The organism is Nocardia bovistercoris, assembly GCF_015674855.1.
Classification (GTDB): Bacteria; Actinomycetota; Actinomycetes; order Mycobacteriales; family Mycobacteriaceae; genus Nocardia; species Nocardia bovistercoris.
In genome coordinates this window covers 57672-173014 of sequence record NZ_JADMLG010000003.1, presented here as the reverse complement: position 1 = coordinate 173014, position 115343 = coordinate 57672, and the positions used below count along the sequence as shown (strand labels likewise).

General features: G+C 66.4%; 102 protein-coding genes, 1 pseudogene and 1 riboswitch (2 of these 104 cut by a window edge). Of the genes and pseudogenes, 46 read left to right on the top strand and 57 right to left on the bottom strand.

Annotation, left to right across the window (positions count from 1 at the left end; all coding sequences use genetic code 11):
* Together IT779_RS08815 and gcvP are read left to right on the top strand one after the other, a co-directional pair.
* Positions 1-235, top strand: the end of a protein-coding gene (locus tag IT779_RS08815) for a MerR family transcriptional regulator (RefSeq protein ID WP_054813953.1). 323 nt of this gene lie to the left of the window's left edge; the window shows 235 of its 558 coding nt (coding positions 324-558); its start codon lies beyond the left edge, outside the window; its stop codon occupies positions 233-235.
* A 215-nt stretch (positions 236-450) separates the two neighbouring features.
* Positions 451-551: riboswitch (glycine riboswitch) on the top strand.
* 143 nt (positions 552-694) lie between these two features.
* Positions 695-3520, top strand: coding sequence for an aminomethyl-transferring glycine dehydrogenase (gene gcvP, locus IT779_RS08810; RefSeq protein WP_332838725.1), 2826 nt, complete (start codon positions 695-697; stop codon positions 3518-3520).
* 247 nt (positions 3521-3767) lie between these two features.
* Here gcvP and IT779_RS08805 read toward each other — a convergent pair whose 3' ends face one another.
* From IT779_RS08805 to IT779_RS08790, 4 genes are all read right to left on the bottom strand, one after another.
* Positions 3768-5444, bottom strand: coding sequence for a VWA domain-containing protein (locus tag IT779_RS08805; protein ID WP_196148724.1), 1677 nt, complete (start codon positions 5442-5444; stop codon positions 3768-3770).
* A 115-nt stretch (positions 5445-5559) separates the two neighbouring features.
* Positions 5560-5847, bottom strand: coding sequence for a WhiB family transcriptional regulator (locus IT779_RS08800; protein WP_196148723.1), 288 nt, complete (start codon positions 5845-5847; stop codon positions 5560-5562).
* 33 nt (positions 5848-5880) lie between these two features.
* Positions 5881-6426: an HNH endonuclease gene (locus tag IT779_RS08795; protein ID WP_196148722.1), complete on the bottom strand. Its 546-nt coding sequence runs from the start codon at positions 6424-6426 to the stop codon at positions 5881-5883.
* 353 nt (positions 6427-6779) lie between these two features.
* Positions 6780-7913, bottom strand: a complete 1134-nt coding sequence (locus IT779_RS08790; RefSeq protein WP_196148721.1) for an acyl-CoA dehydrogenase family protein — start codon at positions 7911-7913, stop codon at positions 6780-6782.
* Positions 7914-8004: 91 nt separating this feature from the next.
* Here IT779_RS08790 and IT779_RS08785 point away from each other — a divergent pair, with 91 nt between their 5' ends.
* The gene (locus IT779_RS08785; RefSeq protein ID WP_196148720.1) at positions 8005-8718 is read left to right on the top strand and encodes a winged helix-turn-helix transcriptional regulator; all 714 of its coding nucleotides are present in this window, start codon (positions 8005-8007) and stop codon (positions 8716-8718) included.
* Positions 8719-8990: 272 nt separating this feature from the next.
* Here the strand turns inward: IT779_RS08785 and IT779_RS08780 are convergent, their stop codons facing one another.
* Positions 8991-10280, bottom strand: coding sequence for an acyl-CoA dehydrogenase family protein (locus IT779_RS08780; RefSeq protein ID WP_196148719.1), 1290 nt, complete (start codon positions 10278-10280; stop codon positions 8991-8993).
* 2 nt (positions 10281-10282) lie between these two features.
* Positions 10283-10954 carry a TetR/AcrR family transcriptional regulator gene (locus tag IT779_RS08775; RefSeq protein WP_196148718.1) on the bottom strand — a complete coding sequence of 224 codons (672 nt, stop codon included), beginning with the start codon at positions 10952-10954 and terminating at the stop codon, positions 10283-10285.
* 287 nt (positions 10955-11241) lie between these two features.
* Between IT779_RS08775 and IT779_RS08770 the strand changes: the two genes are divergently transcribed.
* A complete protein-coding gene (locus IT779_RS08770; protein ID WP_196148717.1) occupies positions 11242-13419 on the top strand; it encodes a malate synthase G in 2178 nt (725 codons plus the stop codon).
* A gap of 596 nt (positions 13420-14015) precedes the next feature.
* Entirely contained in the window at positions 14016-14309 is a 294-nt protein-coding gene (locus IT779_RS08765; RefSeq protein ID WP_196148716.1) for a cupin domain-containing protein, read from the top strand.
* 80 nt (positions 14310-14389) lie between these two features.
* On the opposite strand, the gene IT779_RS08760 is transcribed toward IT779_RS08765, so the two are convergent.
* The 6 genes from IT779_RS08760 to IT779_RS08735 all read right to left on the bottom strand — a co-directional run bounded on the left by IT779_RS08760 (position 14390) and on the right by IT779_RS08735 (position 20854).
* Positions 14390-15154: a GntR family transcriptional regulator gene (locus IT779_RS08760; protein WP_196148715.1), complete on the bottom strand. Its 765-nt coding sequence runs from the start codon at positions 15152-15154 to the stop codon at positions 14390-14392.
* A complete protein-coding gene (gene trpA / locus IT779_RS08755; protein ID WP_196148714.1) occupies positions 15151-15924 on the bottom strand; it encodes a tryptophan synthase subunit alpha in 774 nt (257 codons plus the stop codon). Before trpA ends, IT779_RS08760 begins: the two co-directional genes overlap by 4 nt.
* Positions 15896-17092, bottom strand: a complete 1197-nt coding sequence (trpB, locus tag IT779_RS08750; RefSeq protein ID WP_196148713.1) for a tryptophan synthase subunit beta — start codon at positions 17090-17092, stop codon at positions 15896-15898. Before trpB ends, trpA begins: the two co-directional genes overlap by 29 nt.
* A gap of 206 nt (positions 17093-17298) precedes the next feature.
* Positions 17299-18663 (bottom strand): glycoside hydrolase family 130 protein, encoded by a 1365-nt coding sequence (locus tag IT779_RS08745; protein WP_196148712.1) that lies wholly within the window; start codon positions 18661-18663, stop codon positions 17299-17301.
* Positions 18663-19673: a glycosyltransferase gene (locus tag IT779_RS08740; RefSeq protein ID WP_196148711.1), complete on the bottom strand. Its 1011-nt coding sequence runs from the start codon at positions 19671-19673 to the stop codon at positions 18663-18665. The genes IT779_RS08745 and IT779_RS08740 overlap by 1 nt, the downstream gene beginning before the upstream one ends.
* On the bottom strand, positions 19670-20854 hold the full coding sequence (locus IT779_RS08735) for a glycosyltransferase (RefSeq protein WP_196148710.1): 1185 nt from the start codon (positions 20852-20854) through the stop codon (positions 19670-19672). Before IT779_RS08735 ends, IT779_RS08740 begins: the two co-directional genes overlap by 4 nt.
* 241 nt (positions 20855-21095) lie before the next feature.
* Between IT779_RS08735 and IT779_RS08730 the strand changes: the two genes are divergently transcribed.
* Positions 21096-22190, top strand: coding sequence for a glycosyltransferase family 4 protein (locus tag IT779_RS08730; protein ID WP_196148709.1), 1095 nt, complete (start codon positions 21096-21098; stop codon positions 22188-22190).
* 230 nt (positions 22191-22420) lie between these two features.
* Here the strand turns inward: IT779_RS08730 and IT779_RS38460 are convergent, their stop codons facing one another.
* The gene (locus IT779_RS38460; RefSeq protein ID WP_269781565.1) at positions 22421-22729 is read right to left on the bottom strand and encodes a DUF5994 family protein; all 309 of its coding nucleotides are present in this window, start codon (positions 22727-22729) and stop codon (positions 22421-22423) included.
* Positions 22730-22958: 229 nt separating this feature from the next.
* On the opposite strand from IT779_RS38460, the gene IT779_RS08720 reads away from it, so the two are divergent.
* Positions 22959-24323, top strand: coding sequence for a GDSL-type esterase/lipase family protein (locus tag IT779_RS08720; RefSeq protein ID WP_198428334.1), 1365 nt, complete (start codon positions 22959-22961; stop codon positions 24321-24323).
* Between the two features lie 180 nt (positions 24324-24503).
* Entirely contained in the window at positions 24504-25097 is a 594-nt protein-coding gene (locus IT779_RS08715; RefSeq protein ID WP_196149148.1) for a TetR/AcrR family transcriptional regulator, read from the top strand.
* Positions 25098-25130: 33 nt separating this feature from the next.
* Here the strand turns inward: IT779_RS08715 and IT779_RS08710 are convergent, their stop codons facing one another.
* From IT779_RS08710 to IT779_RS08695, 4 genes are all read right to left on the bottom strand, one after another.
* The gene (locus IT779_RS08710; protein ID WP_196148707.1) at positions 25131-25397 is read right to left on the bottom strand and encodes a cytochrome C oxidase subunit IV family protein; all 267 of its coding nucleotides are present in this window, start codon (positions 25395-25397) and stop codon (positions 25131-25133) included.
* Between the two features lie 14 nt (positions 25398-25411).
* Positions 25412-25933, bottom strand: a complete 522-nt coding sequence (locus IT779_RS08705; RefSeq protein ID WP_196149147.1) for a cytochrome c oxidase subunit 3 — start codon at positions 25931-25933, stop codon at positions 25412-25414.
* A 142-nt stretch (positions 25934-26075) separates the two neighbouring features.
* Positions 26076-26825 carry a hypothetical protein gene (locus tag IT779_RS08700; protein WP_196148706.1) on the bottom strand — a complete coding sequence of 250 codons (750 nt, stop codon included), beginning with the start codon at positions 26823-26825 and terminating at the stop codon, positions 26076-26078.
* Positions 26822-27553, bottom strand: coding sequence for a hypothetical protein (locus IT779_RS08695; RefSeq protein ID WP_408637740.1), 732 nt, complete (start codon positions 27551-27553; stop codon positions 26822-26824). The genes IT779_RS08700 and IT779_RS08695 overlap by 4 nt, the downstream gene beginning before the upstream one ends.
* A gap of 590 nt (positions 27554-28143) precedes the next feature.
* Between IT779_RS08695 and IT779_RS08690 the strand changes: the two genes are divergently transcribed.
* The 12 genes and pseudogenes from IT779_RS08690 to IT779_RS37580 all read left to right on the top strand — a co-directional run.
* Positions 28144-29007, top strand: coding sequence for an MlaE family ABC transporter permease (locus IT779_RS08690; RefSeq protein ID WP_196148704.1), 864 nt, complete (start codon positions 28144-28146; stop codon positions 29005-29007).
* Positions 29007-29861, top strand: a complete 855-nt coding sequence (locus tag IT779_RS08685) for an ABC transporter permease (protein ID WP_196148703.1) — start codon at positions 29007-29009, stop codon at positions 29859-29861. The genes IT779_RS08690 and IT779_RS08685 overlap by 1 nt, the downstream gene beginning before the upstream one ends.
* 3 nt (positions 29862-29864) lie before the next feature.
* Positions 29865-31184, top strand: coding sequence for an MlaD family protein (locus IT779_RS08680; RefSeq protein ID WP_196148702.1), 1320 nt, complete (start codon positions 29865-29867; stop codon positions 31182-31184).
* A complete protein-coding gene (locus IT779_RS08675; protein WP_196148701.1) occupies positions 31181-32218 on the top strand; it encodes an MCE family protein in 1038 nt (345 codons plus the stop codon). The genes IT779_RS08680 and IT779_RS08675 overlap by 4 nt, the downstream gene beginning before the upstream one ends.
* A gap of 4 nt (positions 32219-32222) precedes the next feature.
* Positions 32223-33278, top strand: coding sequence for an MCE family protein (locus IT779_RS08670; RefSeq protein ID WP_196148700.1), 1056 nt, complete (start codon positions 32223-32225; stop codon positions 33276-33278).
* Positions 33275-34378: an MCE family protein gene (locus IT779_RS08665; protein WP_196148699.1), complete on the top strand. Its 1104-nt coding sequence runs from the start codon at positions 33275-33277 to the stop codon at positions 34376-34378. The genes IT779_RS08670 and IT779_RS08665 overlap by 4 nt, the downstream gene beginning before the upstream one ends.
* Complete coding sequence (locus IT779_RS08660; RefSeq protein ID WP_196148698.1) at positions 34375-35481, top strand: MCE family protein; 1107 nt, start codon at positions 34375-34377, stop codon at positions 35479-35481. The genes IT779_RS08665 and IT779_RS08660 overlap by 4 nt, the downstream gene beginning before the upstream one ends.
* On the top strand, positions 35478-36749 hold the full coding sequence (locus IT779_RS08655) for an MlaD family protein (protein WP_196148697.1): 1272 nt from the start codon (positions 35478-35480) through the stop codon (positions 36747-36749). Before IT779_RS08660 ends, IT779_RS08655 begins: the two co-directional genes overlap by 4 nt.
* Before the next feature lie 8 nt (positions 36750-36757).
* On the top strand, positions 36758-37318 hold the full coding sequence (locus tag IT779_RS08650; RefSeq protein ID WP_232541572.1) for an Mce protein: 561 nt from the start codon (positions 36758-36760) through the stop codon (positions 37316-37318).
* A gap of 832 nt (positions 37319-38150) precedes the next feature.
* The gene (locus tag IT779_RS08645) at positions 38151-39365 is read left to right on the top strand and encodes a cytochrome P450 (protein WP_196148696.1); all 1215 of its coding nucleotides are present in this window, start codon (positions 38151-38153) and stop codon (positions 39363-39365) included.
* A 334-nt stretch (positions 39366-39699) separates the two neighbouring features.
* Complete coding sequence (locus IT779_RS08640; protein WP_332838724.1) at positions 39700-40158, top strand: sigma-70 factor domain-containing protein; 459 nt, start codon at positions 39700-39702, stop codon at positions 40156-40158.
* A gap of 270 nt (positions 40159-40428) precedes the next feature.
* A pseudogene (locus IT779_RS37580) lies at positions 40429-40674 on the top strand (roadblock/LC7 domain-containing protein); the annotation flags it as partial.
* A 107-nt stretch (positions 40675-40781) separates the two neighbouring features.
* Here the strand turns inward: IT779_RS37580 and IT779_RS37575 are convergent.
* The 5 genes from IT779_RS37575 to IT779_RS08610 are packed head-to-tail and all read right to left on the bottom strand — an operon-like array spanning position 40782 to position 45939.
* Entirely contained in the window at positions 40782-41558 is a 777-nt protein-coding gene (locus tag IT779_RS37575) for an alpha/beta fold hydrolase (protein WP_196148694.1), read from the bottom strand.
* Complete coding sequence (locus tag IT779_RS08625; protein ID WP_196148693.1) at positions 41555-42013, bottom strand: (2Fe-2S)-binding protein; 459 nt, start codon at positions 42011-42013, stop codon at positions 41555-41557. The genes IT779_RS37575 and IT779_RS08625 overlap by 4 nt, the downstream gene beginning before the upstream one ends.
* Positions 42010-44391, bottom strand: a complete 2382-nt coding sequence (locus IT779_RS08620; protein WP_198428333.1) for a xanthine dehydrogenase family protein molybdopterin-binding subunit — start codon at positions 44389-44391, stop codon at positions 42010-42012. Before IT779_RS08620 ends, IT779_RS08625 begins: the two co-directional genes overlap by 4 nt.
* Positions 44384-45229 carry an FAD binding domain-containing protein gene (locus tag IT779_RS08615; RefSeq protein ID WP_198428332.1) on the bottom strand — a complete coding sequence of 282 codons (846 nt, stop codon included), beginning with the start codon at positions 45227-45229 and terminating at the stop codon, positions 44384-44386. Before IT779_RS08615 ends, IT779_RS08620 begins: the two co-directional genes overlap by 8 nt.
* Positions 45226-45939, bottom strand: coding sequence for a CoxG family protein (locus tag IT779_RS08610; RefSeq protein ID WP_196148691.1), 714 nt, complete (start codon positions 45937-45939; stop codon positions 45226-45228). The genes IT779_RS08615 and IT779_RS08610 overlap by 4 nt, the downstream gene beginning before the upstream one ends.
* A 410-nt stretch (positions 45940-46349) precedes the next feature.
* Here IT779_RS08610 and IT779_RS08605 point away from each other — a divergent pair, with 410 nt between their 5' ends.
* Together IT779_RS08605 and IT779_RS08600 are read left to right on the top strand one after the other, a co-directional pair.
* Positions 46350-47003, top strand: a complete 654-nt coding sequence (locus tag IT779_RS08605; RefSeq protein ID WP_196148690.1) for a TetR/AcrR family transcriptional regulator — start codon at positions 46350-46352, stop codon at positions 47001-47003.
* Positions 47004-47151: 148 nt separating this feature from the next.
* The gene (locus IT779_RS08600) at positions 47152-47952 is read left to right on the top strand and encodes an IclR family transcriptional regulator (RefSeq protein WP_196148689.1); all 801 of its coding nucleotides are present in this window, start codon (positions 47152-47154) and stop codon (positions 47950-47952) included.
* A gap of 201 nt (positions 47953-48153) precedes the next feature.
* Here the strand turns inward: IT779_RS08600 and IT779_RS08595 are convergent, their stop codons facing one another.
* The 12 genes from IT779_RS08595 to IT779_RS08540 all read right to left on the bottom strand — a co-directional run bounded on the left by IT779_RS08595 (position 48154) and on the right by IT779_RS08540 (position 60784).
* Positions 48154-49122, bottom strand: coding sequence for a PDR/VanB family oxidoreductase (locus IT779_RS08595; RefSeq protein WP_196148688.1), 969 nt, complete (start codon positions 49120-49122; stop codon positions 48154-48156).
* Positions 49123-49148: 26 nt separating this feature from the next.
* Positions 49149-50348, bottom strand: coding sequence for a cytochrome P450 (locus tag IT779_RS08590; protein WP_196148687.1), 1200 nt, complete (start codon positions 50346-50348; stop codon positions 49149-49151).
* A gap of 343 nt (positions 50349-50691) precedes the next feature.
* Positions 50692-51066 (bottom strand): nuclear transport factor 2 family protein, encoded by a 375-nt coding sequence (locus tag IT779_RS08585; RefSeq protein WP_196148686.1) that lies wholly within the window; start codon positions 51064-51066, stop codon positions 50692-50694.
* Between the two features lie 437 nt (positions 51067-51503).
* Positions 51504-52643, bottom strand: coding sequence for an XdhC family protein (locus tag IT779_RS08580; protein ID WP_196148685.1), 1140 nt, complete (start codon positions 52641-52643; stop codon positions 51504-51506).
* A 60-nt stretch (positions 52644-52703) separates the two neighbouring features.
* Entirely contained in the window at positions 52704-53678 is a 975-nt protein-coding gene (locus IT779_RS08575) for a cyclase family protein (protein ID WP_332838723.1), read from the bottom strand.
* A 42-nt stretch (positions 53679-53720) separates the two neighbouring features.
* Entirely contained in the window at positions 53721-54818 is a 1098-nt protein-coding gene (locus IT779_RS08570; protein ID WP_196148683.1) for a CaiB/BaiF CoA transferase family protein, read from the bottom strand.
* The gene (locus IT779_RS08565) at positions 54815-55597 is read right to left on the bottom strand and encodes an enoyl-CoA hydratase/isomerase family protein (protein ID WP_196148682.1); all 783 of its coding nucleotides are present in this window, start codon (positions 55595-55597) and stop codon (positions 54815-54817) included. Before IT779_RS08565 ends, IT779_RS08570 begins: the two co-directional genes overlap by 4 nt.
* A gap of 191 nt (positions 55598-55788) precedes the next feature.
* Positions 55789-57036 (bottom strand): M24 family metallopeptidase, encoded by a 1248-nt coding sequence (locus IT779_RS37570; RefSeq protein ID WP_196148681.1) that lies wholly within the window; start codon positions 57034-57036, stop codon positions 55789-55791.
* A gap of 77 nt (positions 57037-57113) precedes the next feature.
* Positions 57114-57563: a hypothetical protein gene (locus IT779_RS08555; protein ID WP_196148680.1), complete on the bottom strand. Its 450-nt coding sequence runs from the start codon at positions 57561-57563 to the stop codon at positions 57114-57116.
* 420 nt (positions 57564-57983) lie between these two features.
* Positions 57984-58199, bottom strand: a complete 216-nt coding sequence (locus tag IT779_RS08550; protein WP_196148679.1) for a hypothetical protein — start codon at positions 58197-58199, stop codon at positions 57984-57986.
* Positions 58200-59210: 1011 nt separating this feature from the next.
* Positions 59211-59888 (bottom strand): aldo/keto reductase, encoded by a 678-nt coding sequence (locus IT779_RS38455; RefSeq protein ID WP_332838722.1) that lies wholly within the window; start codon positions 59886-59888, stop codon positions 59211-59213.
* A 218-nt stretch (positions 59889-60106) separates the two neighbouring features.
* Positions 60107-60784, bottom strand: coding sequence for a TetR/AcrR family transcriptional regulator (locus IT779_RS08540; protein WP_196148677.1), 678 nt, complete (start codon positions 60782-60784; stop codon positions 60107-60109).
* Between the two features lie 70 nt (positions 60785-60854).
* On the opposite strand from IT779_RS08540, the gene IT779_RS08535 reads away from it, so the two are divergent.
* From IT779_RS08535 to IT779_RS08515, 4 genes are all read left to right on the top strand, one after another.
* The gene (locus IT779_RS08535; RefSeq protein WP_196148676.1) at positions 60855-61361 is read left to right on the top strand and encodes a VOC family protein; all 507 of its coding nucleotides are present in this window, start codon (positions 60855-60857) and stop codon (positions 61359-61361) included.
* A 117-nt stretch (positions 61362-61478) separates the two neighbouring features.
* On the top strand, positions 61479-62798 hold the full coding sequence (locus IT779_RS08530) for a hypothetical protein (RefSeq protein WP_196148675.1): 1320 nt from the start codon (positions 61479-61481) through the stop codon (positions 62796-62798).
* A 361-nt stretch (positions 62799-63159) separates the two neighbouring features.
* On the top strand, positions 63160-63822 hold the full coding sequence (locus IT779_RS38725; RefSeq protein ID WP_332838721.1) for a hypothetical protein: 663 nt from the start codon (positions 63160-63162) through the stop codon (positions 63820-63822).
* Between the two features lie 12 nt (positions 63823-63834).
* Positions 63835-64191 (top strand): acyl-CoA dehydrogenase family protein, encoded by a 357-nt coding sequence (locus tag IT779_RS08515; RefSeq protein ID WP_196149145.1) that lies wholly within the window; start codon positions 63835-63837, stop codon positions 64189-64191.
* A 64-nt stretch (positions 64192-64255) separates the two neighbouring features.
* On the opposite strand, the gene IT779_RS08510 is transcribed toward IT779_RS08515, so the two are convergent.
* Entirely contained in the window at positions 64256-65542 is a 1287-nt protein-coding gene (locus IT779_RS08510) for a TetR/AcrR family transcriptional regulator (RefSeq protein WP_332838720.1), read from the bottom strand.
* Between the two features lie 526 nt (positions 65543-66068).
* On the opposite strand from IT779_RS08510, the gene IT779_RS08505 reads away from it, so the two are divergent.
* The 6 genes from IT779_RS08505 to IT779_RS08480 all read left to right on the top strand — a co-directional run bounded on the left by IT779_RS08505 (position 66069) and on the right by IT779_RS08480 (position 73405).
* Positions 66069-66896: a CbbQ/NirQ/NorQ/GpvN family protein gene (locus IT779_RS08505; RefSeq protein ID WP_196149144.1), complete on the top strand. Its 828-nt coding sequence runs from the start codon at positions 66069-66071 to the stop codon at positions 66894-66896.
* A 227-nt stretch (positions 66897-67123) separates the two neighbouring features.
* Complete coding sequence (locus IT779_RS08500) at positions 67124-68242, top strand: spirocyclase AveC family protein (protein ID WP_196148671.1); 1119 nt, start codon at positions 67124-67126, stop codon at positions 68240-68242.
* A gap of 73 nt (positions 68243-68315) precedes the next feature.
* Positions 68316-69542, top strand: coding sequence for a cytochrome P450 (locus IT779_RS08495; RefSeq protein ID WP_196148670.1), 1227 nt, complete (start codon positions 68316-68318; stop codon positions 69540-69542).
* Positions 69539-70441, top strand: a complete 903-nt coding sequence (locus tag IT779_RS08490; protein ID WP_196148669.1) for an SDR family NAD(P)-dependent oxidoreductase — start codon at positions 69539-69541, stop codon at positions 70439-70441. Before IT779_RS08495 ends, IT779_RS08490 begins: the two co-directional genes overlap by 4 nt.
* A 29-nt stretch (positions 70442-70470) precedes the next feature.
* A complete protein-coding gene (locus IT779_RS08485; protein WP_196148668.1) occupies positions 70471-71730 on the top strand; it encodes a cytochrome P450 in 1260 nt (419 codons plus the stop codon).
* Between the two features lie 67 nt (positions 71731-71797).
* Complete coding sequence (locus tag IT779_RS08480) at positions 71798-73405, top strand: nitric oxide reductase activation protein NorD (protein ID WP_196148667.1); 1608 nt, start codon at positions 71798-71800, stop codon at positions 73403-73405.
* Position 73406: 1 nt separating this feature from the next.
* Here the strand turns inward: IT779_RS08480 and IT779_RS08475 are convergent, their stop codons facing one another.
* The 11 genes from IT779_RS08475 to IT779_RS08425 form a co-directional block, all read right to left on the bottom strand.
* A complete protein-coding gene (locus tag IT779_RS08475) occupies positions 73407-74786 on the bottom strand; it encodes an ABC transporter substrate-binding protein (RefSeq protein ID WP_196148666.1) in 1380 nt (459 codons plus the stop codon).
* Positions 74787-74961: 175 nt separating this feature from the next.
* Positions 74962-75780 carry a mycofactocin-coupled SDR family oxidoreductase gene (locus IT779_RS08470; protein WP_196148665.1) on the bottom strand — a complete coding sequence of 273 codons (819 nt, stop codon included), beginning with the start codon at positions 75778-75780 and terminating at the stop codon, positions 74962-74964.
* Between the two features lie 76 nt (positions 75781-75856).
* Entirely contained in the window at positions 75857-76312 is a 456-nt protein-coding gene (locus IT779_RS08465) for a hypothetical protein (protein ID WP_196148664.1), read from the bottom strand.
* A 140-nt stretch (positions 76313-76452) separates the two neighbouring features.
* Entirely contained in the window at positions 76453-77733 is a 1281-nt protein-coding gene (locus IT779_RS08460; protein ID WP_196148663.1) for an MlaD family protein, read from the bottom strand.
* Positions 77730-78839, bottom strand: coding sequence for an MlaD family protein (locus IT779_RS08455; RefSeq protein WP_196148662.1), 1110 nt, complete (start codon positions 78837-78839; stop codon positions 77730-77732). The genes IT779_RS08460 and IT779_RS08455 overlap by 4 nt, the downstream gene beginning before the upstream one ends.
* Positions 78836-79939 (bottom strand): MCE family protein, encoded by a 1104-nt coding sequence (locus tag IT779_RS08450; protein WP_196148661.1) that lies wholly within the window; start codon positions 79937-79939, stop codon positions 78836-78838. The genes IT779_RS08455 and IT779_RS08450 overlap by 4 nt, the downstream gene beginning before the upstream one ends.
* Entirely contained in the window at positions 79936-80988 is a 1053-nt protein-coding gene (locus tag IT779_RS08445) for an MCE family protein (RefSeq protein ID WP_196148660.1), read from the bottom strand. Before IT779_RS08445 ends, IT779_RS08450 begins: the two co-directional genes overlap by 4 nt.
* A 5-nt stretch (positions 80989-80993) precedes the next feature.
* Entirely contained in the window at positions 80994-82031 is a 1038-nt protein-coding gene (locus IT779_RS08440) for an MCE family protein (protein ID WP_196148659.1), read from the bottom strand.
* Complete coding sequence (locus IT779_RS08435; RefSeq protein ID WP_196148658.1) at positions 82028-83338, bottom strand: MlaD family protein; 1311 nt, start codon at positions 83336-83338, stop codon at positions 82028-82030. Before IT779_RS08435 ends, IT779_RS08440 begins: the two co-directional genes overlap by 4 nt.
* 3 nt (positions 83339-83341) lie before the next feature.
* A complete protein-coding gene (locus IT779_RS08430) occupies positions 83342-84196 on the bottom strand; it encodes an ABC transporter permease (protein WP_196148657.1) in 855 nt (284 codons plus the stop codon).
* Positions 84196-85062, bottom strand: a complete 867-nt coding sequence (locus IT779_RS08425) for an MlaE family ABC transporter permease (protein ID WP_332838719.1) — start codon at positions 85060-85062, stop codon at positions 84196-84198. Before IT779_RS08425 ends, IT779_RS08430 begins: the two co-directional genes overlap by 1 nt.
* Before the next feature lie 485 nt (positions 85063-85547).
* Here IT779_RS08425 and IT779_RS08420 point away from each other — a divergent pair, with 485 nt between their 5' ends.
* Positions 85548-86408 carry a mycofactocin-coupled SDR family oxidoreductase gene (locus tag IT779_RS08420; RefSeq protein ID WP_196148655.1) on the top strand — a complete coding sequence of 287 codons (861 nt, stop codon included), beginning with the start codon at positions 85548-85550 and terminating at the stop codon, positions 86406-86408.
* A 268-nt stretch (positions 86409-86676) separates the two neighbouring features.
* Here the strand turns inward: IT779_RS08420 and IT779_RS08415 are convergent, their stop codons facing one another.
* Complete coding sequence (locus IT779_RS08415; protein WP_196148654.1) at positions 86677-87960, bottom strand: amidohydrolase family protein; 1284 nt, start codon at positions 87958-87960, stop codon at positions 86677-86679.
* 553 nt (positions 87961-88513) lie between these two features.
* Between IT779_RS08415 and IT779_RS08410 the strand changes: the two genes are divergently transcribed.
* From IT779_RS08410 to IT779_RS08400, 3 genes are all read left to right on the top strand, one after another.
* Positions 88514-89632 (top strand): ABC transporter substrate-binding protein, encoded by a 1119-nt coding sequence (locus IT779_RS08410; RefSeq protein ID WP_196148653.1) that lies wholly within the window; start codon positions 88514-88516, stop codon positions 89630-89632.
* Positions 89633-89747: 115 nt separating this feature from the next.
* A complete protein-coding gene (locus IT779_RS08405; RefSeq protein ID WP_196148652.1) occupies positions 89748-90833 on the top strand; it encodes an SDR family oxidoreductase in 1086 nt (361 codons plus the stop codon).
* A complete protein-coding gene (locus tag IT779_RS08400; protein ID WP_196148651.1) occupies positions 90826-92313 on the top strand; it encodes an aldehyde dehydrogenase family protein in 1488 nt (495 codons plus the stop codon). Before IT779_RS08405 ends, IT779_RS08400 begins: the two co-directional genes overlap by 8 nt.
* 52 nt (positions 92314-92365) lie before the next feature.
* Here the strand turns inward: IT779_RS08400 and IT779_RS08395 are convergent, their stop codons facing one another.
* Positions 92366-92986: a TetR/AcrR family transcriptional regulator gene (locus IT779_RS08395; RefSeq protein WP_196149143.1), complete on the bottom strand. Its 621-nt coding sequence runs from the start codon at positions 92984-92986 to the stop codon at positions 92366-92368.
* A 273-nt stretch (positions 92987-93259) separates the two neighbouring features.
* Between IT779_RS08395 and IT779_RS08390 the strand changes: the two genes are divergently transcribed.
* From IT779_RS08390 to IT779_RS08365, 6 genes are all read left to right on the top strand, one after another.
* A complete protein-coding gene (locus IT779_RS08390) occupies positions 93260-94045 on the top strand; it encodes a spirocyclase AveC family protein (protein ID WP_196148650.1) in 786 nt (261 codons plus the stop codon).
* A gap of 172 nt (positions 94046-94217) precedes the next feature.
* Entirely contained in the window at positions 94218-95426 is a 1209-nt protein-coding gene (locus tag IT779_RS08385) for a cytochrome P450 (protein ID WP_196148649.1), read from the top strand.
* 316 nt (positions 95427-95742) lie between these two features.
* Positions 95743-97071, top strand: coding sequence for a hypothetical protein (locus tag IT779_RS08380; RefSeq protein WP_196148648.1), 1329 nt, complete (start codon positions 95743-95745; stop codon positions 97069-97071).
* Positions 97072-97076: 5 nt separating this feature from the next.
* Entirely contained in the window at positions 97077-98393 is a 1317-nt protein-coding gene (locus tag IT779_RS08375) for a hypothetical protein (protein WP_196148647.1), read from the top strand.
* A complete protein-coding gene (locus IT779_RS38720; protein ID WP_196148646.1) occupies positions 98390-99658 on the top strand; it encodes a CHAT domain-containing protein in 1269 nt (422 codons plus the stop codon). The genes IT779_RS08375 and IT779_RS38720 overlap by 4 nt, the downstream gene beginning before the upstream one ends.
* Entirely contained in the window at positions 99655-101043 is a 1389-nt protein-coding gene (locus tag IT779_RS08365) for a hypothetical protein (protein WP_196148645.1), read from the top strand. Before IT779_RS38720 ends, IT779_RS08365 begins: the two co-directional genes overlap by 4 nt.
* A gap of 150 nt (positions 101044-101193) precedes the next feature.
* Here the strand turns inward: IT779_RS08365 and IT779_RS08360 are convergent, their stop codons facing one another.
* Both IT779_RS08360 and IT779_RS08355 read right to left on the bottom strand, forming a co-directional pair.
* Positions 101194-101661, bottom strand: a complete 468-nt coding sequence (locus tag IT779_RS08360; RefSeq protein ID WP_196148644.1) for a nitroreductase/quinone reductase family protein — start codon at positions 101659-101661, stop codon at positions 101194-101196.
* 67 nt (positions 101662-101728) lie between these two features.
* Positions 101729-105001 (bottom strand): BTAD domain-containing putative transcriptional regulator, encoded by a 3273-nt coding sequence (locus tag IT779_RS08355; RefSeq protein ID WP_196148643.1) that lies wholly within the window; start codon positions 104999-105001, stop codon positions 101729-101731.
* Positions 105002-105093: 92 nt separating this feature from the next.
* Here IT779_RS08355 and IT779_RS08350 point away from each other — a divergent pair, with 92 nt between their 5' ends.
* On the top strand, positions 105094-105771 hold the full coding sequence (locus tag IT779_RS08350) for a hemerythrin domain-containing protein (protein ID WP_232541568.1): 678 nt from the start codon (positions 105094-105096) through the stop codon (positions 105769-105771).
* Here the strand turns inward: IT779_RS08350 and IT779_RS08345 are convergent.
* Entirely contained in the window at positions 105747-107186 is a 1440-nt protein-coding gene (locus IT779_RS08345; protein WP_196148642.1) for an alpha/beta hydrolase domain-containing protein, read from the bottom strand. The genes IT779_RS08350 and IT779_RS08345 overlap by 25 nt on opposite strands.
* 611 nt (positions 107187-107797) lie before the next feature.
* On the opposite strand from IT779_RS08345, the gene IT779_RS08340 reads away from it, so the two are divergent.
* Positions 107798-108358: a hypothetical protein gene (locus IT779_RS08340; RefSeq protein WP_196148641.1), complete on the top strand. Its 561-nt coding sequence runs from the start codon at positions 107798-107800 to the stop codon at positions 108356-108358.
* Here IT779_RS08340 and IT779_RS08335 read toward each other — a convergent pair.
* Together IT779_RS08335 and IT779_RS08330 are read right to left on the bottom strand one after the other, a co-directional pair.
* The gene (locus IT779_RS08335; RefSeq protein ID WP_196148640.1) at positions 108355-109095 is read right to left on the bottom strand and encodes a PaaI family thioesterase; all 741 of its coding nucleotides are present in this window, start codon (positions 109093-109095) and stop codon (positions 108355-108357) included. The genes IT779_RS08340 and IT779_RS08335 overlap by 4 nt on opposite strands.
* Positions 109096-109184: 89 nt before the next feature.
* Positions 109185-109472, bottom strand: coding sequence for a hypothetical protein (locus IT779_RS08330; protein WP_196148639.1), 288 nt, complete (start codon positions 109470-109472; stop codon positions 109185-109187).
* Positions 109473-109726: 254 nt separating this feature from the next.
* Here IT779_RS08330 and IT779_RS08325 point away from each other — a divergent pair, with 254 nt between their 5' ends.
* Together IT779_RS08325 and IT779_RS08320 are read left to right on the top strand one after the other, a co-directional pair.
* Positions 109727-109927, top strand: a complete 201-nt coding sequence (locus IT779_RS08325; RefSeq protein ID WP_196148638.1) for a DUF397 domain-containing protein — start codon at positions 109727-109729, stop codon at positions 109925-109927.
* Positions 109928-110368: 441 nt separating this feature from the next.
* On the top strand, positions 110369-111286 hold the full coding sequence (locus tag IT779_RS08320) for an alpha/beta hydrolase (protein ID WP_196148637.1): 918 nt from the start codon (positions 110369-110371) through the stop codon (positions 111284-111286).
* On the opposite strand, the gene IT779_RS08315 is transcribed toward IT779_RS08320, so the two are convergent.
* The 4 genes from IT779_RS08315 to IT779_RS08300 all read right to left on the bottom strand — a co-directional run.
* The gene (locus IT779_RS08315; protein WP_332838718.1) at positions 111283-111876 is read right to left on the bottom strand and encodes a TetR/AcrR family transcriptional regulator; all 594 of its coding nucleotides are present in this window, start codon (positions 111874-111876) and stop codon (positions 111283-111285) included. The genes IT779_RS08320 and IT779_RS08315 overlap by 4 nt on opposite strands.
* A gap of 248 nt (positions 111877-112124) precedes the next feature.
* Positions 112125-113000 (bottom strand): 3-methyladenine DNA glycosylase, encoded by an 876-nt coding sequence (locus IT779_RS08310; RefSeq protein ID WP_196148636.1) that lies wholly within the window; start codon positions 112998-113000, stop codon positions 112125-112127.
* A 22-nt stretch (positions 113001-113022) separates the two neighbouring features.
* On the bottom strand, positions 113023-114087 hold the full coding sequence (locus IT779_RS08305) for a hemolysin family protein (protein ID WP_196148635.1): 1065 nt from the start codon (positions 114085-114087) through the stop codon (positions 113023-113025).
* Positions 114080-115343, bottom strand: the 3' portion of a protein-coding gene (locus IT779_RS08300; protein ID WP_196149140.1) for a hemolysin family protein. It continues 182 nt past the right edge of the window; 1264 of the gene's 1446 nt are visible here — the last part of the coding sequence; the start codon falls outside the window, past its right edge; the stop codon is at positions 114080-114082. The genes IT779_RS08305 and IT779_RS08300 overlap by 8 nt, the downstream gene beginning before the upstream one ends.

Below are 115343 nucleotides of genomic sequence, written 5' to 3'. Positions count from 1 at the left end.
GATCACGCTGTTCTCCGACGGCACCTCGGTCTACGAGTGCGCCTCGCCCGAGGAGGTCGTCGATTTACTGCAAGGCGGCCAAGGCGTCTTCGGCATCGCGGTCAGCGGCGCCATGCGTGAGCTGACGGGCGCGATCGCCAACTTCCCCGCCGAGCGGGCCTCCGCCGCCACCGAGCGCCCCGAGGACGAACTCGCCTACCGCCGCAAGGCGCGGATGAACGCCAAGACCGGTTGAGTTAGCTGGGTTTATCGGCGGCGACTTCGTCGGCCGCGAACCGTCGCTCGTCGGGCTCGCTCCCTTGTGGTGGGGTGGGCTTGAAGGTGATGGTTTTTGTTTGCCTGTCTGTGGTTTTTGTCGTGCCGCCATGTGGGGTGTGCCGGTGAGTGATGAGCGCTACATGGGCTTGATGACATGGTTGGTTGGGTGTTCGGCATAAACTGACGGTGCGTCGCCGCCGTGCGGGAGAGTTCCGGTCTCGAAACGAGTCCGGGCGCCGAAGGAGCAGCACCTCCCCGTCAATCTCTCAGGCAACCGGGACCGTACGGGCTTCGACGTCTCTGGAAAGCGGTGGCCGCGGGCCGCCCGCCCATGGGGAAAGGGATGACGCGTCCCGAATCTCTCAGGCTCCACGACAGAGGGGGAGGGCCGCTACCGTCGACCGCGCCGGTCGACCCGCCCGACCTTGGAGCTGCCGTGACCCGATCCTTCGCCGACCGCCACATCGGACCGGACCGCGAGGAACTCGCCCGCATACTGCCCGTCGTCGGCGTGGGATCGCTGCGCGAACTGGCCGAGGCCGCGCTGCCGACGAGCATCCTCGACGATTCCGACGCTGCCCTCGCCGGATTGCCGCCCGCGGCGACCGAACACGAGGTGCTGGCCGAACTGGCCGCCATCGCGAACGCGAACACCGTGGCCACGTCCATGATCGGCCTCGGCTACTACGACACCCTCACCCCGCCGGTGCTGGTGCGCAACCTGCTCGAGAATCCGGCCTGGTACACCGCCTACACCCCGTACCAGCCCGAGATCAGTCAGGGGCGGCTGGAGGCGCTGCTCAACTTCCAGACCATGGTGTCGGATCTGACCGGCATGGAGGTCGCCAACGCGTCCATGCTCGACGAGGCGACGGCGGCGGCCGAGGCGATGACGCTGCTGCGTCGCGCGGGCCGCTCGCGCTCGTCGCGCCTGCTGGTCGACGCCGACCTGTTCCCGCAGACCAGGACGGTGCTGAACACGCGCGCCGAACCGCTCGGCATCGAGATCGTGACGGCGGATCTGGCCGGGGGCGAGCTGCCCGACGGTGACTTCTTCGGCGTGCTGGTCCAGACCCCGGGCGCCTCCGGTCGCATCGTGGACTGGACCGGGGTGATCGCGGCGGCCCACGAGCGCGGCGCACCGGTGGCAGTGGGCGCCGACCTGCTCGCGGCGACTCTGCTGAGCACGCCCGGTGAACAGGGCGCCGACGTCTGCTTCGGCACCACCCAGCGCTTCGGGGTGCCGCTCGGCTTCGGCGGTCCGCACGCGGGGTATCTCGCGGTGCGGCAGGCCTACGCGCGTCAGCTGCCGGGGCGACTGGTCGGCGTCTCGGTGGACGCCGACGGAAATACCGCCTACCGGCTGGCGTTGCAGACCCGCGAACAGCACATCCGCCGGGAGAAGGCCACCTCCAACATCTGCACCGCGCAGGTGCTGCTTGCCATCGTCGCCGCCATGTACGCGAGTTATCACGGCGCCGACGGTCTGCGTGATATCGCGCGGCGAGTGCACGGGCACGCGGCGGCGATCGCGGCCGGGCTCGACGGCGCCGTCGTGCACCGCGCCTTCTTCGACACGGTGCTCGCGCACGTGCCCGGCGGTGCGGAAGCCGTTGTGGCGAAGGCGAAGTCGCGCGGAATCAACCTGCGGCTGGTGGACGCCGACCACGTCGGCATCGCCTGCGACGAGGCGACCACCGGCGAGCACGTCGCCGCCGTGGTCGAATCCTTCGGCACCGCAAGCTCGGTCGAGGCCGCCGCTGTCGGGGACGACAATGGTTCGGCGGCAATCGAAACCAGGACCTCGGAGTTCCTCACCCATCCGGCGTTCACCGCGTACCACACCGAGACCGCCATGCTCCGGTACCTGCGCCGCCTCGCGGACAAGGATATCGCCTTGGACCGCAGCATGATTCCGCTCGGCTCGTGCACCATGAAGCTGAACGCCACCGCCGAGATGGAGCCGATCACCTGGCCCGGCTTCGCGCGCATGCACCCCTACGCGCCGGTCGAGGACTCGCCCGGACTGCGGAAAGTGGTTGCGGACCTGGAGAACTGGCTGTGTGAGATCACCGGATACGACGCGGTCAGCCTACAGCCGAACGCGGGCAGTCAGGGCGAGTACGCGGGCCTGCTCGCCATCCGCCGCTACCACCTCGACCGCGGCGACGCCCACCGCGACACCTGCCTGATCCCGTCGAGCGCGCACGGCACCAACGCGGCATCGGCCGCCATGGTCGGCATGCGGGTCGAGGTGGTGCGCTGCCGCGACAACGGCGACGTGGATCTCGACGACCTGCGCGCCAAGATCGCCGACCACGCCGAGCGCCTGGCCTGCATCATGATCACCTACCCGTCCACGCACGGCGTCTACGAACACGAGGTCGCCGAACTGTGCGCGCTGGTGCACGAGGCGGGCGGGCAGGTCTACGTGGACGGCGCGAACCTGAACGCGCTGGTCGGGCTGGCGCGGCCGGGGCATTTCGGCGGTGACGTCAGCCACCTGAACCTGCACAAGACCTTCTGCATCCCGCACGGCGGCGGCGGACCCGGCGTCGGCCCGGTGGCGGTGCGCGCCCATCTGAGCCGCTACCTGCCCGGCGACCCGCTCGCGGCGGATTCGCACGCGGTGTCGGCGGCCGCCTACGGTTCGGCGTCCATCCTGCCGATCACCTGGGCCTACATCCGGATGATGGGCGCCGACGGCCTGCGCCGCGCGACGCTGACCGCGATCGCCTCGGCCAACTACCTCGCGCGCCGTCTGGACGAGTACTTCCCTGTCCTCTACACCGGCGACAACGGCATGGTCGCCCACGAATGCATCCTCGACCTGCGCGAGATCACCAAACGCACCGGCGTCACCGTCGACGATGTCGCCAAGCGGCTCGCCGACTACGGATTCCACGCCCCCACCATGAGTTTCCCGGTGGCGGGCACGCTGATGGTCGAGCCGACCGAGAGCGAGAATCTCGCGGAACTCGACGACTTCGTCGAGGCCATGATCGCCATCCGCGCCGAGATCGACCGCGTCGGCGCGGGCGAGTGGCCGGTGGAGGACAACCCGCTGCGCGGCGCCCCGCACACCGCGGCCTGTCTGGTGGGGGAGTGGGAGCACCCCTACGGCCGGGAGATCGCCGTCTACCCGCGCGGGATCGCGCACGCGCGGGCGAAGGTGTGGCCGCCGGTGCGGCGCATCGACGGCGCCTACGGCGACCGGAACCTGGTGTGCTCGTGCCCGCCGCTCGAGGCTTACGCCGACTGAGTGCGTACTTTCGTGCGGGGCGCTACATCCGGCTGACGATCTGTTGTGCGGCCGATCGACATGTGCCCGATCTCGGCCCGGATCCGAGGTCGGGGCGCCTTGTGCCCTCAGCTGTGGCCGCTACAGGTGGCGAATGTGCCCGACGAACAGGTAGCGGGCCACCAACCGGCTCTCATCGGTCACAGGGCGTTCCCGAGCACGGCGTGATCGGGGGTGCGGCGTGATCGGGGTGCGGCGTGGCGCTGGATCACGGCGTGGTGAGCGCCTGCACCATGGCCTGCGCGAAGGCCAGGTTGTCGGTGCCGTCGACCTTGGTGTAGGTGCCGCCGGTCTGCTTCGCGAGGTCCTGGAGGGTCTGGGTACCCGCGCCGCTGAGCACGACCACGTCGACGCGCACCGGGCGGGCCTTGTCGGTGGCGGCGGCGATGTCGGCGAGCAATTTCGCGCCGGTGACCGTCGAGTCGTCGTCGGGGCCGTCGGTGACGAGCAGGATCGAATTCGTGCGGCTCTCGGCGTAGTCCGATGCCGCGGCCTTGTAGGCGGCGACCAGGGTGGGGTATGCCTGGTCGGTCTTGGTTTCGGTGGCGCGCACCGTGCCGAGCGCGGTCTGCACGGCGGTGCGCTGGTTGTCGGTGAGCGGCGCGGTCGCGGCGAGTACCTTGTACGGTTTCGTGCCGTCGAGGTTCTTGCCGAAGGTCCACACGCCGAGTCCGAATTCCGGCGGCATCACGTTCATGGTCGAGCGCAGGGCGCCGAGGCTGTTGGACAACCGGGTGCCCGAGCCGTCGGTGGTCGACATGGACGCGGACACGTCGAGCAGGACCGTGGACTGCACGCCGAGCACCGGGTGCGCGAGCGTGCCCGCGATCTTCACCAGCGCGTCGCGTGCCGCGCCGGGCGCGGCGGCGGGCGCGGCGGGGGCGAATCCGGCGCGCGCGAAGACGGCGGCGCTCTCGGGCGTGCGCAGGTAGTCGGCGAAGACGCCCGCGATGAGGTTCTGGGTCTGGTCGACCCATGGGCCGGACATGGTGGCCGCCGGGTGGTCGGCGATCGGGGTCGAGCCTGTCGGGCGGTAGGCGACCACGCCCATGTGCGCGTTCAGTTGCTGTTCAGTAGCGGCGACCGCATGTATGGTCGCGCCCGCAGGTTGCGGTGCGGTCGCGATGGTGTCGAGCGCGGCGCCTGCGCTCTCGACGTCCGGCGCTGCGGCGGCGAGTCCCGACACGGCGGCGATCACCTGGCCCGAACCTGCGGCCTGAGCGGTCAGCGGGTCGGCGCCCGAGAGCGTCGCCCCGACCGCGGTGGCCGCCGCCAGCGTCGAGTCGTCGGCGGGCACGGCCATGCGCAGCCCGCCCCAGCCGGACAGACCGAGTTCGTTCAGCGACCCCTGTTGCAGGCCGGGCAGATCGCTCCAGCTGGTCTGCGCCGCTTCCAATGCCTTGCGCAGTGGCTCGGCGACGCCGAGGACGACGGGGCTGGTGGCGACGGAGGCGGGCTCGCCTTCGATGAGGCCAGGCACCCGCGCGGCCTCGATGGCGCGCGACGAGGCCGGGATCCATAGCGCGGGCTGCGGGCCGAGGGTGCTGTCCCACGCTCCGCCGGTAGCGAAGCCCGCGACCATCGCGTTCGACGCTTTCGCGGTGACGGTCACCTTCGCGCAGTGGTCGCGCACGCTCGGCGCGCTCGCGTTGTACCGGTCGGCGATCTCGCGGGTCGCGGCCTCGATATCGGGGTCGACGGTTACATACAGCGTCGAATCGCCCTCGACGCACTTCGAGGCCGCCGCGTTGTCCCGCACGGAGGCGCGGTCGGAGAACTGGAACCACGCGAATACTCCCGCCGCCAGCAGGACGAGTACCACCACAGCGATAACCGGCCCTTTGCTGACGCCTCGGGATCTGGCTCCGCTGCGATGTGTGCCCACGACGGCAAGTGTATGGTCACCCCGGATTCGCCCGCGCGCCGAGGTCGAGGTGCGAACATGTCGCCCATCGACCCTGGCGCGGCGCGCCCGTAGACCCCGCCGCGGCGGGTCCCCCTCACTCGCGGATCAGTCGTCCCCGGTCGAATTCGTGCCCGCCCCAGACTCCCGACTGCCCGGTGCCGGAAGCGAATTCGCCGCAGGCGGTGCGGATGGGGCAGCCCGCGCAGATCTGTCGCGCGTAGTCGAAATCCTGTGACGGGTACGGGAACCAGGCTTCGTGGTTCGGGTCGCCTCGGCAGGCGGCCCGATGCCACCCGTTGCTGTCCGACAGCGGAAGCAACTCGACGAGTGTCGGCTCGGCGTCGGCCAGTTCGGTGCGGGACAGTTCGGCATCGACGGTCATGGATAACTCCTCTCGCGGTATCGGTCGCGCATGTCAGGTCGTGGCCAGCTGTCGCCAGATCCGGCGCTGCCGCTTGGCCATCGGGTCGGGGGCCTTGGGCTGCCAGAGCAGGCGCATGCCCGCCTCCTCCGGCGTGCGGTCGGCCTTGGCGGTATTGCACGGGGCGCAGCAAGCGATGAGGTTGCCCCAGGTGTTGGGCCCGCCGCGGCTGCGGGGACGGATGTGGTCGACGGTGCGCGCCCAGCTCGCGCAGTACCCGCACCGGTGCTTGTCGCGGCGCAGCACACCCGTCAGCGTCGCCCGGCTCTCCTCGTGCACCGGATTCACGTGCTCGACGAAGACGTAGCGCAGCAGCCGGATGGTCTCGGGCAGCGCGATCTCGAGCTGCTTGGACCGGATCGGGAAATACGGCTCGCGGTCGGCGACCGATTCGGCGACGCCGCTGGTCAGCAGCACGACGGCCCGGTCGGCGCCGATCTCGTCGAGCGCCTCGTAGGAGGCGTTCAACACCAGCACGCTCGTGTGTATCCAATTGTCCGAGGTGGGCGCCACCCGATCGGTGGCATGACGAGACAGCATGGGGCTCACCATGTTTCGTGGAAGAGGACGGGAGTGCGGAGGCGGGTCAGCGACCGGCGACGAGGCGACCGGCTTCGGCGCCGGTATCGACCACGGCCGTCGAGACGATTGCCGTCTGGCTCGGGTAGGTCCGCATCGGATTGCGCGAATGCACGTGTCACCTCCTCCGTCGAGTGCTCTCGGATCTCCCGCCGATCGGGTGATCACCGTCGAATGACATGGTGGCACACCGACACTGCCGTTGTCGGCCCATTTATTTCCGGCGCTCCTGCCCGCGGCGATGTTTTCGGACAGAAATGGTTCGGTCGAGTCGGAACAGTCCGACTCGACCGGGGAACGCGGATCGGGTGGTGTCAGGCCAGGGGGCCGTAACCGAGCGCGACGCGTCCGCTGAACAGGATCTGCTTGGCGCGCGGCAGCGGGTGGAACAGGCTGCCGTGCACGTCGCGGTAGCGCATCTCGAGTTCGCAGGTGCGCGAATACCCGAGTCCGCCAACGGTTTCGATGGCGAGGCGGACGGCGTCGATGAGGTTCTGCGCCGCCACGGTCTTGCGGCTGAGCGTGCGTGCGGCGTACTCGTCGGTGTTGGCGAAGTTCAGGTCGTCCGAACCGCGGAACATGGCCTCGACCAGGTCATCGGCCGTGGTGTGCGCATTGCCCATCTCACCGACGAGCTGGAACAGGTGCGCGTCGGTGCGGCCCGCGACCAGGGCGGTGGCCAGCCCGACCGCCTCGTCGGCGATGCCGAGGTAGGCCGCCATCACCAGCGGCATGGCCGCGCCGATCACGACGTTCAGCAGCGGCGGCCACAGGTCGGCGGGCCGGGCCAGCGAGACCGCCGCCTCCGGGACGAACACGTCGTCGAGCACCACCGTGTGCGAGCCACTGGCCCGCAATCCCAGTGTGTCCCAAGTCTTCTCGATGCGAACGCCGGGGGCCGACATCGGCACGGCGCAGTGCAGCACCTGCGGTCCGCCGGGTGCCTCGTCCCAACGGATGCTGGTGACAAGCACATTGCCGATCTCGCAGCCGCTGGCCGGTGACTTGCGCGCGTGCACCCGGTAACCGCCATCGACCTGTTCGGCGCGGCCGCTCGAGGTCACCCAGTCCGAGGCGCCGGTGCTGACCAGGATCGCCCCGCCGACCACCTTCTCGAACACCCCGCGCGCGTCGGCGCCGTGCTTGTGCCGCCACACCTGGGTGGCGACCAGGTGGGTGTGCATGGCGAAGGCGACGGCGGTGGACGGGTCGTGCTTGCCGAGTTCGCGCAGCACCTCGCCCATCTCCCGGTGGCTCGCACCGCCGCCGCCGAATTCGGCGGGCACGATGGCCGCGGACAGGCCGCTCGCGCGCAACCGGTCGAAGGCGGCGGCATCGATCTCGCCGGTGCGGTCGCGTTCGGCGACGCTCGCGCGCAGGCTCTCGCCGATGCGGCGGGCCTCGCCGACGCGGTCGATGGTGGTTTCGGTGATCGAGGTAGTGGTCATGTTTCGAAGCTACGAACGGCAGCGATAACCGGATAGTCCAGAAAGTGGACCGACCCGGTTCGAGAAGTGGACCCCGCCCCCGGAGGTGATCGTGTCGGAGACGACTCAGAGCTACGGCCAGTACTGCCCCATCTCGCGCGCGCTCGACGTGCTCGGCGACCGCTGGTCGCTGCTCATCCTGCGCGACCTGTTCGTCGGCACCACCCGGTTCAACGATCTGGCGCGCGGCCTGCCAGGACTCTCGCGCAGCCTGCTCACCAAACGGCTGCGCCACTTCGAGCGCGCGGGCCTGGTGGAGAAGATCTACGGCGACTACCTGCTCACCGACGCGGGCCGCGACCTGGAGACCATCCTGTTCGGCCTCGGCGCGTGGGGCGCGCGCTGGACCTTCGGCGAACCCGATCCCGAGGAACTGGACGCCGACCTGCTGGTCTGGTGGATGCACACCCGCCTGGACACCTCCTCCTTCCCCGGCCGCCGCCAGGTGCTCGCGGTCCGCTTCACCGACGACATCCGCCGCTACTGGATCGTGATCGAATCCGGCGATAGCTCGGTGTGCACCACCGATCCCGGCTATCCGGTCGACGTCACCATCACCGCCGATGTCGCATCGCTCTACCAGGTCTGGCTGGGCCGCGTCCCGCTCGCCCACGCCCAGCGCACCGGTCGGGTGGGTTTCGCGGGCCTGCCCGCGCTGACCCGCCGGATGTCGTCGGTGCTGCGGCTGAGTCCGGTCGCGGCGTTGACCGAGGTGGCCACAGTGACCGAGGTGGCCGTCGAGGAACCGGAGCGGATCAGCGCGTAGTCGCCGTGCCGCTCGATCGCGGTTCCGCGACGCGCCGCACGCGGTAGTGACCTCGCTCGTTCCGTGCGCGGCGGGCTTGTCGCTCGTTCTACTCGCCTCAGGTATCCGACACGTTCCGTTCGGCGGAGCCCCGCTCGTACCGTTCGGCGCAGCCCCCGCTCGTTCCCCGCGGCGTAGGACCTCCGCGTTCCCCGCAGGCGGGGTCCTCGCTGGTTCCGCGCGTCGCGGGGGTCGCCCGTTCTGCGCGCTGCGGGGGCATCGTCCATTGGCACTCAGAGGTTGCCGACGATGTGCTCCAACCGTTGCGCCACGAGTTCGCGTGCCTGTTCCCGCAACGCGGGACGGTAGCCGCTGGGATAGACCGGGTCGCCGGGCGCGTAGTTCTTGAGCACCTCCTTGGCGAGGGTGATCTTGTGCACCTCGGTGGGGCCGTCGGCCAACCCCATCACCTCCGAGTAGTTCATCATGTCGACGAAGGGCAGGTCCTGGCTGACGCCGATGGCGCCGTGCAGGTGCAGCGCGCGCTGGGCCACATCGTGCATTACCTTGGGCATGGCGACCTTGATCGCGGCGATGTCCTTGCGGACCGCGAGGTAGTCCTGTTCCTTGTCGATGCGCCAAGCGGTGCGCAGCACGAGCAGGCGGAACTGCTCCATCTCGATCCAGCTGTCGGCGATCTTCTCCTGCGTCATCTGGAGTCCGCCGAGGGTGCCCTTGCGCATCGGCCGCGAGACCGCGCGCTCGCACATCATGTCGAAGGCGCGCCGCACCAGCGCGACGGTGCGCATGGCGTGGTGCACGCGCCCGCCGCCGAGTCGGGTCTGCGCGACCAGGAAGCCCATGCCCTCCGCGCCGAGCAGGTGATCGGCGGGCACCCTGACATCGGTGAAGCGCAGATGGCCTTCGGCGTCGCTGAATCCGGCGACCTTGAAGTTCTTGACGATCTCGAGGCCGGGCGTTTCGGCGGGCACGATGAACATCGACATGCCGCGATACGGGCTGACCTCGGGATCGGTGACCACCATCACGATGTGGAAGCTCGCGAACCGCGCGTTGGAGTTGAACCACTTCTCGCCGTTGATGACCCAGTGGTCGCCGTCGCGCACCGCGCGGGTCTTGAACAGCGTCGGATCCGAACCGCCGGTGGGTTCGGTCATGACATAACAGGAGCCGATGTCGCCGTCCAGCAGCGGTTGCAGGTATTTCGCCTTCTGCTCGTCGGTGCCGTAATGCGCGAGGATCTCGGCGTTGCCGGAATCCGGTGCCTGACAACCGAATACCGACGGCGCCCAGACCGAGGTGCCGAGCACTTCGTTGAGCAGGCCGAGCTTGAGTTGACCGTAGCCGGGGCCGCCGAGTTCGGGACCGAGATGGCACGCCCACAGCCCCTGTTCCTTGACGCGAGCCTTGAGCGGGCCCATCAGCGCCATGGCCTCTTTGTCGGTGCGGTCGTAGGGATTCGGATAGATCAGGTCGAGCGGTTCGACCTCGGTGCGGACGAATTCCGCGGCCCAGTCGAGCTTCTCCTGAAATTCCGGGTCGGTTTCGAAATCCCAAGCCATGGTCAGCCTCTCTCGTCGGTTGTGGTCGGCGCGGCGGTTGCGGTCGGTGCGGCAGGGGTGGTGAGCAGTCCGTCGAGGACGGTGGCGGCGATGATGGCGGCGATCTCGCCGGGGGAGCGGTCGCCGTGCGGCCGGTACCAGAACGACACCGCGTTCAGCATGGCGAGCAGGCTGTTGGTGACGACGTGGTCGGCGGTGCGCAGCAGACCGGCCGCGTGGCCCGCGTCGAGCATTCGCTGCCAGCAGTTCTGGATGCGGTCGCGCAGGTGTTGGAGTTCGGCGGCGCGTTCGCCGGTGAGCGCCGTCACGTCGCGCAACTGGATCGCGACCTCGCGGCGGTGTTCGATGATCAACCGCACGTGACTGTCGATCAGCAGGCGCAGCGCGTCGACCGGGTCGCCGGAGCCGTCGGTGATGGCTTCGGCCTCCGCCAGCATCACCTGGATGTAGTCGCGCAGGATCTGCCAGAGCAGTTCCTCTTTCGAGCCGATGTGGTAGTAGAGCGCGCCGCGCTGGACGTCGGCGCGGTCGCCGATCTCGGCCACTCCGGTGCCGTGGAAACCCTTCTCCGCGAACAGTTCCACCGCCGCCGCCACGATGCGGTCCCCGGTGTCGCCCGCGGACGACCCGGCGGGCGGGCGGCCGCGGCGACGCGCGGGGGCGGCGCCCGTCATCGCCGGATCTTCGCGATCTCGCCGGTGCGCGATACCTGCACTCCGTCTCCGTCCGCCGCTTAATGTTCCGATCAGTACATTAATTGCGGAACCCCGTAGGATCAAGGCGCGGATCGACCGACCGTCGACAACCGTGCGACTCGCCGCTGCGCGGATACCCCCGGAGGCAGGCGCGGCGCCGAGAATGTGCAGGCAGCTCGAACACCCGTCGCGCGAGGCTGTAACTACCGACGGGTAACATTGATCCCGTCTTTTTCACACCGGCTTTCTCAAAAGTGAGGCAGTAGATGACTGAGCGGATTCAGGTCGGCGGGCTCCAGGTGGCACGCGTTCTCCACGAGTTCATCGAGAACGAGGCGCTTCCCGGTACCGGCGTAGATTCCGCCGCGTTCTGGGCGGGCGCCGAATCCGTCATCAGCGATCTCGCGCCGCGTAACCGCGCCCTGCTGGCCGAACGCGACGAGATCCAGGGCAAACTCGACGCCTGGCACGCCGAACACCCCGGCGCGAACTACGACAAGGCCGCCTACAAGACCTACCTGACCGAGATCGGCTACCTACGTCCCGAACCCGCCGAGTTCCGCATCGGCACCGCGAACGTGGACGAGGAGATCGCCGCCACCGCGGGCCCGCAGCTGGTGGTTCCGGTCATGAACGCGCGGTTCGCGATCAACGCCGCCAACGCGCGCTGGGGTTCGCTCTACGACGCGCTCTACGGCACCGACGCCATCCCGGAGACCGGCGGCGCCGAGAAGGGGCGCGGCTACAACAGGGTGCGCGGCGACAAGGTCATCGAATGGGCGCGCAACTTCCTCGACGACTCGGTCACCCTCATCACCGGCTCGCACATCGGCTCCACCTCGTACACCATTGTCGACGGCGAACTGGAGGTCGGCCTCGAGGACGGCACGAGCATCGGCCTGGCCGACGCCTCCCAGCTGGTCGGCTACCTCGGCGAGCCCGAGGCGCCCACCTCGGTCCTGCTGAAGCACAACGGCCTGCACATCGAGATCCAGATCGACCCCGACTCGCCGATCGGCGCCACCGACACCGCGGGCGTCAAGGACGTGGTGCTGGAATCGGCGGTCACCACCATCATGGACTTCGAGGATTCGGTGGCCGCCGTGGACGCCGAGGACAAGGTGCTCTGCTACCACAACTGGCTCGGCCTCATGAAGGGCGACCTGGCCGAGCAGGTCACCAAGGGCGAGCAGACCTTCACCCGCACCATGAACCCGGACCGCGTCTACACCGCGCTCGACGGCGGCGAACTCGTGCTGCACGGTCGTTCGCTGCTGTTCGTGCGCAATGTCGGCCACCTCATGACCTCCGACGCGATCCTCGACGCCGAGGGCGACGAGGTCCCCGAAGGCATCCTCGACGGGCTGATCACCTCGCTCGTCGCGATGCACTCCCTCAAGGACGAGACCGCGCTGAAGAACAGCCGCACCGGCTCGGTCTACATCGTGAAGCCCAAGATGCACGGCCCCGACGAGGTCGCGTTCGCCGACGAGTTGTTCGGCCGCGTCGAAGGCGTGCTCGGCCTGCCGCGCAACACCCTCAAGGTCGGGATCATGGACGAGGAACGCCGCACCACGGTGAACCTCGCCGCTTGCATCGCCGCCGCCGCCGAGCGCGTCGTGTTCATCAACACCGGCTTCCTCGACCGCACCGGCGACGAGATCCACACCTCCATGGAGGCCGGGCCGATGGTCCGCAAGGCCGCCATGAAGTCCCAGCAGTGGATCCTGTCCTACGAGGACTGGAACGTCGACAACGGCTTGGCCGCGGGCCTGCCCGGCAAGGCGCAGATCGGCAAGGGCATGTGGGCCATGCCGGATCTGATGGCCGACATGCTCGCCCAGAAGATCGGCCACCCCAAGTCGGGCGCGAACACCGCGTGGGTGCCGTCGCCCACCGCCGCCACCCTGCACGCCACCCACTACCACCTGGTCGACGTGTTCGAGCGACAGCGCGAGATCGCCAAGGGCGGGCGGCGCGCCGACGTCGACCGGATCCTCGAGATCCCGTTGGCCGCCGAGCCGAACTGGAGCGCCGAGGAGAAGCAGCAGGAACTCGACAACAACTCCCAGAGCATCCTCGGCTACGTGGTGCGCTGGATCGACCAGGGCGTCGGCTGCTCCAAGGTGCCCGACATCAACGACGTCGGCCTCATGGAAGACCGTGCGACCCTTCGCATCTCGAGCCAGCTCATGGCGAACTGGCTGCGCCACGGCGTGGTCACCCCCGAGCAGGTGCAGGCCAGCCTGGAGCGGATGGCGCCGGTGGTCGACAAGCAGAACGACGGCGACCCGAACTACCGTCCGCTCGCGGCCGATTTCGCGGGCAGCGTCGCCTTCCAGGCGGCGCGCGAGCTGATCTTCGAAGGCACCGCCCAGCCCAACGGTTACACCGAGCCGATTCTGCACCGGCGGCGTCGGGAGGCCAAGGCTACGTGGAAGTGAGTAATTTTCGGTGATCGAAAAGTAGCTTCCGACAGCTCTTTTCGACTTGAGGCCCGCATCTGGAACACAAGGTGCGGGGCCTCTGTCATCACTGGAGATCAGCTCGGATACCGGACCGTCACGCTCAAAGCGGTCACAAAAACGGTCACACGCTGGAAGGTAGTCGGCGTCAGAAAAGCGATGCTCCTAGCAGCGCCGATGGCTGCCGCCATCCTTGATGAGTACGGTCGTGGCATGCGGACCCAAAGGATGGCCGATGGTGCGTCGCTCAGGTGCAGTTGATCGGCCAACGGCAGTCGACCACCGGCATGACGTCCCAGCATCAACCGTTTCCGCGACCGGCGCGGCCGCGCCGGGCGCCGAACATGCTCTTCCGGCGTGTCGGCCCGCCGGCACGCCGACAATTTTCGGCGATAGCTAATTCTTGGCAATTGACGCGGTTGGGGTGGTGCCTGGTTTCTCAGGACTGTGGAGCGGTCTTGGCCGACAGTGCGCCAAGACCGCGGCGCACAGGCGAGGACCGCCTGCATGACATGTCTCGGTGGGGGGCAAGACGGGAGGAGGACTCGACCACTACGCCCACATTCTTCATCAGCATGGAATTCCCGCCCGACTCGGCGATGGCCCACCCGGATTTCGACTTCGGACAAGCCATCGGGGAGCAGATGCAAAACGTGCCCGGATTCGTCGAGACCTTCGACCCCGCCAACCCTGGCATGCACGAAACCCAGACCATCGACTACGCCATCGTCGTCAAAGGCGAATCTGGCTGGAGGTCGACGACGGCTCCCAGACGCTGCTCGAAGCCGGAGACACAGTCGTCCAGCAGCACACCCGCCACGCCTGGCGATATCTCGGCGACGAACCGGCTCGCCTCGCCTTTGTCATGATCGGAACCCCGACCAGCCCATAGACCTACCCGAACGACTCCTGCCAGTCGCTGGTGGGCCCCGGCCGGGCGAACCAGCGCTCAGAGCCCGACCCGCCCCGTGTCATCGAGGTGGTAAGCCACAACCAGCCTGTCCGGCCCGCGGTCCAATCGGAGTTCGGCGATATCCGCGGGAATCAACGCTCGATCGTAGAGGACACGATGGCCGTCCTCGGTGATGCTGCACCGTCGACTGACCATCACCGGACTCGAGATCGGACGCTCGAGTACAGCCGCCTGCTCCTGCTCGAGCACGCTCACCGTGATCGATTCCTCTGCCGACCCCACCGCGAGCCCACGCCGCGCCAGGACCTCGTACAACGACGCACCGTGCAAATCCTGCGCCGAAACTCCCACGTCCCACCGAAGATACGACAATTGCAACACCGACGGACGGGCATCGATCCGACGCAACCGACGCACCCCCAATACCTGTTCACCCGACCTCAGGTGCAATGCGCGCGCGACATCGGTGGGCGCGACCACGCGTTCGGAGCCGAGAACCTCGGTATCGACCCGCGCTCCTTGCGCGATGAGATCCTCCGCGAATCCCGATAGGTGCATCAGGTCGTAGTGGTAACGCCGACTCGCGGGGAACATGCCCGCTCCGTGACGTGTCTCGATCAGACCCTCGTTCTCCAACAATTGCACCGCACGCCGCAGCGTCATGATGGTGACGCCATAGGAAGCCGCCAATTCGCGCTGAGCGGGCAAAGCTTCCTCGGGCGCCCACTCACCCGCCTGAATCCGCGCTCGAATATCGTCGTGAACCGCCAGATACTTCGGCAGTCGAGCCCTGTCGTTCATGCCGCGGAATCGATACGCCGTCGAAACTCTGCCACCGTGCCCGCGATCGTCGCGGCACTCGCACCGTCGAGGACCCGCTGCATCAACGCCGAGGCGACGACGACACCGTCACTGTGCCGCACCGCACGTGCCGCGCGCTCGGGCGAATCGATTCCGAACCCGACGACCACCGGCACGTCCACACGCGAACGTAACCTCTGCGCGGCCTGCCGGCCTGCATCGCCGCCCGCCCCCTCCGAGCCGGTCGGTGCCATCGCCGACATCGAGTAGACGAACCCCTCACTCGCACCGGCGATCTGGACAGCCGCTTCCAACGGAGTCGACGGAGCCACCATCAGAACCGGCGCCACATCCGAGTCACGAGCCACACTCAGATACTCCGCGGATTCGGCGAACGGCAGATCGGCCACCAGCGAACCGCATACCCCCGACCTCGACAGTGCGCGCATGTAGGTTGAGAAACCGCGCGAGACAAGCTGATTGGTATAGGTCATCGCCACCACAGGTGCCGCCACCTCGGGCAGGTCATCGAGAATCCGCTCCAGACTTACACCCCGCCCCAAGGCCGAACGACAGGCGCGTTGAATGACCGGGCCGTCCAACATCGGATCCGAGAACGGCACGCCGATCTCGATGACATCGGCGCCTCCATCGACCATCGCCCGCATCAGATCGGTCCAATCGGCACGGACACCGCCCATGACATAGCCGATCAGGCACCGGCGCCCACCGTCACGAACCTCACGCAACGTCGTTTCGAGCACCCTCACGCTCCAGCCTCCTCACCTGTTCGGCGTCCTTGTCGCCACGTCCCGACACCGTGACGAGCACAGTCGAATCCTGAGCCAGACGCGCCTCGCGCGCACTGTCGATCACCCATGCCAACGCGTGCGCGGACTCCAGCGCAGGAAAGATCCCTTCCAGTCGCGCCGACAAACGCGCGGCATCGAGTACCTGCCGGTCGCTGACGGTGACGTACTCGGCGCGTCCCAGTTCAGCGAGATGCGCATGTTCGGGCCCCAATCCCGGATAGTCCAAGCCCGCCGACACCGAATGTGCCTCGAGCACCTGGCCTGCGTCGTCTTGCAGATACAGCGACATCCCACCGTGTAGGACACCCAAGCGGCCGTGGGTGGCGCCCGCGGCTCCTTCTCCCTCGACTCCGACCAACCGCGCCTGGGACGAGGCGAACCCGGCGAAGGTCCCCGCCGCGTTGGAGCCACCCCCGACACAAGCCACCACAACATCGGGAATCCCGCCATCGAGCAAGTTCGCGCACTGCGTCGCGGCTTCGATCCCGATCACCGACTGGAACTCACGCACCATCCACGGGTACGGATGCGGCCCCAGCACAGAGCCTAGACAGTAATGCCCGGTGTCCGCCCTGGTCACCCAGTAACGAAACGCCTCACTGGTCGCGTCCTTCAACGTCGCCGAGCCTGAACGCACTGCCACCACCCGCGCCCCCAGTGTCTCCATCCGGAAGACGTTGAGCTCCTGTCTGGACATGTCGACCTCGCCCATGAAAACGGTGCATTTCATGCCCAGCAGCGCCGCCGCTGTCGCTGTCGCGACACCGTGCTGGCCTGCGCCGGTCTCCGCGATCAACTCCGTGCGACCCATCCGCCGCGCCAAGAGAGCCTGACCCAACGCATTGTTCAACTTGTGGCTACCAGTGTGGTTGAGATCCTCTCGCTTGAGCAGGATCCGAACACCCAACTCGCCCGACAGACGCCACGCTCTGGTCACCGGCGTCGGCCGCCCACAGTACTCGGCCAACAACCCACTCAACTGTGCCCGGAACGCCGAATCACCCCACGCTTCACGAAACCCGGCCTCGACTTCCAGACAAGCCGGGATCAACGCCTCCGGGACGAAGCGCCCCCCGAACCGGCCGAACCGGCCACTTCGCGGTTCGCTCGACAAGAAATCGGTCATCAGCACCACCATAGTTATAGAGTTCTATAACTCTATCACGAATGGTCCATCCCCATCGGCGGAATCGCGGCGCGCCCATTTGCCTATGGTGAACGTCGAAGCCCGACTGCGGGCCGCTCGATCGTGGTGGCGGGATCGGTCCTCGAAACGACGCCGGGAGCGGAAGATGAAGTGGGTGGACGCCCTCTGTGACCGAGTTCGGTTGATTACCTACGGTATTCGGTCGTCTCCGTATTCCGTGCGTGGAGGAGGGGTGGATCGGTCGCGTCGTTGGGTTCGGCGAACCGGCGCAACAAGGCGGGTAGGTCGACGAAGGCGAATCTGATGGCGGAGTCGCTGCAACCGTATGGGATCACAAGGGTGTCGTGGTGGATCAGCGCGCCGCACGAGTAGGCGACGTTGGGTACGTATCCGTCGCGTTCGGCTTCGTTCGGGGTGAGAAGTGGTTCGCGGAGCGTGCCGATGAGTCGTGTCGGGTCGTCGAGGTCGAGCAGGATCGCGCTGATTCCATATGTGCGCATCGGACCGACTCCGTGGGTCAGGACCAGCCATCCGTCGGCTGTTTCGATCGGCGGGCCGCAGTTGCCGAGCTGGATCAGTTCCCACGGCAGGGTCGGTCGGTACACGGTGACCGGGTCGCGCCATACGTGCGCGTCGGACGAGCTGACCACGCTGATGCTTTCCCGGTCCCATCGCGACAGCATCAGGTAGCGGTCGCGCACGCGACGGGGAAACAGTGCCATTCCCTTGTCCTCGGCGCCGGACCCGACGAGCCGGGTGCTGACGAATGTGGCGAAATCGGTGGTGCGCAACAGTCGTGGCGCGACGTGGGCGCCGTCGAAGGCGGTGTAGGTGGCGTAGTAGGTCACCGTCGCGTCCGGTTCGGTGAACCGGGTCAGGCGCGCGTCCTCGATGCCGTGGCTCTCCTCGGGGTTCGTGGGAAAGACCACCCGCTCCGATATCGGAGTGTCGGCGGGGTAGGTGACGGTGTAGCTCCCCGGCGCCGAGGCCGTGACCCTGCCCTGGTCGAGGAAGGGTGATCCGTCCTCGAAGCGGATCGAATCATGTTGTGCGAGTACACCGGTCCGGAACTCGATACTCGAAGTGTGCCCTTCGCCGAGGGCGCGTGCGCTCATGACGAAGCGTAGTTCGCCGGTGGCCAGACCGGATTGGTCCGGGTGCGCGACCATCGAGGGATTGAACAGGGCCGCGGCTTCGATCGCGTACTCCTGGGTGAAACACGCGCCGATGAGCTGTCTGCGTTCGGGCGTCGAGGTCGCCGTCGGTGGCAGTAGGTGTTCGACGAGCGCCGCGTGCGCGGCGAAGGTGGCCTCGATATCGCGGTGGCGTTCACCGAATCGAGTGCGCACGGTGGCGAGGGTGGCGAGGGTGTCGGTGTCGGACAGGCCGATCACTCGGTCGATGATCGCCTCGGCGCGTGAGATGCCCTGCGGGAGAATCTCTTGGCCGGGCAGGAAGAGTCTGGCCAGGACGCGGCGTGGGTCCGGCGACAGCACCACCTCGCTGCGGCGCACGAGATCGGCGGAGGTGGTGGCGCCCGGATCGTCCACTACGGCGCCAGTGCGAGCCGGCGGGCCTGCTGTTGTGTGGAGAGCAGCGCGAGTGTCGATTCCGCGCCTTGGTTCTCGTTGCGGCCGGTGGGTTCGAGTCCGTCGCAGCAGCCACCGCTGACGGGGTCGATCAGCGGGGTGCCGACGTCGTTCGTGCCGCGGAACCACGCTTCGCACAGCAGCACCGCGTCCCGCCATGTGGGGTCCCCGGTGTCGTCGTAGGCGCGTGCGCAGGCATCGGCCAAGGCAGCGGCTTCGATGGGCTGTTGATCGAACCCCGGCCGGGGCTCTCCGGTCGCCCAGCCATCGACTGGGGTGACCGACAGGTGGTCGCCGAAGGTTTCGATGTCGAGCAACCAACGCAGCATCGCCAGTCCGTCGGCCTGTGTGCGGGGGTGGCCGGGCAGGAGCGCACCGGCTGCGAGGAGCGCTTCGGCCAGCACCGCGTTGGCGTAGTGCAATCGTGGTTCGGGCCAGCGCCAATCGAGTCGGCGGGTCGGCGCTCCGATCAGTGCGGCGGCGTCGGCCAGGAGTTCGCGTGCGGTGAGCTGTGCGGGGTTTGTGCGCAGTACCTCGGCGGCGCCGAGTGCGGCGAATGCCATCGCGCGGGGAAACGGGGATCGTTGCCGTGCGCCGATGGTGAACTGCGCCAGCGCAGCATCCGCGTGCTCGGGTTCGCGGGCCGCGACAGAGCCCAGCGCCCACAGCGCGCGGCCCCAATGATCGTCGAGACCGGGATCGTCCTGCCAGGCCAGGTCCGTTCCCCGACGATTGTGGCACGTGCCGTCGGGAGTGAATGCCGCGACGATGAAGTTCAGATACACCAGGGTGAGGTCCGCCAATTGTCGCGTCGGCTCGGGTTCGCGGACGGTCACGACGAGAGCTCGCGCGACATCGTCGACGCAATAGCCGTTCTCGACGCGGGGCTCGGTGAGCTTCGCGTGTTCGAAGATTCCGCATGCGTCGCTGAGTCGGAACAGGTGCGTGTAGGAGATGGTGATGGTGTTCACGCCGTGGCCAGCTTCGTCTCGGTGCGCAGCGTTTCGTCCGCGAGTTCGCGGTATTTCCGACTCACCGAAGTCCACAGCAGATCCGGCGCGAGGCGTTTCGCTTCCGCGCCCATCCGCGTCGCGAGTCCGGGCTCGGTGAGTACCCGGCGCAGCGCGGCCGCGATCTCGATCGGGGAATTTCGATCGACCAGCAGCCCCGCACCGCTGGACAACAGTTCCCTGGCATGGGGAAAGGCGGTCGATATCACCGGTTTGCCTGCGGCGACGGCTTCGATCAGCACTCCGGAGGTCACCTGCTCTCGCGAATCGTACGGTAGCAGCACCACGTCGGCTTGTCGGATCAGCCGGTGCAGTTCGACATTCGACAGATAGCGGGCATCGAAATGCACGGCGTCGGCGACCCCGCGTCGGTGGGCGCGGTCGACGAGGCCGGTGCGGTAGGACTCACCGTGTCGCGCCAGCACTTTCGGATGGGTCTGCCCGACCACACGATACTGGGCTGTCGGACGCAGGTCGGCGATGTGAGCCATCGCGTCGATACCCCATTCGATGCCTTTGCCTTCGCCGAGTAGCCCCCAGGTCAGGATCACCGGTGTCCGGGATGTCGGTTGGTGCTGGTCACCGGGCTGCCATGATCGATTGTCGGTGGCGCCGTGCGGAATGACGCGGATCCGGTCCGGGTCGACCGCGTAGTGGTCGACGAGCCGTTCGCGGGCGGTGGTCGTCATGGTGACGACAGCGGCGCAGAGGCGGGTGAGCTGCTCGAGAATCATCCGTTGCCGCGCGGTCGGGGTGATCAGCACGGTGTGCAGGACGACGATCGCCGGGACTCTGAGGGCGCGAACGGTTTCGAGGACATCGACGCCGTCGCGCCCGCTGTAGATTCCGTATTCGTGCTGGATGATCGCGATATCGAAGCGGTTGAGCGCGGTGGCCGCCGCCGAGGCGCCGCCACGGGCACCGCGCTCCCATTGATGCGCTACCTCGGGCGGGGGTGTCGGATCGAGGCCGTCGACAACGGCGACGACGCCCACCCTGCCGACCGCGGAGTCGAAATCGACCGGTACCAGCCCGATTTCGACAGGCCGGGTCAATGCTTCGACGAGCGCGCCGGTGAAGGTCGCCAGCCCGCATTGGGTCGGTGAATAGGTGCTCAGAACGCCGTAGGACCGAACTGACACTGGGTCAGCCTTTCTGCTTCGAGTCAGTGCCGTCGGTGCCACTGTCTACAGCCACTCAATTGGCTATCGTGTTGCGCTGAAGCGCTTGAGAATCCACTCCGGATCGAACACGGACGGATCGGCCACCAGAAAACGAGCATAACACGACGTTTGCCGACGATAGGTGTGATAGTGTCGTCCACATTGTGCCCGCCTGTTCCGGAGGGCTATCGGCGGGAAGTCGCCAGTAATCGAGGACTCTATGAGAATCGGCGTTATCGCGTCGGTCGCCCACCGTTCGCCTCCGTACAACTATGGCCCGTGGGAACAGATCGCTTCGACGCTGGCGGAGGGGTTCGTCGCGCGCGGTCATGATGTCACGCTGTTCGCGACGGGCGACTCCGAGACGTCGGCGCAGCTGGTCGCGGCTGTCCCGTCGGGGTATGAGGAGACGCCGGGCGCGGATGCCAAGGTGTTCGAAGCGCTGCACAATTCGACAGCCTTCGCGCATGCGAGTGAATTCGACGTGTTCTCCAATCATTTCGACTTCATGCCCCTGACCTACAGTCGTCTGGTGTCGACTCCGGTCGTCACCACGGTGCACGGATTTTCGTCACCGGAAATAGTTCCGGTCTATCGACAATTCGGTGACATAGCCCACTACATCGCGATCAGCGACGCCGATCGGCACCCGGATCTGCGCTATGCCGACACGATTCACCACGGTATCGATGTCACCCGGTTCACATTCCGTCCGGAGCCCGGCGAGTATCTACTCTTCCTGGGGCGAATTCACCCGGACAAGGGGACACACCTGGCGATCGAAGTCGCACGCCGGGCCGGGCTGCCATTGATCATCGCGGGCGTGATCCAGGACAGCGAATATTTCCGTACCATGGTCGAACCGCAGACAACCGGTACCGACGTCGACTACGTCGGCGCGGTCGATCCGGCGCAGCGCGACATACTGCTCGGTGGCGCCCGCGCCCTGCTGCACTTGATCGGATTCGCCGAGCCGTTCGGTCTGTCGGTGATCGAATCCATGGCCACCGGAACACCTGTGATCGCAACACCATTGGGTTCGATGCCCGAGATCCTCCGTCATGGCGTCACCGGCTACCTCGTCCCCGATGTCGAGGCCGCGGTCGAGGCGGTAGCGAAAGTCGGCCGCCTGGACCGCTCCGCTTGCCGCGCCGACGTCGACGAACACTTCACCGCCGACCGAATGACCGACGCGTATCTGACCGTGTTCGAACGCATCGCCAACTCGCAGGCACGATCCACCGGCGCCACGACCACGGCGCCACAGCCCCGGTCCATCGGTTCGCCTGGGCTGTTCTCACACGCGGGGATGTAGAACTCGGCACTCTGGGACACCTCCGAACGGCTCCGATTCAGTGGCCATCGATGATGCTCTCGCTCGTCCGGAATTCAGTCGACCCCGAGTTCCAGTGGCCCAGATCCGGCGGGGACGGAACCTCACCGGCCGGTTCGATCGACACGGTATGCGCCATTGGGTAGGGGTGTCGAAGGGCTGCTCGCCTCGGATGCCTGCGTGGGGTCGGCCAGGACGTGGTGAATTGTCGGTCATGGCGAAACTCTCTCGCGGGTGGGTGGTTTCGCGGTGGGTTGCGGATCGGTGTAGCGGTCTTTCGGTGCGCCGCGGCCGCCCTCGTCGTCCCATCGACCCAGCGCGGCAGCGTTGTGGCGGCGGTCCTGTGCGTCGGCGGCCATCAGTTCGTCGGCGGTGCGCTCCCTCGGATCGGCGGCCGCGGACAACAGCAATTGGGCGGAGTCGGTGTCGGTGTCGGCGGGGACGACGAGTAGCAGGAGGCGGGTTCGATCGTGCCCGAGTAGGCACAGCGTGTGTGCGCGTCGATATCGGTACCCGTCCAGCCGCCGCTATGCCCTGATTCTTTACTCGACCGCCCTGGCGGGTGCAACAAACTTTCGAAGAAATCTGCGAGAAATCGGCAACCTCTACACAAAGCCGACTGCGGACAGTACTGTCCGCTTGGATATGGACGCTGCTGGCGATCGACCCGTGAGCCACGTCGATGCTGCCGCGCAGGCGTGCGGGCGTCGATGTTTCGTCGGGTCGAAACCCGCGGCGTCCGGATTTCAAATGGAACGGAACTCGATGATGAGCCTGCTCGCCCGACACGGCCGGAGAACCCGGTTACGTACCCGCCCCGCGCATCTACCACTGGTCGCCGCGATACTGACCGCGGTGACCGTCACCGCGGCGCCCACCGCGGGAGCGGACGAGACCAACTGCGGTGGAACGCATTTTGTTGCTTCTTGGGCCGCGAGCCCGACCGATGCGCTCGCGCCGGTCGACGCGGCGGGGGCGCCGGTGCCGCTGGCGGTCGCTGATCAGACTTTCCGCATGATCATCACTCCGCACCTGGGCGGCACACAGCTGAGGGTGCGGCTGACCAATCGATACGGTCTGGGCCCGGTCACCTTCGCCCGCGTCTCGGTCGGCAATCAGGTGGCGGGCGCGGCGGTCGACGCGCTCACGCCGGTGTCCTTCGACGGCGGTGCGTCGGTCACCGTGGCCGCGGGCGCGGAGATCCTCAGCGATCCGGTGCCGTTCGCGGTGGCCGCGTTCCGGCCGGTCGCGGTCAGTATTCATGTCGCCGGGGTCGCGGGGCCGCCGACCAAACATTGGAACGCCAACGCGACCTCCTATTACGCGGGCCCGAACAGTGGTGATCTGACCGGGCAGCCCGGTCCCGAACAGTTCGCCTCCACCACCGGGTCCTGGTTGTACGTGTCGGCTCTCGATGTCCGAGCGCAGGCCGCCACTCGTTCGGTGGTGGCTTTCGGGGACTCCATCACCGACGGTTTCGTCGGTACCAGCGCGATCCCGGTTCCGGTCGATCGCGCCGTGGCCGACGTCAACGGCCGCTACCCCGACGCCCTGCAACGGCGTCTGGACGCGGCGGGCATCCCGATTTCGGTGGTCAACGCCGGGATCGGCAGCAATCGGGTGCTGACCAGCGGCGAGCCTCTCATGCCGGGGGCGAGCGGGCTGGCGCGGTTCGAACGCGACGCGCTCGAGCAGTCCGGGGTCGCCGGCGTGCTGGTTCAGGAGGGCATCAACGATCTCGGGCTCCCGCCCGCCGCCGACGCCGCGGGCATGATCGCGGGCTACCAGCAGCTCATCGCCATGGCACATGGGCACGGCAAGAAGATCTGGCTCGGTACGTTGCTGCCCGCGTCGGATGCTCTGGTCGACGGCGTGGCGCTCGCGCCGCGAAGTGAGTCCGACCGCCAGCAGATCAACGCGTGGATTCGTGGCCAGCGGATCGCCGATGGCGTGGTCGACTTCGACGTCGCGTTGCGTGATCCCGACAATCCGTCGGTGCTGCGCGACGACTACTCCGGCCCCGACCGTCTGCATCCCAACCTCGCGGGGTATCGGGCGATGGCCGATGTGATCGACCTCGGCATGCTGTCGACCGCCGGTTCGCCTCGCTGCTGAGTTTCCGACGGCGGGCCGGTTCTGTCCGCGAGGCGCGACCGGTCCGCCCGAGGGGACCGTCGAATACAGCGAGGTGCACGCGGATCCTTAGTCGGCCCCGCGCGACTACAGACCGGCGGCGTCGCCACAGGCAGGCGCTTCGGCCGTAGCCTGCCCTGTCGATCGGCTAGTGTGGTCGGCATGTCCGCAGATGGCCCTCCGACCCGCCCGTTCAGTGGTATCTCGTGGACCCCGGCGCAGCGTCGGACGATGGTTGCCGCGCTGGATCTGATCGGGACCAACGGGGTCAGTGGGACATCGTTGCAGATGATCGCGGATGCGGTCGGCGTCACGAAGGCTGCGGTCTACTTCCAGTTCAAGACCAAGAACGAGATCGTGATAGCGGTGACGGCGAACGAACTCGCCGTCCTGGAGGACGCGTTGATTGCGGCCGAGGCGTTGCGGGACGGCCCGCAGGCTCGGAAAGTGTTGTTGAACCGTGTGATCGATCTTGCGGTCACACGTCGTCGCTGGGTGAGTACGTTGACCAACGATCCGGTGATCGTTCGGCTCTTGGGTGAGCATGAACCGTTCAGGGTCTTCATCAGCAGGCTCTATGCGGTGCTGCTGGCCGACCGCAGCGATGACGACGTGGTGGCGCGTGTCTCGGCCGCTGTGCTGTCGGCGGCGATCGCGGGTGCGGTGGTGAATCCGCTGGTGAGCGATCTCGACGACGATACGCTGCGAGCCACCCTGATCCAGCTCACGCAGCGGATGCTGGACCTGCCGCAATGACGAGGGGCGAGCGTCGAGCGCCCGCCTGATCGTTCACCACAGGTAGATGGCCAGTATCGCGCCGCACAAGGCGAACAACCACCCGTTGGTTGCCAGGCTCAGCCATCGCGGTGCGGTACGTATCTCCATGAAATGCCTGATGATCATGCGGGCTTTGATCGCGGTGAGAACGACGACGACAACGGTGATGGTCGTGCTGGGATGGGTCGGATAGCCGGAATGGCCGGGCGCCAGCCACCACGACAGCAGGGTGATCGCGGACAGGACGAGCCAGACCGCGGTGATCGATCGGAAGATCATGGGGGACAACGTCTTCACCTCATCACGTAGAGCAGTCCGAAGATGACGATCCACAGCAGATCGACCATGTGCCAATAGATCGCGCCCGATTCCACCGTGGCCATCGCGCGACGTCGAGGATCGCGCAGTTCCCGCACCACGATGGCGAGGATCAACAGTCCGAGCGCGACGTGGAACAGGTGGACACCGGTGAATACGTAGTAGAAGGAGAAGAATTCGTCGCCGGGCAGGGTATGGCCGGCCCGGAGTTCGGTGCTCCATTCGAGGGCTTTGATCGCGATGAACACCACACCGAGCGCGCCCGCCGCCGTGGTGAATCGGATGGCGCTGTCGTAACGCAGGGTTCGCGCGGCCCGCACGCCGCGCGCGACGAGCCAGGAACTGGTCAGCAATACGAGGGTGTTGAGAGTACCCAGGTTCAGGTCGAGGTGTTGCTGCGCTTCGAGGAATCGTTGCGGTTCCATCGAACGGTGGACCATGAAGATCACGAAATAGGCGCCGAATATCAGCAGATCGCCGAGCACCATGACCCACATGTGCCGGTCGCCGGGCACGGCGGGTACAGAGCCGGGTGCGTTCTCGGCGGTGACGACGGGTTCGAGGTCGGTCGCCTCGTGGTCGATGCCGGTCATCGCGGGATCCTCGTGGTCGTTGTCGCGGCAAGGGGGGTGGGCGTCGTCACGGCAGCGCCTGTTCGTCGGCGGGTTGGAGTGCGGTCGCTCTGCGCAGGAAGGTGATGACGCACATCAGCCAGGTGCCGAAGACGACGGTGCCCATCCAGAACGAGATCGATCCGTTCCATGCGAATGGTCCTGAGCGTACGACGAATACCGGGGTGGCCAGGATCTCGGTGACGATCTGCCAGATGGTCACGTAGGCGAGCCATTTGGGAAAGATCTCGTTGCGGTCGAAGAAGATCGCGATCGCGAATCCGAAGTACGCGGCGGTGAAACAACCCAGCGAGCCCACGTAGGACAGCAGTCCCAGGTCGTAGAGCAGCGCCAAGAGTTCGGGGTCGCGGTCCGGGCGGTAAACGGCGGCCAGGAAGCAGAAGGCGACCAATAAACAGCCCGGCAGTGCGCCGACGGCCATTCCGGCCATGTAGATATAGGCGCAGATCGAGCCGGTCGACATGCGTTTCATGTGAAAGACGACGATGCCGTTGGACACGCCCGCACCGCCGACGATCAAGAGCAGCAGCGCGAATCCGATGCGAATGGTGACGGCGTGGTCGGTGAAGAAGTGCGTGATCTGCTCGGCGCCGGTATCGGCCCTCGGTGGGGGCATGACTCGGGTGAACAGAACGAAGATCAGCCCGAACGCGGTGTAGAACACCGGCACGATCCAGTAGCAGATCCAGACGTCACGTTTGCCCGCGGTGCCTGTGGTCACACGGGCGGATTCGGTATTCGTGGTCGGTCGTGTCACGCTGGCGCTCCCGCCGCGGCTTGGCGGCGCAGCGCGCCGCGCAGTACCGGGAACATGATCACCAAGAACGTGACGAGAGCGGCGTTGCGCAGCCAGAACGCGATCGCGCCGTTCCAGGCCAGTGGCCCTTCGGTGAAGACCGCCGCGCCCACCGCGGGCGCCATGGCCACCGCGGTGACCGCCGCAAAGTGACCGACCCAGCGGGGGAAGACCGCTTCGGGGCCGTTGTCGAAGTAGATCGCCGCGGCGAGTAGGAGATTCTGTGCCACGAGCATCCCGACGGGTGCGATGAAGGTTATCCAGGCCAAGTCGTTGAGAAGCATGATCAACTCGGGGGCGCGTTCCGGGCGGAATGCCGCGACCAGGAAGAAGATGTCGGCGAGTGCGAAGATCGTCGCGCCGCTGACCGTGGCGGTCAGGTAGCAGTAGGCGAAGATGTGTGTTTGATTCGCCATGCGTTTCATCTGTACGACGATCACCGCGAAGTAGGGGACCAGCATGATTCCGCACAGGTTCAAGGTGATCATGCTGAATCGGATCAGCGTCTGGTTGCGGCTGTAGAACTCCGCGACCTGCTCGGCCGTGTCGGCCGGGGACATCGGAGGGTAGAAGCCCGGGAAGGCGAGGAACGCGAGCAGCAGGACACCGCCGACCACTGGCCCGGTCCAGAGGCTGATCGACTGGAGTTCGAGTTCGGTGGCGTCGGAGGTCTCGGTCTCGGCGGTCACTTTCATTCGAACCTCGAATCGTGGAGAGGAAACGGTGTCGACGGACTCGAGAGGTGAGAAGGTCACCCGCGCCGGATCGTTCGGGAAGGTGCGCTTCCCCGATCCGACTCTAGCCGATCGGCTAGTCGAACTATAGACTCGACGTGCCGGGAAAGTCGATGCCTCCGGATGGGGTTCGTTCGAACGCCCGCGGTGATCGTCGGGGCGGGGGAACCTGTCGAGGGGTGTTTCGCGGTCCGGAGGGGTTGGTCGTGAGCGTCCCCGGCTCGCGACTCCGGGGCGGTGGGGGATGCGCAGCATCCTAGCCGAACGGCTAGCGCGGGGGGTAGTCGATCGGCTACTCTCCGATCCAGTTGCTTTCGAGGGCGATTCGGCTTCGATTCGATATGCACCCTCCGGCGGCAATGCCTGCTCACCGAGCATCGCGAGTGCAAGAGGAGTTCCCGGATGTACAGAACGACCGCGCGCGTGCACGGTGTATCGCGTGGTGTCCGGCTACGCTCGTCCGGCGCCGCCCCCGAGAGGCGGGCGCGGCCGAGCCTGGACCGCCTCGGGCGCGGCGCAGTCCGGTCACCTGAACGGCGCCGGTCATGACCCCCGAGCCGGTAGTGACCGGCCGCGAAGAGGTGTCGGCGGTCACCGAGGTCGTCGACCGTGGTCGCGAATATGTGCGCAGGCACCCTCGTGCGGCTCTGGAAACCGTTGGGCGACAGGTGATCATGGGTGGTCAGGCGATCCGGCACTTGATCGCCGATATCGTTTCGGGTCGGTTCCCGTTCGGCGAGTTCGTCCATCAGGCGGCCTTCATGGTGAAGACTTCGTATGTGCCGACGGTGGCGGTGGCGCTTCCAGTCAGCGCGACGCTGTCGATCCAGTTCGGGCTGCTGGCAGGACAAGTCGGCGCGACCTCGCTCGCCGGTGCGGCGAGTGGACTCGCGGTGATCCGTCAATCCGCGCCGCTGGTCACCGCCCTGCTGTTGGCGGCGGCGGTGGGTTCGGCGATCTGCGCGGACCTGGGCTCACGCGCCATCCGCGAGGAGATCGACGCCTTGGAGGTCATGGGTGTCTCGGCGCTGCGCCGCTTGGTCGTGCCGCGGTTGGCCGCCGGAATACTGGTGGCGATGGCGCTGACCGGGTTCAGTTGTTTCATCGGCTTCCTCGCCGGATATCTGTTCAACGTCTATGTGCAGGACGGGACTCCGGGCAGTTTCATGGCGACGTTCTCCTCGTTCGCCACCGAAGGGGATCTATATCTGGCGATGGTGAAGGCGGCCGTGTTCGGCACGATCGTGACCGTAGTCGCGTGCGAGAAGGGACTGAACGCCAAAGGCGGGCCCGCGGGAGTGGCCAACGCGGTCAATGCGACGGTGGTCGCCTCGATCATCCTGCTGATGGTGGTGAATGTCGGGTTCACCGAGATGTACACGATCCTGTTCCCGAGGACGACGTTGTAATGGCGGCGACCTACCATCCACCTGTCATTCGCCCGCTGGTGTATCTCGTGCGCGGGCCGCGCGACATCCTGGCGCGCCTCGGGCACATGATCACCTTCTTCGTCCGGGCGGTTACCTCGATTCCGCTCGCGCTGCGTCACTACAGCCGGGAATCGGCCAAGATCCTCTCCGATGTCACCTGGGGCAACGGATCGCTGGTCGTCGGCGGCGGGACCGCGGGGGTGATCATCGTGCTCGGCGCCTCGGCGGGTGCGATCGTGGGCATCGAGGGTTACAGCGCGCTGAAACTGCTCGGCATGGAGCCCGCGACCGGCATGATCGCCGCGACCGCCGCGACCAGGGAACTGGCGCCGATCATGGCCTCGATCGCGTTCGCCGCGCAGGCCGGATGCAGGTTCACCGCTCAGCTGGGGGCGATGCGGATCTCCGAGGAGATCGACGCGTTGGACGCGATCGCGATCCGACCGCTGCCCTATCTCGTCTCGACCCGGTTGCTGGCGTCGATGGTGGCGGTGGTGCCGTTGTACCTGGCGGCGCTGGCCGCGGACTATCTGGCGGTCGAGGCGTTCGTGTGGGTCGCGGGCGGAGATTCCTTCGGTACCTACGAACACTATTTCGATCTGGTCCTGGCGGGTACCGACATCGTGTATTCGTTGTCGAAAGCCCTGGTGTTCGTTGTCATCACCACGACGATCCAATGCTATTACGGCTATTACGCCACCGGTGGCCCCCAGGGCGTGGGGGTCGCGGCGGGCCGTGCTATGCGTGCGAGCATCACGGTGATGATCTCGGTGAATCTGCTGATGACGTTGGCGCTGTGGGGTTTCGACTCCGGTTCGAGATTGAGCGGATAATCCATGGCGATCGTGTTCGAATCCGACGGTCGCGGCCTGACTACTACCAAGCTGGTCGTCAGGGGCGTGGCGTTCCTGGTGGTCGCGGCCGCGCTCGTCGCGGCGGGCTTCGCTCGCTCACAAGGCGCCTTCGAACCGCGGGTGCGCGTGACGGCGATCATGGCCGACGTCGGAGACGGGCTGCCCACGAAATCGGATGTGAAGTATCGAGGTGTGCTCGTCGGTACCGTCGTCGAGGTCGAGCCATCCACCGGCGGCGGACCGAACCGGGTCCGCATCGACCTGGAACCCGATGACGCGTCGGGTATTCCGGCCACGGTCACCGCTCGGGTGGTGCCGAGCAACGTCTTCGCCGTCCCGTCGATCCAATTGGTCGACAACGGAGCCGGTCCGCCTTTGGCGGCGGGCGCGGAAATCGCGGAGGACCGCAGCCTCGCCACGGTGCAATTGCAGACCTCGCTGACCGCGCTGAGCCGGATTGCCGCGGCAGCGGGTCGATCTGCCGGCGACCCGACGGTCGGAATCCTGGAAACCGTGCAACGCGCCACCAGCGGACGCGGACCCGAAGCCGTGCGGGCCGGTGCGCAACTCGAACGGATCGTGCGGGCTTTCAGCGAGCTCACGACACCGGACGGCACCGATTCCACACTCGCCGAGCTGTCGGGAGCGCTGGAGGGCTTGCGTGCCTCCGCACCCGACCTGTTGGCCGCGGTCAACCACGCCGTCGTGCCCATGCAGTCGATGGCGGCGCAACGCGCGCGATTCGCCGAGCTTGTCAGCGGCGGGTTGGTGACCACCACGACCGTCGGCACCGCGCTGACCAACCGCACCGACACCATCCTGGACATGACCTCCAAGATGGCGCCGGTCTTGGATGTGCTCGCCGCGGGAAGCCAGAACTTCGTCCAGATGACGACCTCGCAACGCAACATCTCCGAGAAGTTCTCCGCGGAGTTCTGGCGGGCCGACACCCAGAGCGCCACCGGCAAGATCATCATCGAACTCACGCCACACAAGCAGTACAGCCGCGCCGACTGCCCTCGCTACGGGCAACTCGCGGCGCCCAGTTGCGTGACGGGACCGGAAGGCCCCGCGGTACTCGGTACGGCGGACGGCCCGACGACCGTGCCTGCCGCCGATGTCGACGAACCGATCGGCGGCGCGACCGAGCGCGTCCGGATCGGCGAAATCCTCGGCCGTGCGCCTGACGCGTTGTCGACCGTGCTGCTGAGTCCCCTGGTGCGGGGCAACGATGTCCGGATCACGCCGACCCCGGACGGAGCGCCGACCGGGGGAGAACAAGGCGTAGGAGAACCGCGATGAGTTACCGTCGGCCGCTGATCGGATTGACCGTGTTCCTGGTCGTCGCGATCCTTCTGACCGGGATGGTCCACGCGACGCTGCGCCGCGGTGTGCCCGGTGCGACGCAGAGCTATTCGGCGATGTTCACCGATGTCTCCGGTCTGCGCGTCGGCGACGACGTGCGCATGGCGGGAGTGCAGGTCGGGCGGGTAGAGGCCGTCGAGATCAATGGCACGCTGGCCGAGGTCACCTTCGAGGTGCAGCGTGAGCAGAAGGTGTACGATAACACGATCGCGTCGGTGACCTACCAGAACCTGATCGGTCAACGCTACCTTGGTTTGTCGCTGATGGATTCCGCCGCCTCGGCGGTACTTCCACCCGGTACCCGGATACCGGTGGAGCGCACCGAACCTTCGTTCGACCTGTCCGGGCTGCTCAACGGATTCCAGCCGTTGTTCGGTCTGCTCGATCCCGACGATGTCGACAACATCACCTCGGCTCTCATCCGAGCGTTGCAAGGCGAGGACAGTGCAATTCCCACCCTTATCGCCGAAACTGCTTCCTTGGCACAGTCTTTCGCCGGACCCGATCAAGTCCTCGGTTCGATCATCGACAATCTGAGCCGGGTGGTCGGTGATCTGGCGAAACAGAGCGGACAACTCCAGACCACGATCACCCAGACCCGCAAGATCTTCGACGGCCTCTACGAACAACGCGACACCCTGATGAACCAGACCACCGACATCGCCGCCGTCGTGGACCGCGCCGCACGGGTGGTGCAGGGTTCGGCGCCCGCGCTGACTCGATTCACCGAACGGCAGCCCGGCTTCTCCTCGCACTTCGTGGACAACAAGGAGGAATTCGCCTACCTGGGCTTCAATATTCCGCTGCTGATGAAATCGCTGGCGCGCATCGTCGATCACGGCTCGTTCCTCAACGCCTACATCTGCGATATCGACGTCAGTCTCGTGCCGGGGTTGAGCCCGGTGATCGCGCAGATCCTCGGCGTCGCGTCCCCGAGCGGCCGCCCCGAACACTCACCGATCTGCAGGTAATACGATGAAATCGCCGACACCGAACCGATTGCGGAAGAGTTTCACCGATGAACGGACCGGTGCGCTCGATCCACTCCGAGTGGGAATGGCCTCGGTCGTCGTTCTCGTGACCGTTCTGCTGATCACCGTGTTCGTCAATTCGCTGCATCTCGGGAAAGCCACCTATCGGGCCCAGTTCGCCCAAGCCGCGGGCATTTCCGCGGGGGACGCGGTCACCTATGTCGGCATCCCTGTCGGCATCGTCACCGACACCAGGCTCGCGGGCGACCGCGTGGTCGTGACGATGAAACTCGATCGCGACACCCCACTGGGCGCCGACACCCACGCCTCGATCAAACTCACCACACTGCTGGGATCACGCTACGTCGAACTCCGCTCCGACGGTGCAGGTCGATTGCACGACAACATTATTCCCTTGACACAGACCGATGTCCCCTACGACCTGCAAACCGCGCTGCAGGACGCGACCAAGACCTTCGCCGCCGTCGACGCCGAGCAGATCGCAACGTCGATGACCACCTTGTCCGAGCAACTGCGCGGACTACCACCCCTGGTCCCCGAAGTCCTGCGCGACGTTCAGGCACTGTCGTCGGTGATAGCCCAGCGCCGCGATCAGATCGGCACGCTGCTGACCAGCACCGAACAGGTCACCACCGTCATCCGCGACCAACAAGCCGACCTGGCCTCGTTGGTGAGCCGAGGACGCACGGTGCTCCAGGAGATCAACGCCCGCCAGGACGCCCTGCGCCGCCTACTGGCCGCGACCACCACACTCGTCCATCAACTCGAACCCGTCGTCGTCGACGACCGTGCGCAGATGCAGACCCTGCTCGACGACCTCGGCGCCATGACCTCCATGATCGCCGCCAACGACGCCTTGCTGCGCAATATCCTCCAGATTCTCCCGGTCCCTTGGCGCCTGTTCGCCAACGCCACCGGCACCGGCATGGAACTGTCGGCCAACGCGCCGGACGGCGCGTTCATCGACTCGTTCATGTGCGCGCTGAGCAAACGCGCCGTCGAGGTAGGCAAAGCTCCCTACCAGAAGGACTGCCAATGAAAACTGTTGTCCCCCTTCTGAAATTGGCTGCGGTAATCGTCCTGGGCGCCGGCCTCGCCGGATGCTCGAGCGGTCTCGACCTGATGTCGCACGACACCGTGATCACCGCGACCTTCGACAACGCCAACGGTGTCTACGCGGGTAACGCGGTCTCGGTATTGGGCATACGCGTCGGTGAGGTCACCGATATCCAACCGCGCGGCTCCGGTGTCGAACTGACACTCAGAGTCGACGGTGACATCAGGCTGCCCGCGGACGTGCGCGCGGTGACGATCTCGGACTCGGTGCTCACCGATCGACACGTGGAACTCACCCCCGCCTACCGGGAAGGGCCGCAACTGCCCAGAAACGCCGTCCTCGGCCCGGATCGCACGAACACACCCATCGAGTTCGACAGCCTCCTGGAGATGGTGCAGAAACTCACCACAGCCCTCGGCGGAGACGGCGCGGGCAACGGCCCGGTCGCCGACCTGCTCGATCTGGGCACGGCGACCACCACCGGCAACGGCGACCAGATGCGCGCCGCGCTCGGCGAACTGTCGCGAGCGATGCGACTCGGTGGCGACAACGGCGCCGCCACCCGCGACGCACTGACCCGGGTGATCACCAACCTCGACGCACTGACCGAACTCGCCGCCCGCAACGACCACACACTGCGCGAGTTCGGCTCCGGCATCCACCAACTCAGCGACCTGCTCGCCGACCAGAACCTCGGCTCGGGCACCACCGGCGCCACCCTCAACCGAATTCTGGTCACGGTCACCGAACTGATGCAAAAGAATCAGGACACCATCGCGAACCTCACCACCAACTCGAACACCATCTTCACCTCCGTCGCCGACTACAACAACAACGTCGCCGAATTCCTCGATGTCTTCCCACTGGTCGTCGACAACACCTACAACGCGATAGACCAGAACATCGGAGCACTGCGCGCGCACGTCGACATCAACCGATTCCTCCTGGACGGGCAGATGGTCAAGGAGATCTGCAACCTCCTCGACCTGACCAGCCTCGGCTGCAACACCGGAACCATGCGCGATATGGGCCCCGACTTCGGCATCACCGCGATCCTGCAAGCGCTGGCGGCGGCGAAATGAACAAGCCTGGCCGCGCCGCGCTCACCGCGATTCTGGCCGCGCTCGGCGTCGCGGCAGCCGGTTGCTCGGTGAGTCTGGACCGATTACCGCTGCCCGCCCCCGGACTCGGCTCCGGCTCCTACGCGTTGACCGCCACGTTCACCAACGCCCTGAACCTCCCGATGAAAGCCAAGGTCAAGCTGAACGGCGCGGATATCGGCCAGGTCGAATCCATGACCGCACGTGACTACACCGCGGTCGTCACCATGCGCATCCGCGAAGAGGTCACCCTCCCGGTCGGCACCACCGCCCAACTGCGCTCGGCCACCCCGATGGGGGACGTCTTCGTCGCGGTCGACCCGCCGAAAACCCCTGTCCCCGGCGGCGACACTCTCCACGACGGCGCCACCATTCCGGTCGGTGACACCTCGGCGGCGGCGACCATCGAGGAGGTGCTCAGCCGAGCCTCGTTGCTGGTCAGCGGCGGCGCCATCGAGAACCTCACCCACGTGGTCACCGCGCTCGGCGAATACGCCGACGGCCGCGGTGAACGCCTGGCGAACCTGATCCAGCAGACCCGACAACTGCTCGCGAACCTAGCCTCCCGCACCGGCCATATCAACGAAGTGCTCACCGTCGCAGCCGATCTCAGCGATACCGTAGCGGCCCAACAGTCCTCGATTTCCGCCGCGGTCGGGGCCGCCGGACCCGCCATGGAAGTCCTCGGCGACAACACCGACGGCCTCATCGATCTCGTCGGCCGCATCAACACCATCACCGAGCAACTGGCGAGATTCCCCTCCATCCAGGGCACCAACAACGGCAGCATGAGCGAGGACATCGACCTGCTGTCCAAGGGGCTCAACGATGCCGCCACCAACCCGGAGGCCGACCTCACCGCCCTCAACAGCATCCTCGCGACCGTCATCAAGGTCACCAGCGCATCCTCGGCCCATGTCGGCGTCGATGTGGTGAAACTGGCCGTCGGAGCGGTCCCCGACCCCGGATTCCCGGGCCAACCCGGCGCTCGACTGCCCGACACCACCGACTGGACCGCATTCGTCGGCTCCCTGCAATACATGCTCGGACGACTGAACGGACGACTGAACGGAACACCGCGATGAACCGGACAGTGTGGGAGCGACCGGCACGGGCACTGCTCGGCGGCGGGCAGCGGCTCGGCAGGCATCGAACGGCTGCCTCATTATTCGGGCTGGCACTGATCCTGGTGCTGGCCGCCGGCTACCTGACGGTCGGAACCCTCGACTACAACCCGCTGACGCGGCAGTACCGAGTCCGAGTCGAGCTCGACCAATCCGGTGGCCTGCTACCCGGTCAGGACGTCACCCTGCACGGTGTCAAGATCGGACGCGTCGCCTCGGTCGAGGTGACCGGGAAGAAGGTGATCGCGACAGCCGCGATCGACACGAGATTCAAGATCCCTGCCAACGGCGCCGTCCGCACCGCTGCGTTGTCCGCGGCAGGCGAACAATTCCTCGATTTCGATCCCGACAACGACCTCGGTCCGTACCTGAGCGACGGATCGGTGGTGACTGCTGAGCGCACTTCCAGCCCCGTGCCCCTCTCCAGCATGCTCGAATCGCTCAGCGCCACACTCGCACAGGTCGATCCGCGACAACTACGAGCAGTGATGGACGAACTGGGCGTCAGCGCCTCGGGACCGGACAAACTCGCGAGCATCATCGACGGCGGCCTGTTCCTGGTCTCCACCCTCGACACCGTGTTGCCCCAAACGGTCAGCCTGCTGCGCAACAGCAAAGTCGTGTTGAACACCCTCGGTGCGGCTGGGCCGGGACTACGCGACATCGGCGCCGACCTGTCCACCACACTGAGCGGAATCGCGCGCATGACCGGTGGGTACGAACAACTCCTTGCTCGCGCCCCCGAAACTTTGACCACCATCGACGCCATCATCGCCCAGAACTCACCCACCATGGTCCAACTGCTCGGCAACCTCGTCACCGTCGGACAGATGACCTACCTGCGGGTGCCCGCATTCCAGGAGTTCTTCTTCCCGACCCAGCGCGCGGGATCGGCACTCGATGCCATCGCCTCGGCCTTCCACGACGGCGGAGTCTGGGCTATGGCCAACATCTATCCCCGCTACCAATGCGACTACGACGTCCCACGCCGCCCCGGAACCCTCCCGAACTACCCCGAACCCTACCTCTACACCGACTGCGCGAACCCCGACCCCACGCTGCTACAGCGCGGAGCGCGCAACGCCCCCCGACCACCAGGCTGGAACGTCCCCATCCTGCCACCCGGCGCCGACCCACTCACCACAGCGGACCCGACCCCGACCGGACCCCTGACCATCCCCACACCCTTCGGCGGTGCCCATCCTCCGTTGCAGGTGCCGACCAAGTGAGCAAGCCGATGACGACGAACCTCTCGGACACTCCCCACGAACTCGCCGATACGCCTACCTATTTCGACGACACAGGCGAGTCCGAGCCATCGTCGCGCGGCCGGGTCGCCACCACGATTCTCGCGGTCGCGCTGGCCGCGACCACGATGACAGCGGCAATCCTAGGATGGCACGCGAAACAGCAATCGGACCTCGATCGAGCATCGGCGGAGGCACTCGCCGCGGCCCAGCAATACGCCGTCGCGCTCACCAGCATCGACGCGGGCCGGATCGACCAAGACCTCGCCACCATCCGAGCCGGGGCCACCGGCGAGTTCGAACAACTCTCCGCCCAGTCCGCAGCCCAGCTCAAACCCCTACTCGTACAAGCCCAATCAGTAAGCAAAGGACGTGTCACCAGCAGCGGCCTCCAATCGGCCTCGACCGACACCGTGGTCGCCATGCTGTTCGTCGACGCCGAGATCACCAACACGACCATCCCGCAGGCGAGGATCGACCGCAGCCGCATGCTCATCACCATGAAGCGCGTCGACGGACATTGGCTCGCAAGCAAAGTCGAGATCGTTTGACACGGTCGCGGCGCGGCATCGGCGTCGGCGACGCGGTCGGCCTGCGGCGAAACCTGTGACCTCAGCTCAGTACACATGAGTCCGGGGGACATAGGTGGGAGGAGGGGATCCATCTGGGTGGGTCTGTCGAGATGGATTCGAAGTAGGCAAGCCCGGACTGATAGCAGCGGAAAGGGGCCTCGTACCTCGATTCGTTTTCCTGAATGGCATCTGTACTCTGTGATCGAAACGTGCTGCCGCTCAATGGCGGTACAACTCGTCGCCATATCGGCATCGCCGGTCACCGGCCGATGATCAACCCGCCACCCCGACCGCAGGGTTTCAGCATCAAACTTTCGGGACGCGGCACTGGCCGGATGAGACCGATGGGTGCGTTCGGGCTGCGGTCGTGTCGGTTCCTGGGTGTTGTCCTCGGCTGGCTGGTTGATCCAGACGGTGTCGGGGAGAGTGAGGATCTTCGGCGCTGTGGTGGTGGCGAATCGGTGGGGTGGCGTGTGCGGACCCGGTGCGGGACCTCGGGTCGGCCGGTGGCTTTGTTCGCGGCGAGTCCGTAGTGGACGTCGGCGGGCCGTGCGCCCGTTGTGTCTGCCTGCCGCCCAGGTTTGCCTGGCCGGACTCGATCGGGTTGAGGCCTGACGGTCTCAGCGACTTCTGTCCCGCGGTCAAGGCGATGTCGGTTGGCAGAGCTGTGGCATCAGGCGCTTGACGGCTGCGGACGACCTGCCTATTGTCACGTATGCAGGACAATATGTCTGACAGGCGGGACGATTTGCGGCCCTTTGGGTTGGCACTCCGGTCACTTTCGTGGACTCTTGATGATGGAGGCTCTGACATGAATGCTCATTTAGATGTAACCGAGGCGCTGCGGCCTCTGAAGGGAGATCCCAAAGCAACCACTGCCGATGCTTACGCGGCCGCCCTGGGTAGTTGCCCCGTGAGTCGGGTGGCGATCGATGGATCCGAGGTCAACTGGTGGGGAGCGCTCGGGCACTCTGAACTCCAGGCGGCCCTTCGCGACTTCAAGTCGCTGAGCAGCACGGTGGCGACAGAGGCCGACGGTGCCACGCCGGCGATTTTCCCCTTGTTCGCTGACCCACCCCTGCATACCGGCTACCGGAAGTTGCTCAACCCGAACTTTCCTCCCGAGGTTGTCGGTCGCCTCGAGGTCGGCAACCGGGCAATCGCCGTCGAGATGATCACCGATTTGATCGGCAGGGGCAAAGCCGATTTTGCCAAGGAATACACCTATCCATTCCCCACCCGGGTACTTTGCCGCTTCCTCGGCGTTCCGGATGAGGACTGGCCTGTCCACCACGAGTTCGTGATGGCCACTGGCGAGCAGGTCGGCTTTGCGGTCAGCGGCCAGGACGATGAGCAGTCGTTCGTCGATGCCATGTTCAAGGTTCTGCCTTACGTCCAGAAGGTCATCGACGACCACCGCGCGAACCCTCGGGAGGATATCGTCAGCAGCTTCATCTCGGGACACGTCAAAGATCGCTCGCTCACGGATATGGAGATCAGCAAGCTCATAATCGCCATGATGCTGGCCGGCCATGGCACCACCACCGCGGCCCTGTCCAACACAGTGCTGCGGCTGGCGCTCGATCAGGACCTCCAGGATCGGCTGCGCGCCGAGCCACACCGCATCCCCGACGCCCTCGAAGAGAGTTTGCGCCTCGACACACCTCAGCAGGCGCTGAGTCGCAAGTGCATCAAGGACACTGTCATCGGCGGGCAGGCTATCGCGGCGGGTGAGTATGTGCTGACGAGTTACGGGTCCGCGAACGTTGACCCGAGGAAGTTTCCCGACCCGGGACGGTTTGATCTCGACCGAGAAGACAAGGGCCACCTGTCGTTCGGGTTCGGGCTGCATGCATGTCTCGGTCAGCACTTCGCTCGCATGAACATGCGACTTACGCTCGAGGAGTTGCTTGCTCGGACGTCTTCCTTCTCGGTTGCGGGTGACGTGATTCGCCGCAGCTTTCCAGTTCTCTCGGTCGACGAGATGCCGCTGGAGTTTCATCCGGCGATAAATAAAACGCTCTGAGTCTTCGCGCGTCCGCACCAGTCGACGTGCCGTCTTGCGGATTGCTCAGGATTGTCGCCGACACCGCAGTATCGCAGACCTTCCGGCGCCGGCACGGCGACTCTTGGTTGCACAGCCAGCGAATCGGCATCAGCAGCGATCCACACCTGTCGGGCATGACGCGACCCTGCGGCTTGGTCCACCCGGACCGAACCAACGGGGTCAGGTCATGTGGACCGATCCGTGGGGTCCGGTCGCGGTCGTATGTAACTTTCCCGCCAGTACATGGGTAATGCTTGGCCTCTTCGCGCCTGCCCGACGCGATGCCACAGGATCGTCGCGAAGGGACAGACAGGTGGCGGCGCAGAGTGTGATCGATGATCAGACGACGAACGATACCGTCGACGACGAATTGTACAGCGCGGATACCGAAGCCGGAAACGCCGCGTACAGAGACGATGAGGCGAAGCTGACACGGCACCCGGATCAGTTGGCTGCATCAGTCGACTCAGTCCGCGACTACCTCGAACAAATCGGCAAGGTCGCCCTGCTCACTGCCGATGAGGAGGTCGACCTCTCGATCCGGATCGAGGTCGGGCTCTACGCCGCCCACAAAATTGAGCAGGCAGCTGGACGCGGCCGATCCATGGACACTCCAACCCGTAGAGACCTACCTTTGATCGCACGTGCGGGCACGCGTGCGAAGAATGCCTTCATCCGTGCGAACCTGCGGCTGGTCGTTGCCATCGCCAAGCACTACACCGGGCGAGGCCTGACCATTCCTGATGACGAGGCCTCGGAATACAATCCATGATGGTTGTCCAGATTCAATATTGATCCCACGGGGTGATGGTTGTGGGCGCAGGCTGCGGCGTACTCGGCCGGAGTCGGGTAGCCCAGATCCAACGCTCGCAACATCTTCGGCGCGTCGACATCGATCCGCGCCATCGACGAGACACCGGCGCGCTCACGCGGATGATGCCCGCGCCCTTGCAACCCTTTTCACGCCAGAGGCGATGCACTCGTTTCGGATTCACCTGATGGCTTTTGTCGAACCGCAGCGCCGAGCGCGCACGCCGATCCGGTGGCACGGGACTTCCTGCGTACGAACGCAACCAGCCACCGGGAGCCCCACCGATTGACTACGCGGATACGACGACCGAGACCGAGCAACCCGGATTGGCTGCCATCGGACCTGGCCGATCGCCTCGCAGGCTCCGAACACGCTGTCGTGCTCGCCGCCGACGGCTTGGTCATGGCGCGGTCGAAGGGGACGACCAGAGAAGACGCCGAGCATCTGGCGGCGTCGGCGTCGGCATTGCATAGCCTGGCGCGTAGTTTCGGCACGTCGGTCGCCCCGACAAGTGCTTGGGACTTGCTCGGCGGACTCGGCGCGCCGCCCGCCGCCGGCGTGAGGACGTGTTCTGTGCCCGGCGGTCAACCCTCGAGGTGCTCATGCACCAGCTTGCGCGCGGCCGCGTTTTCCACGAGGCTCAAATGCCTTGTATGCGGCAGGATTTCAAGTCGGGAATCGACTATCCCCGAGTGCAGGGCTCGAGCCATGCTCGGCGGAGTGGCGTAATCCTCGTCACCGACCAGGATGAGGGTGCGAGCGCGAATCTCGTTGAGCCTGCGGCTGTCGTCGTAGTCGCCCAGTGCACGGCAGGCCGCGGCATGCGCGGCGGAATCGGTGCGTAGGAAGATCTCACAGATTCGCGCGACCTCCTCCGGGTCGCCGTTGCGGAAGTCGGTGGAGAACCACCGTTCCAGCTGAAAGCTCAGTTGGCGGTCCCGCGGGACACTCACGGCTTTCTCGGCGCGTTCGCCCCAGGCGTCGGCCTTGTGGGGCCCGTAGTCTGCGGTTGTGTCGGCCAGGACGAGGTTGTGCACGAGATCCGGTCGACGGATGGCGAATGCTACCGCTGTGCAGCCGCCCATCGACAGGCCAACGACGTCGGCCGGGCCTGCGTCGAGGTTTTCGATCAGTGCCTCGATGTCCGCGGCCAGGTCGATGACCGAGAACTGTTCACCGTCCCACGTCGAGCGGCCGTGTCCGCGGGCGTCGGGTGCCAGGACCCGGCGGTACGGCGAGAAGTCATCGATCAGTCGTCGCCACAGTGCGCTCGCGGCGGCGAGGGGGTGCAGTAGCACCACCGGCCTGCCCGCCCCTTCGTCGAGAAAGTTCAGTGTCCCCCATGGGCGTTGGATGGTCATGTGTTGCTCCTGGTCGCGGCCAGCCGAACGGCCTCGAGTATTTCGGGATAGGTGGCGCATCGGCAGATGTTGCCTTCCAGATGCGCGGTGATCTCGTCGTCGCTGGGTGCGGGGTTCTCCGACAGCAGTTCCTTGGTCATCATCACGAAACCCGGTATGCAGTAACCGCATTGCATCGCGTTGCTGTCGACGAATGACGACACGACGGGGTCGTTTTCATCGAGCCCGTCCGCGGTGGTGATGTCGGTGTCGTCGTATCGGGTGGCCACGGCCAGGCACGCGGAGACGCTGCGTCCGCCGCAGAGCACCGTGCATGCTCCGCAAACTCCGACACCGCAGCCTTCGCGTGCGGAGGTGACGCCGACGTCGTCGCGCAGCGCGTCCAGTAGCAGGGTGTCCTCGGCGACGCCGACCCGGTGTGTGGTGCCGTTGACGCGAAGGGTGATGTGGTTCATCCCTTGGCCTTTCGCTGATCGAGGTGGGCGAGCACTCGTTCGCCGGTCAGCGGAAGGGTGGTGATGCGGATGCCGCAGGCGTCGCGCACGGCGTTGGCGTAGGCCGGGGCGATGGGCAGGATCGTGGTTTCGCCGACGCCTTTGGCGCCGAACGGGCCGTCTCTGTGCGGGTCCTCGATGATGATCGGTGTCAGCTTGGTGGGCATGTCCTTGATCGAGGGCAGTTGGTAGTCCAGCAATGTCGCGTTGACGAATTGCCCTTGGTCGAAGACCAGTTCGTCGAACAAGGTGTGTCCGAGACCCATCAGCGCGGCGCCGGTCAGCTGTTGTTCCACCAAGGTGGGGTTGATGGCCCGTCCGACGTCGCCTGCGATCGCGAGGTGGTCGGTGCGGATTCGTCCGGTGTAGGTGTCCACCGCGATGCGCACGGCGGCGGCGCCGGCGAACCAGTGTTCGGTCACCTTCTCCGAGAGTCCGGTGTCGTGGTCGTAGGGCACCCAGGTGCTGGTGAAGTTCTCCGCCGTGGTGACCGTCGCGCCCCGGGCCCCGTACTTCGCTCGCACGAGATCGGAAAGCGCGATGGTGTTCCCGGTGCGGTCGTGATGCACGCCTCGGGCGTCGAGGACCAGCTCGGTGACCGGTACATCGAGCTGGTCGGCGGCGAACCCGCAGAGTGTGGCGCGCATCGACTCCGCGACCAGTCGCACCGCGTTGCCGGTGTGATAGGTCGAGCGGCTTCCCGCGGTGATGGTGTCGTAGGGCGTGGCGTCGGTGTCGGCGCGCACGACGTGGACACGGTGACTGTCGATGCGCAGCACTTCCCCGACGATCTGGGACATGATCGTGTCGCTGCCCTGGCCCATGTCCACGGTGCTGATGAGCAGCGTGGCCGACCCGTCCTGGTTGAAGTTCAGGGTCGCGTTGGCGATCGTGGGTGTCAGCACGGCTTTCATCCCGACCGCGACACCCTTGCCGTGGACCCAGCGGCCGTCACCGTCCGGGCAGGGCTGGTCCCAGTCGATCGCGGCGGTGACCGCGTCCAGACAGGACAGGAAGTCCGCGCTGTGCATCGGCGTGCCGACCGCGGCGATATCGCCCTCTCGCAACAGGTGCTCGCGACGGTAGCGGTACGGGTCGCGTCCCAGAGATCGAGCGAGTTCGTCGACGGCGCTCTCGTGGAACCAGGTGACCTGCGGTACCCCGAATCCTCGGAAGGGTCCGGCCGAGACCTTGTTGGTGTAGATGCACCGTGACCGGACATCGACCGCGCCGACCCGGTACGGTCCTGCGGCGACGAGCCCGGACTTGGCCGCGATGCGGGGGCCGACGTCGGCGAACGCTCCGGTGTCGTAGCGGACATCGGCGCTGACCGCGACGATGTTGCCCTGGGCGTCGGCCGACATCGAGCCGATGACCTCGGCCCCGTGACGGGTGGTGAGCAGGAACGCTTCTTCACGGGTGGCGTTCAGGCGCACTCGGCGGCCGCTCACCCAGGCCAGTGCCGCGGCCAGTGGTTCGAGCCGGTCATACATTTTGCAGCCGAAGCTGCCGCCCAGTGGCCGCGTCATGATCCGCACGCGCGACAGTTCGATGCCGAGCAGGTCCGAGACCGTCTGCCGGACGTAGGAGGGGGTCTGGGTGGTGGACAACATCTCGAGTCGCCCGCTGTCGACCCAGGCGGTCGTCGACGGGAGTTCGATCGGGACGTGATGGGTCGGCGGCGCCCAAGTCCGCACGCGCGCAGTCGCCGCGGCGCGGTTGTGTTCGCCCTCGGCGTCGCCGCTGCGCTGCAGGTACTCGTAGGCGACATTGGTTCCCTGAACTCCGCGCAAGTGCGCCAGGTCGGCGAAGACCGAACTCGGTCGCAGTTCGTCGTGGACGAAGGCGGTGTTGTTCAGCGCCGCCTCGATGTCGAAGACCGGCTCGAGGTCGTCGTACTCGACCACGATCTCGACGGCCGCGGCCTGCGCCGTGGCCGGGTCCCGGGCCAGGACCGCGGCCACGGCTTCGCCGACGAAACGTGTCTTGTCCACGGCCAGACAGGGCTGATCGGCGAACGCGGGCCCGGTGTAGAGGCGATCGCCGAAGATGTCGTGCAGATCGCGTCCGGTATAGACGGCGAAGACACCGTCGAGGTCGCGTGCCGCCGCTGTGTCGACCGAGACGATTCGGGCGTGGGGCACGGTGCTGCGATGCACGGCCACGAACGCGGTGCCCGCGGCGACGGCTTCGTCCCCGGTATAGCGAATCGTTCCGCGCACGCGCCCCAACGCGTCGAACCGTTTGCGTCGATCTCCGACACCGGTCGGGTGCACCGCGGTCGAGTCGGACGTCCTCGATAGTGCGGTGTCGGTCGGCGCCGGTATCAGGTCAGTCACGATCGAGCTCCTCGAGGCATCGACGGATGGATTCCTCCACGGCCACACGTCCCATGCGAGCCTTGTAGTTCGCGCTTCCACGGACATCGGGCAGGGGCTCCATGACCGAGTCCGCGATCTCGATCGCGACATCGACGGCCTGCCGAGCATTCATGTCCGATGTGAGGTCGAAGGCTACGTAGACGGTGGTGGGGGCGACGGCGCCCAGTCCGATCCTGACGTCGACGAAATCGTCTTCGGGGACCATGAGTACTGCGGCCGAGGCGCAGGGCCAGTCGTTCTGGCTCAGGCTGCGCATCTTGGTGAAGGCGCCGACCGTGCCGACGGCAGGACGAGGAACCAGGATGGCGGTGACCAACTCGTCGTGCTGCACCGCCGTCTGCTGGAAGTCGGTGAAGAACTCCCGGATCGACACCTCACGCACGCCGTGTGTCGAGGCGATCTCCACGACGGCGTCCAAGGCCATCAGCGCGGCCGGCGGATCGAGGCGGTAGTCACCGTGCGCGATATTGCCGCCGGCGCTGGCGGTGTTGCGTACCCTCGGGTTGGCCACGTGGCCGTAGGTCTCGGCGGCCAGCGGCAGGGCGCGGCGCACGTGCGGATCGCGTTCCACTTCCCGCAACCGCACCATGGCCCCGATCCGCACCCGCTCGCCGACGTGGGTGAGTTCGCTCAACCCCGGCACGTGCAGCAGGTCGACGTAGTCGGGTGCGCTGATCAGGCCCTGCTTGAGCAGGATCTGGATCGCGGTGCCACCGCCGTAGACGATCGCCTCATCGAGTTGCGCGACCAGGGCGGTGGCTTCCTCGAGGGATCGAGGATGATGGACGCGGGTCACGGCCGCACGCTCCTGCGGCCGCCGAAGATCACACCGTAGGCGAACGCCGCGGCCACGGCGAGCACCAGGACGAGCCATTGGTCCCTGGAACGTGTCTCGACGACGCGCGGCGCCGTGGCGCCCGCCGTCGTAAGCGCCGACAACGTTTCGCCCTGCTGCGCCGCATCGGGCGTCGAGTGTCCTGTCAACGCCCGAACCATCGCCGGTTTCCGGGATTCGGGCACGGGAACCGGCTGCCCGGTGGATACGGCGGTCAGTGCCTCGGCGAACTGCTTTTCCACCTCCGTGGCGCGTCGCCGAATGACGGCTTCACCGAGTCGGCCCAGCTTGCCGAGAATGGCGAGTTCGAATTCGTAGGCCACCTCGCAACGGTCGGCTTCGGCGCCCGAGGACAGCGGAGTGATCGTCAAGGTCGCGGTGACCTTCATCGTGCTGCCCAGCCGACGGTCCTCACCGCGCACCACCGCTCTCACCACAGCAGGCTCGGAGGTGTCCGCCGAGGCCGTGGTTGAGGTGATCTCGGCGTTGAAGCGCGCCCGGAACTTCACATGCGCCACTTCGTTCACCAGAACACCCTGATAGTGGGTTTCGTCGCTCTGGGTCAGCTCCTCACAGCCGGGGACGCACGCCTGCATCGTCGCCGGATCCAGGAAGAGAGTGAGGACTTTATCGGCTGCGGCGGGGACTGTGAACGATGATGCGATCTTCATATACTGTCCACTCTATAGGATGAAACGTATCGTATAGAGGACGATACGGAGGCGGTTCGCGGGCGTCAAGGTGATCGCGGCAGCACCGTTACGGAAAAACGGGGCAATGCGACAGACCGAGGAGCCGCACGATCTTCACCTCGTCGATCCGCGCTGCCGCGGAGGAGTCCTGTGGCGTCGTCCGGAATGTCGGCGGCGCACCGACGAGGTGCTACCGGGCGGAACAAGACGATGTCGTACCGTCGAGAGGGTCGCTCTCGGCGTCGGTGCACCGATCGTCCACCGACGTGGTGGCGAACGTCCGCGCATCGGGTACGACCACCCGATAGCCCGATAGCCCGATAGCCCGATAGCCCGATAGCCCGATAGCCCGATAGCCCGATAGTTCGATACGAGAGAGAGGTCCGGCAGTGGAGGATCGCAATCACGACGCGTCGAGCCCTGTTCGCGGGCCACGTCGCGGACGTCCGCGCGCCGACGAGGCCGGCCAGAAGGAGACCCGCATTCTGGATGCCGCGACGGCGATCTTCTACGAGCAGGGTTACGGCCGAACGACCTTCGATCTGGTGGCCGAGTCCGCACGCACAAGCAAGACCACCCTGTACTCTCGCTTCCCGACCAAGAGGGACCTCTTCTCCGCGGTGGTGCGACGCAGCGTTGTCGCCTTGACGGCACAGATCGCTGCGATCTCCTCCGACGGCAGTGTTCTCGATCGAGTGGTCGCCACAGGAATCGCGGTGGCAGACGCGACCCTCACCCCCGACAGCATCGCCCTGATGCGGCTGACCGCGGCCAACGCGGATGAATTCCCCGATGTGGCGCAGGATGGCTTTCGTATCGGCTTCGGCGAATGCGTTCGCTGCGTCGCCGAAGCGCTCGCGGGCGGCCCGCAACAGGTGACCGCCCAGGTCACTGCCACCGCGGAACGTTTCGTCGAGATGGCGCTGCACCCCCTCTATATGCACGCCTTCTTCGGCGCCGATCTCGGTCGCTTGCGCGAGCGGGCGCGGGTCGATGTTCCCGGCGTCGTCCGGATAATCCTGGAAGGAGCCGACGCGCACTGAACTCGCCTGCGAACATCTCGTCGCACGGAGAGGACAGAGTTGCGATTACGTCCTGTCAGCGAGACAATTGCAGCCGCAGGTTGGACAGCGGTGCAACCTTGTGGCTTGAAGGCCCTCCTGCCGGGCCGAAACGAAAGGGTCGTAGTCCTTGACGAACGAAGTTCCCGCCGTCAGCGCGGCGATCCGTATCCTCGAGGCGCTCGCCGCCGCCTCCCCGCGCGCGGTGTCACCGGGTGCGCTGGCCGGCGAGCTGGGTCTGAACCGGTCGACCTGTTACAACATCCTGGCTACCCTCCAGCGCTCGGGATGGGTGAACAACCTGGGGCCACGCAGCGGCTGCACCCTGGGCCCATCGCTGCTCTCGCTGGCAACCTCGATCGGTAGCGTCGAAACGACTGTCGCCGTCGCACAGGAGGAGATCGACAGCTTGAGCCGTCAACTCGGCTACGTCGTGTTCGCCGCACGTCAGGAAAGCTCCGGCGAGTATTCCGTGGTGGCCGTGTCCGATCCGGGACGCGGCATTCGCGTCACCGTCGATGTCGGTGACCGCTTTCCCTTCTCGGCGCCTGCGCTGATGCAGGCGTTCTACGCTCACCGACCGTTCGCGGATTTCCTTGCGATGACCCGAACCCGAACGATCGAGCAGTTCACCGAGCAGACGGTCACCGACGTCGCCGAGCTCGACAAGGTGTTCGCGGTGGTCCGTGATCAGGGCTACAGCACCAGCGTCCAGCAGTTCGACCTGTCCCAGGGCGCCGTGGCGAGTCCGGTCTTCGATCGCACCGGCCGACCCTCGCTCGCGCTCGGCACCCTGGCCTTTGCCAGCGACCTCGATGCAACCAAGGTGCACGAAGTGGGCCCGTTGCTTCGAGCGACAGCGAACACCGTCACCGCCAGGAGCGGCGGTCTGGTCTCCGCGTCCACCGACGCGGTGCACCAAGCCTCGTGAGCCCAGACAACCGGGTCCCGCGGTCGACAGACCACACGCGCGAGTAGCCCGTCACACCGATCGACAGAACGCAGCAGGGGAGACTCGTCACAGCGAAAGGTGTCTGTCGGCCTGGCGCGTTTCGGCGCTGGACGAGTGTGGCAGATGCTGACAGGTGTGGCCGCGATACAGCGGCCACACCCATCGTTTTCTGGTGCTTGCCTAGAGGTCGAGTACGAGCCTCGACCCCAGGCACCGGGACACGCACACCATCATCCGATCGCCCGCAGCACGTTCGGCGTCGGTGAGCACGGAGTCGCGATGGTCGGGTCGACCGGCGAGCACGATCGTCTCGCAGCTACCGCAGGTGCCTTCGGCGCAGGAGCTGACGACGTCTGCGTCCACCTCCTCGAGCACCGACAGCACCGTGCGGTCGGCCGGGACCTGCACCACCGTGCCGCTGCGCGACAACTCCACTTCGAACGCATGATCGCTTTCCACCGCGACCGCGGTGTCGCTGCGGGCGCTGAAGCGCTCGACGTGCAGCGAACCGGCGGGCCAATGCCCGGTCTTCTGCTCGACCGCCTCGAGCAGTGCCTCCGGTCCGCAGCAGTAGACCAGCGTGTCCCGCGACGGAGTAGCCAAGAGGCGATCGAGATCGAGTTTCCCGGTCTCGTTGTGTGGATAGAAGACGACTCGCTCGCCGAAGCACTCCAATTCCGTCAGGAATGCCATGCTCGAAGAACTCCTGCCACCATAGGCGAGGCGCCATTCGGCGCCCGCCGCCTCGGCTGCGGCGATCATAGGCAGCAGTGGCGTCACGCCGATGCCTCCGCCGATGAACAGATATCGCGGTGCTGGTTCGAGGCGAAAATGGTTGCGGGGTCCGCGAACCCGCAGACTGTCCCCTTCCCGCACCGTGTCGTGCACCCATCGCGAACCACCACGACCCGATTCTTCGCGCAGCACGGCGATGCGCCAGCTGTCGTGCCTGGTCGGGTCTCCGCACAGCGAATACTGCCGGGTGGTTCCGTCCCCGACGACGACATCGATGTGAGAGCCGGCATCCCAGCCCGGTAGCGACTCCGTGTCGAGGGCCTGCAGGGTCAACGAGACCACGCCGTCGGCCTCTTGTCGGCGCTGCGCCACTCGCAACGTCAGTTCCACCCCGACTCGGGAGAGCCGTTCCATTGATGACTCCATCGTGGTCATTCCGGTCACAGATCCCGTGCGTGGAGTCGGACCGGCATGCTCGTCGGTGCCAGGACCGGGTAGGTGCGCCGTTTCACCGGCCCGGCGAGAGTGATCGATGACGTGCGCGCCAGCAGTTCCTCGACGGCGATCCGCATGTCCAACCGCGCCAGATGCTGGCCCAGGCACTGATGCAGGCCGTGGCCGAAGGCCAGGTGCCCTTTACCCGCTCGATCGATGTCGAACTTCTCCGGGTCGCTCCAATGTTTCGGGTCGACGTTGGCCGAGCCGTAGTTGGTCAGCACGAAATCGCCTGCGGGGATGGTGACACCGCCGATCTCGGTATCGGCCAGACACTTTCGGGTCAGCGCCTGCTGCGGTGTGTCGATGCGCAGCGACTCCTCGATCGCGTCGGCGATGCGCTCGGGATTCGACCGCAGGTAGCTCTGCAGCTCTTGGTCCTGCGCGAGCCGCAGCACCGCGTTGTTCAACGCCGCGGTGGTGGTGGCGTGTCCGGCCAGCATCATCGCGATGATCAGCTGTACGATTTCGAACTCCTCGAGCGCCCTGTCCCCGATCCGGCCGTCGATGAAGCTGCTCACGATGTCCTGGCGAGGATTCGCGCGATGGTCTTCGATGACACGCTGGATGTAGGGCGTGATATCGGCGAAGATCTCGGCCGGCAGGCCCTCGGTGGGCAGGTTGAGTCCGGTGCCGGTGGCGACGTCGACCGCCAGGTTGAACCGGTGATGGACCGGCCAGTCCTCGTCGGGTACTCCGAGAAACAGGCACAGCACCCTGGTCGGGAACTGCGTGGCGAAGGTCTGGGCGAAGTCGACTTCGCCCAGTTCGACCAGTTCCTCGACCATCTGCTGTGCCATCGTTCGGATGGTTTCGGCAAGGCGGCCCACGACCTCGGGCGGGAAGTTCGGGTTGAGCAGTTTGCGGTAACCCGAGTGCGTCGGCGGGTCCGCGAACAGCGGCACGATCGCGGGGAATCCGTTCTCGTCGGCCGCGACCGTGCTGCTCATGACGCGGAAGTTCCGCATCACCGAGATCAGCTCATCGTAGGCGAAGGCCCCCCAGTAGGAGACAGTCGAATTCGGGACCTCCACCTTGGAGACGGGGCATTGCGACAGCAGCCCACGGTAGACCTCCGCGGTCCCGGCTGCCGGATCGTCCTCGAGTCGGCGCAGTTCCTCGTCGGGGTTGAAGGTCGCGGTCATGCCCGCACCCCCGTCCCGGCCACGAGGTCCATGCGTCGGGAGCCCGCGTTCGCGGGGCGAGTGGGGATGGCCACGGTAGACACCGATTCCTCCTCGTCTGACATCTCAGACATGTCGTGCTGGTGAGAAATGAAAGTCGAGCGGCACCACGTCCAAGCCGAAGTCACCGCCTAAATGTCTCTTATGCGAGACATTTTGTCCCCCATATAGAACATAGACAGTGGCGTGGCTCACGTCAAGGCCGGAATCCGGTGACCGGTACGGACGCCGGTTCTCGCGCTTACGCGAGTGCCGCAGGGACGTACGTCGCCCAAGCTCGGCGCCGAACACTGACCCCCGAGGGTCAGTCGAGAGCGGAGAACAGCGGTGCCATGTCGACGTAGACGCGCAGCGACCGGATCAGTCCGGTCTCTGGAACGCGTTGCAGCACCGAGAAGCCCGGCAGCGCGATCGTGGAACCTCCCGTGGTCGTGTAGTGCACGATCGCCTCCACCAGGGCGGTGTTGCCGTCGTCGACGAGCCAGGCTTCTCGACGTTCATGGCGCATTCCCGACAGGATGGCGAACAGTCCACCGACCGCCGCCGCGATCTCCTCCCGCCCGTTCGCGGGCGGACTGTTGCCGAACACGACGCTGGCATCGAGGCTGTGCCGTTCGACATAGTTGTCCAACTGAAGCGAGTCGGCGCACGCGTAGTAGTCGCCGAGCCAATCGGTCATGAGATCTCTTCCTTTCGCGATCCGGCCTGCCGCACAGCGACTTACCGCCACCGGTTCCAGCGGTTTCGCATCGGTTGCACACCCTTCGGTGCCAACTGATCAGTAGGGACGTGACGCGGGTTCCGTACATCGACCGACAGCCGCGTGACGCGCCCTTGTCCGGTCGTCGACAACCCGACCGCGGCATCCTGGCTGCCACGGCGTCGACGACCCGTCGAGCCTCGGTCGTCGCCGGCTGCCCGACAGCTCGACACCCTTCCGGCCACGAGCCTTCACGGGCGCCGCGTCGGCGACGCCGCGCCATCCTCGGACCCTTGATCATCCCCTGGTTACAGATTAGCAATAAATGTACGATCTCGTATTATTTTTCTGAAATTCTGTTCGCCGACCCCGCGAAGGAGGTGTGACGGTGTGCCGACTACTGCGAGGTTCGGCGGTCACACTGCGGCAGTGAACGGCGGTGCAGGCTCGTGAGGAGCGTGGTGGCTGTGTATTGCTGTCGAGCCTGCTCTCAGGTGTCGGCCGGAGCGGCCTTCTCGCACGCTGATGATCTCCGCCGCGATCGAGATCGCGGTTTCCGCGGGTGTCCGGCCTCCGATGTCGAGGCCGATCGGTGCGTGCAGGCGTTCGAGTTCGATCTCGGTCAGTCCACGGCGGCGCAGTTCGGCCTCACGCCGACCGGTCGTGCGGCGCGAGCCCATCGCACCGATGTAGGCGACGGGAAGCCGCAGCGCCGTTTCCAGCAGCGGGATGTCGAATTTGGGGTCGTGGGTCAGAACGCACACAACGGTGCGCTCGTCCACGACTACCGAGTCGAGGTAGCGGTGTGGCCAGTCGATGACGAGGTCGTCGGCCTCGGGAAAGCGGGCGCGTGTCGCGAACGTGGGGCGCGCGTCGCACAGGGTCACCGAATAGCCGAGGATCTTTCCGATCTGGATGAGCGGACGCGCGAAATCGACGGCGCCGAAGACGATCATGCGCGGAGGTGACGCGAAGGTGCGCACGAACAGCGTCACCTCGTCATGGCAGTCCGGGGCGTGGCCGCCGAACCGGACGACCGCATCCGTACCGCTGCGGACAGCACCCACGAGATGACTGCGCACGGCACGGTCCAGGTCCTCGGATCCGAGGCTTCCCGAGAACATGTCATCGGTCAGCAACAGGTGTCGCCCCAGCGCTACGCTCCCGACGATCACGGTCGCCAGCGCTGCCGGTGCGTGAGCGGCTATCGAGGTGCGCAGCACGTTCAGGTATGCGCCCAACTCGGGTGAGCATCGCTCGATGAACACATCGATGGTTCCGCCGCAGGTCAGTCCGATGGCGAAGGCGTCGTCGTCGGAGACGCCGAAGCGTCGGTGCAGCGGCGTGCCGGTGCGCAACACTTCTTCGGCCGCCTCGACGACGGCGGCCTCGACACAACCGCCGGAGATGCTGCCGACGACATCGCCCCGGTCCGAGACCGCCATCGCCGCGCCCGCGGACCGTGGCGCGCTCGAGAAGGTCCGTACCACGGTGGCCAGAGCGAAGGGGATGTCGTCGTCGTGCCAGGCGGTCAGCTGGTCGACGATCTCGCGCATGTGAGGCTCCTGACGTGGGGGCGTAGACGCGAGGCCGGGTGCGGCCACCCGCGCGGGTTTTCAGGTCAGGTTCGCTCCGGCGCGAACGGGGAAGACGAGGGGCCGCATGGGTGAGGCGGTGGCGCCGCGCAACCGCAAGCCCGCGCCGACCATCACGAATTCCCAGAGTCGCGCTTGCGCGATCTCCTCGAGGTAGGCGTTTTCCATGATCGGGATACCGCACTCGCCCAACAGGTAGGTGTGCACGGGATGCCAGTTGGTCGGATCGACGCTGGGCATCACTTCGAGCGCGACATTGTCGGCGCCGATGATCATGGCGCCCGCTTCGGCGAGCAGCGCGGCTGCTTCGCGGTCCAACCCGGCTTCGTTGTGCAGATAGCGGGCCCCGTCGTGCCAGAGCCGCATGCGCCCGGTGCGGATGAGCACGACGTCTCCCAGCCGCACTTGCGTGCCTTGGCGCCGCATCACCGAGGTCAGTTCCTCGGCGGTGATCCGGTGGGAGTCGGGCAGCACGTCTACGCCCGCGGCCGCGGCGACATCGAGCAAGACGCCACGCGCGATCACGGGCGGTAATTGTTCGGCGCCGTTCTTGAGCCAGTGCCTGCTGCCGAGATCGCGGTCGGCTCGGACCTCGTTCCACACCATCCCGTCCAGGCCGAAGTGGTTGAGTGCGTCGAGGTGGGTACCGGTGTGGGTGTACATGGTGATGCAGTCGCCGGAGTAGGTGACGTGGCGGTTGTGTGTTTCACCGACGCCCAGGACGTTCTCGTTGACGCTGCCCTGTGGCGTGTGTGACATCCAGATCTGATAGGTCGGGTCACCGAGGCCGGCCCATGAAGGCATCCCCACGTGGTAGTCGACGGAGATGTCGTACATCGTGGTGGGGTCGACAACCGCCCACGCCGCCGCCCTCGTCTCGGCGGTCATCACATTGAGCATCCCGATCTGATCGTCGGGCCCGAACGGGCTCCGACTGACCTTGCCGGGTGTCACGGCGCGCGCTGCGATCTTGTCCGCCGACTCTTGTCTCTGCACGATTGTCTCCTGTTCTGCGATGGGCGCCATGGCGTCCACGGACTACAACTTCTCCAGCCGCGGTGGCGCCGACGCGTAGCGCACGGGCGTGCCGGCCATGCGCAGCGGGTTTCGGGGTAGCGCGGTGCCGCCGATGTTCACGATCGGCTCCAGTCCCAGCGACTGCGCGTATTCGAAGGCAGCGGCCAGATCGTTGACCGGTCCGGCCGGCACTCCCGCGTCGTTGAGCCTGCGCGCCCATGTCGCGGCGTCGCCGCCTGACAGTCGCTTCACCAGTTCGGTTCGCAGGGCGTCACGGTGGCCGACTCGGCTGGTGTTGGACACGAAACGTGTATCCCCGACCAGCTCTGGGGCGTCGAGCACGGCGCACATCGCGGTGAACTGCTTGTCGTTGCCGACCGCGACAGCCAGGACTCCGTCACCGGTCGGCAATGTCTCGTAGGGCGCGATCGAGGGGTGCTGGTTACCCATCCGCTGCGGGATCACTCCGCCGGCGGTGTATCCCGCCGCCTGGTTGGTCAGCGCGGCCAAGACGCAGCTCAACAGGTCGACTTCGATGCGCTGTCCCTCTCCCGTGCGCTCGCGATGTCGCACCGCGGCAACGATGCCCAGCGCCGCGAACAGTCCGGTGACGACGTCGACCAAGGCGACACCGACCTTCTGCGGTTCGCCGTCAGGGGTTCCGGTGATGCTCATCAACCCGCCCACCGCTTGAACGATCAGGTCGTAGCCCGGCAGCGCAGCGCCGTCGCCAGATCCGAACGCGCTGATCGAGCAGTAGATCAGGTCGGGGCGGCGTTCGGCGAGGACTTCGTATCCGAGTCCGAGGCGGTCCATTACACCGGGACGGAAGTTCTCCACGACGATGCCGCATTCGACGGCCAGGTCCTGGGCACGCCGGCGACCGATCTGGGTGCTCAGGTCCAAGACCTGGCTCTGCTTGTTGCGGTTGACGCTCAGGAAGTAGGTGGCAGTGCCGTCCTCGGCGTAGGGCGGTCCCCAGGAGCGGGTGTCGTCGCCCCCGCCGGGCCGTTCGACCTTGACGACGTCGGCACCGAGGTCACCCAGCAGCATCGTCGCCAACGGACCCGCGAGGATCCGGGAGAAGTCGGCTATGCGTAGTCCCTGCAGAGCGGTCATCGGCCCGTGAACTGCCCTGTCCGCATCTCGGCGAAAGCCCGATACGCCTCCACCGAGTCCGCGGTCGTGCGAACGACGCCCATATGTGAGGAGATCAGATCCAAACTGGTGCGGAAGTCGAGCTTCTGCGACTGGTAGGTCGCCCGTTTGATCATCCGCAACGCGACCGGCGGGCGGGATGTCAGGCGGGCGGCGAGTTCGTAGGTCTGCACGAGCAGATCGTCGGAGTCGTGGACCGCGTTGAGCATTCCCAGCTCGAGAGCGCGCTCCGCAGTGATCATGTCACCGGTCCACAACAGCTCGAGCGCACGTGGCAAGCCAACGAGCCTCGGCAGCAACCAGCATCCGCCATCGCCGGGCACCAGGCCGACTTTGATGTAGGACATCGCCAGCCGCGCGCTGGTGGAGGCCAAGCGCAAGTCGCACATGAGGGCCATGTCCAGTCCGGCTCCGACCGCGTCGCCGTTGATGGCTGCGATGACCGGCTTGTCCACTGATTCCAGGGCCAGCGGCACGCGATGGATGTGCTCGGTCAGATCCTGCTTGAACTCGAGTGAGCTGCGATCGTGGTCCTCGATCCACGACAGATCGACGCCGGAGCAGAATCCCTGTCCCGCACCGGTGATCACGATGACCCGCACCTGCGGGTCCGCCTGAGCTTCGAGCAACCGGTCGGCCCACGCGTCGACCATCGGCAGAGTGAACGCGTTTCGTTTCTCGGGGCGATTGAGCTGGATGGTGGCCACGTAGTCGGTGACGTTGTACTCGAGGTCGCTCATGGCGGGTGCAGACTCCTTGTCGGGGTGTGTAGAGGCCTTCGGGTGCGCGCCGGCAGCCGGGCGTGACGGGCCCGTCCGGACCTTCGATGCCGGTGTCCCCACCGGACAGCCGTCCAAGGTCCGGGACCGCGCCGGGCGCAGGGTCGGCTCACTTCGGCCGACTGACGTCTCGGCCGGTGGTGATCTAAGGGCTAACTGTTGGCGAACCGCAGGCGCGTCGGCAGCGAGTTCAGTTCCTCGCATCCGCTGTCGGTCACGATGGCATTGCCGCCGATGTTCACCTGGTGGCGTCCGAAGACCGCGTCCGGTTCGAGCTGCATGGTCATTCCTGGTTCGAGAACGACATCGAGGTCGGTGCCGGGCAACTCGTCGACCTTTTCGAACCAGTCCTTGAGAGACTTGTCGGTGCCTTCGGTCACCGGCCCGACCATCGTCAGCGGGGTGAGGCTGTGGATGAGCGGGGTCAGGTGCCATGCTCCGGCTCGTTCGAGCGGTTCTGCCATGGCGTCGGCGACCTCGCCGAACCGCACGCCGGGACGCAGCGCCTCGAGTCCGCGTTCGTAGGATTCGCGCGCGACCTCGGCGGCACGGTGGAAGGGCTCGGCGACCTCACCGACCGCGACGCACATCTGGGCCTGGGCTTCCAGACCGCCGACCGCGGGCATCATCTCCGCCAGGACCATGTCGCCGTTCTGCACGATGCGCGGCGGTTGCGTCCGATACAGCCACCGCGGTGCGTCCCAGCTGAGGTTGTCCGGTCCGGAGTGCAGGAAGAGGTCGTGGGCCATGCCGGCGCCGTTGCGATGGAACTCGTGCAGCACGGCCGAGTAGATGTCGACTTCGCTGACCCCCGCCCTGGTGACCTCGAGCATCACTTCGCAAGCCCGTTCGGCCAGGTCGGAGGCGTGGCGGAACAGGACGAGTTCTTCTTCGCTCTTGACCACCCAGATGTGGGTGAACTCGTCGAGCAGGTCGACGAAGGTGGCCTCGGGCAGCTGCTCGTGGATGTAGGACCACATCGGCTGCGGTGTCCACCCGTAGGGCAGCAGGTTCGGCCCGCTGAGTACGCCGATCGTACCGATCCGAGCGTGCGCAAGCCCCCGTTCCTTCAGCACCTCGACCATCGTCGGCGCGCGCGGGCCGAATCGCATGTCCTCGATCCAGGTCGCCTCGCCCCACTCCTGTGCCTGCATCCACGACCCGGCCACCGAGGCGCCGCGCTGGATCGCCACCGGCTCACCCTCCAGAGGAAGGATCACCGCCGATCCGGGCAGGTCGTTGGTGAAATAGGTGTCGGCCGGATACCGCAACGGGGCCGGCGGCACCAACAGGCACTCGACATCGTTGCGCTGCATCATCTCTCGCAGCAGACGCCAACGTCGGTCCCGTTCCGACAGGGACAGGGTGGGTGGGTGTGACCTGGCGGTCGAGTCGATCACGAAGGGCTGCCTTTCGGGCTGGCGATGAAAACGATCGGCAACCGTGTTGCCTGTCGTCGGCTGGTACGGGCCGTGGTTCAGTGCCACATCTCGTAGTTCACGTTCTTCAGGTAGTCGGCCTGCATTTCCGCGGTGAGCACCTCGACGTGCAGCCGGTCCTCGACCCAGAACTCGATGACATCGAAGAGCTCACCGCGCGGGGACCGCACGACCCTCCAGCCTTCCCGCTCACCGATCGCGACGACTTCCTCCTGCGTCTTGTTCGTCGCGGTGGCGAAGTGGAAAGCCACGTACTTCGACGGCGATTCGTCGAGCAGCGGCCCGACCGCCCCGTCGGGGCCCTCACCGGGCGCCATGGTCTGCGACCGCGGATACACCTCACAGGTCGTGCTGCGGTCGTCGCCGGCCATCGCGATCCACGCACCGGGCCACGGCGGGAACGGGAACGCCTTCCCACCCCAGATCTCCGCGATCACCTTCGCGACACGCTCAGTGTCGTCCGCGGGAATCGAAACGTGAAAGATCATCGCCAAGCCTCCGTTGCCTGAGAAGATTAATGACCTCGATAGAAGACATAATGTCTTGTATCGAAGATAATGATCGATGAGGGTTACGTCAAGAGCCACCCTCGCCGACCAGTCGACCCGCGCCCGAACGCCACCCTCGCGCCGGTTACTCGAGTGACCCGATCGACCGACCCGCGCAGTGCCGCATCAATGGCGCGACCAGCTCACCCCAACCCTGCGATTCTTCCGTCACAGTGACGGCGGCGGCTGGCGGTTCGGGTAGAGGGATCCGATCAACCGCCGGACCATCGTCGGCGCCGGACGAGAGTGCAGTAAGCGAACCCCGCGTGACTGAAACTCGGGACCCGTGGCGCGCCCTCACACCGACCAGCGAGGAAGCATCCAGCCGTCCACGCTCGCGCGGGTCGGTCGGGTCGACGATCACGGTCCGGAGAACAAGCGCTCACACGGTAGCCGCGGGAGCTTCCCGCGCACCGGGCGGTCCGTCGAGACGACCTCTATCGCGCACCAGCGCTTGCGCTTCCAGTCCAGCAGGAGGTTGTGTAGGACGACTGCGGTGGTCACGTAGTCGAATGGCGTGCCCTCCAGCCAGATTCGCACGTGCAATTCTTTGTCGGCGACGTGGGGATCGCTCATCGTTTCACCTCGCCAGAGGCGCCCAGGCCTCTGATATCGGAATTCGGCGATCGTCGGTGTCGCCGTGACGTGGAGACGACACAGTCTTCCCGACCATGCGTGAGATCACCCGTCGACGACTACCCTCTGCTACGCGGGACAAGTGGGCCTCGACTGTCGGTACGACTATCCAGATCGGCCCGCCCGGTGCGCGTTTGACGCTGTCGGACCGCGCGTGTCGTGTCACCCCCACTCCGGGGCGACTGCGCTACCCGAGCCTCATGGGCATCGCGTGCCGCTAGCATCAGTTTCGCGTGGTGTACGAAGCGGTCGCAACGACCTGCGAGCGAACCGCGGTGCTTTCCGCTGATCCACCAGGCGGCGAGGGTCAGCATGATCACACCTTGTCCGACGGCCAAGGCCGTGAACGCGGTCACAACGGCACCAGCTTCAGGGCGGGTTCGTGCGACGACGTGCCGTGATGCGCAGTGGAGAACATCGATGGTTTCCTCTCGAATCAGCCTGGGCTGAAAGGGGGCTCGTGCCGTATCGGCAGCCCGTTGTGACGCTCTCGCCGACGGGCTGCAAGTTCGGCAGTCGTGAGGCGTGAATCGGTTCCGAGCCGAAGGGTGATCGACAACGGCGCTGCGCCCAACGGGCGACGGGTGGCCGTAGCGGACAGGGCGGGTCCGTCGGTGGGCCGCAGCGGTTCGACTCACTACGGCCACCTCCGGAGACCACCACCCCCGCGTGCCGAGGGCTACGTCGACCTCGGCAGAGGCGGTGCCGCCGCTCGGTACGACCACATCGGTTCCCCGATGTCGCCGCGGCCGCTTCGGCGGCGAGGCTGCCCCGCACGACAACGTTGGCGAGCGGGCATCGGTCCTTCCGGCCGGGGAAGTCGACGAGCGAACCTCGACAGGCACGACCGACAAGACGGTGACTGTCCTCCCGAGAGTCGGCACTCGCCGGATCTCGGCGGCAGGACTGTCGCATCCGGGACGTCGAGGAAGCTGGATCCGAGCGACTCCATCAACACCCTGGCAACAGGATAGCAAAATAAGACGATGTCGTACTATTTTTCTGCCGACTTTTTCGATCTCGGCGCAGTCGCCGCGGTCGGCCATCCTCGCCTGCGCCGCACCGACCCTCTTTGCGGCCGGTACGCGGGGCCATGTCCATCTCCGCCGCCCGCACGGCGGCCATGCGGGCGGGTTGCCACTCGCGAGGTGCCGACAACGAGCGGCGGGGTGCCCTGCGCTCCCGCGATCGGCGACGCGGACCGCGGGATGGGCGTCTCGGACACCGCGGGGCTCGGAAAGGAAACAGCCACCACCTCGACTGGTCGCGGCGACAAGGAGCCCGACCGGCGGTGAGGGTCGCCAGCACACGGTGGTCGCTGTCACGGCCGTAATATTTGTCGGCGACGTCGTCGGTTCTGGCCCGTGGTGATCGTCGGCTTTCGGACCGGCCCGGGTCGCGCGTTCCGGCCAGGAAGCCGCGCGCCAGACCGCTCCACGGCACGAGAGCCACGCCTTGGTCACGGCACAGCGGGATCATTTCGCGTTCCTCTTCCCGATAGGCCAGGTTGTAGTGGTGTTGCATGCTGACGAACTCCGCGGAGACTCGCCAGGTTGTTGATCTCGCTGATGCTCGGTGATGTGCGGGTGGGTTGGCGCTGCCCTCCCAAAACGGCCACAAAACGGTCACTGACGATTCCAGTCTGTGTTGACCCGCAGGTCGCGAGAAAACGGAGTCACGAGGCTACACCGAGCCGATTCTGCACCGGCGGCGTCGCGAGGCCAAGGAGACGTGGAAGTGAGTGCTGTCCGGTGATCGAAAAGTAGCCTCTGACAGCTCTTTTCGAACTGGGGCCCCGCACCTGGAGCATCAGGTGCGGGGCCTCTGTCATCACTGGAGTGGGCGGGTTACGGCCGCGGGTCGGTTGGGTGTGACGGGGTGGTCGCGAAGTGTAGCCAGGTGTCGTGTAGCCACCGCTGGTAGGTGGCGGGGTCCCAGTCGAGGGTGCGGGTGAGCAGGATGTAGGTTTCGGCTTGTCCGAGTGTGCCGAGGGTGGCGATGATCCAGTCCAGGTCGGCGTCGGGGTGTAGTAGGCCGTCGGTGTGCAGCTGCCGCCAGATTCCGGCGATGTTTTCCATGGTGGCGGTTCGTCCGGCCTGGGCGGCTTGCGCGATCATCGGTTCGCCTGCTTCGGCTTGGACGGCGACCGCGATGAGGGGGGCGACGCGTTCCATCAGGGCTCGGTTGCCCGGTGCGTAGGCGGCGATGCGTTCGTGCAGTGTGGGAGCGGTCGCGGCGCGCAGGTACCAGTCGCGGTGGGCGAGATCGATGGGTTCGGCGTCGCCGACGATCGCCACGTCGATGGCGCGTTTGAGCAGCTCCGCTTTGGAGCCGAAGCGCAGGTAGACCGTGCGTGTTCCCACCTTGGCGGCGTCGGCCACCGCCGCGAGGGAGGTCGTGGCGTAGCCGTCGGCGATGAAAAGCCGGGTGGCCGCCTCGATGATCTTCTGTTCGGTCTCGGCTTTGCGCGCGTCCCACAACGGCGAGGTCTTCTTGCTCGCCGGACCCTTGACACCCTCACTCATCTACTGCATCCTTACTGCATCACTACAGTGACACTGCACCAATACATTACCTCTGCAAAGGATAGCAGCGATGATTCCCGCGCTCGCTGGGGTGCATCACCTCAAACTTCCCGTCTCGGATCTGCGGCGTTCCATCGATTGGTACCGCACCCGGCTCGGCTATGACGTCGGCATCGAATTCCACGAGAAGGGCATTCTGATGGGCGTGGCTATGCACCACCCCGACGGTGGTCCGATGATCGCCCTGCGACTCGACCCCGAAAAGGCAATCGCGGCAGCCGGATTCGACTACTTCTCCATCGGCGTGCCGGACCGGACGGCATTGGAAGCGCTCGCGGCGCACTTGGCGGATCTCGGCGAATCCCACGCCGGAGTGCATTTCGCCACGATCGGCTGGATCCTGCCCGAGCTCCACGATCCCGACGGGCACGAAATCCGCTTCTACACCATCGAATCCCACACCGAACTCGGCGACCAGCGTCTGGTCGTCGCCGACCCCCGCGAAACCGCCCGAGAAGGCGATCCCGCGGCAGCCGTTCGCGCTGCGGCGGCCGAAACACCGCGGACGAAGCCATGATCCGGTCGACTCGCAGGACGGTCGCCCGCGTCGACAGAGCCGGGGTCCGCGAGCCCGTCGTCGACTTCGCGGGCAGTGACGACGGCGGCACACCCAACGGCGACAAGGGGTAGCGAAATGTTCGGACGACGGGCGCGTCGAGCCCGATTCGCCGTGCCCGCGCTGCTGGCGCTGGCGCTGGCCCCGCTGCCGAGTCCGGCGCTGGCGGCCACGCCCCCGCCGGACGTCAAGATAGAGATCGTCGGGCTGGACCCGAACGACAACAGCAAGGTCCTGCTCCGGGCGACCAATGTCGGCCCCTCGTGGTCCCAGAACACCTCGGTGCAGCTCGAGACGATCCCACCGCAGGCAGGCGCGACGGTGACGCTGCCGGTCGACAACCTCAACGTGCCCGGGAGTCCGGACTACAACAAGAACGACCGGTACTACGACGAGGTCGATGACATCGTCTACAGCCTGAAGGCCCCCTGCCTGCCCGGGGTCAAGGTCCGTGCGACACTCGCGACCGCGAAGGCGTACGACGGAACGCCCGAGACGAACCTTGCCGACAACACCGCCGAACGCGAGCCATGCCCGGCCGCGGGCAATGCCGACGCGGGCATGGCGCCGCTCGAGGCAAAGCCCGGCGCGCCGGCCGATCGACCCCGGCCGGTCCCGAATCTCGCACCCTTCTCGGTCCCGATCACACTGCCAACGACGGGGCAGGCGCCGACCCCCGCCGCCCCGGACTCCACGTCACCGGGACAGCACACTCTCACATTGGGCGTGCGCATGTCCCGCTTCGCCGCGCAGAGCAACATATTCAGTGACTTCTGGGGAGGCTGCGGCAGATACGGGCCATTCCCCGGGCCCTTGCGCGGCCAGGTCGGGTTCGCGAATACCGAGCTGCCCGACGGCTCGCGCTGCGGCGCCGTCAACCTCCAAGTGGCTCTGAGTTTCGACGACGGCCCGCTACGGCAGATCACCAGCCTCAGGATCGACACGGCCACACTGACCTACGATGAATCGCCGGGCGCGTCGTGCCCGCTGGTGACCGGTCAGGTCACGCCATGTTGGAGCGGTGGCAGCGGCCGACCGGAGCACAAGCCGAACGGCTGCGTCGAGATCGAACTCCCGACGGTGGACTGGATCAACAGCCCACCGCCCGGCCTGATCTCGTACTCGACCAATCCGAAACCGACAACGAAACGCCTCGACCCGCGCACCTGGGACGTGACCGAACCGTTCAGTTGGCAGCTCAACCCACGCAACCGGCCGCTCACGCCACCCGGGGCGCCGGACGCCCCGAGCGGCTTCGGGTTCCTGATGGCAGGCGCGATCCACATCGACCAGCTCGACGGCAACGACAACACCGTCTGCATCTCACAGGTGTCCAACGCCCGCCTGCACATCACCTACACCGTGTTCCCCGACGGCCGCCCTCCGGTCGTCAAGTAGCACTCGGCAGACCGCAGTGCGTGTTCTACCGTCGGGTTCCCACGGCGCCGACTCCGCAGCCCGCCTCGTGCACCCGGTGGGTCCGACACTGCCCTCGGGCCGTTGACGCTCGCGGTGTCGATCACTAGCGTGCTCTACGGAACGAATATTAGGTATGGCCGTGTGTCGTTCGGCGAATGGTGACGACCGCAGGCTCGGCCCCGATATCGAGGGTGGTTCCCATGGATTTTTCACTGCCCCCACAGGTGCGGGAGTTCCGCGACGAGCTGCGAACATGGCTGGCCCGGAATCTGACCGAGGACATCGTCTCGGCGGGACGGCGCGCTTCCAGTGATCCCACCGCGTTCGAGATCGTGCGGACATGGAGCCGAACCATGGCCGCGGACGCATGGGCGGCTGTGTCGTGGCCGGTCGAGTACGGCGGTCGCGACGCGACGCTGCTGATGAATTCGGTGGCGTCGCCGGAACCATGGTCGACGCGGGCGTTGTTCTCACCGAATTGGGGCGGGCGTTGGATTGCGGGCCGTGGATGTCGTCGGCCGTCGCGGCGCCGCGCGTCCTCATGCGACTCGGGCGCACCGAGGAAGCGTCGGAAATCCTTTCGGGAATTGCCGACAGCTCCATCGTGGCCACCATCAGCTTGTGCCGAGCTCACGATCCCGATGTCGTCGCCACCCGGCACGGCGCGGCGTTCACGCTGAGCGGGTGCACCGCCGAGGTGCCCGACGCTTCGGTCGCGAACGTTCTGCTGGTGCCCGCCCGAAATGGCGGTCACGTCGGGCTGTTCGCCGTCGATATCGCCGCACCGGGTGTCTCGGTCCGCCCTACGCCGTCCGCCGACCGGGCGCGCTGCCGATCCAGCGTCACCTACGTCGATGCGCGGGCGCGCTTACTCGGCGAGTTGCCGAGTCGGTTGCTGGACGCGGCGATCGATGATGTGCAGATTGCCTGCGCGGCGGAAGCGGTGGGCGCTGCCGACCGACTGCTCGAGCTCACTGTCGCCCACGCCAAGGTACGCAGGTAATTCGGCAAACCGATCGGCGCCTTCCAAGCGGTCCAACATCTGTGCGTCGACATGTTGGAGACCGTGGAACTGGCACGCGGCGGCGCCATGTACGGATTATGGGCCGCCGACGCCGGGTCCGACGAGCAACGCCATCTGGCGGCCACGCGGGTCAAGGCGTTTTCCGGCAGACTGGCGACCGTGGGTGATACCGCCATCCAGATTTTCGGTGGGATCGGTTACACCTGGGAGCATCCTGCTCATCTCTATCTCGGGCGGCTCCTCCAGTGGAGTACTTTCCTCGGCGGACCCGATCGTTACCTACGCGAATTCGGATCCCATGTGGTCCGTTCCGCGCGCGCACGCCGCGCAATGGATTTCGATGGCTGAGCGCGGCATACGACGGCGTCGAGGACCGTGAACGCGAAAGTCCGACGTCCCGTACTCGGGCAGTTCAGCGAGCCACTACCCCGCGCAGAGAGGTATCGCGTGCCAATTGCAGAGCGCGACGGGTCCCCACCTGTCGCAGAATGTTTTCCGGGATCCACTGCACGCCGATGAAGCATCGCGCGAGCATCTCGGTGGAGCGGCTGTCGACCGTGATGTCTCCGGACCGGATGCCCGCGGTGAGCATCGACTTCATCTGCCGTACTCGCGCGGTGAACGACCAGCCCGGATTGGGTGTGTCGGGCGGGGATTGGCGCATCCACGCGAGTTGGATCCGGAACTCGTCCGGGAACCTCTCCAGTGCCATGACGTTGATCCAGCTCAGCGCATCCAGCTTCTCGATCACTGTGGAATCCGAGCGCAGCGCGACTTCCCAGCCCGCGCCGACCTTCTCGCCGAACTCCCGCATGATCGACACGAGCAGTTCGTCTTTCGACCCGATCAGCCGGTAGACGGTACCGGTCGCCATGCCCGCCGCCGCGGCGATGTCACGAGCCGTCGTGGCCTCGTAGCCGCGGCGCCCGAAGACGGTTCGCGCCGCCGCTCGGACATGGCGCGCCTTGTCGCTGGCGTCCACGTCGACTTCGGGCCATGAGTCGATGACCCCCGACACCGCGGCGAAGGCCGCGGATCCATCGAGGTCGGCATCGGAAGCGGGGACGGATGCTATGCCCTCCAACAGGATCCGGCACAACAGCGACGCGACGCGACCCGATGTCGCGTTGTGCCTGATGACATCGAGGCCGACATGCAGCATCGATTGGCAGATGCGGTCCGCCAGTACGGGGAGGTCGACGTCGGATCGGATGTAGCCGCTCCACTTGCCCGCACGCAGGGTCTGGAGCATCGCGTCGTTGAGCTTGTCGGGACGCCGTTGGGTGAGCGCGGTGAGTTCCGGGTTGGCGCTCGGGCCTTCGAAGAACGACATCTGCAGAGCGGCTCGATTTCGTACCGCGCACTCGGCGATGGCCGAACCGAATTCGACGATCTTGTCCGAGGCCGAGCGTGCATCCGGCCGATCGAGTCCTTCGACGGCGGCGTCGGCCACTCGGTCGAGGTCGGCGTGATAGCGCCGCATCAACTCGACGAGGATGGCCTCCTTGGATTCGAAGTGATGGTAGAGACTACCGGGCAGGATGCCGCAGGCATCGGCTATCTCCTGCAGCGAGGTGCGCAGGCCCGATGTGGCGAGCACCGACTCCGCGGCGATGAGGATCTCGGTTCGTCGTGTTCCGTCTTCGTGTGGTTCGGCGTCGCGGGCCCTCGCCGTGGCGCCGGTGCGCTTGGCGGTCACCGCCGTTCTCCATGGGTGGTCGATCGGGTTCGGTACCGACCATTCGCTGTTTTCGACAGGGCACGACGGGAGAGAGCCGTCGGACGTGACGTCGTCATGGCCGACTCGATACGGAATGTCCCTGTTCACCGCTGCGCATCGTGCTCCCATCGTCTCTCATCGATTTTCACGATACCTCGCTGGGACAGATATCTGTGCACGGCGCCCGAGGCGGGAGCGGGAGCGTTGTGGTGTGGAACAAGGCCGATCGGCGATCGGCGTCCACGGTGGGAGTGGGAGCGGTCTCGCGACGCGATCGGAGGCATCGATGCAGGTCCATGGTGTGCATGACAGATGGATACGTCCTCGAAGCGGTGGGATGTGGTCGGCGACCACGTCCGAGAAGTCGAATCCGGCGCCCGAAAGGAGTTGTCGCGACCCGCTCCGGGTGATTGACGGGAAGTCGCGGCGAACCTACTTTTGGAGCAGAAATTTGGTCTATCGCTAGGCGGTCGATGTGTCGGACGACAACACGGTGGGGGCGAGGATGAACGTGGTGATCGAGCGTGGACGGCGAGGTCGCCCGTTCTACGCGTCCGTCTCGACGGAGGAAGCGGTTTTCAAGGCCGCGTACCGGCAGGGATTGTCGATCGCGCTCAAGGGGCCGACGGGATGCGGCAAGACTCGTTTCGTCGAGGCGATGGCGCATGACCTCGACCGCCCGTTGATCACCGTGGCCTGCCATGACGACCTGACCGCGGCCGACCTGGTCGGCAGGTACCTGCTGCGTGGCGGTGCGACCGAATGGGTCGACGGACCGCTGACCCGGGCGGTGCGCGAGGGTGCGATCTGCTACCTGGACGAAGTGGTCGAGGCGCGCCAGGACACGACGGTCGTGCTCCATCCGCTCGCCGATCACAGGCGTTCGCTGCCGATCGAACGCCTCGGCATCACGGTCGACGCGGCGCCGGGGTTCGGCCTCGTCGTCTCCTACAACCCCGGTTACCAGAGCGTATTGAAGGATCTGAAGGACTCGACGCGCCAGCGCATGGTCGCGATCGAGTTCGAATACCCCGCGCCGGACGTCGAGGGGGCCATCATCGTGGCGGAAGCGGGGGTACCGGAGTCGTGCGCGGCCGAACTCGTGCGGCTCGGGCAGGCGATTCGAAGACTGGAGACGGGCGGCTTGCGCGAGGTCGCCTCGACGAGGGTGCTGATCGCGGCGGCGCGATTGATGGTCGATGGCGTGGCTCCGCGGATCGCCGCCCGCGCCGCCATCGTGGGGCCGCTGACCGACGATCCGGCGGTTTCGCGCGGCCTGGTCGGGATGATCGAGGTCTACCTCTCCGAAACGACTCCGCCTGAGAACGATTGACGCCGACGGCAGCCCCGACTAGAGTCTGAACAAATCTTAGGTCTGCTCGGCGAGTGCGAGATGCGGGCAGGAATCATCGGAGTTCTCATGCCTCATGGAAGAGCGGCGGTACCGGCCGAGCCCGGTCGCCGAATGAATCTCTGTTGCGCCGATGTGCGGCCGCCGAAACGTCTCGGGGATGTCCCCGGGGATATCGCTGCCTCCGATCGCTTCGGACCGGAGCGATGATGTCCACGAAAGATGCGGCAGCGATGGATGATTCGGTCGCGTCGACGCGGCTCGGGTACTCGAGGTGGGGTGTGGTCGCCCTCGCTGTGCTCCTCGTGGGTGTGGTCGCCGTGAACGCTCGGCGCGGGGCGGTCTCGGACCGGATCCGCGATCCGGAGGTCACCGGCGCTCCTCGCCCCGTCGAACCATTGTTCGGATTCGATCACTGGATCGATGTCATCCACATCGGGACGCTGATCGCGGTCTTGGTCGTGATCGCGATTTGGGTGCGCATGTTCCGCCGCAATCCCCGTGATCCGGTACTGATCATGGGCTTCATGACGACGATGATCGTCTGGCAGGACCCCATCATGAACTGGGCGCCCTTCGCCGTGTACAACCCGCAACTATGGCACTGGCCGGAGGACTGGCCGCTGGTCTCGCTCTCACCCACGGTCGAACCGTTCGTCGTCATCGGCTACGTGATGTTCTACCTCGGCCCGTATTTTCCCGCGATCGCCATTCTTCGCAGACTTCAAGCCCGCCGCGGACCCGACGCGTTCGTCTGGCGGCATCCGCTGATCAGCCTCGCGTTGTTGATCCTTCCCATCGGATTCGTCTTCGACATGATCCTGGAAGTGTCGCTCGTGCGTACCGGCATGTACATCTATTCGCAGGTGATTCCGTTCGGATCGCTGTTCGCGGGCGAAACATATCAATTTCCTTTGTTGTGGGAATCGCTGTCGGTGACGTTCGTCATGATTCCGGCCGGTGTGTTGATATTCCGTGACGACACCGGACGGACCGTAGCGGAGAAACTCGCTCAGCGTGCCCGGATATTCGTCGGCCGTCCGTTCCTCGGCATGGTGGTCGTGATGGTCGTGATCATGAATGTCTCCTACTTCGCCTACGGCGGTTGGTTCGCGGTCATCAAGTGGACCCGCGCGGCCACCTCGGTGGCTTGCCCATGGCCGTATCCGGAGGCCAAGGTGTACGACCCGCAGGGCTTCTACGAGCAGAACGGTGTCGATGGCCCGTATTCGGTCGGTATCTGGTCGGAATGGATGAGTGCACAGCCGGACGGCAGACCGGATGTCGAGCCGCCCCTGGACGGCGGACGGTGTGGGGCAGCCGAATAGGCGAGTCCGGTACCGCCGCGATACCAGTAGCCGAGGTCGAACCTTCGCCACTCGGCCATGTGAAGGAGTACCCATGCAGTTGTTCGACGATCTCGAGGACTTCGGGTCCTTCGATGACGTGGTGTCGGGGAATGTGCGCGATCCTTACACCGAACTCGCGCGTCTGCGCCGCGAAGAGCCGGTGCAGCGCATCGAGATGTCCGCGATGCCGGGAGACGAGACCAAACCGCTGTTCATCGCCTACCGCTTCGAGGATGTCCAGCAGATGCTGCGGGACAACCGGACCTTCTCGTCGGCGATCATCATCCAGGCATTCGGTGACGTGCTCGGCCGCCATGTGATGCTCGGCATGGACGAACCCGAGCACGGACGGCACCGTGCGCTGGTGTCGAAAGCGTTCGCGCAGAAGGCGCTCGCCAAATGGGAGGACACACTCGTCGGCGCTGTCGGCGACGAACTCGTCGACCGGTTCGCGGCCCGAGGCAGCGCCGATCTCGTCAAGGAATTCACCTTTCCGTTCCCGACGCAGATCATCGCGGGTCTTCTCGGGCTGCCGCGCGAGGACTACCCGCGATTCCAGCGCTGGTCGATCTCGCTGCTGAGTTTCACGATCAACCCGGAGCGAGGCAAAGCCGCTTCTGTGGCCCTCGAGCAGTACTTCACCCCGATTCTGGCGGCCCGACGCGCCGAACCGCGCGACGATCTGATCAGCGGACTCGCCGTGGCCGAGATCGACGGGGAACGGCTCACCGACGAGGAGATCTTCTCCTTCCTGCGCTTGTTGCTGCCCGCGGGAGTGGAGACCACCTATCGTGCCCTGGGCAATCTGTTGTTCGGACTGTTCAGCCACCCCGATCAGCTCGAAGCGATCCGGGCCGATCGGTCGCTGATCCCGCAGGCCATCGAAGAGGCCGTACGTTGGGAGCCGCCGCTGCTCACGATCACCCGCATCGCCACCGAGGACACCGAGTTGGGCGGTGTGGCCATTCCGGCGGGGGCGTCGGTGATGCCGATGCTCGGCGCGGCCAACCGCCAGGAGGACCGTTTCGAGGACCCCGACGACTTCGACATCTTCCGCCCGTCACGTTCCAGCGTCGCGTGGGGGTACGGAACCCACGTCTGTCTCGGCATGCACCTGGCGCGGCTGGAAATGCGGGTCGCGATCGAGCTGCTGCTGGACAGGCTGCCGAATCTGCGGCTCGATCCCGATGCCGATGATCCGCACATTCGCGGCCAGGTGTTCCGTTCTCCGACATCGCTTCCGGTGCTGTTCGATGTGGCGGAGGAGGCGGACGAATGACCGCGGAACTTCGCTTCGACGAGCGCGTCGCGATCGTCACGGGCGCCGGACGCGGGGTCGGCGCCAGTCACGCGCGATTGCTGGCCGCCCGCGGCGCCAAGGTCGTCGTCGCCGACTACGGCGTCGATCTGGATGGCAGTGGCAGCTCCGGCGAGCCGGCCGAGACCATAGCCGCGGAAATCCGCGAGTCGGGTGGTCGGGCGGTCGCGGTGTGCGCGTCGGTCGCGCAGGAAGACGAGGCGGGCTCGGTCATCGATGCCGCACTCGACACCTTCGGCCGGGTCGACATCGTGGTCAACAACGCGGGTATCTCCGATCCCGGCGGCTTCGACCAGTTGACCGTCCCGCAGTTCCGGGCAATGCTCGAAGTGCATTACCTCGGAACGCTATTCATCACCAGGGCGGCGTGGCCGCACTTGCGTGCCGCAGGCTACGGGCGGGTGGTGAACACCGTCTCGGAGGCGATGCTCGGGAATATTCACGAGATGACCAGCTACGCCGCGGCCAAGGGCGCGGTCTGGGGACTCACCCGCAGCTTGGCTACCGAAGCCGCGGGCACCGGCATTCGCGTGAACGCCGTCGCGCCGCGGGCATTCACTCGGATGTCGGAAGCACAGTCGTCCAAGGTGGCCGCCGATCACGGTTTCACCCCGGAAGTCATGGCGCAGATCAACGCGGCCATGCCTCCCGACATGGTCGCACCGGCGGCCGCCTATCTCGCCCACGAGACCTGCGCGCTCAACGGCGAAGTACTGCGCGCCGGACTGGGAGGCGTCGCCAGGATCGCGATCGTGGCGTCACAAGGCATCCATAAATCGCCCCTGACGGCCGAAGACATCGCCGACCACCTCGGCGAGATCCTGGACATCCGCGAGAGCCCCGCCGTCGAAATCCCCTGATTCGTTCGTTTCATCTGCAAGGAGCCTCCGTGTCCGACTTCGATTCCGTCGACTACTTCACCGACCAGAGTCTGATACCCGACCCCTACCCCTACTTCGACTACCTGCGCGATCAGTGCCCGGTTCTCCCCGGCGGCCCGGCGGGGGTAATCGCGATCACCGGCCATCAGGAGGCACTCACGGTCTACCGCGATGCGGCCATGTCCTCGGCCAACGCTGTCGTCGGTCCGTTCGCGCCGCTGCCCTTCACACCGGAGGGCGACGACATCACCGAACTCCTCGATGAGCACCGTGGCGCCATCCCGATGGCCGAACACGTGGTCACGATGGATGCCGAACAGCATTGGCGAACTCGCGGACTGCTCGGCACCCTGTTGACCCCGAAGCGGCTGAGCGAGAACGAAGAGTTCATGTGGAAGCTCGCCGACCAGCAACTCGACACGTTCCTCGCGGACGGTCGGGTGGAATTCATGTCCGGCTACGCGAAACCGTTCTCGACCCTGGTGATCGCGGACCTGCTCGGCGTCCCCGTCGACGATCACGAGGACTTCCGCCGCGCACTCGGCGGACAGATCGTGGGCGAACTCGACGGCACACTGGCCCACAACCCCCTGGAATGGCTCGAGCAGCGATTCACCGACTATGTCGCCGAACGCCGTGCGAGCCCGGGCTCCGATGTGCTCACCCAGCTGGCGCTGGCACGCTATCCCGACGGGTCGACGCCGAAGGTCGAGGAAGTGGTCAAACTCGCGACCTTCTTGTTCGCCGCCGGACAGGACACCACAACCAAACTTCTCAGCGCGGGCGTCCGCAACCTGGCGGAACGCCCCGAACTCCAGGCCGAGCTGCGCGGCGATCGGAAACTGATCCCGCTGTTCCTCGAGGAGACCTTGAGATTGGAAAGCCCGGTCAAGAGCCACTTCCGACTGGCGAGGACGACAACGACTATCGGGGAATGCCCCGTGGCCGCGGGCGCGACCGTCATGCTGCTACCGGGCGCGAGCAACCGTGATCCGCGAAAGTTCGATAATCCGAACGAATTCCAGCTCGACCGGCGCAACTCCCGAGAACACGTGGCGTTCGGCCGAGGCGCACATTCCTGCCCTGGCGCACCGCTCGCACGCACCGAGGGGCGCATCTCGATGAATCGCATACTCGACCGCATGGCGGATATCAGAATCGACGAATCAGTGCACGGGACGACCGGGAAGCGCAGCTACCGGTACGAGCCCACCTTCATCATGCGCGGTTTGTCCGAACTGCATATCGAATTCGGTTCCGCTACATAGCCGACGTCCATTGCACGCGACGACGGGATCCGACAGCGAGTCCTGCGGGGACACGACCGGACTGGCGATGCTCGCGTCGGCCATCGCGGGTCGCCCGCTGAAGGTGGCGAGACTGGAACCGGGGGAACCGGCCTGGACGGACGGAGCCACCATCCATCTCGACATCGATTCCGGCCACGCCCTCGTCTCGCTCTCGGTGCAGGCGTCGTTGCTCGCAGGCGGTGGTCTCGATCCCGGGATCGTAGGTGGGCTCGGCAGGCATCCGCGGGTGGCGGCCAGGTATCTCGCCATCGAAGGCCGTCGCTCGTTGCTGGCCAACGCGGTGGTGCCGACCTCTGTCGCCGCAACGGTGGGTCGCGCTGAGCTATCGGTCGACTCACCGCGCGAGGCGCTGGCGTTGGCGCGCGGACGCGAGCCGGTGGCCCTCGCTCCGGAAAGTTTCGGTGTCATCCGGCCACGGGCACTACTCGAAGCCGCCGACCGTGCGCGGGCCGCCGCCGCGTCGGGCGCCCATTCACCGCGCCGAATATCCGACCGCGAAAGTGTCGATCCGCTCGACGAATCCGTCGGCGACGAGCAGCCGGACATCTTCTCCAGCCCTGTCGGAGGCGGAGGTGCGTTGGGAAAACTGTTGCGGCGCATGCTGAGTGCCGCACGAGGCGCAGGCGGCAACGGTCCACCGGGAGCGGACTCGGTCACCCACCGGATGCGCGGCGGTGTCGTGGGCGCGGGCACGGTCGTCTCGTCGGCGAGTGACGAAGACAGTGATCAGCGCCGCGACGCGCAGACCACGGGAACGACGTACCCGGAGTGGGATACGCATCGACAGCGCTACCGTCCGGCTTGGTGCACCGTGCAGGAGGTCGAGCCGCCCACCGGAGCAGCAGGCGCGATGGCCGCTTCGTCGGGTAGACAGCTGCGAGACGTGCTGTCCCGGCTGGCGCTCGGCCTCGGCCGCTACCACCGTCAGGCCAACGGCGATGACCTGGATCTGGACGCTGTCGTGGCGGCGCGCGTCGACGCGGCCGCCGGGGCGACCGCGGACGATCGCCTCTACCTCGACAGTCTGAGACGCCGCCGCGACCTCTGTGTCCTCGTGTTACTCGATATCTCCGGCTCCGTCGCGCAGCCGGCGTCGAACGGGCACACGATTCACGAGCAACAGCGGACAGCGGCTATCGCATTGGTGACCGCGCTATACCAGCTCGGTGATCGAGTGGCGCTGTACGCGTTTCGCTCCCAGGGCCGATCGATGGTACAAGTCCTGCCGGTCAAACGCTTCGATGAGCCATTCGACACTACGACGATGCACCGAGCGAGCGGCCTGGTCCCCGGCGCCTATTCGAGGCTCGGCGCAGCGATCCGGCACGCGGGCTCGGTGCTGCGGGCCAAGGGCGGCACCCCCAGGAAGCTACTGGTCGTCGTATCCGATGGATTGGCCTACGACCACGGCTACGAACGCGCCTACGGCAGCGCGGACGCGCGCCGAGCGCTCGCCGAAGCACGGCGAGCGGGTATCGGCGCGGTGTGCGTCACCGTGGGGGCGCCGACAGCCGACGACGAACTGCGACGGGTCTTCGGTAGCGCGGCACACGCGCGAATCCAGACGCCCGATCACCTGGGCCGGATCATCGGGTCGTTGTTCCGTGCCGCGCTCCATCATACGAACAGGTGATTCAGTTGAGATCCGCCATGGACTTGCCGACGTCGGCGAGTGTCATCGGCCCACCGTAATTCCCTGTGAAACGGTAACGTTCGACGTCGCAGCGATAAAGTCCGGCATCGGGGCGAAAGTCGGCGGGCACCCATCCCGCAGGTGTCGCTCGTTCGACGTTGAAGCATCGAATGGGTACCTCGCGGTCGGTCAAGTTCACGGGTGCGTGCAGACCGCCGCCGGTCCACGACTTCATCGAACTCGCGGCATCGTAGACGCAGCGGCGGGTCAGATCGTCGCCGCATCGCGTCGCCGCCTCCACGAACAGTAGCCAGGACGAGATCGCGCGCAGTTGCGGAAACGTCGCCTTCGCGTCCGGCGCGTACCGGGCGAACATGGCCTCGACCTGACGCAACGCGGGGACCGTGCTCGTCTTCTCGAAGGGGGCCACACCGCTGAGATCGACGACGTTGTTCTGAAACTCGAGAGATCGCCCCAGAGCCTTCAGGAATGCGGGGGTGTAGTTGTTGTTGGTGGCGTCGATCCAGTCCGGGCTGTAGCCGATCTCGGTCAGGGCTTCCTCGAGTTTGGGCAGCTGCGCGGGTTCTCCGTTGAAGACCAACCCGCGCACCTGCTTCTCTTTGATGGTCTGGGCGTAGGGGGCCCAGCTCGCGACACCCGCGATCGGATACAGATCGTGGTAGACGACCGTCGCCCCCTGTGCGCGCAGGCTCTCCTCGGTCTTGTCGCCGAGGGTCTTGGTGATCGGCGAGTCCGCGTCGATGATCCCGACCTTGTCGATCGACTGCGGATAGCCTTCTTTGACCAGCCACTGCCGGAAGCCGGTGTACACATCGTGGCGCGGCAGCGACGACGGCGACGCGCTGATCTCGAGATCGGCCGCCACGCTCCCGGGTTGGGAAACCTGGGCGGGAAAGCTCGGCAGCAGGCAACTCAACCGGTCCTTGACACCCAGTGCATCCAATCCGGTGCCACCGCCGACCAGGACGAAGTCGTCACGGCACGCCTCGCGCATACGCTGGCGCACCTCGGTCAGTTTGGTGTCGAGGATACTGATCTCGATACGGCGCCCGGCGATGCCGCCGTGATCGTTGCACCACGAAGTGAAAACCTGTGCCGCGTCGATGAACTCGGAATTCTTGGAGAAGCCGAAGTCGGTGAACACACCGACGGTGACCGTTTCCGCGGTGACGCCCTGGGCTGCGGCTTTGGTCGGTGAGCCGTCACCACAGACAGCTCCGAGATCACCGAACTCCTTCGATACCGAAGTGGCAGGGTCACTTCCCGCTTCGTCCTCTCGCTGACCGGTGCCGTCACGTCCGCAGCCCGAGACCAGCGAAGCGACCGCCAGAACGGCGATCAAAGGCCGGATGATTTTCATGGTGTTTCCTTCACACGTGGTACGCGTTGTTGTTTCAGCGGCCGTGCCATACCGGCGCGCGTTTCTCGATGAATGCGTGGGCGCTTCCTTCGCGTCCTCGCAGGCGAAAACGGCGCTTCGATGAAGGTCGACCGTGGGAAGGGTGCGGGTGTTGGAGGACGAAGGGGGTGAACGCCTATCGTTTGTTGAGCTGGCCCGCGTCGACGGGGATCACGGTGCCGGTGACGTAGCGGGCGGCATCGGAGACCAGCCAGAGCACGGCCTCGGAGACATCCTCGGGTTCCACCAGGTCGACCGGCATCGCATTGGACAGTGCCCGTCCGAGGTCGGGGTTGCGTGCCATGATGGCGCCGAGGTTCCCGTCGGCGGCCATCGGTGTGCGTACTGCGGTGGGGGCGACACTGTTGACTCGGATACTGTGCGGGGCAAGGAAGTTGGCCCACGAGCGCATCAGTCCGATGACCCCGTGTTTGGCCGCGGTGTAGCCGAGGAAACCCGCGGTCGGGATCCCGACGCCGATGAGGCCTCCGGTCGAGCTGGTCAGCACGATCGCTCCACCCTTGCCACGCTGGATCATCGACGGGATCGCCACCCGGCCGGTGTTCCACACGCCCTTCAGATTGACGGCGAGAACCTCATCCCACTCCTGGTCCTCGCCGACTGTCGCACCTCCCGCGCCGATTCCGGCGTTGGCGAGCACGATATCGACCGCGCCCAATTCCGCGGCGCCGGTCTCGAACGCCTGGCGTAGTGCCGAGATGTCGCGGACGTCGGCTCGGGTGGCGACGATACGACGGCCGAGACTCTCGACCTCCTTGACAGTTTGTGCCAGTTCCGCAGCGGTCCCCATGGGGTATCGGACAGACTCCAGTTGGTCACAGATGTCCACGGCGATGATGTCGGCGCCTTCTCGCGCCAGTCGGATCGCGTGACTTCGTCCCTGCCCACGTGCGGCTCCGGTGATGAAGGCGACTTTGCCGTCGAGCTGTCCCATGTGTTCTCCTTGTTGTCGTCTATTTCCTCGGGGGTGAATTGGCGTACGGTCGCACGGCGGGCCGGGATGAAGTGGCTCACAGTATTTCGACGGCGGAGGCAAGCCACCGACCGTCGACGTTTTCCATGGTCATGAGAACGCGGCTGCGATCCATTCGCGGTTGCGGGGTTGTGGCATTGGTGATTTCGGCGTCGACGAACATCATCAGCACGACTCGTCGCCGTGCGGCCGATTGCACGCTCGCGCTGAGTACGCGTCCCTTGCTCACCGACTGTGCCTGCACCAGTAGCGGCCGTATCCGGGGGGCGGACGCCGCGTAGGTCTGCTTGAACGAGCCGGTGGCCCCGTCATCGATGGCGGCGAAGTCTCGGTCGATATGGCCGAAGTCGATACTGGTCAAAATGACTGCGTACTGTTGGCCGGTAGCGAGCGCTTCGCGCGCGGCGCCGTCGACCCGACTGTCGTCGTATTGTTTCCAGCCGGTCCACCCGATCGTCGTCACCGCGATCAGGAGAAGCGTCGCCGGCACCACGATCGAGACGCTGGTGGTCGGTCGGAATCGCCGTGGGGTGCCTGTGATGTCGCCGGACTCGAGCGCCTCGGCGTCGCCGTCGGCGGACTCCTCGTCGGGTATGCACGTAGTCGTGTCGGATTTCGTCACCGCGATGCACCTCAGTTGGGAGGTATGTAGTTCGGCGCGTCCGCGCCACCGAATGGTGTGGGAATGCTGTACTTCCCCGTCGGGGGCGGATCCGCGGTGGCGTGCGGATCCGCGCCGGGGGGCAGTACCGAAGCGTTCCATCCCGGCGGCCGCGGAGCGTTGCGGGCGCCACGGGGGAGCAGTGTCGGGTCGGGGTCGGTGCAGTCGGAATACAGATACGGCGCGGGAAAATTCGGTACCGAGCCCGGTCGTCGCGGCACGTCGTAGTCGCACTGGTAGCGGGGATAGATGCTGACCAGTGCCCACACGCCGTCGTCGTGGATCGCCGAGGTGATCGCGTCGATCGTGGAGCCCGCGCGCTGTTGGGGAAAGAAGAACTCGCGGAAAGCTGGAACTCGCAGCCGTGTCATCTGCCCGACGGTCGTCAGGTTGCCGAGGAGTTGCACCATTGTCGGTGAGTTCTGAGCGATGATGGCGTCCATGGTGGTGAAGGTCTCGGGGGCGCGGTTCACCAGTTGCTCGAACCCGCCACTCATCTGTGTGACACCACCGAGGGTGGCCGACAGGTCTTCCGCGGTTCGGCGGAGCGCGGGCGCACCGTCGTCGAGCGTGCCGAGCACGACTTTGCTGTTGCGTATCAGGCTGACCGTCTGCGGCAGCACCCCGTCCAGGGTGGAGATCATGAATATGCCGCCGTTGACGATGTCGGCCAATTTGTCCGGACCTTCGGCGCTGACACCGAGTTCGGTGGAGATGTCGTGCAATTTCCGGGGGTCAACCTGGACGAGAGTGCCGCTGAGCTTTTCGAGCATGCGAGCCATCGGTATCGGAGCGGAGGTGCGGTCGGGGTGCACGGTCGCGCCGTCGGTCAGGAACGGCCCGCTGTCGGTCTCGGGAAGAAAATCCAGGTACTGTTCACCCGCCGCGGACAGCGCGGCGGCGCGGACTTCGCCGTTGTCGGGGATCCGAACGTGTGAGTCGATGGCCGCGACCGCGGTCACCGTATCGCCGTCCACCTCGACCGAAGCGACCCGACCGACGCGCACGCCCCGCAGGGTGACGTCTTGGCCGGGCAGTAGTCCGCCTGATTGGTCGAGTTCGACTCGTACGCGGTAGGGCGAGTCGAACGGGTCGAAATCCAGGGCGCCGATCGTGAGATAGCCGCTGCCCGCGGCCAGGATCGCCACCAAGCCGATGACGGAGGCGGCCAAACGGTGCGCACGGACCCGACGTACGCTGCCGACGACGGCGACGGCGAGGTGTTCGGAGAGATCGAGGCGTCGTCTTGTCATCGTGGCGCTCCGTCGAGTCGTCCGCCCAGGCGTTCGAGCATGTATTGGAGTGAACCGACGAAGGTGGTCCAGTCGGTGGTATCGGGCAGGCGAGCCCCCGGTGTCCCTGGGAAGCCGGGGTCCGGCACCGCTCCTGCGGCAAGTTTGTTCACGTCCACCACGACGTGCGCTGAGGACGACGAGGTCAGTTTCATGACGACGGCGATGATCGAGTTGAGCGCGTCGAGTTCGGCGTCGGGATGTCCGGCGGCGTCGGCGAGTCCCTTGGCGAGCAGGTCGATGTCTTCGGCCATGCTGCCGTTGTTGGTGCCCTGAATCGTGGGGAATCGCGCCAGTTGGTCGGTGATGGCGTGGATGCGGTCGACCAGGTCGAGCAGTCCGTCGGTGTTCTCGGCTACCACTTCGAGTGCGGGGCCCGCGGCGGCCACCGCGTCGTTTATGGAATTCTGTTGCGCGGCCACGGTATTACTCAGTTCGGCGGCGCCGGCGACGGCGTGATTGATCTGATCGGAGCGAGTGGCCAGCGTGTCGAGCATGGATCGGGTGTGTGTGATCAACGCGGCGAGTCGGTCCCCTCGTCCGCCGACGTATTCGCCGAGAGCGGTGACGACGTGGGTGAGGTTTTCCAGGGTGCTGCCGCTGACGAGCAGTGAGGCGCGGCTGAGAGCTTCCTCGATCGTCGAGGCCGCGGAGGTGTTCTCGATCGGGATGGTGGCGCCGTCGTGCAGAACGGCTCCGTCCGGGGCGGGGGTTTTCGGTGGGCTCACCGCGACGAAGACATCTCCCATGGGTGTGGCCGACCGCAGCTCGGCTGTGGTACCGACCGGCAGTTCGACGCCGGATCGGATGCGCAGGGTGACCTCGGCGACGTAGTTGCGCGCCACCATCGACTCGACCTCGCCGATATCGGCGCCGTTGAGTCTCACTTTCGCCTTCGTGGGCAGATTCAACGCGTTGTCGAAGGTCGCGGTGAGTGAGTACGCGGCGGAGTCCAGGCCGGGGGAGGGCAGCGGCAGCTGATCCAGGCTCGCCGAACAGCCTGTGACTCCCGAGGCCAGGACCGCGGCGGCGATCACGAGCGGTACGGCGTGGGTGCGACGGTTCATCGTGCCGCCGCCAATCCCTGCAGTATCGCGGTGATTCCGAAGTCGGGGCCCATGTCGCGCATATCGCCGGTGTTGCAACCGAGGTTCGTTAGATTCAGTAGGTTGCAGACTTCCTTGACCATCTGCCCGTCCAAGAGGAGGCGATTGACGTCGATATTGGCTCGCAGGGCGCCGACGTTCTGATCGATCGCGTTGTAGGTGTTGTCGGCGACCAGCGGGAAGACATCCAGAAATTCCGCGACGTTGTACTGGTAGTCGGCCACAGAGGCGAACACGGTATTCGAGTTCGAGGCCAATTCGGCGATGGTCTGCTGATTGTCGATCAGTAGTTCGGTGACGGTGGCCAGGATACGGTTGAGAGTTGCACCGGTCGTGCCCGCGCCGATGTTCTGGTCCGCCAGCAGGTCACTCAATTGCTGTATACCGGAACCGAATTCACGGACCGTGTGGTCGTTGCGGGCGGCGAGTTCGGTGAGTGCGTCCAGGTTGGTCACCACATCGGTGATGGCGTTGCGCATCCCGGCGCCGTCGTCGGCCCCGAGTCTCATGGCCTTGGACAGTTCGCTCAACGCGGCACGCATGTCGTCGCCGTTGCCCGCGGTCGCCGCGGTGCCCAGGCTCATCAGGTCGGCGACCGGTCCTTTGCCGAAGCCGTCGCCGCCGAGGGCTCCGGTGAGTTTCTCGACCATCTCCATCAGGCTGTCGAACTCGATCGGGGTGTCGGTGCGGTCGGGGCCGAGGACGGCGTTCTTCGTCAACCGGGGTCCACCTCGATACACAGGTGTCAGCTCGACATGCCGGTCGGTGAGGACGGAGTCCGATACCGTCACCGCCTCGACCTCGGCCGGTAGTTCGATATCCCCGTTCACACGCAGTTCGACCTCGACCCCGGTGCCGTGCGGTTGCACACGGACCACTTCGCCGACTTTCATCCCCAGGACCGCAACGACATTGCCGGGATAGATACCGTTGGCGTTGGAGAAGGTCGCGATGATGGTCGTGTCGTCGGCCATCGGGTTCAGCGTCGAAGAGCATCCTGCCAATACGGCGCCGAGTGCGATGACCGCGGACAGCTTCGCCGGCCCCGGTGTTCTGCTCATTTGCAATCCTCGTGGTAAGGGGCCCTGCCCAATTCGATCGCACGCTTGCTCAGCGCGCACATGAACGAGTCGACGAATGCCCCGTCCGGTGCGGCCGCGGAGAGCTCCATCCCGGTTCCGGTGGCGTTGGCGAACAACCGCCAGGGCACCGGCAGAATCTGCAATATGCTGCGCAGCAGGGCGTCGTTGCCTGCGATCATGGCGGTCATCGAATGCAGATCATCGAGCAGCTGCTGAATTCGAGACCTGTCTCCGACAGCGATCGGCTCGATCTGATGGATGAGCGTGGTGGTCGCGGCGAGCAGCCGCCGCAGGGCGTCCTGGCGTGAGTTGATCTCCTGCAGCACCGTGCGGCCCCGGCTCACCAGTGCCGCGAGATCGGCTTGCTGATCACGGATCACAGTCGTCACCTGGGCGGTACTGGTCACCAGAGTGGCGATCTGGTCGCGACGCTGAGCGATTACCGCCGACAGCGAGTACACGTTGCCCAGCACCTCCGGAACCACCTGAGGTAGGTCGCGTAGCTGCGTGGACAATGCGGTCATGGAAGTCGCGATCTGGTCGGCGTCGAGCTGCCCGAAGGTTCTCGTGGCGTCCTGTAACGCGGTCTCGAGGTTGTAGGGAACCTCGGTCTGCGCGAGGGGGATACGCTTGTCGGGTAGTCGGCCGATACCGTTGGAGCGCAGTTCGACATAGCGCGAGCCGAGCAGAGTCGTGAGTTTGACGGCCGCGTGGGTGTCGGCGCCGAGCGGCAGGTCACGGTCGATCTTCATGGTGACGGTCACATGGTCGCCTGTCAGGCGGGTATTGGTGACGGTGCCGACCGGGACTCCGACATAGGTGACGGCGTCGCCGGGTGCGATCCCCGCGGCCTGGGCGAATTGCGCCTGATACGTCGCCTTGCCCAGATGTAGTGAATTGATGCCGACGGTCACCAGTAGCACCGACAGCAGCACGGCGACCGCGACGATGCCGATGCGTAGCGGATCGGGTTCGGTGGGAGCCCCGGCTCGGCGTCGCCGGAGCGCGGGCAATCGGAGTCTTCGCATCGCGGTCACCTACAGACTGGGGAGTGTTCGGGTTTGCCGCTGGGACTGGCGATTCCGAGGATCGCCGCGATGAGCGGGTCGATGCCGGGGATCATGCTGAGGCCGATATCGCAGATGTAGGCGGTAAGATAGGCGCCTTGGTCGACGATGCGCGACATCCCGTGCATGAGCGGCGCAAGGTTGAAGCCGAGATAGGCGAACGACTCCCGGTTCTCGACGAAATGTCGAGAGAAACCGTTGTCACGTTCGAGGAATCGGTTCAGCGCGGGAGCGGCCCCTTGAACCACTTGCGCGGCTCGACCGACCACTGCCGCGATATCTGTGGTCTGATCCAGCAGAGCGTCGCGTCGTTCGTGGAGACCGTCGAATATCTTTCGTGTCTGCGCGATCGTCGTCTGCAACTGACCGCCCTGCCGTGACAGGTTGCCGACGACCTGGCTGAGATTGTCGATCATCGAACCGAGGATCTGGTCGGGGGCCGCGAAGGACTCGACAAGAGTGGCGGTTCGGGCGATCAGAGCTGGAATCGCGCTGTCTTCGCCTTGTAACGCGCGGATCAGCGCGGCGGTGATGTCGTCGACATCCGCGGGATCGAGGAGACCGAACAGCGGCTGGAATCCGTTCAACAGCATGGAGAGGTCGAACGATGGCTCGGTGCGCTCCAGCGGGATCTGCGCGCCGGGTGGCAGGGGCTGCGGTGAATCGAGTTCGGCCAACGACAGGCCGAGATAGCGTTGGCCGATCAGGTTCTGGTAGGTGATCGCGGCGCGCGTGTTGCCGTACAGGGTCTGATTCCGCTGCACTTCGAAGGTGACACGTGCCGCGGTTCCCTCGATGTCGATGCCATCCACACGTCCCACTTGGACACCGGCCATGCGCACGTCGTCGCCGACGCGCAATCCGGACACGTCGGTGAACAGTGCCGAATAGCTGTGGGTTCTGCCGGGTACGCCGCGTTGCAACGTCGTGCCGACCATCCATGTGAGAACGACGGCGACGACGAGAAAGAGGGCAAGGCCGACAGCGGAGCGCCAGTAGCTCATCGCGGTTCCTCCGCTGTCGCAGCGCTGTTCGTGCCTTCCGCTACGTGGATATCGTTGCCGCGCAGGAGTGGGACGAGAAGTGCGGTCGACAGAGCGTCCGGTGGGCCGCCGAGTATTTCGGCGAGTTGTGTCAGATCGTGTGGACTGCCCCAGGGTTGGCGCTCATCGATATCGGAGGCGGGTGTGGCCGGGTGGGTCTCGGCGGTCCCGATGACCCCGGGGCCCGGCGGGCCGGTGAGACAGCTCGGTCCCGCGAGTTCGCCGTAGCGGGGGCAGTCTTCGCGCGTGTACTGCTTGTGGGGGGTGAGTTCGACGATGATCTTCGGGACGCCGCTCTGGGTGTCCGCTCGCCAGAGGACGGTTCGGACTTTGTCGGAGAGGACGCGTTCCGAGACCGCCATCTGTGCGAAGTTCTTGCTTCCCGTGCCGAGGATGTCGAGCACAGGCGCCATATCGGAGGTGATGCCGAGGATCGTGCCTGTGTTGTTTTCCATGGCGTCGGCGACGGTGCCCGTGGTGATCAGCCCGGCGCTGATCATTTCGGCGAACCGTGTTCGCTGTGCTGCCATCGTCCGCAGCGGGACGACGGATTGATGCACCGCCGCGAGCAGGTCGGGAGAGGAGGACCGCAACCCGTCGATCGCGCGGGAGAGCGTATCGAGAGTGGACCGAGTGCCGTCCGGGGTGGTCACTTCGCCCATCGCGAGCACGATTCGCTCCAACTGGGCGCCGGCGCGAAGCGCTTCGGCGCCGCTGCCGTTGGTGGCGCGCTGGACGGTCTCGAGGATCCCGACCGTCGGATCGGTGCGTGATCGGCCCGCCGCGGCGGCGATGCGGCTCAGAGCCGTCAGCGACGTCTGGAGCTGCACGGTTGCGAGGCTTCGATCTTCCTCGATCCTCGCCCCGGCTTCCAAGGGAGCGCCTGCGCCGTTGTCGAGCAACTGGATCGATGGGACCGCGAAGACGTTGCTCGGCACGACGCGTGCGGTGACGGTGTTCGGTATTCCGGCTACATGCTCGGGTTTCATATCCAGCCGGACGCGGGTCGGTTCACCTTCGGTGGCGGGCAGTACTTCCGAAACCATCCCGATGAGGACGCCGCGATATTTGACATCGGATTTCGGCGGCAACCCGTCTCCGACATCGGACATCAGGGCGGTAACGGCTATCGATTCCTCGAAACCGCCCTGTGAGCGGATGATTCCCGCGACCACCACCGCGGTCGCGACGACGGCGAAGGCGGCGCCGCGTAGCAGGAGTTTCGGCCCGGTCAGGTCTCGATCGTCGGATTCGAACAATATCGGCATGCGTCATCCGCTCAGTCTCGATCCGGAGTCGAATCCCCAGATCGCCAGTGTCATCAGCAAATTCACCGAAATCATCACGGTGATACCGGCGCGCATCGCGCGTCCCGCGGCTACGCCGACGCCCTGTGGTCCGCCGGTGGCGTAGAAGCCGTAGTAGCACTGGATCGTCGTGGTGATGACAACGAAGACCAGTCCTTTCAGCAGCGAATAGAGAATATCCGCGCCGGTGAGCACGAGATTGAAGTAGTGCTCGTAGGTACCGAAGGAATCGCCGCCCGCGACCCACACGAATGCCTCTACGGCGAGATAGTCCGCGGCCAGCGCGGCCAGGAACAGCGGCACGAAAGCGACCATCGACGCCAGCAATCGGGTCGACACCAGGTACGGGATCGGGCGGATCGCGACGGCATGGAGGGCATCGATCTCCTCGGCTATCCGCATGGATCCCAGTTGGGCGGTGAATCTGCATCCGGCTTGGGAGGCGAAGGCGATCGAGGCCATGATCGGGGCCAACTCGCGTGTGGCCGCGGTTGCCGCGATCATGCCGGTGGCCGGTTCCATACCGAGCAGTTTCAGTGCGCTGTATCCCTCGATGCCGACGATCGCGCCCGCCGACGCGCCGAGCACGATGATCACACCGGCTGTGCCGCCGCCGACGACCAGTGAACCGTTGCCCCAGGTGACATCCGAGAGAAGTTTGACCGATTCCCGCCCGTAGTACCGGACGGCGAGAGGGATCGAGGTGATGGCCCGAACGAAAAAGGTGATCATGTGCCCGAGGCGGGCGAAAATCTCGATCGGCCCGCTGGTGACCCGCAGGACTGCTCGAACGCCCGGTGGAAGATAGGTGGCCGCCATTACAAAGTCGTCCTCGGGAACAACACCGTGTACATCTCGGTGAATCCGACATTCACCACCATGAGCAGAATCATCGAGGCCACCACCGTCGCGTTGACCGAATTGGCCACCCCGCCGGGGCCGCCCTTGGCGTGCAGGCCCTTCTCGCAGGCGACGATGGTGACGATGACGCCGAACACCGCGGCTTTCACCATCGCCAGGAACAGATCTCCGATAGTGGCGAACGAGGAGAAGGTCGCCATGAAGCTGCCGGGCGTACCGCCCTGCACGTAGACGTTGAACAGATAGCCTGCGAGGAATCCGATGAAGCAACTGAACCCGGTGAGCGCCATGGCCACCAGAATTCCAGCGGCCAGACGTGGCACAACCAGCCTTCGCAGCGCGGAGACGCCCATGACCTCGAGCGCGTCGATCTCTTCGCGGATCGTGCGTGCGCCCAGGTCCGAGCAGATCGCCGATCCCACCGCCGCCGCCAGCAGGATCGCGGTCACCAGTGGCGCCGATTGGCGGATCACCGCCAGCCCACTGGCGGCGCCTGCCAGGGAGGTCGCGCCGACCTGACCTGCCAGGAGGCCGAACTGGATGGACAGGGTCGCGCTCACCGGCAGCGCTACGGCCACCGTCGGCACGTAGGAGGTCTTCACCATGAAGGCGGCCTGCTCGACGAATTCCCCGAACGGGAACTTGCCGGAGGCGACGTCGGTCACCAGATACCGGATCGCTCGTCCTCCCATGAGCACCTGCCTGCCGACGGTCTCCAGGGACGCGCGGGGGTGCCGCCGGACATACCCCTTACCCCATTCGGCGACTTCCGCGCTCGCGCGGCGTCTGTGGTCATCGGCCGCCACCGAATCGCCGCTAGACACGAGCCGGGGTTCCTGATGCCTGCGGCGAGACATCGACCGCGGCGGGGAATGCCGTCGCGGTCGCTGTCCGCGTCCACGTGTTCGGGTACGAGCCACTGGTCAGGAGATGGACGAGCACATTCACGTGGCCTCCTCGACTTGGGGACCGAATATTCGTTCGGGGCAGACTTAACCATGCCGTGACGGGCGCGTCAACACTTGAAAATGATCGTGCGAGAGTGGTTTTCGTCGACGAAACAGTCAATGGGCCAGCGCGAACGCGGAGCGGGTTGTCGCAGGCGGATGGTGCCGAACACTTGTGAACCGAATATTCGTTTCGTAAGGTAGGGTACCCGCCGAAGCGTAGGCCGAAGCGAAAACGTCGAAGCTTCCTTGCGATTGCCCCGGACGGAGTGCGGGGGCGGATCGGTTCACGACAACGATCGGATTCCGGCGGTGCGTCGGTCGCGGCCGAACGGTCGAACCCAGCGAAAGGTATGAAGAAGATGGGGCGTGTGTCAGGAAAGGTCGCTTTCATCACCGGAGCGGCGCGGGGACAAGGCCGCAGCCACGCGGTGCGCTTGGCCGAGGAAGGGGCCGACATCATCGCTGTCGACCTGTGTCGCGATGTCGAGAGTCTCGGCTACTCTCTCGCAACGCCCGATGATCTGGCGGAGACCGCTCGACTGGTCCGGAAGGCAGGGCAACAGGTGTTGACCAGACAGGCCGATGTCCGTGACGCCGCGGCGTTGGAGGAAGCGGTTCTGGCGGGTATCGCGGAATTCGGTGGACTGGATATCGTGGTCGCCCAAGCCGGTATCGCGGGTATGGCCGGTGAACCGAAGCGTCAGGCGTGGTGTGACACGATCTCCACCAACCTCGTCGGCACGATCAACGCGATCCAGGTCTCTCTTCCCCATTTGCAGGAAGGCGCTTCGATCATCGCTACCGGATCGACCGCGGGTCTGATGAACACCAAGCAACTCGACAATCCGGGCACCGATCCGGGCGGTATCGCCTATGCGTTGTCCAAGCGGATGCTGTCGCAGTATGTCCACGAGTTGGCTGCCCAATTCGGACCGAGCAAGATCCGCGCCAATGTGATCCATCCGACCAACTGCAACACGCCGATGTTGCACAGCGAGCCGATGTACAAGGCGTTCCGGCCGGATCTGGAGAATCCGACCAGGGAAGAGGTGGAGGTGGCTTTCCCTGTGCAGCAGGTGATGCCGATTCCCTACGTGGAGCCCGAGGACATCAGCGAGGTCGTGGTCTTCCTGGCGTCGGACGAATCTCGATATGTGACCGGGATGCAGATGCGCGTCGACGCCGGCGGCTACCTGCGGTGGTACGACTTCCACCTCTGATCACGCGGAAAACTGCTACGTCCTCGGAGGGCTCGCGCCGCACCGAGGCCAGGTTCGCCCCCGATGTCGATGCGGGACATCGGGGAGCGTCCGCGCCAGGCGTCGGCACACCTGCGGCTGACGGCGGAACGGTCGAACGGGCCGACAACCAGCCTGGTCACCGCCGGGCATCTCGCTCCTCTCGACCGAAGTCCTATTCGTCAGCGGTGACCGTCACGGGCTCTATGTCAGGTCTGATCGCCTGCGGGAGCCCGTACGAAGTGGACGTTCATGTGGTGGGCAGTTCGGCCGCGAGGTCGAGTACGGTCACGGTCTCGGTTCCGGTTTTTCGGAGGCGTTCGGACGAGCGGTATCCGAGATCCACGTTCTTGGCGAGGGCGCGTAGTGCGCCAACTGTCGCGTGTTCCTTCGGGATGTGGGTGAAGGGATCGAAGGAGAACAGGCGCAGTGCGTTCTGGTGGGTGATCCGGTTGATGTCGTGGTCGGAAACGCCTTGGAAATGCCGGTCGAGCGTTTCCGGGGCGACCGGCCACGTGGAGTCGGAGTGCGGATAATCGCATTCCCAGGTGACCATGTCGAGGTTGAGTTTGTCTCGGCATTCGATGCCGAATCCGTCATCGATGAAGCAGGTGACGATGCGGTCGAGGAATACCTCGCTGGGGAGCTTGCCTTTGAAGTCCTGGTGAGTCCAGGCGCGGTGCATGGTGTAGACGCGGTCGATGCGTTCGAGGAAATAGGGGATCCAGCCGATGCCGCCTTCGCTGAGGGCGAAGGTGAGGTCGGGGAATCTGCGCAGCACCGGCGACCACACGAGATCGGCCGCGGCTTGCACGATGCTCATCGGTTGCAGGGTGATCATGGTGTCCACCGGCGCGTCGAGCGAGGTGATCACGACCGACGAGGACGAGCCGATGTGCAGGCAGACGACGGTGTCGGTGTCGCTGCATGCTTGCCAGAAGGGGTCCCAGTGCGGGTCGTGCAGCGAGGGATAGTCGAGTTTGGTCGGGTTCTCGGAGAAGGTCACCGAGTGGCAGCCTTTCGCGGCGACCCGTCGGACTTCCTCGGCCATCAGGTTCGGGTCCCAGATCGGGGGGAGGGAGATGGGGATCATGCGTCCGGGGTAGGTGCCCGCCCACTCATCGATATGCCAGTCGTTGTAGGCACGCAGAACCGCGAGGCCGAGATCCTTGTCCTTGGCGCGGGCGAAATACTGGCCGCAGAACTGCGGATAGGAGGGGAAGTTCATCGCGGCGAGCACGCCGTTGGCGTTCATGTCGCGAATTCGCTCGTGGATGTCGTAGCAGCCTTCGCGGATCTCGGCCAGCTTCGTCGGTTCGGCGCCGTACTCGTCCGGCGGCCGTCCGGCGACCGCGTTCAGGCCGACATTGGTGGCCTCCTGACCCTCGAACACCCACGCGTCCGTTCCATCGACGCGCTGGATCAACTTGGGCACGTCGTCCTTGTATTTGGCGGGGATGTGATCGGCGAACATGTCCGGGGGTTCGACGAGATGGTCGTCGACCGAGACCAGGATGAAATCGTTCATGTCCATGCGGCGCTCCTAGGCGCGGGAGACCGAAACTCGTTGATCAGCGCAAGAAAACGCGATTCGTCTCCGGCGATTGACTTGGTGTCCGGGCATACCATACTTTGGAGCAGAAATTTGGTCAAACATGTGTGTGGCGGTTGCGGTCGGATGTGCTGTGCCCGGCGGCGCCCGCGGCGATCGGCGTACTCGCTCGCTCGAGGCCGGTTGGTGGCGTGTCCTCGACGCTGATCGACGCGGGGTCGGTTCACGGTTCGGCTCGACCTCGCCGCTCGGAGTCGACGTATGGCGGTGATTCGGCACTGAATAGCGGTGTTACCTCGGAATATCTCTGGGCCGCTGATCGCGACGAGACAAGGATCGCGCGCGTGTCCTGCTTCGTGTCGAGGCTGTGCCGCGGAGGTTCCGGCTTCGGCGCGTTGTCGCGCGACAGGTGCGGTCGAGTCGGGTGGGGATGACGAAGTGATTGACTATGACGCGCGGCAGTCTATACATTTGTGAACAAAAATTCGGTTTGCTCGTGGGAACCGCTGCGAGTAGGGAGTCGTCAGAAGGTGTCATGTCCTACGAAAGCACTGCACATCCGATAAAAGTCGGCTATCTCATGGATTTCCGGTTGCCCGAGGGATACCCGAAGGAGATGCTGGACGACCTGTCGCGCCCGTTCGAGCTGGTGTTCGAGGAAGGGCGGCAAGCGGGGGTCATCGACCGGCCGGTGGAGATCGTGTACAAGGAGGTCGAGGGGCTGCCCAAGGGTTCGGTGAAGGCGGTGATCGACGCCTTCGGCGAGTTGGTCGACGAGGGCTGTCTGCTGGTCTTCGGTCCCAACATCACCGACAATTGCGTCGCGACGAAAGAGGCTGTCGAGCAGCGCTTCCAGGTTCCCGCGATCTCGGTCACCGGCACGGACGACTGGCTGGGGGAGTGGACCTTCTCCTTTCCCCAGGGCTCGATGACCGATGAGCCCATCTTCTGGGCGGATCTGCTCGCCGAAGCCGGGCACACGACGGTCGGAGTTCTCGTCGAGCGGTCGCTGATCGGCGAGAGCTACCTTCGGAACTTCCATCGCGCGTGCGCGGCGAAAGGTATCCGAATCGTGGCCGAGGCGGCGATCGCCCAGACCGCGCAGGACATCGGCGAAGCCGTCGAGACCTTGCACCGCGCCGCGCCGGAGGCGATCGTGCACTGTGGTTTCGGATTCGGCATCGTCTTCATCAATCCCGCTCTACAAGAATTGGATTGGGATCCGCCACGGTACACCAGCACCGCCTTCCAGAATGCCTGGATCAATCCCGTCATGTGGAAGGCGTTCACCGGCTGGATCGGCATCGATCAGTACGACGAAGCGAATACGGTCGGGCAGGCGTATCTCGATCGCTACGAGAAGCGATACGGTCGCCGACCGGAATACTGCGTCCCGATGGTGAACCACGACGTCGCTCAAACGCTGCTGCGGGCATTCGCCGACGCGCATCCGCTGAGTCCGCGTGGCGTCAAGGAAGCGCTCGAGCGCATCAAGATGATGCCCGCGGCCTCGGGCGCACCGGGTACACGTGTGTCGTTGGGCAAGTGGACGAGACGGGCATGGATGGGTGCGGGATACCTGGTGGCGCGCTCACTCGATCCCGACGGTGTGAATTCTCACCTGGTCGATCGCTTCGGAGAGGACCGGGCATGAAATCACAGAGGCTGATCGTGCCCGAAGTCGCCGCAGGAGGGACGAACGACAGCGCTGTTCCGATGAGGCGGAGCTGCATCGGTCACCCCGACAACCAACTCGCGGGAGCGATGCGATGAGCGAAACCAGAAGCGTCCTCATCACCGGAGCATCCCGCGGACTAGGCCTGGCAGCGGCGACGTATCTGTACGCACGCGGTTGGCAGGTGATCGCGGCCATGCGTGCACCGGACAAGGGGATGGCCACACTGCGTGAGGCCACGGGCGCCGCGGCGGACGACCCTCGCTTGCTCGGAGTAGAACTTGACCTCTGCGATCCGGAATCGGTTGCCGCGGCGGCCGCTACGGTGATCCGCCTGATCGGCGCTCCATACGCGGTGGTGCACAACGCCGGTATCGCGGCCGCGGGTGCGGTCGAGGAGACGCCGATGGCGCTGTGGCAGCAGATGTTCGCCACGCACCTGTTCGGTCCGGTCGCCTTGACGAAGGATCTGTTGCCGGGGATGCGCGCGGCGGGACGGGGGCGGATCGTGCTCATCTCCAGCGCGGGCGGCGTACGTGGAATGCCCTCCATTTCAGCGTATTCCGCGGCGAAGGCCGCGTTGGAACGATGGGGTGAGTCGTTGGCGGGCGAGATCGCCCCGTACGGTCTCGGGGTCCAGGTGATCGTCGCCGGAGTCTTCGACACCGAGATCATCACGGACGAAGGAACCTCGACCTTCCGCGACTTCGACGGCCCCTACGGACGCCATCACCGCAGTATCGACCACCGGGGCCGCGCCGCGATGACGATCGCGCGGCCGCCCGAGAAGTTCGCGGCGCTGCTCGCACGCGCGTTGGAGCGGAACACGCCGTACTCGCGGCGATCGGCCGGATTCGACGCCGCGGCATTGGTGGCGGCGAACAAGATCCTGCCGACCACGACGATGCATCAAGTGGTCCGGGTCGCGATGGGACTTCCGAAATTCCGGTCCATGAGCCCCGACGCCACGCACACGAGCCGGACGGTGCGAGCCGTGACGGTCATCGCGAAAGCGCTGCCGCAACCTGTGCTGCGGCGACTCGGTCTGTGGTCGACGAAGATTCGTCCGCCGAAACAGCCGAGCCCGCTCACGGATCCGGTCGCCTCGACGTCCGGTGATCCGACCGATTCCGTCGCCGAGGACGCTGTCCGCCGCAAAGAGAGTTCGATCCATGACTGACGACACCGACGCTCCGTTCGAGTCGAGGATGCTCATCGACGGCAGGCTCGTCGAGGGGCGAGCCGGAACCTTCGCGAATATCAATCCCGCGACCGAACAAGTCATCGGCGAGGTGAGCGATGCTTCCCTCGATGACATGCGCGATGCCGTGGATGCGGCGCGCCGCGCCTTCGATCACACCTCGTGGGCCAACGACCACGATTTCCGGCGCCGATGCCTGCTACAGCTGCACGACGCCGTGGAGTCCGAGAAGGAGCAACTGCGCGAAGAGTTGATTCGAGAGGTCGGCTGCCCCCGCGCCATCACCTACGGACCACAGCTCGACGCGCCACTGGCCGAGGGCTTCAAGTATCCGGCTCGACTCATCGGCGAATACGCATGGGAGACCGATCTCGGCGACACGTTCGTGGCGTTGACAGGCGTGCGGACGACCCGCAAGGTCCTGCGCGAACCGGTCGGCGTCGTCGGCGCGATCACCCCGTGGAACTTTCCCTTCGAGATCGCCATCAACAAACTCGGGCAAGCTCTCGCGACGGGGAACACGGTCGTGCTCAAGCCCGCACCCGATACCCCGTTCAACGCCACTCGTCTCGGACGCCTGATCGCCGAAAAGACCGACATTCCCGCAGGCGTGGTCAATGTCGTGACAGCCTCGGATCACCTGGTCGGCGAAGAACTGACCCTGTCACCGAAAGTGGATCTGATCTCGTTCACCGGGTCGACCGCGGTCGGGCGTCGCATCATGGAGAAGGGTGCGGCAACCATGAAGCGCCTGTTCCTCGAACTCGGAGGGAAGTCCGCGACGATCGTCTGTGACGACGCGGATCTGAATCTCGCGTGCGCCATCGGTATCGCCCCGTGCATGCACGCCGGTCAGGGCTGCGCCAATCCGACACGCATGCTGCTTCCCCGCTCTCGATACGACGAAGGGGTCGCGCTCCTCGAAGCCATGTACAACAGCGTCGCCCCCGGCGACCCCCAGAATCCGGGCACCCTGTGCGGCCCGGTCATCTCGGCCGGGCAACGTGACCGTGTACTCGGATATATCCAGACCGGCATCGATGAAGGCGCCACACTGTTGTGTGGAGGCAAGGAACAACCGGATGGTTTCGACCGCGGATTCTGGGTCAAACCAACCCTGTTCGTCGACGTCGAGAATTCCATGACGATCGCACAAGAGGAGATCTTCGGACCGGTGCTCTCGGTCATTCCCTACGATGATGACGACGACGCTGTGCGCATCGCGAACGACAGCCGATACGGACTGGCGGGCAACGTGATGTCGGCATCCCTGGACCGCGCGTTGGCCATCGGGCGACGGCTTCGCGCCGGATTCATCGGCCTCAACGGCACGGTCGGATACGGCGCCGACGTACCGTTCGGCGGATACAAGTCCAGCGGAATCGGCCGACAGAACGGTATCGCGGGATTCGACCAATACACCGAGATCAAGTCCGTCGCCTACCCGGCCTTGCAATGACGGACGTGGCAGTCCTCTATCTGCCCGCGCGTACCACCGACCTGCGCCGTGGTCATCCGTGTCGATGCAGGAAGCCGTGCAGAACCGCCTGAGTCAGCTCATCGATGATCGCTTCTCGCGGCGGTGGCTCGGTTCCGAAGTACGTGTTCTGCAGGGCGGCCATCCCGACGATCATCGCCACCGTGGAGTGTGCCGCGAGATCGGGATGGGTCGACTGCATTCCCCGCAGATCCATGCCTTCGGCGCTGATCCCCGCGAGCACCGCCAGCGCTTGTCGGATATCGGCGATGCCTGCCTCCGCCATCTCTTCCTCGTTCAGTGTCTCGGAGGACAGCAGAGTGGCGACCAGACCGCGGTGTTCGATGAACACGGCGTAGAGCTGCCCGACGAAGTGGTGGGCCAGCTCCTCCTCGTCGGTGTTCTCGGGGACCACCGCCTGCCATGTCCGGCTGAACTCGTCGACGAAGCTCGTGAAGGGAAGGACGAGAGCTTCGCGGAACAGTGCGGCCTTCGAGCCGAAGTGCCGGAAGAGCAGCGCCTCGGTGACTCCTGCGGCGTCGGCGATCTCACGTGTGGTGGTGCTGCGGTAGTCCTGCCTGCCGAAGAGGGCGCGGGCCGCCTCGAGCAGCAGTGCTCGCACTGCGCCGCGGGGCCGGCGGGTGGAATGCGGCATCTTCGCCTCTGTTCGATCGGTGGGGAAGTGGGTATCGGTGGTCCGCTTTCGTGAGCACCCCTTGGCGCTCACCGATTTTCAAGATAGTCTCCACTATCTGAGCGATAAGATAGTCGCCACTACCCAAAAGTCCGCAACTCGGATCGGAAGGGGCACAGGCATGGGGGCATTCATCATGCTGGCTACGCTATTCGGATTGATCGGCATCATCTTCTACTTGGTGCTGCGCTACGACCCCGAGGTGGGTCGCGGTCGAGACCGAGAGTACGGTCGATGAACGGCGAGTTGACGCCGCTGCTCCGAGCGGCCATAGCCTTCGCTTACGTCGGAGGATTCGCGTTCGTCGCGATCGGCATCTACCTCAGTTACCGGCGCCGTCGTCTGCATCCGCTACTGCTCGTGTGCATCTCGGCGATCTCGTTCTCGTGGATCGAGGCGCCCTACGACTGGGCGGTCTATGCGCAGTTCGCGCCCGCCATCCCCCGGATGCCATCGTGGTGGCCGTTGAACATGACCTGGTACGGACTGCCGTCCTCGGTGCCGCCCGGGTACATCGCCTACTTCGTTCTACCTGCCGTCCTCGGTGCCGCGCTCGGGCGACTGCTGATCTCGAAATTCGAGTGGCCCAGGCCCACAACTCTTCTCGTGGTGGGGCTCGTCGTCGGCTTCATCTGGGCGTTCCTTTTCAATGCGATACTGGGGGCCCGGCTCGGCGTCTTCTACTACGGTCGCGTGATCCCCGGGCTCGCGCTCTGGGAAGGCACGAAGAACCAGTATCCGCTCTACGACGCACTCGCCATGGGCCTGCAGATGATGGTCTTCACCTACCTTCTCGGGCGCACGGATCCCGAAGGCCGCACCATCATCGACGTATGGGCCGACGCGAAGTCGACCACGAGGCTCCGCTCGTCGTTGTTGTCGATCGTTGGGGTCGTGCTCGTGGGGCATGTGCTCTACGGCGCCGTGTTCGCGCCGCACCTCGCTACCAAACTCGGTGGCTGGGTGACCGCGGGTCCCACTGCCCCCTTGTTCACCGGCGTACCGAATCAGCCCCCGTAGCAAGCATGTCGAGCGTGCTCGAGTCGGTTCGACGGGCCCCGCGATGGTACGTCGGCCGCGTGGCCACGCCGACTCTCGATTCTGGGAGTCATCGGCATACGTACGCCTATTTTGAAACAAAATTTCGGTTCTCCGTGGCTGTGGCTCACGGTGCGTGAAGGGAAGCAGGCAGGTGGCCGACACCAAAGCAGTCGATCTCTATTACGATCCATACGATTTCGACATCGACTCGAATCCCTACCCGGTGTGGAAGAGGCTGCGTGCAGAAGCGCCGCTGTACTACAACGACAGGCACAACTTCTATGCGGTGAGCCGCTACGACGATGTAGCCGCCGCCCTCGCCGACTGGGAGACGTTCCGCTCGGGGCGGGGGACCGTCGCCGATGTGATCTTCTCCGGCGCCGAGATACCTCCCGGTATCATCTTGTGGGAAGATCCGCCGATCCACGATGTCCATCGCAAGTTGTTGGCGAAGGTCTTCAGCCCACGGCGGATGCTGGGGATCGAATCTCAGGTGCGGAATTTCTGTGTCAAGGCGCTGGATCCCTTGGTCGGTACCTCTGAATTCGATGTGATCGCCGATTTCGGCGCGTTGATGCCGATGCGCACCATCGGGTATCTCCTTGGCATCCCGGAAGCGGATCAGGCCGCCATCCGTGACAGTACCGACGAAGTGATCACGCTCAAGGACGGTGAAAGTTCCGCGCGGTTCGACGCGAGTACCTTCGAGCAGAGCGCGCAAGTATTCGCCGAATACATCGAGTGGCGCGCCGAGCATCCCTCCGACGATCTCATGACCGAACTCCTCGACGCCGAAGTCGAAGAGGACGGCGTCCGCAGAAAGCTGACTCGACTCGAGGTCCTCACCTACACCAGCACCGTCGCGGGCGCGGGCAACGAGACCACCACGCGGCTGATCGGATTCATGGCGCAGCTGCTCGCCGAGAACCCCGAGCAGCGCGCGCAATTGGTCGCCGAACCAGGCCTGATTCCCCGCGCTGTGGAGGAAACCCTACGCTTCGAGCCGCCTTCACCGGTCCAGGCCCGCTATGTCGCCCGCGACGCGCGATTCCACGACCAGACCGTGCCGGAAGGGTCGGTGATCCTGCTCCTCAACGGGTCGGCCAACCGCGACGAGCGGCGATTCTCCGATCCCGATCGGTTCGACATCCACCGCGACGCATCGCATCTCGGCTTCGGTTACGGCTTGCACTTCTGCCTCGGCGCCGCACTCGCCCGACTGGAGGGTCGCATCGCGCTGGAAGAACTCCTCCGTCGCTGGCCGAAATGGGACATAGATTACGACAATGCCGCGCGAGCACACACTTCCAGCGTTCGCGGATGGGGCAAATTGCCGTTGATCGTGTCGTCCGGCGGCTGACAGACGGGGTCGAGGGTGCGGAGCAATTTTCAGTCCCGTGCGGTAGGGGAGTAGCCGGTCGAACATGGAGCTGATTGCCACCGTCGCCCATGGCGGGCCGGTAGGCCTGGCGTCCAGGGCGCGGCGGCGACGCGCCGACGTCCGAGTGCCGCGGGTGACCGGGTACGCCGGGCAGTGGTGTGGCGTCGTGCGCGTACGCGGTCTCGAGGTACGGTCGGCCGGTTCAGGTAGTCGACTACTCGTGAGGTTGCGCGCGAGCCCGGGCACACTCGTGCGGGTTCGCGAGAGTCCCGCCGACTGTGAGACGAGGTGCGCTGTGGCGTCGGATCCCGGCCCGTTCGATCATGTACTCACGACCGACGGCTTTCGCGCGCCGTTCTATACCCTGCGTTTCGATGCCGCCGGGCGATCCACCAGCCCGCTGACGCAGGAGCATCTGGTGGACGCGTTGCGCTCGAACATCTTCACCGATGTCTACCTCTTCAGTCACGGCTGGAACAACGACTGGAACGCGGCGTTGGCGAACTACCGCGCGTTCATCGCGGCCTACCAGAGTCTGGTGCGCGACAAGGGCCTCGAGCTCGGACGCGACCAACGGCCGCTGCTGGTCGGGATCTTCTGGCCCGCGGCGGCCATGGAGTTGCCGTGGGAGCATGGCCCCGATATCGCGGGCGCCGGTGATGACATCGGTGAACGCGACGTCGCGCTGGAGGCGGCGTTCGCCACGGAGGTCGCGCCCGCCGACCGCGCGGAGTTCTACCGTTTGGTCGAACCACCGGCCGTCGATGAGATCGCAGGCCGACGCCTGCTCGACCTGCTCGGCGCGGTGTATGCGGGCGGTGACGCCGATCTGCCGAAGGACGACCGCCGCCGACCCGATGACGTACTGGCAGCGTGGGCGATGCTCGAGAGTGCGCTGACCGGTCGCCCGGACCTGCCGGACTCCCCGGACGACTTCGGTGTCGCGGCGGGGGAACGGGCGGGTGCTCCCGACGCCGCTGGGCTCCTGTCGAAGCTGGACCCGCGCAATCTGTTCCGGATGCTGACCGTGTACCGAATGAAGGACCGCGCGGGCGCCGTCGGCGCCGACGGGGTCGGTCCCGTCCTGCGCGAAATGCTCGAAGCGACCACGGCGGCAACGCGGTTCCACCTGGTCGGGCACTCCTACGGTGCGCGGGTCCTGCTGAACGCGGTGTCGCGGCCGACCGGGGCGCCGCTACCGAGGCAAGTCGATTCGCTGTTGCTGTTGCAGCCCGCGGTGAACCATTTGTGCTTCTCCGCCGCGCGACCCGAAGGCGGCTACCGCGCGGCGGCCGAGCTCGTTCGGCATCCGATCATGACGACCTACAGCGTCCACGATTTCCCGCTGCGCACCGTGTTCCATCTGGCGCTGCGACGCGGGAAAGACCTGGGCGACATCGGCATCGCGGGTGACGAGCCGCCGAATGAATACGCCGCGCTCGGCGGGTACGGGCCGCGCGGTGAGCTGTCGTTCGCCGAGGTGACGATCAAGGATCCGGGCGATCCGTACGACCTCACGGCGGCCGAGGTGCTTGCGGTCGACGGGTCTCGCACGATCGGCGGGCACAGCGATATCTCGGGTCCGTCGACAGCGTGGATGCTGTTCTCTCTGGTGAAGGGATAGCCACTGTGGCGATGCTGCTCCAACAGGAGCATTGGCTGCCGGTCGTGGCGGTGCGCCTGACGATGGAGCAGCGCACGCCCAGCGTGGAGCTGCGGTTGATCGTGAACGTGGATGGCGTGCAACAGGTCCACGGGACGCGTCGGATCGATCTGTCCGAATTCGGGTACGGGGCGGTGGAGGGGCCGAGTAGATCAGAACTCGCGGTTCCCGGTGCTGTCGCGGAATGGGTCGGGGCATGGGCGCGCGCGGAACTGGTCGAGGCCGATCCGCTGTGGCTGCACCTGGTCAAGCCCTACGGTGCGCTCGGCGCGGTGCCGTGGGAACGCGATCTGCAACCGGCGGTGGCTCGTCCGCTGTTGCGCCTGCCGGACGTTTTGCCGAATCCGGTACGAACGACCTCGACCTACGATCTGGTACTCCTCGTGGCCTGCCCGTGGGAGCGGCCCGACACGGCAACTCCGGAGATCCTGCGCGCCGTGGCCGGTGTCCCCGACGTGCGTGTGCACGTATTCTGCGATGCCCGAACGCGAGATCGTCTGCGTGCGGCCGTCCCCGCTGCCGGTGATGTGACGCTCCATACCTACTTGCCGGAGTTGGTCGACAAATCCGACGACGGCGACTACGCCAGTGATATTCGCAATCGATGGTTCCGGTGGATCAAACTGTCGTTGGCGGGACAGAGCGTGGACGCGGTGCACATGGTCGCGCACGGCGCGCAACTGGGTCCGCAGGGCGCGATCCTGTTGCCGGACCTGCCCGATGACGGGGGCTCGATGTTGACATTGATGCAGGCGGGCGAGTTGGCCGCCGCCCTCACCCGGTTGGGCGCGCTCACGGCGGGCTTCACCCGGCCACAGCACAACAACTCCGACTACGGTCTGCGCCGTGTGGTGGACGACCTGGGTTCGACCCGGGCGGGCCCGGTGCTGCTGCACGAGCCCGAGGGACCGGCCCCGGGAGCCGACCTGACCGCGTGCTACCGCTTCCTCAGAGAATTCCGCCCCGCCGCGGCGCCTGCGAGCCCTGATGTTCTGCTCTATGCCCAGCCCGACCACGTCCGACGACCAGCTGAGGCCATGCCCGACTTCCCATCGGTCATCCCGCGTCCGACCGCGACACCCTCGGTGTCCCGTCATTTCGACCGTGAGGCGACGCCGGCGTGGCTAGGCGCCGCGCAACGTTATATCGAGCAGAAGGAGGGCGAACTGCGCCGATTCCGGGGATCGCCCAACAGCTCCGAGAGTGCGTACTACGCGGGGGTCGCGTCCGCGCTGGAGAAGGCGCGTGCGGTAGTCGAACGTCATGCGGAGCGTGAACTGTGAAGCGCATCGTGGTCAACCTGCAACCGTCGTTGGACGGCGATCTTCCCGTCTACTTCGTCGAGGCCGACGGCGTCGATCGGGCGACGAAGAAGATCGACCTGTCCGAAATCGCACTGCTGGAAGGGTTGCGCGACGTCGGCAAGATCGGTGCGGCCATCGCCGCCCGGCTCTCCGAGCACGACCGGGTCAAGAACGCGCTCGCCGTGGCGTTGACCCGCCGGATCGAGGATCCCAGCCTGCCGATCTATTTCTTCATCGGCGTCGATACCGCGGTGTCGTTGTCGTGGGAAGCGTTGCGAGAAGCACAGAAGTACCTCGCCCTCGACCCCAGGTGGCCGATCGCGCGTTTCCCGAGGGGCGGCGATACGGAGTCCGCGACCGAGCGGGCGTTCGCATCACCGCTGAAGGTGGTCTCGGTCATCTCGGCGGTCGGTGTCGACGGAAGCGCCGAATGGAACAGTATCTTCGGCGCGACCCGGGCCGCGCCCGCGGGCCTCGACATCGAATTGACGGTGATCACCGGCGACGAACACGTCGCCGACGCAGCCCGCCGAGACCTCGCCGCCGAGCGGGTGATCATGATGCCCGGCGCGGCGGATCCGGAGTCGCTGGTGCCTCGGATCGCCGCGCTCGCACCGCATATCCTGCATGTCTTCTGCCACGGCGCGGTGCGCGACGAGCAAGCGGTGCTGGAGCTGGCGACAGTATCGGATTTCGACCGCGGCACGAGTTCGGTGATCGTGCCCGCGATCGAACTCGCCCACGCTGCCGCTCGGACCGGCACCTGGCTGGCGCATCTGAACACGTGCCGCAGCGCGCAGGCGACAGGCGAACAGCTCACCCACGCGGAGGAATTCGTCAACACCGGAGTGCCGGTCGCCATCGGGATGAAGCGCCAGATCAACGATACCGACGCGGTCGCGTTCTCGGCGATGTTCTACCGCAGCGTCTACACCCGGATCGCCGCGATCCTCGCCCGGGGCGCGGGTCGGCACGAGATGGCCTGGGCCGACACGATGGTTGAGGCCAGGCAGAAACTGCGCGACATGCACGTCGACGATGTCGCCGAAGCCGACGCCTGGACAGTGCCCGTCATGTACACCCGCCGCGGAACGTTCACCCTCGACATCGCCGCGCCCGGTCAGAGCGAGAACGATCTGCAACGGGCCATCAGCGAGACCACCGTCATCGACGGATTGGCGGACCTACTCGCGATCGACGCGCCCGAGGTCGCGGCCGACCTGCGAGCGGCGGCCCGGCGATGACCACACCGCTGCCCGCGACCATCACCCTCAACGCCTTCACCGGAGACGACGAAGTCTCCAGCGTGACCGCGCCCGAGGCGTCGCGATGGGGCGCCAAGACGAAGATGTTGACGCGACCGAATCTGCTGGCGCCGCCGGTCGTGAATCCCGACGACTGGCGCGACCCCGAGATCGGGTGGGGTGTGATCCTTCCTGAGGTCTCCGACCTCACTGCCGCCGACAAGGCCGCGGGCGTCGACGCGCCCGAACCCGTCCGCAGGTTGATCAGCGCCCGCGGTAACGCACCCGTGCTGCGCTGCGTGCCAGGCGATACCGAATTCCTCACCCGCTACTACAGCGACGGCACCGCACAGCGCCTCGTCATCGGCAACTCCGAATTCGGTACCGGCAGAGGCCGAATGCCGCTGTACCTGTTGATCGTCGGGTCGCCGACCGTAGTCCCGTGGGATGTGCAGTTCTCACTCAACCGCCGCCAACACGTCGGAAGGCTCGACCTACCCGACGCCGAACTCGGCAACTACATCGACGCGCTGCTCACCGACTGGGCGGGTATGTCGGTCGCACCGACCACACCGCTGGTCTGGAGCACCGCTGTCGACACGATCACCACCGCCATGCAACGACTGGTCGGCGACTTCCTCACCACCCGGATGAGCGGCGACCCCGAACTTGCGGTCACCCGCCGCTCCGGCGCCGCGGCTACCTGCGCGGCGCTCATCACCGCACTCGCCGCCACCACACCGGCCGTGGTGGTCACCTCGAGCCACGGCAAGACCGGCCCACTCGCCGACCCCGCCGCCATGCGCGCGACGCTCGGCTCACCCGTGGACGCCGATCACTCGACACTCGACGTCGACGAACTGCTCGGCGCATGGACGCCGTCGGGCGCGGTGTGGTACTCGCAAGCATGCTGTTCCGCGGGCAGCAACAACGGCACCTCCTACGGCGGTCTGCTGCAAACAGATTCGACCGCGTTCAAGGTCGTCGACGGGGTCGCGGGCCTCGGCGCCGCGGTCGCGCCGCTTCCGACCCGGCTGCTCGGCGCCGACAAGCCACTGCGCGCGTTCATCGGACATGTCGAACCGACCTTCGATTGGACACTGATCGAACCGAGCAACGGTCAGCCACTCACCATGCCACTGATCGAGGCGATATACCCGAATCTGTATCGGCGACAGCCGATCGGCCGCGCACTGCAATCGCACTACCTCGGCGTCGGCGAACTCTACGCACGGCTCGCGAGAGCCCGCGACGGCATCGACACGCAAGAGCCCGGCGCCCGCGAACGCGCCACCTACACCAAACTGACCGCCATCGACCGACAAAGCCTGGTCATCCTCGGCGACCCGACATCGATGATCCCCGCACTACCGAGCACACGATAGCCACGGCGCCGACTGGGCCCCGAGGACAGTACGCCGAGCAGCGGACATCCTGATCGGGTCGGTCACACGCTCGGGTCGAACCGGGGTCGTTCGTAGGAATTCGCCCGAGCGCCGCGGCCTCGGGCCGGGAGTCGCGCTGACCGCCTACGGCTACGGCATATCGCCTGCGACCGGGGCGAGCAGGATCAGCGGTATCCGGCGGGTGGTCCGCTTCTGATAGGTCTCGTATCCCGGATACGCCGCGACGACCTCCGGCCACCGCCGGTCGCGTTCGGCCGGGTCGAGTACGCGGGCGGTCATGGCTCGCGTGGCGCCGTGCTGGAAGGACACCCGCACGGACGGGTCGGCGCACAGATTGTGGAACCAGTCGGGGGAGACGTGGTCGCCCGCGCGGGAGGCCACGATCAGGTAGGTCGAATCCGTCACGACGGGAACTGTGAGAATCACGGTGCGCGGCAGGCCGGTTCGTCGTCCGGTGGTGGTGAGTGCCAGTGTCGGCATCCTCTTGAAACGGGTGCCGAGCCGTCCGCCGCTGAGGTCGAGCACGGCCCGGTGCGCGGAGGTCGTGGTCTTCAAGAACAGGTCGGTGGCGGCGCGGAAGCGTCGGGTGGATGGCATCGGTACTCCTCGGTCGATGGGATCGTCGGGAGTGATGGTCCGGGCCGCACTTGTGAACGACCAGTGATCAGCTCTCGAGGCGGCGCGTGGCCTGTGCGCTCCACGTCGGGTTCCCGCAGCGCCGCGCCATCCGCAGTGCGGCCAGGTAGTGTTCGGCGGCGAGCGCGCGATCGCCGCCGCGGGCCGCCAGATCGCCGAGGACGGTGTCGACCGGGCCGACGGCATAGGAACCGGTGTCGGCGCCGCCGAGTCGGTCGCGCCAGGGGAGCAGTTCCCGGTAGAGGGTCGCCGCCTCCGCACGCGTGCCGAGTTCCGCCACGACCATGCCGCGCATCGTCAGGAACAGCGAGCGGAACAGGTCGTCGCGGATCGGTCGGCCGCGCTGCCGCGCGCGTGCCGCCTCGTCCCGGTCGCCCGCCGCCAGCAGGGCGAGCACCTGGAAATCCACCACGGTGTCGGCGGTCTCGGCGGCGGCGCTTTCGGCGTACGCGCGGGCCATCTCGGCGAGTTCACCAAGGCGACCTTGGTGCATACGCACCACGAACAGCGCCATGGCCAGGATCCCGCCGGGGTTCAGAATGCCCGCGCGGGTGGTGAGTTCGCCCGCCGCGAGATAGTGCCGCTCGGCCGCCTCCGGGTCGCCGGACGCGAGCGCCGCCAGCCCGGCCGTCATCGTGTTCGCCACCTGCGCCTGCCGCCACTGGTAGCGGTCGGCGAGCGCCGTCGTGACGCTCAGGTGTTCGCGAACGGCCGCGATATCGCCCTCGGACGCGGCGGCCTGGATCGATACCGTGTGGCCGAGCAGCAGGTAGTCCTTGCGATCCCGGCGACGCCCGAGTTCGATCAACTCGGCGCCGAGCGGGCCGCGGTCCGGGCAGGCGTAGAGGGAGGCGCGCGCTTGCAGCGCGGGCGCGAGCAGGTCGTCGTCGCCGAGTGCGCGCGCCAGGACTTCGGCCTCTGCGGCGGCCGCCGCGGCGCGTTCCTCCGCAACGCCGCCGATCTCGTCGGCGAAGGTGACCAGCAGCCTGCACCGGTCGGCGGCGGTCAGATCCGGGAAACGCAGTGCGTCGGTGATCCAGTCGACCACTTCGTGCTCGGCCACGCCGTACATCCGGTTCACCCACGGGGTGGGGGAGTCCCAGGCGGTGAACACCCGCACCAGCAGATCGACCCGGCCCGCGTCATCGGCGAGCGCGGCCGCGCGGCGCCGGGCCGAGCGTGCGGGTTGTCCGGCGCCGCCGGCCAGGTGCGCCCGACTCGCCAGGCACAGCAGGTCGACACGCTCGGTGACGGTGTCGGCGACGACGTCGCGCTCGAGCGCGGCCACGGCGCGTTCGTAATTCGACGCGGCGACGTCGTGGGCGTAGCGGCGTTCGGCGCGCTCGGCGGCGGCCACGGCGTAGTCGGCGGCCCGGCGCGCGGTGTCCGCGGTGACCGATTCGCCGTAGTGGTGGGCCAGCGCGGCGACATCGCCGGGCGCGAGTTCCTCGAGCGCCCTCGCGATCCGTCGGTGCCAGCGGTCGCGGCGAATCCGGGACAGGTCGCCCAGCAGGGTGTCGCGCACCATGACGTGCGTGAAACGCGCTCGGCCGCCGCCTGGTTCGTCGAGCAGTCCCGCCAGCACTCCGGCCTCCACCGCGTCGAGCACGTCGTCCTCGGACACCTCGGCCGCGCGCACCAGCACCGCGACCTCGAACTCCCGCCCGATCACCGCCGCGAGCCGCAGCAACGCGACCGCGGTCTCCGGAAGTCGGGACAGTCTGCGACGCAGCACATCCCGCACGCCCTGCGGGACGTCGGAGGCCGCCACCACCTCGCCTTCGCTGCGCAGCAGCCGCGCGACCTCGACCAGGTAGAACGGATTGCCGCCGGTGCGTTCGTGCAGCGTCCTGACCACGGTGGTCGTCGGCGCGTCGCCCGTCAGCGCGCCGATCAGGCGGGCGCTGTCCTCGACGGCGAGGCCGCGCAAGCGGATTCGGGCACGGACGGTGGTGGCCAGTGCCGCGAGTGCGTCGGCCAGCGGCGGCGGAGCCTCGTCGGGTCGGTAGCCGATCAGCACGAGTGCGGGTACCCGACCCGCGACGGCGGTGAGCAGCGCCGCCGTCTCGGCGTCGGCGCGGTGCAGGTCGTCGAGCAGCACAGCGAGCGGCGCGCGGTCGGCGACCTCGGCGAGATAGTCGCAGACCGCCCGGTGCATCAGGAAACGGCCGTGGGCGCGGTCGGCGTCCGGTGCGCCGACACCGTCGGTGAGCAGCGGGGCCAGGGCCGCACCGAATGCGCCTGGATCGTGTTCGCGGGCCAGGACGCGCAGGATCTCCACCCACGGCCACGCCGACGGAGCTGCGTCGTCCTCCGGGCAGCGCCCGATCACCACCCGGTAGCCACCCGAGCGCAATTCGGCCGCGAAATGGTGCAGCAGCGTGGATTTTCCGCTACCCGCCTCGCCCGCCACGGTTGCCGACCGGGGACCGGAACCCGAGGCCGCCACCCGCAGCGAATCGAGTTCCGCTGTGCGGCCGAAGAATTCGGGTTCCCCTTCGGCGGGCGGCGCGACGGCAGCCTGCGGACGGCGAATCACCTTTTCCGGCAGCGGTATTCGCTGAGCGAGAATATCCGCTTCCAGACGGGTCAAGGCCGGGCCTGGATCGATGCCGAGTTCGTCGGCGAGTACGGCGCGGGCGCGGCGCAGGGCGGCGAGCGCGTCGGCTTGACGGCCTGCTCGGTACTGAGCCAGGGCCGTGAGCCGCCACGCCTCCTCCCGCAGCGGGTGTTCGGTGCTCAACACCTCGGCCTCGGCGGCGGCGAGCGCCGGTTCGTCCAGTTCGAGCAGCGCGGCCGCGAGCTGTTCCCGGGCGCCGAGCCGAAGTTCCTCCAGGCGCGCCGCTTCGGCGGTGGCCCACGGTTCGGCGGAGAAGGCGGCATAGGCGGGGCCGTGCCAGCGGGCCAGCGCGCGTTCCAGCGTGCGCCGCCGCTCGCGTGGATCCTCCTGCCCGGCAGCGGCTTCCACCTCGGCGACGAACCGCCAGGCATCGACGTCCGCGACGGTCGGACACACCGCATACCCTGGCGTTCGGCTGATCAGCACCGTGGCGGGAGTGCGCGGCGCGCGGGCGGGCTCGAGCAGCCGCCGCAGATTCGACACATAGGCTTGGAGCGCGCCGAGCGCCCGCGGCGGCGGCTCCCCGCGCCACAGGTCGTCGATCAGGCGGTCGACCGGTACCACCTCGCCCCGCGCGACCAGCAGTCGCGCCAGCACGCCTCGTTGCCGCGGGCCGCCGAGATCGAGTTCGCCCCGCTCGTCCGCCGCGGTGAGCGCGCCGAGTACACCGATCCGAACCATGACCCGCCAAGTGTAGGACGGCGCACTCCTAGTGGTTCGCAAGTGCCGCACCGCACAGTCGCCGTGATCCCCGACAGCGACAGGAGCCAGACATGAACGCCACCGCCACCGCGACCGCCCGTCCCGACACCTATGACATGGTGCTGCTGCACAATGCCTTCCGCCGCCACCTGCGCGCCATGCCCGGCCTGGTGGCGGCGGTGGCGCCCGAGGACGCCGCGCGCGCCCGGCGCTTGGTCGACTTCCTGGACGAGCTGCGCACCGGCCTGCACCACCATCACACCGGCGAGGACGAACTCCTGTGGCCGATCCTGCTCGAGCGCGCACCCGCCGATGCCGCCCCGATCCTGCGCATGGAGGAACAGCACGAGCGGATCACCGAGCTCACCGAACGCGCCGCGCGCGAGGGCGCCGAATTCGCCGTCGCCGCCGACCCCTCGGTGCGGGACCGCTTCGCGGGCACGCTCTCGACGCTCGCGGACATCGTGGACGCGCACATGGCCGACGAGGAACGCTGCGTCCTGCCGGTGGTCGAGAACGTGCTGACCGTGCCCGAATGGCGGGCGCTGGGGGAGCGCGGGCGCGAGCACATGCCGAAGGACCGGCAGTTGATCTTCCTCGGGTTCGTCCTCCAGGGCGCCGCGGCCGCCGACCGCCGCAAGATGCTCGCCGAGATGCCGCTGCTCGCCCGCGTCGCCTGGCGGCTGCTCGGCCGCCGCGCCTTCGCCGAGGAGTACCGGGAGATCTACCGCACCGAGCCCGACTGGTGAAATGCCCCCGGGTCGAATCGCCATTCGGCGGTGATCGCCGTGAGTTCGAGGATTTCCTGTCGATCGGCGCTGGTGAGGAAACCGGCTGCGATCGTCCGGTCCAGCGCGGTGGTGAATTCGGTGAGGTATTCGGTGCGGCCGCCGGGATACCGGCGGTGCAGGTGGGCGGTGTCGAACAGTTCGCCGGACCCGAACAGCTTCGACATGCGGTCGCTCTCGGTGTTGAGGCCCGAGGTGGCGGCGAGCGGGGTGTCGACCCACGGGGTGCGCACGCCATCGCGTGCGATGCCGTGGCTGTCGGTGGCGATCGTCGGGGACTCGTCGTCGGTCAACGCGATGCGCGCCGCCGCGGGCGCGGGGCGGCCGGTGCGGACCCAGTCGTCGAGTCGGGCGATCGCGGCGTGGAGCACGTAGTGGTGCTGGGGGGCGAAGTTGAGGAAACGGTCGAGTCGGCGACCCATGAGTGTGTCGGTGGGGCGGAAGGCTTGGGCGAGGTCTTCGATGGGTGCGCGTCCGCTGTCGAGGAACGCGCCTTGGATGGTGTAGTTGTCGGCGTGCGCGGCGCCGGGAATCTCCCAGACGCGCAGGAACTTCTCGTCCGGTTGTCCGGCGGTGCAGTAGCCGGGCAGTACCCCGCCGACGAGGTCGGTTTCGGTGATCACGGCCAGCACCGGGGTTCGGAGGTCGTCGCGGAATCGCGGACAGGGCAGGGAAGCGACGGTGTCGGGGTCGAGGATCGATCGTCCGTCCAGCGGCGCGGCGGGGCCGAACCGTGAGTGCACCAGGTAGCCGTCGTAGATCTCGGCGAGGGGTGCGACCGCGTTGAGGTAGGTGGTCAGGAACATGGCCGACTGGGACTCGCCGACCGCCAGGATCCGTTCGGGGCGCAGATCGCCGAGTAGTTCGTCGCCGCGGTGCCGAACTACTGCTCCGAGTTGGCTGAACAGGTCGAAGGCGAAGGCGTCGCCGGGGTGGGTCAGGGGTGCGTAGCGCTGGGGGTCCAGTGTCTTGAGGGAGAGATCGCCGACGAGAGCGGCGCCGCCCTCGATGCCGACTCGCTGAGCGGACACGCCGACGTAGGCGTAGCCCGCGCGCAGCAGTTCGCGATGCGCCATCAGCCAGACCGCGGGAGCGTCGAGGCCGCCGCTGACGTTGAGCCACTCGACGACGACCGTGCCGTTGAATCGGGCGCCGTCGGCCGGGACGACGGTGACCGCTCGGGTGAGGTAGTCGGCTCGCTCGGCCGGGACGACGTCCCAGTGACCGTCGACGCCGAGTTCGCCGACAGGACGGTAGGACACCGCCGTCCCCGCGACGAAATATTCGTCGACCGTGTATCCGAGCGCGGTCAGGTCGTAATTGCCGAGCAGCAGATTCGGCGTTCCCCGAACGTGGCTGAGTACAGGATCTTTCACGGCTGATACCTCATGTCGTCGCTCGATCTCGTTCCCGCCACGCGAACCGGTGGGAGTTCACCCTACGAGTGTGCGACGGCGGCACACAAGGACTGCCGGAGTACCTCGTGGTCGGTGCAGGCCCTCCCGAAACGGCCGAGCCATCCTGCACCGGCGGTATCGGGAGGCTGTGGCCCTGCACGGCGCCCGAGTTCGAATTCCTCCGTGTGCGTACCGGTTCGAACGGGTGAGGGACGTTCGAACGGGTAAGGGATAGGGGCCCACGTCGGATCGGCGGGGGCCACCGCCGTTGCGCCGGGTCGGTGACCGATCCGTTACCCTGGTCGCGGCATTGGACTTAATTGGAGGTCAGGAATAAGTATGGGAAGCGTTGTGCTCGATATTGTCGCTTTGGTCACCAACCGTGCCGCGGCGTTCTGGAATTGGCTGGCGACCGGTTCGGCGGGTTTCCCTCCGCTCTGAACCGTAGTGGATCGATGGGCCCCCGACCGCGGGAATCCGAGGAGCGCGGCGGGGGTTCGTCGTTTTCGTCGGCCTTCCGAATCCCTTGTCCGCGTGGCGAACCCGGATGACGGCGTGCGTTCGGGCGACATCGCGGTTATCTTCTCCGCATGAGTGTCGCCGATCGGGCGCGGACCCCGTTCTGGTTCGTGTGGTGGATGACCCTGCTCATCGGCTTGACGGTGCTGCTGTGCCTCGGCCTCGGCTGGGTGCTCGTGTCACAGGGCAGCGACACGACGCGCGCGGTGTTGCTGGCCTGCCTCGGCGTGGTCGGGGTGCTCGCGGCGCTGTTCGGCCTGCTCGGCCTGTTCCGCTACCGCGCCGTCCGACTGACGCTCACCGCGCCGCTGCTCATCGGTGCACTGGCCGTGCTGGTCTGGTACGACGTGCCAGAACGCGCGGGCTGGGCGGTGTCGCGCGGGATACTCGAGGATCAATCCGTGGACTGCGTGAACCCGGGACACCGCACCCGGCTCGGCGTTTACAGCATCCGCTACGTCGACCGCAAGGACGGCGGCTGCCTGTTCTATTTCGAAGGCGACGAGAAGAACTCCGAGGGGCTCGGCTACTTCCCCGACACCCCGCCGCCCTATATCGGAGCGCCCGCCGACCGCGGCGTGGCCTACGAGCCCTACCACATTCCCTGGTATCGTTTCGTCGACAATTCCTAGTTCGGGTCGCCGGCGCCGGAGGTCGAGCGCGGGACGATCCAGAGGGCTTCGGCCAGGGCGCAGGGGGAGCCGTCGGCGGTGGTGACCGCGACGCCGACGGTGAATTTGCGGCCGTGCGCGCCGATCGGCCAGGCATAGGAGAGGTAGTCCTCGCCCGCGCGGATCGGTGCGAAACGGGTCGCGGTGAGCGCGGCGGTGACCGCGCCGGTGCGTGGCATGCCGAGCAGTTCGATACCGGCCCAGCCGCCTGGACAGTCGAGCGCGGCCCACACGTTCTCGGGGGACAGGGTGCCGTCGGGGCGGGCGAGTTCGGCGTCGGGGGTCCACGCGGCCACGATCCGGTCGTCGAGGACGGACGGATACAGGCGCAGGCCCTTGCCGGGGGCGCAGTAGGAGCCGCAGCCGTAGCAGTCGGTGGGGCGTCGGGTGGGCAGCGCGGCTTCGGTGTGCGTGCTCGCGCGTTCCCAGGTGGGTGCGGGCGGGAGGTCGATCGTGACCGCGGACCCGCGTGCTTCGACCAGGACCGTGCCGTCGCGATCGGTGAGCGCGTACCCGCCGGATTCGGCGGCCGTCACCAGCAGCGGCGTGCCGACCGGGACCCGACGGCGGAAGTCGACGCGCAGGTGGGCATCATCGGCGACGCGCGAAGCGAGCAGACCCGCGACATATCCGCCGAACGCGACATCCGGATAGCCGTAGACGTGCTCCGGAATGGTGACCTCGTCCACTGCGAGCATGATCGGCACCCCTTACTCCCCGGCGCACGCGGCCGACGAGATCGACCATACCGAGGGGCGCCGACAGCCCGATGACCGCCCGGCCGAGCTCACCTGCGTGCGATCGGCCCCGTCGGCAACAGCAGTCCGCACGCCAGCGTCACCGCCTTGTACCCCGCCCCGAGATGCGCCAGATCCGGGGTGATGATGACCCCGGCACGCGACTCCGCCGCCGCGCCGACCACGAAAACCGTCGGCATGTAGGTGCTGTCGTCCAGGGTGACGATCCGCACCAACTCGTGCCCGTGCTTGCGAGCCAGCCGCTCGATCGTCGAATGATCCCGCAGTATCTCGACGCTGATTCCGAGGTGCAGCACGCCGATAGCTCTGTCGGGCAACGAATTCACTCTTTCTCACGGACACCGGGGCTTTCGGGGGTTTACCGGCGATCCGCCCGGATTTTCCGGAAGACGCTCGGCGCGGCCCCTACGACCATTTCTGAACAGACCGGTCGGGACCGCTCGGTTCAGGCGTTTCAAGTCCCCCTACGCATTTCTCACCCGAATGGGCAGACGTGCGCGCCGACAGTGAATACTGTTGGTGCGTAACGCCGAACGGCGTTTCGCACAGAACACAGCAAGGGGGCCGGACAATGATATCGGATCATCCGAACGCCACATGGTTCAAGAGCAGCCACAGCCAACCCACCGGAGAGTGCGTTGAAGTGGCACACCTCCCGACCGGCGCCGTCGGCGTCCGCGACTCGAAGCACCCCACCGCCCCGACTCTCACCTTCACCGCCCCCGAATGGGACGCATTCCTGCGCGACACCCGAAGCGGTTCCCTCAGCTGATCACGGTGTGCCGAGAGAATTCGGCTCGTTGAAATTCGGATTACCGGGACCGGCCTGCGGGAGATCACGGGCCGGTGCCCAGTTCGCTGTCGTGCGCCGATCCGCTCGACCCGCGCCGATCCGCACTTCGCCGCCGATGTCGTCGCGGCTCGTGCGCGCGGTGCTTCGGTCGGGTCGATCGATCGCGATCTGTTGGTGGCGGGCGAGCCGCGGCGGCGGTTACCGAGCAGAGTCGGTGATCGAGGCACTGCTCGCCGCGTGAGCCGGTCACCCCAGGCGCCATCGGACGGTGGGTCACCGCGGTGCTCCCGGAATGTGAGCAATGTCGTCGCCGGGGTCATGAATCGACTTGTTCGTCCTGCTCGGGCTGGGTTTTTCGGAGTCGGATCGCGGGTGCGTACGCGAGTTGTCGGACGCTCGGCGGTGACGTTGGCTCGGGGTATGGAATTCGTGAGATATGCGGCGTTTCTGCCGGAGGAGTATCGGGGTGCGCTCGAGCCGGAGCGGTCGTGGTGGGAGTGGCGGGGGATGCGGGTGCATATCGCTCGGGCGGCGCGGCCGGAGGCGGGGGTGCGGGTGTTGGCGTTGCACGGGGCTGGTGGGCACGCGGGGTTGATGTGGCCGTTCGCGGCCATGGCGGTGCGGGAGGGGGCCGAGGTGATCGTGCCGGATCTGCCGTTGTACGGGGATACGATGGTGCCGGATCGGCGGGGGATCAGGTATTCGGCGTGGGTGGATCTGGTGTGCGAGTTGGTGGAGCGGGAGACCGCTGCCGATTCGCGGCCGTTGATTCTGTTCGGGGCGAGTATCGGTGGGATGCTCGCGTACGAGGCGGCGGCGCGGACGGGGCGGGCGGCGCACGTGGTGGCGACCTGTCTGTTGGATCCGGGTGATCCGCGTTCGCTCACGGTGGCGGCGCGGTTCCCGGTGCCCGGGCGGGTCGGATCGGCGGTGCTGCGGGGCGCCGCGTCGGTCGCGGGGCGGGTGCTCGTGCCGGTTCGCTGGTGCGCGGATCTCGGGAAGATGAGTCGGGATCCGGCGTTGTCGCGGCTGTGTGCGTCCGATCCGCGCGGAGGCGGGTCGGCATTGCCGATCGGATTTCTCGCCGATTTCTTCGCTTTCCGGCATACCGCGCCGGAGGCATTCGATGCCGCGCCGGTGACATTGGTGCAACCCGCCGCGGATACCTGGACGCCGCCCGAGTCCAGTATCCGATTCCTCGACCGGATCGCCGCGCCCACCGAATTGGTGATGCTCGACAATTGCGGGCATTTCCCGATCGAGGAGCCGGGAATCGGCACACTGGCCGACACGCTGCGCGCCGTGCGCGATGGGCCGGCCGCGTCGGCGGCCGATTAGGGTTCGGCGATCAGACGCTCGACCAGTTCCCGCAGGGTGTCGACGCTCATCTCGTCGCGGACCATGACGCGATGCAGGTGCGCGTCGACGGCGTGCACTACGGTCCTGGCGAGGCGCTCGGTATCGTCACCGCCGCGTTCGCAGCGTCGCAGGTGGAAGGCGATCTCAGCGGCGACGCGGTCCTCGAACTCGTCGATCGCGTCCAGTTCGGTGACCGAGCGCGGGGCGAGCCGGTGCATCAGGCGATGCAGTCCCGGACGCCCACGATGCGCCTCGACGACCAGTTCGAGCACCTCCCGCGTCGTCTGCTCGAAGGGCGGGCATTCCGCGCGCAGGCGTGCGAACAGCACCCGCAACCGGGCGTCCGTTTCCCGAATATGGCGCTCGGCCAGCGCGTGCAGCACCGCCTGTTTGTCGGGAAAGTACTGGTAGAGCGACCCGATCGAGACACCGGCGCGCTCGGCCACCCGGTTGGTCGTCGCCCGCAGACCCTCGCGGTCGAACACCTGCGCCGCGGCCTCCAAGATCACGTCCACGGTTTCCCGCGCCCGCGCCTGAACCGGCTGCCTGCGACGATCGACCTTACCCACCTCCACATATTGTCAGGTCGAACCGAGGTGCGGCGCCCCTTCGCCGACCGCGGCGCAGGCGATTCCCGTCCGTCGACCACACGTCGGTCGAACCGAGCCTCGGACGTCGCCGTCGAAACGGGACGCAGGCGCTCATGTGCCGAACGATGCGGCGGCGGATGATCGGCGTCGGTCGTAGCCGACCGCCCGGCGTCGCGGGCGAACCGAGAGGGCGGCGCCGACGCGTCGAGCGGCCCGGTGGCCGACGATCACGGCGCTGCGACGGGCACATCGAGTAGCGTGCGGCAGGCATCGAGGAACCGGGTCCGCAGTTGCGACCCGCGCTCGGCGATCTCGGACTGCTGACGCACGTATTCGGCCCGCCCGGAAGGGGTTTCGATCCGTACCGGCTCGTAGTCGAGGTCCGACAGGTCGTACGGACTGGCCCGCATGTCGAGTTCCCGCGCCGCGAAGGCGAGCTCGAAACATTCGAGCAGCAGGTCCGAGGAGATCAGGGGCACCAGTTTGAAACCCCATTTGTACAGGTCCATGGTGGCGTGCAGGCAGCCGGGTTGTTCGTGGGCGAGCTGATCGGTGCGGGCCAGGGGAATCATATTGCGGCCCACCGCGTCCGGGGTGAAGAAGCGGTAGGCGTCGAAGTGGGTGCAGCGTAGTGACATCGATTCGACCACGGCGTCGGTCTCCGCTCGGGACAACCGCAGCGGAACCTTCCCGTGCCGCAGATCGTCGGTGCGGTACACCATCGCCCACTCGTGCAGTCCGAAACAGGACAGCTGGGCCGGCCGGGATGCGGTGGCGCGCAACAGGTCCGCGACGAATGCGATGGTATCGCGGCGGCGGGCCAGGTGTTCGGGATCGGCGGTGTAGGCGAGTTCGTCGGTGCGGGCGCGGATGTAGCCGCGCGCGCCCTCGTATTCGCGCGCGTCGGCGAGCGCGATCCCGAAACCCGGATGCCAGCGGCGCAATTGGGCGGGCTTGTTGCCGTAGTAGGTGAACAGGAAGTCGATCACCGGGTGCGCGGCGCCCGCGGCGCGGCGCCGCAGGTACGGCCCGACGAGGCCGTCGACCCGGTCGGCGTTGGCTTTCGCCCGCGCCCGCCACCGGGTCGACGGCATCACCTCCATGCTGCGCACCTCGCCGATCGGCTCAATCCGCGTTCCGGTGCGTGAAATCCCGGACGGTGCCGACGAATTCCTCCACCAGATCCTCGAGCGCGACGATGCCGGTGGTGTTGCCTCGGCTGTCGACGACCCGGCCGAGATGGCTGCTGGTGCGCCGCAGCCGGGCCAGCGCCTCGTAGAGGGTCGCGCCCGCGCTCACCGTCGGCAGCGGACGGATATCGGTGCGGGGGATGGGCGTACCTGGTCCTGCGCTGTCGTCGGCGACCTTGTCCAGCACGTCCTTGACGTGCAGGTACCCCACCAGCGACCCGTCGGCGGCCTGCACGGGGAAGCGCGAGTACCCGGTCTCGGCGACCGCCGACTCGATATCGCCGAGAGTGGTTCCGCCGCCGCGCAACGGCACCGAGCGGGTGGCCTCCAGCGGCACCATGACATCGGCGACGATGCGGTCGGAGCTGCCGAGCGCCTGGGTCAGGCGGCGGTGCTCCTCCTCGTCGAGCAGGCCCTCGGAACGGGATTCGCCGATCATCTCCGCCAATTCCACACTCGACACCGTCGCCTCGAGTTCGTCCTTGGGTTCGATGCGCAGCATCCGCAGCGACAGGTTCGCGGCCAGGTTGTAGACCGCGATGAGCGGGCGGGCCAGCCGCAGCCACAGCAGGTGGATCGGAACCAGCAGCAGCGCACTGCGTTCCGGCCCGGCCAGCGCGATGTTCTTCGGGATCATCTCGCCGAGCAGGATGTGCAGGATCACCACGATGGTCAACGCGACCGCGAACGCCACCGGGTGCAGCAGTTGTTCGGGCACGCCGAGCAGGTCGAACGGCCCTTCCAGCAGGTGCGCGACGGCGGGTTCGCCCACCCGGCCGAGCAGGATCGAGCAGATCGTGATGCCCAATTGCGCGGCCGCCAGCATCATCGACAGGTTCTCACCGGCTTTGATGACCGTCATGGCATTGCGTTTGCCTTGCGCCACAAGGGCTTCGAGGCGGTCGCGGCGCGCGGAGATCAGCGCGAACTCCGCCGCGACGAAGAACGCGTTGCTCGCGAGCAGGACGACGGTGAGCAGCACCGCGAACAGGTCACCCATGGCTGTGCTCCGTCCGCTCGACGTTCTCCGACACCAGCGGCGCGACCTCGTCCCGCGCTGCGGGCTCCGCGGGTGTGGTGCGCGCGTGCAAGGTCTCGGCGTCGACCGGGATCAGGCGCACCCGGTCGATCCGCCTGCCGTCCATGCGCTCCACGCGGGCGATCCAGCCGCCCCGGTCGGCGTCGTAGGGTTCGTGCTGATGCGCCGAATCGGGCAGCACCACCTCGTCGCCGGTCTCGGGAATGCGGCCGAGCCTGGTCAGCACCAGGCCGCCGAGGGTTTCGTATTCGCCCTCGGGCGCGTCGTAGCCGGTGGCGCGCGAGACCTCGTCGATGCGAAGCAGACCCGAACAGTCCCAGCCGTCGCCGACCCGGCGGACCTCGCGCTCCTCCTCGTCGTGCTCGTCGCGGACGTCGCCGAGGATCTCCTCGATCAGATCCTCCATGGTCACGATGCCCGCGGTGCCGCCGTATTCGTCGACGACCAGCGCGATCTGCATGCCGTCGGCGCGCACCCGTTCCAGCACTTCGTCGCCGTCGAGGCTGGCGGGCACGATCGGCACCGGACGCGCGAGCAGGTAGAGCGGGATGGTGCGGCGCTCGGCCGCCGGATGCGTGAACGCCTGCTTGACGTGCACAACGCCGAGGGTGTTGTCCAGGTCGCCGTCGATCACCGGGAACCGCGAGAAGCCGGTGCTGCTCGCGGCGGCGATGAGATCGGCGATGGTGTCGGACTTGTCCAGCGATTCGATCTTCACCCTCGGGGTCATCAGTTCCTCGGCGCTGCGTTCACCGAACTGCAGCGAGCGGTCCATGACCAGCGCGGTGCGCTGATCCAGCGACCCGCGCAGCGCGGACGTGCGCACCAGCGAACCCAACTCCTGCGGGGAACGCGCCGAACGCAACTCCTCCGCGGGTTCGACGCCGAAGCGGCGCACCACCCAATTGGCGGTGCTGTTCAGGAATTGGATCATCCACTTGAACACCACGGAGAACGCGATCATCGGGCCCGCGGTGACGCGGGCCGTGGCCAGCGGTTGCGCGATGGCGATGTTCTTGGGCACGAGTTCGCCGTAGATCATCGACAGCGAGGTGGCCAGCACCAGCGCCAACGCCAGCGAGATGCCCGCCGAGGCGCTCTCGCTCAGGCCGGTCGCGCCGAGCAGTGGCGACAGCAGCCGCGCGAGCACCGGTTCGGCGATGTAACCGGTGATGAGGGTGGTGATGGTGATGCCGAGCTGGGCGCCCGACAGCTGG

What these genes read in the sequence shown, in the direction of transcription:
- IT779_RS08800 (WP_196148723.1), bottom strand. Translation starts at nt 5,847, where the DNA reads ATGACCGTCGATGCCGAACTGTCCCGCACCGAACTGGCCGACGCCGAG.
- IT779_RS08795 (WP_196148722.1), bottom strand. Translation starts at nt 6,426, where the DNA reads ATGCTGTCTCGTCATGCCACCGATCGGGTGGCGCCCACCTCGGACAAT.
- IT779_RS08790 (WP_196148721.1), bottom strand. Translation starts at nt 7,913, where the DNA reads ATGACCACTACCTCGATCACCGAAACCACCATCGACCGCGTCGGCGAG.
- IT779_RS08780 (WP_196148719.1), bottom strand. Translation starts at nt 10,280, where the DNA reads ATGGCTTGGGATTTCGAAACCGACCCGGAATTTCAGGAGAAGCTCGAC.
- IT779_RS08775 (WP_196148718.1), bottom strand. Translation starts at nt 10,954, where the DNA reads ATGACGGGCGCCGCCCCCGCGCGTCGCCGCGGCCGCCCGCCCGCCGGG.
- IT779_RS08770 (WP_196148717.1), top strand. Translation starts at nt 11,242, where the DNA reads ATGACTGAGCGGATTCAGGTCGGCGGGCTCCAGGTGGCACGCGTTCTC.
- IT779_RS08765 (WP_196148716.1), top strand. Translation starts at nt 14,016, where the DNA reads ATGGAATTCCCGCCCGACTCGGCGATGGCCCACCCGGATTTCGACTTC.
- IT779_RS08760 (WP_196148715.1), bottom strand. Translation starts at nt 15,154, where the DNA reads ATGAACGACAGGGCTCGACTGCCGAAGTATCTGGCGGTTCACGACGAT.
- trpB (WP_196148713.1), bottom strand. Translation starts at nt 17,092, where the DNA reads ATGACCGATTTCTTGTCGAGCGAACCGCGAAGTGGCCGGTTCGGCCGG.
- IT779_RS08730 (WP_196148709.1), top strand. Translation starts at nt 21,096, where the DNA reads ATGAGAATCGGCGTTATCGCGTCGGTCGCCCACCGTTCGCCTCCGTAC.
- IT779_RS08720 (WP_198428334.1), top strand. Translation starts at nt 22,959, where the DNA reads ATGGAACGGAACTCGATGATGAGCCTGCTCGCCCGACACGGCCGGAGA.
- IT779_RS08715 (WP_196149148.1), top strand. Translation starts at nt 24,504, where the DNA reads ATGTCCGCAGATGGCCCTCCGACCCGCCCGTTCAGTGGTATCTCGTGG.
- IT779_RS08710 (WP_196148707.1), bottom strand. Translation starts at nt 25,397, where the DNA reads ATGATCTTCCGATCGATCACCGCGGTCTGGCTCGTCCTGTCCGCGATC.
- IT779_RS08705 (WP_196149147.1), bottom strand. Translation starts at nt 25,933, where the DNA reads ATGTGGGTCATGGTGCTCGGCGATCTGCTGATATTCGGCGCCTATTTC.
- IT779_RS08690 (WP_196148704.1), top strand. Translation starts at nt 28,144, where the DNA reads ATGACCCCCGAGCCGGTAGTGACCGGCCGCGAAGAGGTGTCGGCGGTC.
- IT779_RS08685 (WP_196148703.1), top strand. Translation starts at nt 29,007, where the DNA reads ATGGCGGCGACCTACCATCCACCTGTCATTCGCCCGCTGGTGTATCTC.
- IT779_RS08680 (WP_196148702.1), top strand. Translation starts at nt 29,865, where the DNA reads ATGGCGATCGTGTTCGAATCCGACGGTCGCGGCCTGACTACTACCAAG.
- IT779_RS08675 (WP_196148701.1), top strand. Translation starts at nt 31,181, where the DNA reads ATGAGTTACCGTCGGCCGCTGATCGGATTGACCGTGTTCCTGGTCGTC.
- IT779_RS08670 (WP_196148700.1), top strand. Translation starts at nt 32,223, where the DNA reads ATGAAATCGCCGACACCGAACCGATTGCGGAAGAGTTTCACCGATGAA.
- IT779_RS08665 (WP_196148699.1), top strand. Translation starts at nt 33,275, where the DNA reads ATGAAAACTGTTGTCCCCCTTCTGAAATTGGCTGCGGTAATCGTCCTG.
- IT779_RS08660 (WP_196148698.1), top strand. Translation starts at nt 34,375, where the DNA reads ATGAACAAGCCTGGCCGCGCCGCGCTCACCGCGATTCTGGCCGCGCTC.
- IT779_RS08655 (WP_196148697.1), top strand. Translation starts at nt 35,478, where the DNA reads ATGAACCGGACAGTGTGGGAGCGACCGGCACGGGCACTGCTCGGCGGC.
- IT779_RS08650 (WP_232541572.1), top strand. Translation starts at nt 36,758, where the DNA reads ATGACGACGAACCTCTCGGACACTCCCCACGAACTCGCCGATACGCCT.
- IT779_RS08645 (WP_196148696.1), top strand. Translation starts at nt 38,151, where the DNA reads ATGAATGCTCATTTAGATGTAACCGAGGCGCTGCGGCCTCTGAAGGGA.
- IT779_RS37575 (WP_196148694.1), bottom strand. Translation starts at nt 41,558, where the DNA reads ATGACCATCCAACGCCCATGGGGGACACTGAACTTTCTCGACGAAGGG.
- IT779_RS08625 (WP_196148693.1), bottom strand. Translation starts at nt 42,013, where the DNA reads ATGAACCACATCACCCTTCGCGTCAACGGCACCACACACCGGGTCGGC.
- IT779_RS08610 (WP_196148691.1), bottom strand. Translation starts at nt 45,939, where the DNA reads ATGAAGATCGCATCATCGTTCACAGTCCCCGCCGCAGCCGATAAAGTC.
- IT779_RS08595 (WP_196148688.1), bottom strand. Translation starts at nt 49,122, where the DNA reads ATGGAACGGCTCTCCCGAGTCGGGGTGGAACTGACGTTGCGAGTGGCG.
- IT779_RS08590 (WP_196148687.1), bottom strand. Translation starts at nt 50,348, where the DNA reads ATGACCGCGACCTTCAACCCCGACGAGGAACTGCGCCGACTCGAGGAC.
- IT779_RS08585 (WP_196148686.1), bottom strand. Translation starts at nt 51,066, where the DNA reads ATGACCGATTGGCTCGGCGACTACTACGCGTGCGCCGACTCGCTTCAG.
- IT779_RS08580 (WP_196148685.1), bottom strand. Translation starts at nt 52,643, where the DNA reads ATGCGCGAGATCGTCGACCAGCTGACCGCCTGGCACGACGACGACATC.
- IT779_RS08570 (WP_196148683.1), bottom strand. Translation starts at nt 54,818, where the DNA reads ATGACCGCTCTGCAGGGACTACGCATAGCCGACTTCTCCCGGATCCTC.
- IT779_RS08565 (WP_196148682.1), bottom strand. Translation starts at nt 55,597, where the DNA reads ATGAGCGACCTCGAGTACAACGTCACCGACTACGTGGCCACCATCCAG.
- IT779_RS08555 (WP_196148680.1), bottom strand. Translation starts at nt 57,563, where the DNA reads ATGATCTTTCACGTTTCGATTCCCGCGGACGACACTGAGCGTGTCGCG.
- IT779_RS08550 (WP_196148679.1), bottom strand. Translation starts at nt 58,199, where the DNA reads ATGAGCGATCCCCACGTCGCCGACAAAGAATTGCACGTGCGAATCTGG.
- IT779_RS08540 (WP_196148677.1), bottom strand. Translation starts at nt 60,784, where the DNA reads ATGAGTGAGGGTGTCAAGGGTCCGGCGAGCAAGAAGACCTCGCCGTTG.
- IT779_RS08535 (WP_196148676.1), top strand. Translation starts at nt 60,855, where the DNA reads ATGATTCCCGCGCTCGCTGGGGTGCATCACCTCAAACTTCCCGTCTCG.
- IT779_RS08530 (WP_196148675.1), top strand. Translation starts at nt 61,479, where the DNA reads ATGTTCGGACGACGGGCGCGTCGAGCCCGATTCGCCGTGCCCGCGCTG.
- IT779_RS38725 (WP_332838721.1), top strand. Translation starts at nt 63,160, where the DNA reads ATGGAGCCGAACCATGGCCGCGGACGCATGGGCGGCTGTGTCGTGGCC.
- IT779_RS08505 (WP_196149144.1), top strand. Translation starts at nt 66,069, where the DNA reads ATGAACGTGGTGATCGAGCGTGGACGGCGAGGTCGCCCGTTCTACGCG.
- IT779_RS08500 (WP_196148671.1), top strand. Translation starts at nt 67,124, where the DNA reads ATGTCCACGAAAGATGCGGCAGCGATGGATGATTCGGTCGCGTCGACG.
- IT779_RS08495 (WP_196148670.1), top strand. Translation starts at nt 68,316, where the DNA reads ATGCAGTTGTTCGACGATCTCGAGGACTTCGGGTCCTTCGATGACGTG.
- IT779_RS08490 (WP_196148669.1), top strand. Translation starts at nt 69,539, where the DNA reads ATGACCGCGGAACTTCGCTTCGACGAGCGCGTCGCGATCGTCACGGGC.
- IT779_RS08480 (WP_196148667.1), top strand. Translation starts at nt 71,798, where the DNA reads ATGCTCGCGTCGGCCATCGCGGGTCGCCCGCTGAAGGTGGCGAGACTG.
- IT779_RS08475 (WP_196148666.1), bottom strand. Translation starts at nt 74,786, where the DNA reads ATGAAAATCATCCGGCCTTTGATCGCCGTTCTGGCGGTCGCTTCGCTG.
- IT779_RS08470 (WP_196148665.1), bottom strand. Translation starts at nt 75,780, where the DNA reads ATGGGACAGCTCGACGGCAAAGTCGCCTTCATCACCGGAGCCGCACGT.
- IT779_RS08460 (WP_196148663.1), bottom strand. Translation starts at nt 77,733, where the DNA reads ATGACAAGACGACGCCTCGATCTCTCCGAACACCTCGCCGTCGCCGTC.
- IT779_RS08455 (WP_196148662.1), bottom strand. Translation starts at nt 78,839, where the DNA reads ATGAACCGTCGCACCCACGCCGTACCGCTCGTGATCGCCGCCGCGGTC.
- IT779_RS08450 (WP_196148661.1), bottom strand. Translation starts at nt 79,939, where the DNA reads ATGAGCAGAACACCGGGGCCGGCGAAGCTGTCCGCGGTCATCGCACTC.
- IT779_RS08445 (WP_196148660.1), bottom strand. Translation starts at nt 80,988, where the DNA reads ATGCGAAGACTCCGATTGCCCGCGCTCCGGCGACGCCGAGCCGGGGCT.
- IT779_RS08440 (WP_196148659.1), bottom strand. Translation starts at nt 82,031, where the DNA reads ATGAGCTACTGGCGCTCCGCTGTCGGCCTTGCCCTCTTTCTCGTCGTC.
- IT779_RS08435 (WP_196148658.1), bottom strand. Translation starts at nt 83,338, where the DNA reads ATGCCGATATTGTTCGAATCCGACGATCGAGACCTGACCGGGCCGAAA.
- IT779_RS08430 (WP_196148657.1), bottom strand. Translation starts at nt 84,196, where the DNA reads ATGGCGGCCACCTATCTTCCACCGGGCGTTCGAGCAGTCCTGCGGGTC.
- IT779_RS08420 (WP_196148655.1), top strand. Translation starts at nt 85,548, where the DNA reads ATGGGGCGTGTGTCAGGAAAGGTCGCTTTCATCACCGGAGCGGCGCGG.
- IT779_RS08415 (WP_196148654.1), bottom strand. Translation starts at nt 87,960, where the DNA reads ATGGACATGAACGATTTCATCCTGGTCTCGGTCGACGACCATCTCGTC.
- IT779_RS08410 (WP_196148653.1), top strand. Translation starts at nt 88,514, where the DNA reads ATGTCCTACGAAAGCACTGCACATCCGATAAAAGTCGGCTATCTCATG.
- IT779_RS08405 (WP_196148652.1), top strand. Translation starts at nt 89,748, where the DNA reads ATGAGCGAAACCAGAAGCGTCCTCATCACCGGAGCATCCCGCGGACTA.
- IT779_RS08400 (WP_196148651.1), top strand. Translation starts at nt 90,826, where the DNA reads ATGACTGACGACACCGACGCTCCGTTCGAGTCGAGGATGCTCATCGAC.
- IT779_RS08395 (WP_196149143.1), bottom strand. Translation starts at nt 92,986, where the DNA reads ATGCCGCATTCCACCCGCCGGCCCCGCGGCGCAGTGCGAGCACTGCTG.
- IT779_RS08390 (WP_196148650.1), top strand. Translation starts at nt 93,260, where the DNA reads ATGAACGGCGAGTTGACGCCGCTGCTCCGAGCGGCCATAGCCTTCGCT.
- IT779_RS08365 (WP_196148645.1), top strand. Translation starts at nt 99,655, where the DNA reads ATGACCACACCGCTGCCCGCGACCATCACCCTCAACGCCTTCACCGGA.
- IT779_RS08360 (WP_196148644.1), bottom strand. Translation starts at nt 101,661, where the DNA reads ATGCCATCCACCCGACGCTTCCGCGCCGCCACCGACCTGTTCTTGAAG.
- IT779_RS08355 (WP_196148643.1), bottom strand. Translation starts at nt 105,001, where the DNA reads ATGGTTCGGATCGGTGTACTCGGCGCGCTCACCGCGGCGGACGAGCGG.
- IT779_RS08350 (WP_232541568.1), top strand. Translation starts at nt 105,094, where the DNA reads ATGAACGCCACCGCCACCGCGACCGCCCGTCCCGACACCTATGACATG.
- IT779_RS08340 (WP_196148641.1), top strand. Translation starts at nt 107,798, where the DNA reads ATGAGTGTCGCCGATCGGGCGCGGACCCCGTTCTGGTTCGTGTGGTGG.
- IT779_RS08335 (WP_196148640.1), bottom strand. Translation starts at nt 109,095, where the DNA reads ATGCTCGCAGTGGACGAGGTCACCATTCCGGAGCACGTCTACGGCTAT.
- IT779_RS08325 (WP_196148638.1), top strand. Translation starts at nt 109,727, where the DNA reads ATGATATCGGATCATCCGAACGCCACATGGTTCAAGAGCAGCCACAGC.
- IT779_RS08320 (WP_196148637.1), top strand. Translation starts at nt 110,369, where the DNA reads ATGGAATTCGTGAGATATGCGGCGTTTCTGCCGGAGGAGTATCGGGGT.
- IT779_RS08310 (WP_196148636.1), bottom strand. Translation starts at nt 113,000, where the DNA reads ATGGAGGTGATGCCGTCGACCCGGTGGCGGGCGCGGGCGAAAGCCAAC.
- IT779_RS08305 (WP_196148635.1), bottom strand. Translation starts at nt 114,087, where the DNA reads ATGGGTGACCTGTTCGCGGTGCTGCTCACCGTCGTCCTGCTCGCGAGC.